General features: G+C 59.6%; 98 protein-coding genes and 2 pseudogenes (1 of these 100 only partly in view). 55 read left to right on the top strand and 45 right to left on the bottom strand.

Translation table 11 applies throughout. From position 1 onward, the window contains the following. Positions 1-438, bottom strand: the 5' portion of a protein-coding gene (locus ACIOTN_RS10830) for a hypothetical protein (protein ID WP_402735341.1). Its footprint begins 990 nt before the window's first position; the window shows 438 of its 1,428 coding nt (coding positions 1-438); the start codon lies at positions 436-438; its stop codon lies off the left edge, out of view. 825 nt (positions 439-1,263) lie between these two features. Between ACIOTN_RS10830 and ACIOTN_RS10825 the strand changes: the two genes are divergently transcribed. The 4 genes from ACIOTN_RS10825 to ACIOTN_RS10810 all read left to right on the top strand — a co-directional run bounded on the left by ACIOTN_RS10825 (position 1,264) and on the right by ACIOTN_RS10810 (position 7,560). After that, the gene (locus tag ACIOTN_RS10825; protein ID WP_402735340.1) at positions 1,264-4,194 is read left to right on the top strand and encodes a CshA/CshB family fibrillar adhesin-related protein; all 2,931 of its coding nucleotides are present in this window, start codon (positions 1,264-1,266) and stop codon (positions 4,192-4,194) included. A gap of 68 nt (positions 4,195-4,262) precedes the next feature. Continuing rightward, a complete protein-coding gene (locus tag ACIOTN_RS10820; protein WP_402735339.1) occupies positions 4,263-5,666 on the top strand; it encodes a SpaH/EbpB family LPXTG-anchored major pilin in 1,404 nt (467 codons plus the stop codon). Positions 5,667-5,772: 106 nt separating this feature from the next. Beyond that, complete coding sequence (locus ACIOTN_RS10815) at positions 5,773-6,681, top strand: class C sortase (protein WP_402735338.1); 909 nt, start codon at positions 5,773-5,775, stop codon at positions 6,679-6,681. A gap of 468 nt (positions 6,682-7,149) precedes the next feature. Then, positions 7,150-7,560: a DUF4259 domain-containing protein gene (locus ACIOTN_RS10810; protein WP_402735337.1), complete on the top strand. Its 411-nt coding sequence runs from the start codon at positions 7,150-7,152 to the stop codon at positions 7,558-7,560. 149 nt (positions 7,561-7,709) lie between these two features. Here the strand turns inward: ACIOTN_RS10810 and ACIOTN_RS10805 are convergent, their stop codons facing one another. Beyond that, complete coding sequence (locus tag ACIOTN_RS10805) at positions 7,710-8,504, bottom strand: DUF4240 domain-containing protein (RefSeq protein WP_402735336.1); 795 nt, start codon at positions 8,502-8,504, stop codon at positions 7,710-7,712. Positions 8,505-8,851: 347 nt separating this feature from the next. Beyond that, positions 8,852-9,528, bottom strand: a pseudogene (locus ACIOTN_RS10800) (transposase); the annotation flags it as partial. A gap of 429 nt (positions 9,529-9,957) precedes the next feature. Between ACIOTN_RS10800 and ACIOTN_RS10795 the strand changes: the two are divergent. Continuing rightward, positions 9,958-13,530, top strand: coding sequence for an NACHT domain-containing protein (locus ACIOTN_RS10795; RefSeq protein ID WP_402735335.1), 3,573 nt, complete (start codon positions 9,958-9,960; stop codon positions 13,528-13,530). A 257-nt stretch (positions 13,531-13,787) separates the two neighbouring features. On the opposite strand, the gene ACIOTN_RS10790 is transcribed toward ACIOTN_RS10795, so the two are convergent. Then, on the bottom strand, positions 13,788-13,919 hold the full coding sequence (locus ACIOTN_RS10790; RefSeq protein ID WP_402735383.1) for a Txe/YoeB family addiction module toxin: 132 nt from the start codon (positions 13,917-13,919) through the stop codon (positions 13,788-13,790). A gap of 174 nt (positions 13,920-14,093) precedes the next feature. Next, positions 14,094-15,062 carry a GGDEF domain-containing protein gene (locus ACIOTN_RS10785; protein ID WP_402735334.1) on the bottom strand — a complete coding sequence of 323 codons (969 nt, stop codon included), beginning with the start codon at positions 15,060-15,062 and terminating at the stop codon, positions 14,094-14,096. Positions 15,063-15,483: 421 nt separating this feature from the next. On the opposite strand from ACIOTN_RS10785, the gene ACIOTN_RS10780 reads away from it, so the two are divergent. The 3 genes from ACIOTN_RS10780 (at position 15,484) to ACIOTN_RS10770 (ending at position 17,972) form a co-directional block, all read left to right on the top strand. Further along, positions 15,484-16,110 (top strand): helicase associated domain-containing protein, encoded by a 627-nt coding sequence (locus ACIOTN_RS10780; RefSeq protein WP_402735333.1) that lies wholly within the window; start codon positions 15,484-15,486, stop codon positions 16,108-16,110. A 492-nt stretch (positions 16,111-16,602) separates the two neighbouring features. Then, positions 16,603-17,232, top strand: a complete 630-nt coding sequence (locus ACIOTN_RS10775) for a hypothetical protein (RefSeq protein ID WP_402735332.1) — start codon at positions 16,603-16,605, stop codon at positions 17,230-17,232. A 5-nt stretch (positions 17,233-17,237) separates the two neighbouring features. Further along, positions 17,238-17,972 (top strand): hypothetical protein, encoded by a 735-nt coding sequence (locus tag ACIOTN_RS10770; protein WP_402735331.1) that lies wholly within the window; start codon positions 17,238-17,240, stop codon positions 17,970-17,972. Here ACIOTN_RS10770 and ACIOTN_RS10765 read toward each other — a convergent pair. Both ACIOTN_RS10765 and ACIOTN_RS10760 read right to left on the bottom strand, forming a co-directional pair. After that, complete coding sequence (locus ACIOTN_RS10765) at positions 17,956-19,158, bottom strand: M23 family metallopeptidase (protein WP_402735330.1); 1,203 nt, start codon at positions 19,156-19,158, stop codon at positions 17,956-17,958. The two genes, ACIOTN_RS10770 and ACIOTN_RS10765, sit on opposite strands and share 17 nt — an antisense overlap. Continuing rightward, complete coding sequence (locus tag ACIOTN_RS10760; RefSeq protein WP_402735329.1) at positions 19,155-19,673, bottom strand: hypothetical protein; 519 nt, start codon at positions 19,671-19,673, stop codon at positions 19,155-19,157. The genes ACIOTN_RS10765 and ACIOTN_RS10760 overlap by 4 nt, the downstream gene beginning before the upstream one ends. 89 nt (positions 19,674-19,762) lie before the next feature. Here ACIOTN_RS10760 and ACIOTN_RS10755 point away from each other — a divergent pair, with 89 nt between their 5' ends. The 8 genes from ACIOTN_RS10755 (at position 19,763) to ACIOTN_RS10720 (ending at position 29,887) form a co-directional block, all read left to right on the top strand. After that, on the top strand, positions 19,763-21,067 hold the full coding sequence (locus tag ACIOTN_RS10755) for a ParA family protein (protein WP_402735328.1): 1,305 nt from the start codon (positions 19,763-19,765) through the stop codon (positions 21,065-21,067). A 3-nt stretch (positions 21,068-21,070) separates the two neighbouring features. Continuing rightward, entirely contained in the window at positions 21,071-21,418 is a 348-nt protein-coding gene (locus ACIOTN_RS10750; RefSeq protein WP_402735327.1) for a hypothetical protein, read from the top strand. Further along, positions 21,418-22,173 carry a hypothetical protein gene (locus tag ACIOTN_RS10745; protein ID WP_402735326.1) on the top strand — a complete coding sequence of 252 codons (756 nt, stop codon included), beginning with the start codon at positions 21,418-21,420 and terminating at the stop codon, positions 22,171-22,173. The genes ACIOTN_RS10750 and ACIOTN_RS10745 overlap by 1 nt, the downstream gene beginning before the upstream one ends. After that, positions 22,170-24,254, top strand: coding sequence for a hypothetical protein (locus tag ACIOTN_RS10740; RefSeq protein WP_402735325.1), 2,085 nt, complete (start codon positions 22,170-22,172; stop codon positions 24,252-24,254). The genes ACIOTN_RS10745 and ACIOTN_RS10740 overlap by 4 nt, the downstream gene beginning before the upstream one ends. Before the next feature lie 9 nt (positions 24,255-24,263). Further along, a complete protein-coding gene (locus ACIOTN_RS10735) occupies positions 24,264-25,886 on the top strand; it encodes a hypothetical protein (RefSeq protein WP_402735324.1) in 1,623 nt (540 codons plus the stop codon). A gap of 233 nt (positions 25,887-26,119) precedes the next feature. After that, positions 26,120-27,517: an ATP/GTP-binding protein gene (locus ACIOTN_RS10730; protein ID WP_402735323.1), complete on the top strand. Its 1,398-nt coding sequence runs from the start codon at positions 26,120-26,122 to the stop codon at positions 27,515-27,517. After that, the gene (locus tag ACIOTN_RS10725) at positions 27,492-29,252 is read left to right on the top strand and encodes a type IV secretory system conjugative DNA transfer family protein (RefSeq protein WP_402735322.1); all 1,761 of its coding nucleotides are present in this window, start codon (positions 27,492-27,494) and stop codon (positions 29,250-29,252) included. The genes ACIOTN_RS10730 and ACIOTN_RS10725 overlap by 26 nt, the downstream gene beginning before the upstream one ends. Beyond that, positions 29,249-29,887, top strand: a complete 639-nt coding sequence (locus ACIOTN_RS10720; RefSeq protein ID WP_402735321.1) for a hypothetical protein — start codon at positions 29,249-29,251, stop codon at positions 29,885-29,887. Before ACIOTN_RS10725 ends, ACIOTN_RS10720 begins: the two co-directional genes overlap by 4 nt. An 80-nt stretch (positions 29,888-29,967) precedes the next feature. Here ACIOTN_RS10720 and ACIOTN_RS10715 read toward each other — a convergent pair whose 3' ends face one another. The 3 genes from ACIOTN_RS10715 to ACIOTN_RS10705 all read right to left on the bottom strand — a co-directional run bounded on the left by ACIOTN_RS10715 (position 29,968) and on the right by ACIOTN_RS10705 (position 31,963). Then, positions 29,968-30,792 carry a hypothetical protein gene (locus tag ACIOTN_RS10715; RefSeq protein ID WP_332731464.1) on the bottom strand — a complete coding sequence of 275 codons (825 nt, stop codon included), beginning with the start codon at positions 30,790-30,792 and terminating at the stop codon, positions 29,968-29,970. 324 nt (positions 30,793-31,116) lie between these two features. Further along, the gene (locus ACIOTN_RS10710; protein ID WP_332731465.1) at positions 31,117-31,326 is read right to left on the bottom strand and encodes a hypothetical protein; all 210 of its coding nucleotides are present in this window, start codon (positions 31,324-31,326) and stop codon (positions 31,117-31,119) included. A gap of 10 nt (positions 31,327-31,336) precedes the next feature. Continuing rightward, complete coding sequence (locus ACIOTN_RS10705; RefSeq protein WP_332731466.1) at positions 31,337-31,963, bottom strand: hypothetical protein; 627 nt, start codon at positions 31,961-31,963, stop codon at positions 31,337-31,339. A gap of 522 nt (positions 31,964-32,485) precedes the next feature. Between ACIOTN_RS10705 and ACIOTN_RS10700 the strand changes: the two genes are divergently transcribed. Then, complete coding sequence (locus tag ACIOTN_RS10700) at positions 32,486-33,874, top strand: IS256 family transposase (RefSeq protein WP_332731467.1); 1,389 nt, start codon at positions 32,486-32,488, stop codon at positions 33,872-33,874. Between the two features lie 571 nt (positions 33,875-34,445). Here ACIOTN_RS10700 and ACIOTN_RS10695 read toward each other — a convergent pair. Then, positions 34,446-34,685 carry a hypothetical protein gene (locus ACIOTN_RS10695; protein WP_332595315.1) on the bottom strand — a complete coding sequence of 80 codons (240 nt, stop codon included), beginning with the start codon at positions 34,683-34,685 and terminating at the stop codon, positions 34,446-34,448. Between the two features lie 368 nt (positions 34,686-35,053). Here ACIOTN_RS10695 and ACIOTN_RS10690 point away from each other — a divergent pair, with 368 nt between their 5' ends. After that, positions 35,054-35,296 (top strand): hypothetical protein, encoded by a 243-nt coding sequence (locus tag ACIOTN_RS10690; RefSeq protein WP_332595316.1) that lies wholly within the window; start codon positions 35,054-35,056, stop codon positions 35,294-35,296. 156 nt (positions 35,297-35,452) lie between these two features. Here the strand turns inward: ACIOTN_RS10690 and ACIOTN_RS10685 are convergent, their stop codons facing one another. After that, on the bottom strand, positions 35,453-35,719 hold the full coding sequence (locus ACIOTN_RS10685; RefSeq protein WP_332595317.1) for a hypothetical protein: 267 nt from the start codon (positions 35,717-35,719) through the stop codon (positions 35,453-35,455). Between the two features lie 187 nt (positions 35,720-35,906). Further along, the gene (gene mobF / locus ACIOTN_RS10680) at positions 35,907-40,247 is read right to left on the bottom strand and encodes a MobF family relaxase (protein ID WP_332595322.1); all 4,341 of its coding nucleotides are present in this window, start codon (positions 40,245-40,247) and stop codon (positions 35,907-35,909) included. A gap of 602 nt (positions 40,248-40,849) precedes the next feature. Here mobF and ACIOTN_RS10675 point away from each other — a divergent pair. Next, complete coding sequence (locus tag ACIOTN_RS10675; RefSeq protein WP_332595318.1) at positions 40,850-41,284, top strand: hypothetical protein; 435 nt, start codon at positions 40,850-40,852, stop codon at positions 41,282-41,284. A 278-nt stretch (positions 41,285-41,562) separates the two neighbouring features. Here the strand turns inward: ACIOTN_RS10675 and ACIOTN_RS10670 are convergent, their stop codons facing one another. Then, positions 41,563-41,985 (bottom strand): hypothetical protein, encoded by a 423-nt coding sequence (locus ACIOTN_RS10670; protein WP_332595319.1) that lies wholly within the window; start codon positions 41,983-41,985, stop codon positions 41,563-41,565. 1,646 nt (positions 41,986-43,631) lie between these two features. Here ACIOTN_RS10670 and ACIOTN_RS10665 point away from each other — a divergent pair. From ACIOTN_RS10665 to ACIOTN_RS10645, 5 genes are all read left to right on the top strand, one after another. Beyond that, positions 43,632-44,543: a GT-D fold domain-containing glycosyltransferase gene (locus ACIOTN_RS10665; RefSeq protein ID WP_402735320.1), complete on the top strand. Its 912-nt coding sequence runs from the start codon at positions 43,632-43,634 to the stop codon at positions 44,541-44,543. 370 nt (positions 44,544-44,913) lie between these two features. Beyond that, on the top strand, positions 44,914-45,723 hold the full coding sequence (locus tag ACIOTN_RS10660) for a hypothetical protein (protein WP_402735319.1): 810 nt from the start codon (positions 44,914-44,916) through the stop codon (positions 45,721-45,723). 835 nt (positions 45,724-46,558) lie between these two features. Beyond that, entirely contained in the window at positions 46,559-53,527 is a 6,969-nt protein-coding gene (locus tag ACIOTN_RS10655) for a DNRLRE domain-containing protein (protein ID WP_402735318.1), read from the top strand. Between the two features lie 2 nt (positions 53,528-53,529). Next, positions 53,530-53,943 carry a hypothetical protein gene (locus ACIOTN_RS10650; protein ID WP_105658543.1) on the top strand — a complete coding sequence of 138 codons (414 nt, stop codon included), beginning with the start codon at positions 53,530-53,532 and terminating at the stop codon, positions 53,941-53,943. A gap of 95 nt (positions 53,944-54,038) precedes the next feature. Further along, a complete protein-coding gene (locus ACIOTN_RS10645; RefSeq protein WP_286134333.1) occupies positions 54,039-54,233 on the top strand; it encodes an ATP-binding protein in 195 nt (64 codons plus the stop codon). A gap of 224 nt (positions 54,234-54,457) precedes the next feature. Here ACIOTN_RS10645 and ACIOTN_RS10640 read toward each other — a convergent pair. After that, positions 54,458-54,583: pseudogene (locus tag ACIOTN_RS10640) on the bottom strand (N-acetyl-gamma-glutamyl-phosphate reductase); the annotation flags it as partial. Between the two features lie 649 nt (positions 54,584-55,232). On the opposite strand from ACIOTN_RS10640, the gene ACIOTN_RS10635 reads away from it, so the two are divergent. The 4 genes from ACIOTN_RS10635 (at position 55,233) to ACIOTN_RS10620 (ending at position 60,487) form a co-directional block, all read left to right on the top strand. After that, positions 55,233-55,556: a hypothetical protein gene (locus ACIOTN_RS10635; protein WP_146112322.1), complete on the top strand. Its 324-nt coding sequence runs from the start codon at positions 55,233-55,235 to the stop codon at positions 55,554-55,556. A 702-nt stretch (positions 55,557-56,258) separates the two neighbouring features. After that, complete coding sequence (locus ACIOTN_RS10630; RefSeq protein ID WP_146112323.1) at positions 56,259-56,471, top strand: hypothetical protein; 213 nt, start codon at positions 56,259-56,261, stop codon at positions 56,469-56,471. Continuing rightward, positions 56,468-56,665 carry an AAA family ATPase gene (locus ACIOTN_RS10625; RefSeq protein ID WP_402735317.1) on the top strand — a complete coding sequence of 66 codons (198 nt, stop codon included), beginning with the start codon at positions 56,468-56,470 and terminating at the stop codon, positions 56,663-56,665. Before ACIOTN_RS10630 ends, ACIOTN_RS10625 begins: the two co-directional genes overlap by 4 nt. 2,565 nt (positions 56,666-59,230) lie before the next feature. After that, on the top strand, positions 59,231-60,487 hold the full coding sequence (locus ACIOTN_RS10620; protein ID WP_402735316.1) for a hypothetical protein: 1,257 nt from the start codon (positions 59,231-59,233) through the stop codon (positions 60,485-60,487). 449 nt (positions 60,488-60,936) lie between these two features. Here the strand turns inward: ACIOTN_RS10620 and ACIOTN_RS10615 are convergent, their stop codons facing one another. Beyond that, a complete protein-coding gene (locus ACIOTN_RS10615; protein ID WP_105658551.1) occupies positions 60,937-61,341 on the bottom strand; it encodes a molybdenum cofactor biosynthesis protein MoaE in 405 nt (134 codons plus the stop codon). Further along, positions 61,338-62,519 (bottom strand): ThiF family adenylyltransferase, encoded by a 1,182-nt coding sequence (locus ACIOTN_RS10610; RefSeq protein WP_105658552.1) that lies wholly within the window; start codon positions 62,517-62,519, stop codon positions 61,338-61,340. Before ACIOTN_RS10610 ends, ACIOTN_RS10615 begins: the two co-directional genes overlap by 4 nt. 37 nt (positions 62,520-62,556) lie before the next feature. On the opposite strand from ACIOTN_RS10610, the gene ACIOTN_RS10605 reads away from it, so the two are divergent. From ACIOTN_RS10605 to ACIOTN_RS10585, 5 genes are read left to right on the top strand one after another with little or no spacing between them, the layout of a single operon-like run. Next, on the top strand, positions 62,557-62,808 hold the full coding sequence (locus ACIOTN_RS10605) for a MoaD/ThiS family protein (RefSeq protein ID WP_105658553.1): 252 nt from the start codon (positions 62,557-62,559) through the stop codon (positions 62,806-62,808). Positions 62,809-62,811: 3 nt separating this feature from the next. Further along, complete coding sequence (locus tag ACIOTN_RS10600) at positions 62,812-64,044, top strand: molybdopterin molybdotransferase MoeA (RefSeq protein WP_105662463.1); 1,233 nt, start codon at positions 62,812-62,814, stop codon at positions 64,042-64,044. Next, positions 64,037-64,513 carry a cyclic pyranopterin monophosphate synthase MoaC gene (gene moaC / locus ACIOTN_RS10595; protein ID WP_105658555.1) on the top strand — a complete coding sequence of 159 codons (477 nt, stop codon included), beginning with the start codon at positions 64,037-64,039 and terminating at the stop codon, positions 64,511-64,513. Before ACIOTN_RS10600 ends, moaC begins: the two co-directional genes overlap by 8 nt. After that, on the top strand, positions 64,503-64,994 hold the full coding sequence (locus ACIOTN_RS10590) for a molybdenum cofactor biosynthesis protein B (RefSeq protein WP_105658556.1): 492 nt from the start codon (positions 64,503-64,505) through the stop codon (positions 64,992-64,994). The genes moaC and ACIOTN_RS10590 overlap by 11 nt, the downstream gene beginning before the upstream one ends. 38 nt (positions 64,995-65,032) lie before the next feature. Continuing rightward, positions 65,033-65,242, top strand: a complete 210-nt coding sequence (locus tag ACIOTN_RS10585; protein WP_013347838.1) for a DUF1653 domain-containing protein — start codon at positions 65,033-65,035, stop codon at positions 65,240-65,242. A 24-nt stretch (positions 65,243-65,266) separates the two neighbouring features. Here ACIOTN_RS10585 and ACIOTN_RS10580 read toward each other — a convergent pair whose 3' ends face one another. Then, on the bottom strand, positions 65,267-65,698 hold the full coding sequence (locus ACIOTN_RS10580) for a MarR family winged helix-turn-helix transcriptional regulator (RefSeq protein ID WP_105662461.1): 432 nt from the start codon (positions 65,696-65,698) through the stop codon (positions 65,267-65,269). A 72-nt stretch (positions 65,699-65,770) separates the two neighbouring features. On the opposite strand from ACIOTN_RS10580, the gene ACIOTN_RS10575 reads away from it, so the two are divergent. Next, positions 65,771-66,877, top strand: a complete 1,107-nt coding sequence (locus ACIOTN_RS10575) for an ABC transporter permease (protein WP_105662460.1) — start codon at positions 65,771-65,773, stop codon at positions 66,875-66,877. Between the two features lie 41 nt (positions 66,878-66,918). Here the strand turns inward: ACIOTN_RS10575 and ACIOTN_RS10570 are convergent, their stop codons facing one another. Beyond that, positions 66,919-67,212, bottom strand: a complete 294-nt coding sequence (locus ACIOTN_RS10570; protein WP_105658559.1) for a DUF6966 domain-containing protein — start codon at positions 67,210-67,212, stop codon at positions 66,919-66,921. A 49-nt stretch (positions 67,213-67,261) separates the two neighbouring features. Next, positions 67,262-67,912: an alpha/beta hydrolase gene (locus ACIOTN_RS10565; protein ID WP_402735315.1), complete on the bottom strand. Its 651-nt coding sequence runs from the start codon at positions 67,910-67,912 to the stop codon at positions 67,262-67,264. 652 nt (positions 67,913-68,564) lie between these two features. Here ACIOTN_RS10565 and ACIOTN_RS10560 point away from each other — a divergent pair. Further along, entirely contained in the window at positions 68,565-68,957 is a 393-nt protein-coding gene (locus ACIOTN_RS10560) for a VOC family protein (RefSeq protein WP_105662458.1), read from the top strand. A gap of 88 nt (positions 68,958-69,045) precedes the next feature. Here ACIOTN_RS10560 and ACIOTN_RS10555 read toward each other — a convergent pair whose 3' ends face one another. From ACIOTN_RS10555 to ACIOTN_RS10535, 5 genes are all read right to left on the bottom strand, one after another. Beyond that, on the bottom strand, positions 69,046-69,828 hold the full coding sequence (locus tag ACIOTN_RS10555) for an IclR family transcriptional regulator C-terminal domain-containing protein (protein ID WP_365943073.1): 783 nt from the start codon (positions 69,826-69,828) through the stop codon (positions 69,046-69,048). Between the two features lie 81 nt (positions 69,829-69,909). Further along, the gene (locus ACIOTN_RS10550) at positions 69,910-70,566 is read right to left on the bottom strand and encodes a 3-oxoacid CoA-transferase subunit B (RefSeq protein ID WP_105658562.1); all 657 of its coding nucleotides are present in this window, start codon (positions 70,564-70,566) and stop codon (positions 69,910-69,912) included. Continuing rightward, complete coding sequence (locus tag ACIOTN_RS10545) at positions 70,566-71,237, bottom strand: 3-oxoacid CoA-transferase subunit A (protein ID WP_105662455.1); 672 nt, start codon at positions 71,235-71,237, stop codon at positions 70,566-70,568. Before ACIOTN_RS10545 ends, ACIOTN_RS10550 begins: the two co-directional genes overlap by 1 nt. A gap of 66 nt (positions 71,238-71,303) precedes the next feature. Then, on the bottom strand, positions 71,304-72,515 hold the full coding sequence (locus ACIOTN_RS10540) for a thiolase family protein (RefSeq protein WP_105662454.1): 1,212 nt from the start codon (positions 72,513-72,515) through the stop codon (positions 71,304-71,306). Positions 72,516-72,691: 176 nt separating this feature from the next. Beyond that, positions 72,692-73,342, bottom strand: coding sequence for a DUF6318 family protein (locus ACIOTN_RS10535; protein WP_105662453.1), 651 nt, complete (start codon positions 73,340-73,342; stop codon positions 72,692-72,694). A 266-nt stretch (positions 73,343-73,608) separates the two neighbouring features. On the opposite strand from ACIOTN_RS10535, the gene ACIOTN_RS10530 reads away from it, so the two are divergent. Beyond that, positions 73,609-74,358, top strand: a complete 750-nt coding sequence (locus ACIOTN_RS10530; protein WP_105662452.1) for an IclR family transcriptional regulator — start codon at positions 73,609-73,611, stop codon at positions 74,356-74,358. Between the two features lie 830 nt (positions 74,359-75,188). Here the strand turns inward: ACIOTN_RS10530 and ACIOTN_RS10525 are convergent. The 3 genes from ACIOTN_RS10525 to ACIOTN_RS10515 form a co-directional block, all read right to left on the bottom strand. Further along, positions 75,189-76,514 (bottom strand): MFS transporter, encoded by a 1,326-nt coding sequence (locus ACIOTN_RS10525; protein WP_286134683.1) that lies wholly within the window; start codon positions 76,512-76,514, stop codon positions 75,189-75,191. A 120-nt stretch (positions 76,515-76,634) separates the two neighbouring features. Further along, complete coding sequence (locus ACIOTN_RS10520; RefSeq protein ID WP_105662450.1) at positions 76,635-77,648, bottom strand: PDR/VanB family oxidoreductase; 1,014 nt, start codon at positions 77,646-77,648, stop codon at positions 76,635-76,637. Between the two features lie 40 nt (positions 77,649-77,688). Next, positions 77,689-78,783: a Rieske 2Fe-2S domain-containing protein gene (locus ACIOTN_RS10515; protein WP_102598619.1), complete on the bottom strand. Its 1,095-nt coding sequence runs from the start codon at positions 78,781-78,783 to the stop codon at positions 77,689-77,691. 169 nt (positions 78,784-78,952) lie between these two features. On the opposite strand from ACIOTN_RS10515, the gene ACIOTN_RS10510 reads away from it, so the two are divergent. Then, positions 78,953-79,534 carry a PadR family transcriptional regulator gene (locus tag ACIOTN_RS10510; protein WP_102598620.1) on the top strand — a complete coding sequence of 194 codons (582 nt, stop codon included), beginning with the start codon at positions 78,953-78,955 and terminating at the stop codon, positions 79,532-79,534. A 56-nt stretch (positions 79,535-79,590) separates the two neighbouring features. On the opposite strand, the gene ACIOTN_RS10505 is transcribed toward ACIOTN_RS10510, so the two are convergent. The 10 genes from ACIOTN_RS10505 to ACIOTN_RS10460 form a co-directional block, all read right to left on the bottom strand. Then, complete coding sequence (locus tag ACIOTN_RS10505; protein ID WP_102598621.1) at positions 79,591-80,460, bottom strand: ABC transporter ATP-binding protein; 870 nt, start codon at positions 80,458-80,460, stop codon at positions 79,591-79,593. Beyond that, entirely contained in the window at positions 80,450-81,172 is a 723-nt protein-coding gene (locus ACIOTN_RS10500) for an ABC transporter permease (RefSeq protein ID WP_402697430.1), read from the bottom strand. Before ACIOTN_RS10500 ends, ACIOTN_RS10505 begins: the two co-directional genes overlap by 11 nt. A gap of 47 nt (positions 81,173-81,219) precedes the next feature. After that, positions 81,220-82,056 (bottom strand): ABC transporter permease, encoded by an 837-nt coding sequence (locus ACIOTN_RS10495; RefSeq protein WP_105662448.1) that lies wholly within the window; start codon positions 82,054-82,056, stop codon positions 81,220-81,222. Continuing rightward, positions 82,053-83,033, bottom strand: coding sequence for an ABC transporter substrate-binding protein (locus ACIOTN_RS10490; RefSeq protein WP_402735314.1), 981 nt, complete (start codon positions 83,031-83,033; stop codon positions 82,053-82,055). The genes ACIOTN_RS10495 and ACIOTN_RS10490 overlap by 4 nt, the downstream gene beginning before the upstream one ends. Positions 83,034-83,116: 83 nt before the next feature. Further along, the gene (locus ACIOTN_RS10485; RefSeq protein WP_105662446.1) at positions 83,117-84,115 is read right to left on the bottom strand and encodes an ABC transporter substrate-binding protein; all 999 of its coding nucleotides are present in this window, start codon (positions 84,113-84,115) and stop codon (positions 83,117-83,119) included. A 200-nt stretch (positions 84,116-84,315) separates the two neighbouring features. Beyond that, on the bottom strand, positions 84,316-85,833 hold the full coding sequence (locus ACIOTN_RS10480) for a long-chain fatty acid--CoA ligase (RefSeq protein WP_402735313.1): 1,518 nt from the start codon (positions 85,831-85,833) through the stop codon (positions 84,316-84,318). A gap of 62 nt (positions 85,834-85,895) precedes the next feature. Next, on the bottom strand, positions 85,896-86,351 hold the full coding sequence (locus ACIOTN_RS10475; protein WP_105662444.1) for a MaoC family dehydratase: 456 nt from the start codon (positions 86,349-86,351) through the stop codon (positions 85,896-85,898). 53 nt (positions 86,352-86,404) lie between these two features. Further along, the gene (locus tag ACIOTN_RS10470; RefSeq protein ID WP_402735312.1) at positions 86,405-87,595 is read right to left on the bottom strand and encodes an acyl-CoA dehydrogenase family protein; all 1,191 of its coding nucleotides are present in this window, start codon (positions 87,593-87,595) and stop codon (positions 86,405-86,407) included. Continuing rightward, positions 87,592-88,482, bottom strand: coding sequence for an amidohydrolase family protein (locus tag ACIOTN_RS10465; protein WP_402735311.1), 891 nt, complete (start codon positions 88,480-88,482; stop codon positions 87,592-87,594). Before ACIOTN_RS10465 ends, ACIOTN_RS10470 begins: the two co-directional genes overlap by 4 nt. A gap of 18 nt (positions 88,483-88,500) precedes the next feature. Further along, positions 88,501-89,430 carry an SDR family NAD(P)-dependent oxidoreductase gene (locus tag ACIOTN_RS10460; protein WP_105662441.1) on the bottom strand — a complete coding sequence of 310 codons (930 nt, stop codon included), beginning with the start codon at positions 89,428-89,430 and terminating at the stop codon, positions 88,501-88,503. A gap of 134 nt (positions 89,431-89,564) precedes the next feature. Here ACIOTN_RS10460 and ACIOTN_RS10455 point away from each other — a divergent pair, with 134 nt between their 5' ends. The 7 genes from ACIOTN_RS10455 (at position 89,565) to pcaC (ending at position 95,627) form a co-directional block, all read left to right on the top strand. Continuing rightward, positions 89,565-90,038 carry a MarR family winged helix-turn-helix transcriptional regulator gene (locus ACIOTN_RS10455; RefSeq protein ID WP_105662440.1) on the top strand — a complete coding sequence of 158 codons (474 nt, stop codon included), beginning with the start codon at positions 89,565-89,567 and terminating at the stop codon, positions 90,036-90,038. 158 nt (positions 90,039-90,196) lie between these two features. Then, positions 90,197-91,393 (top strand): 4-hydroxybenzoate 3-monooxygenase, encoded by a 1,197-nt coding sequence (locus ACIOTN_RS10450; RefSeq protein ID WP_402735310.1) that lies wholly within the window; start codon positions 90,197-90,199, stop codon positions 91,391-91,393. 63 nt (positions 91,394-91,456) lie between these two features. Next, positions 91,457-92,290, top strand: coding sequence for a protocatechuate 3,4-dioxygenase subunit beta (gene pcaH, locus ACIOTN_RS10445; protein ID WP_105662438.1), 834 nt, complete (start codon positions 91,457-91,459; stop codon positions 92,288-92,290). Position 92,291: 1 nt separating this feature from the next. Beyond that, positions 92,292-92,870, top strand: a complete 579-nt coding sequence (gene pcaG / locus ACIOTN_RS10440; RefSeq protein ID WP_105662437.1) for a protocatechuate 3,4-dioxygenase subunit alpha — start codon at positions 92,292-92,294, stop codon at positions 92,868-92,870. 145 nt (positions 92,871-93,015) lie between these two features. Beyond that, positions 93,016-94,422, top strand: coding sequence for a lyase family protein (locus tag ACIOTN_RS10435; RefSeq protein WP_332730997.1), 1,407 nt, complete (start codon positions 93,016-93,018; stop codon positions 94,420-94,422). Continuing rightward, the gene (locus ACIOTN_RS10430; protein WP_166650807.1) at positions 94,404-95,201 is read left to right on the top strand and encodes an alpha/beta fold hydrolase; all 798 of its coding nucleotides are present in this window, start codon (positions 94,404-94,406) and stop codon (positions 95,199-95,201) included. The genes ACIOTN_RS10435 and ACIOTN_RS10430 overlap by 19 nt, the downstream gene beginning before the upstream one ends. Positions 95,202-95,219: 18 nt before the next feature. Continuing rightward, entirely contained in the window at positions 95,220-95,627 is a 408-nt protein-coding gene (pcaC, locus tag ACIOTN_RS10425) for a 4-carboxymuconolactone decarboxylase (RefSeq protein ID WP_105658571.1), read from the top strand. A gap of 16 nt (positions 95,628-95,643) precedes the next feature. Here pcaC and ACIOTN_RS10420 read toward each other — a convergent pair whose 3' ends face one another. After that, positions 95,644-96,435, bottom strand: a complete 792-nt coding sequence (locus tag ACIOTN_RS10420; protein ID WP_105658572.1) for an aspartate dehydrogenase domain-containing protein — start codon at positions 96,433-96,435, stop codon at positions 95,644-95,646. A gap of 101 nt (positions 96,436-96,536) precedes the next feature. Then, positions 96,537-97,832, bottom strand: a complete 1,296-nt coding sequence (locus ACIOTN_RS10415) for a benzoate/H(+) symporter BenE family transporter (protein ID WP_105658573.1) — start codon at positions 97,830-97,832, stop codon at positions 96,537-96,539. A 191-nt stretch (positions 97,833-98,023) separates the two neighbouring features. On the opposite strand from ACIOTN_RS10415, the gene ACIOTN_RS10410 reads away from it, so the two are divergent. Further along, on the top strand, positions 98,024-98,875 hold the full coding sequence (locus ACIOTN_RS10410) for a helix-turn-helix transcriptional regulator (RefSeq protein ID WP_402735309.1): 852 nt from the start codon (positions 98,024-98,026) through the stop codon (positions 98,873-98,875). Here the strand turns inward: ACIOTN_RS10410 and ACIOTN_RS10405 are convergent. Further along, on the bottom strand, positions 98,872-99,303 hold the full coding sequence (locus ACIOTN_RS10405; protein WP_402735308.1) for an acyl-CoA thioesterase: 432 nt from the start codon (positions 99,301-99,303) through the stop codon (positions 98,872-98,874). The two genes, ACIOTN_RS10410 and ACIOTN_RS10405, sit on opposite strands and share 4 nt — an antisense overlap. Positions 99,304-99,352: 49 nt before the next feature. Next, the gene (locus ACIOTN_RS10400; RefSeq protein WP_105658576.1) at positions 99,353-100,480 is read right to left on the bottom strand and encodes a hypothetical protein; all 1,128 of its coding nucleotides are present in this window, start codon (positions 100,478-100,480) and stop codon (positions 99,353-99,355) included. Positions 100,481-100,659: 179 nt separating this feature from the next. On the opposite strand from ACIOTN_RS10400, the gene ACIOTN_RS10395 reads away from it, so the two are divergent. Further along, a complete protein-coding gene (locus ACIOTN_RS10395) occupies positions 100,660-102,507 on the top strand; it encodes a calcineurin-like phosphoesterase family protein (RefSeq protein ID WP_105658577.1) in 1,848 nt (615 codons plus the stop codon). Between the two features lie 96 nt (positions 102,508-102,603). Next, positions 102,604-103,575, top strand: a complete 972-nt coding sequence (locus ACIOTN_RS10390; RefSeq protein ID WP_402735307.1) for a D-2-hydroxyacid dehydrogenase family protein — start codon at positions 102,604-102,606, stop codon at positions 103,573-103,575. Here the strand turns inward: ACIOTN_RS10390 and ACIOTN_RS10385 are convergent. Next, the gene (locus tag ACIOTN_RS10385; RefSeq protein WP_402735306.1) at positions 103,544-104,257 is read right to left on the bottom strand and encodes a phosphatase PAP2 family protein; all 714 of its coding nucleotides are present in this window, start codon (positions 104,255-104,257) and stop codon (positions 103,544-103,546) included. The two genes, ACIOTN_RS10390 and ACIOTN_RS10385, sit on opposite strands and share 32 nt — an antisense overlap. Before the next feature lie 63 nt (positions 104,258-104,320). Here ACIOTN_RS10385 and ACIOTN_RS10380 point away from each other — a divergent pair, with 63 nt between their 5' ends. The 6 genes from ACIOTN_RS10380 to ACIOTN_RS10355 all read left to right on the top strand — a co-directional run bounded on the left by ACIOTN_RS10380 (position 104,321) and on the right by ACIOTN_RS10355 (position 111,612). After that, positions 104,321-104,779 (top strand): 23S rRNA (pseudouridine(1915)-N(3))-methyltransferase RlmH, encoded by a 459-nt coding sequence (locus ACIOTN_RS10380; protein WP_013347812.1) that lies wholly within the window; start codon positions 104,321-104,323, stop codon positions 104,777-104,779. Positions 104,780-104,842: 63 nt separating this feature from the next. Beyond that, the gene (locus ACIOTN_RS10375) at positions 104,843-105,307 is read left to right on the top strand and encodes a hypothetical protein (RefSeq protein ID WP_105658580.1); all 465 of its coding nucleotides are present in this window, start codon (positions 104,843-104,845) and stop codon (positions 105,305-105,307) included. A 4-nt stretch (positions 105,308-105,311) separates the two neighbouring features. Next, complete coding sequence (locus ACIOTN_RS10370) at positions 105,312-105,773, top strand: hypothetical protein (protein ID WP_402735305.1); 462 nt, start codon at positions 105,312-105,314, stop codon at positions 105,771-105,773. Beyond that, a complete protein-coding gene (locus ACIOTN_RS10365; RefSeq protein ID WP_105658582.1) occupies positions 105,757-106,059 on the top strand; it encodes a transcriptional regulator in 303 nt (100 codons plus the stop codon). The genes ACIOTN_RS10370 and ACIOTN_RS10365 overlap by 17 nt, the downstream gene beginning before the upstream one ends. 39 nt (positions 106,060-106,098) lie before the next feature. Beyond that, positions 106,099-110,763 (top strand): ATP-dependent helicase, encoded by a 4,665-nt coding sequence (locus tag ACIOTN_RS10360; protein ID WP_332594856.1) that lies wholly within the window; start codon positions 106,099-106,101, stop codon positions 110,761-110,763. A gap of 24 nt (positions 110,764-110,787) precedes the next feature. After that, positions 110,788-111,612, top strand: a complete 825-nt coding sequence (locus ACIOTN_RS10355; protein ID WP_402735304.1) for a DNA-formamidopyrimidine glycosylase family protein — start codon at positions 110,788-110,790, stop codon at positions 111,610-111,612. Positions 111,613-111,634: 22 nt separating this feature from the next. Here ACIOTN_RS10355 and ACIOTN_RS10350 read toward each other — a convergent pair whose 3' ends face one another. Beyond that, on the bottom strand, positions 111,635-112,471 hold the full coding sequence (locus ACIOTN_RS10350) for a PhzF family phenazine biosynthesis protein (RefSeq protein WP_402735303.1): 837 nt from the start codon (positions 112,469-112,471) through the stop codon (positions 111,635-111,637). 60 nt (positions 112,472-112,531) lie between these two features. Here ACIOTN_RS10350 and ACIOTN_RS10345 point away from each other — a divergent pair, with 60 nt between their 5' ends. Together ACIOTN_RS10345 and ACIOTN_RS10340 are read left to right on the top strand one after the other, a co-directional pair. Continuing rightward, positions 112,532-113,554, top strand: coding sequence for a pseudouridine synthase (locus ACIOTN_RS10345; protein WP_105658586.1), 1,023 nt, complete (start codon positions 112,532-112,534; stop codon positions 113,552-113,554). Between the two features lie 72 nt (positions 113,555-113,626). Beyond that, entirely contained in the window at positions 113,627-114,526 is a 900-nt protein-coding gene (locus ACIOTN_RS10340) for a hypothetical protein (RefSeq protein ID WP_105658587.1), read from the top strand. A gap of 25 nt (positions 114,527-114,551) precedes the next feature. On the opposite strand, the gene ACIOTN_RS10335 is transcribed toward ACIOTN_RS10340, so the two are convergent. Further along, positions 114,552-115,328 carry an SDR family NAD(P)-dependent oxidoreductase gene (locus ACIOTN_RS10335; RefSeq protein ID WP_105658588.1) on the bottom strand — a complete coding sequence of 259 codons (777 nt, stop codon included), beginning with the start codon at positions 115,326-115,328 and terminating at the stop codon, positions 114,552-114,554. Positions 115,329-115,343 lie beyond the last annotated feature (15 nt).

Raw genomic sequence — 115,343 nt, 5'->3', positions numbered from 1 at the left:
CACGGCCATGATGTTGCGTTGGCAGTCGGCGCGGCGGCACAGCAGCTCGTCCAGGGAACGGGCGGCACGCCAGGCTTGGGCGGTGTGATCGACTTTGCGGCTTCCCTGGGGGATCGCCCAGGCAATCGCGCGGGGGGAGGTTTCCTGGGCGCGGGAGACCCGCTTGATATGTACCGGGGCGGGGGTGTGGGCGTGTTTGGCGGCGAGGGCTTCTTTGGCCGCGTTGAACTGTGTTTTTCCCTTGGCGCTGAAGGTTTGGGGGGTTTCTGCCTTGGTGAAAGGGCGGTGTCCTTTGGCGGTGTGGGCGAGGATTGCGGCGATGCGGCCGTCGGAGGGGCGGGTGCACCAGCGTGGTTTTGTGGTGTGGATCGCGGTGTTTTGCGGCGTTTCTTTGGTGCTGGTGCTTGATTGGGCGCGCTGAGGCGCTACTATAGACACATAAGTCCTTTTCTCTTTGGAGGGTAAAGGAAGGGGAGCGTCCGGCTTGGTAACCGGAAGCTTCTGGTCAATCTGGTCTGTCTAGGTCGGCAAACTCATGCAGATCAGATTCGAATTCTTAGGTAAGCCCGCGCACTGCGCGGGCTTTTCCTTTTAAGGCTTATCGATAGGCAGTTTTCCTTCGTCATCCTTTACGGGAGCCCAAGCAGGTAGGCCCCGTTCATCAAGTTCAAGGTTTTCAATCATAAGATCGAACATGGCTGCACCTGACAGCCCGGCTTTGGATGCCAGGTCAGTGAAGAAATCCTTATTCTTCCGCTGGACCTTCCACCCCAAGGCGATGGGGTCGTTTACGGACCCTCGGGGTCGTCGTGGTGAAGTCATAGTCCTACAATACGAGATAGCGACATCATTAAGTCCGATGTGACACGCTGAATGTCGGTGGTTAAAAATTACTTTTTCGGATGCGCCTAAGTAGACCCGGTACGTTTCGACATAGCTTGAACCACTGCTTTGTTGAGTTGATCCCAGCGAGCCAGTTTCCCGACTTTCCCGCAGGGCCGATTTCGTGAGGAACATTACTATCGGCAGGGAGATTATTTTCGTTAGCCGTTCTAGCTTAAATTTTGTGTGATCTGTAAGGTGAAGTACAGCTAACGTTATACGCGTAACGTCACCTCACGTGAGAGCAGATTTACGACTCTGCACCACCCAGTCCGGCACAGCACCGTTGCTCGCCGGTAGGTGTCTCGCTATTGGGGCCAGCTCTTGTCATTTCATATTCAAGCTGACCGCTTACCTCCCAGATCTTGATCGGTGTTTCGTTTGTTTTTCCGTGCCAGTTCATCGCCGCAACGTGTGCTCGCATCCGTTCTCACTTTGTTCCTGCTTCTCGCACTGCTACCTGCGATTGCTGTTTTTTCAGCGTCTCCGGCGCAAGCAACCTATGCAACCGGCGGTTCAGGGCAGTACAAAGGGCTCATTGACTGGGTGCAGTGGGGCACCAACGGGGGTGCCATTGCTGAAGGCACTACGAAGAGTACGACTCGTACCGTGGGCGGTCAGTCGTTGGTTACGAGTTGCACTATCACCAATATCGCCGGCCGCGCATCCGTAGCGAACAACTCGAGGCTGCTCGCGTATCGCCCGGGGTCCTGGCAGAACGACGGACTCGACGACCTCTACAACATTGGCGGAACTGGCGGATCAAACCAGCTGATCAATGGCATTACGCATGCAATTGATAATGACCGAGCCACATTCAATATCAACTGTTCGGCAACCTTGGACGGTGTCACAGTGCCGCTAGGTGGTCTGGTCTTCGCTGATGCTGAAGCAAGCAACTCCAATGCCAGCTCGACCCGAACTGAGTTCGTATCAGCACGACCGCTGCAAGGCACGGTGGACTGGCGCATCATTGAGCGCTTCCGCAATGCCTCATGTAGCACCGCGAATGCAGTCAACGCTCAGCTCGCCAGTGGAACCCTGACGTTGCGACCCACTGCAGGCGAGTGCGCTGGTGGCGGCCCCATGGCGATTGCCTACATGAAGGGCTCCAATTCGGCGGCGGTTACCATTCAAGGCGGTGGAAAGAGCGCTGTAGCCCTCGGTGTGGTTTTCGAAGCCGACTTCGGCGATGCACCTGCCAGCTATGGTGAGGCTGGTGCCCTGTTCCAGCGTGAATGGAGCGGAACAAAACTATCCGAGGGTGACAACCTCGTTTTCGGACCCAACTTCCAGCTGGGGGCGCCGATCCAGCCGTTGACCCGGCTCGGTGCCACCATCGACGCAGATCCGAACCACCAGGCAAGCCCCGGAGCTACCTTGGATGACACCACCAACGTGGATGATGAAGACGCCGTAGGGGATTTAGGCACCATTAATGCGGTGCCGGGTCAGAACTATACTCTGAGCTCCGTGCAATGCACTGGCCCGGGATATGTGGCTGGATGGATCGATTGGAACTTGAACGGCAAATTTGATGCTGGCGAGCGTTCAGCCGCCGCCGAATGCACCGGAAGCTCGGTTGCTCTAACCTGGGCGGTCCCCAACGATGCGAAAAAAACGACAGGGGCGGCACTGAGTTTTCTTCGCCTACGTATTGCCGCCACCACCGCAGAGCTGGCCTCGCCTACTGGCATGACACAAACCGGTGAAGTGGAAGACCATGCGCTGAAAATTAACGCCCCGACCATCACCGTTCAAAAGAACATCGAACGCCGTGTAAGCTCCAATGACCAGTTTGCCTTGTCATTACGGCAAGGGAGCACCACGTTAGGCACCGCGACCACGAGCGGCAATAGCACAGGACTACAAACGCAACAGGTTGCATCCATCCCGGTACTTCCCGGGCAGACCTATGCCTTCGGCGAAACCATGGCTGCAGGTTCTGCTGGGGTGCTCGCTGACTACAACAGCCAGTCTCAGTGCACCATCAACTATTCGGGTAGCAGCAGCGAAGCCCTCCCCGTGCAACAAGGTTCTCAGGGAACTATTGCAGTTCCTGCCTACCAGGCCGCCAAAGGCGTTCCCACGATTAACTGCGTGATCAGCAATGCAGCTAAAGCAGCAGATTTCACCGCCAACAAGGTCTGGATCATCAACGGTCAGCGGGTGAACCAGGGTTCCCAGCCGGAAGGGCTCTCAGCTCAAGCCCGAGTTACCGTGAACGAAGCTCGCGACCTTGCCTGGGGTACCAAGCTTGAGGGCATACGTTCGGGGCAAAGTATTAGTTTTAACGAGTCCACGAGCATTGCGGCTGGAATGCCTGGCTGCAAGATCACCGACCAGAAACTCACCCAGCTCAACGGGGCTAGCGTCAATCGTGCGTTGCCCGCTGATCTGACGATGCAAACCGGATCGAACACAGCGACAATTACAAACACTGTCGACTGTGTTTCGACCGTGACGCTGTCCAAGCAAGTAGTTGGCGGTGCTGCGGACCCTCAATCTTGGACTTTGAGCGCCTTCAATCAGGCCGGTGCAGCCACAATCGAAGGCAAAAGTGGGGTCCGTGCAACGGTACCTGCGGATCAACGACTGGAGCTTGCTGAAGCCGGGGGACCGGCCGAGTATGTCCAGGACGATTCACGCACCACGGCTGAGCGAACTGCGGCTCCTCGATCCACCGGTTCCTGGCAGTGTCTAGCCGTCGACGCACAGGGTAAAACTGTGGCCGGGATACTTCCGGAACGTGCCGGCACCAACGGCACTGTGACGCCTCCGCTGGGAGCTGATCTTCGGTGCACCGCGGTGAACCGAACAGCGCAGATGACGTTGTTGAAGTTCGTGGAGAACGTCAATGGTACCGGTACCGCGCAACCGTCTGACTGGGAACTCACCGCCACACCGAAGGCAGGCATCCCAGGGCTTGCGGATCGCACCGTTGCCGGTTCCTCAACCTTGACATCCAACACTTTCCTGGTGCGTCCCGGGCATGAATACGCCGTGAATGAATCTAGCGATTTAGGTGGCTACACCCAAGTTGCTTTCGAAAAGTTCACGGGAACCGATCCAACCCAAGAATCCCAGCTAATCGACCCGCGTAATTGGGCCAAGGCCGACCGTAAATCCATCAGTGCAGCCGTAGAAACCCATACGGTATATCGTTTCGTCAACCGAGATGTCCCAGCGTTTGCTCTGCCTCTCACCGGTAGCACCGGTTCATGGATCTATGTTGTCGGCGGTGTCTTGATTGCTGTGATTGCTGTTGCTGCAGCGATATACCGTTCACGCCGCTCTCGCAAGGACCTCTAAAGACCACGGGTGGCATCCCCGTCACTTGATGCCGGAATATCGATTCATCACCAGAAGAAAGGGACACCATGTCCTTGACCACCCGCCGCGCACCGCGCGGTCTGCGCCGCCTCGCGGTCGGTATGGGTGCACTGTTGGCGGGGACGTCGTTGGTTTTCACCGCGGCCATCCCAGCCTCAGCAGCACAGAACATCGACCCGGAGGCCACCGGTTCCATCACCGTCCACAAATTCGAAGAGCCGACGACCCCGACCGGTTTGGAGAACAACGGTACCGCGGTCGACACCTCCGGCCTGACCCCGATCTCCGGGGTGACTTTCACCGTCCAGCAGGTCGATGTTGATCTTACGGACGATGCTTCCTGGCAGGGTCTGGAAAACTACACTGTCTCGGAGGCACAGGGCAACCTGAAAGCCGGGACCGAGCAGTCCAAGGCCACCGGTTCGAACGGCGTAGCAGCATTCACCAGCCTGCCTGTAGGTCTGTACTTGGTCACCGAGTCCAGTGTTGGTTCAAACAACATTCCAGTGCAGGGCGAGCCGTTCTTGGTGACCATGCCGTTGGCCGTGGACAACGACTGGCTGTACGACGTAAATGTCTACCCTAAAAACACCGTCACTGGGTTGGAAAAGACCGTTGATGACTCCGCTGCCTATGTTATTGGCGACAACGTGAACTTCAGCTTCACCGCGAAGGTACCCTCAGTGCCAGCGGCCGAGCCGATGACCGCATTCGGGATCTCCGATACCCTTGACAGCCGCTTGAAATACGAGTCGGCAACCGTCGCAGTTCAGGGAGCAACCCTTGGTGCGGGCGACTACATCATTGGTGCCACCGGGCAGCAGTTCGAACTGTCTTTCACCGCGCAGGGCCTGAGCAAGCTGCGCGCTGTTCAGGGCAACACTCTGACCGTCAACATGGTGACCTCAGTCCAGTCCCTAGGCAACGGAGCGATCACGAACCAGGCTCAGATCTACATCAACGACCCCGAATCTGGGTACGACTCGAACACCGTGAAATCCTCCTGGGGAGCCTTGACGTTGGAAAAATACGCAGCCGAGGACACCTCGCTGTTCCTGACCGGGGCTGAGTTCCAGCTCTACGCCGTAAACGGTAACGGTGACCGTGTCGCTGGCCCACTGCAGGATGTCACCGACAACAACGACACCTTCACTACCGGCGCCGACGGAACTTTTACCATCAACGGTTTGAAAGCTGGAACCTATCAGCTCGTGGAGACTAAAGCACCACTTGGATACAAGCTCGATGCGACTCCTATTCCAGTAACCGTTACTGAAGGATCAGTGTCCCAGGCAGCCCAAGTATCGGTCTCCAACGATCAGGTCCCTCCGTTCCAGCTCCCGCTGACTGGTAGCACCGGAACTGCATTGTTCGTCGGTGCAGGCTTGGTATTGGTCATCGGTGGCGTTTTGCTGGCGACCGTGCGCAAGCGCCGCGAGCAGCGTAGCTAGTACTTCACCGTAATAGCAGAGGGGTGCCTCACGTATCAGTCCAACTGGTCGTGAGGCACCTTTTCTGCACAAGTATTTGACGGTCTAACGGATGAAAGGAGAACGCATGGACTCGAAGACTGCATCAAAGCCGGCCGGACGGCATGCAGCCAGAAAACATGTCCAGCTGTTCTCGGTGCTTATTGCGACCATGGTGTTCTTGGGAAGCTGTGTGGCCTTTTATCCATCGGCGGCTTCCTGGTTCTCCGCCCTCGAACAGACCAAACATACAGACCGCTATGTCGATGTCACCGACTCGCTAGCCCCCTATATTAAAGATGAGCAGCTGCGTGAAGCGCAGCAATACAATGCGTCGCTGGCTGATGGAACGAGAATTGTTGACCCGTTCGCTGCGGTGCAGAAGAAAACTCAAAAGACAGATGATCCGTACTGGGATTTGCTGGATCCAAATGACGACGGATTGATGGCGCGCCTACGGATCCCGAGTATCGACGTAAAGATCCCGGTGTATCACGGTACCGCCGAAGATGTCCTACTGGAAGGCGCAGGTCATCTTGAAGGCACAGCCTTGCCTGTAGGTGGACAAGGAACCCACGCGGTGATGACCGGGCACCGCGGTCTACCGCAGGCAGCAATGTTCACCGATCTGGATAAAGTGACCGTAGGCGATGATATTGAAATCGATGTGTATGGCCAGACTCTGGTGTATCGCATCATCGATAGTTCCGTAGTACTTCCTACCGAAACAGAATTGCTTCGTCCGCAAGTAGGGCGCGATCTGATTTCCTTGGTGACTTGTACTCCCATCGGAGTGAACTCACACCGTATTATCGTCACTGCCGAACGTGTATTGCCAACTCCTGCAGATGCTGGGCAAAGTGTCGACTCTATTGGATTCCCATGGTGGGCCCTCGGGTTGGGGCTCAGCGCAACAGGTTGCCTATGGTATGTGTTCTATACCCGTTCTCAGAAGCCGGCCGCTAGAGTTTCGAGATCTGTCCTCGTCTCAGCATGACCCGATTATCTGTGAACTACACGGCTTCAAGAAGTCGATTCGTATGGCCCGGGTCGAAAGCTCGAGACTGGAACCCACCGTTTTTCTAATTTGTCTCACTACTAATGGCGCAAACGCGGCGCTACGCCATGGGTTACAACACATAGCTGTGAGAATCTCGGACCCTTGAGTTTCCGCGGATTTTTCACCGGGGGAGTGGTATCCGTTGAGACGTTTTGCAACTCTTAGGTTGTAAGACGTTTGGGGGCCTAGATCTGACTGCGGTGTTCATGCCCTATGCGGCCGGTTTTCTAGCATGTCTGTTGCTATCCGGATTTGAGAGCCAGGGTTGGCTAGAATCGCTGCTCAAGAGTAACTGGAATCTCTGCAGCCGCGCATGCGGTTCGTGCTTGGTATTCTGAAAGCCACGTGGGAAAACTCAACTAGACCGATCATCGGTCGAGCAAATCGAATTAGGAGCAAGCGAATATGGCTGCTTGGGATGTCTCGGTATTCGGGAACGATGATGCCGCTGACTTTGGGTACGAGTTTGACGACGCCACCACCGTGGCCGAAGTTGCGTCCGTGATCGAGGAAGCACTAGACACAGTCCTTGGCTCGACGACAAAGGTTGATGAATCCGACGGGGCTAGAGGCTTGGCTGCCGCCGCCCTCGTTGTTGCCTGGGACGAACCGGAGATGCTTGAAGGCACTGAAGATTACGCGCCTCAGCCGTGGCCACGGAGCGCGGATCCCCTGCCTGGACATCTTGTGGTAAAGGCCGCAGCCGTACTTGACCGGATGAAGAAGAAGAACGAGCTGGCTGAATTGTGGTCGGAATCGGGCCAATCAGTTGATTTTGCGGCCGAAATCGCGCGCTGGCGATCCCGCCTGAGCTGAGCTAATGCATCCTTGGATGGTTTTAGGCTTCCGCCTAAGAACACGCGGAAACTCCTGCGGGACGGTCGAGCATTTATACTTTGGTGCTGCGTGTGGCGAGCTGATGTGTCACAGAACTTCGCGATAATCTGCACACTGCGTTTACCACATCAGGGAAGGGGTTCGAGATCCGGATAGAGACTCTCGACTTCGTCCTCGTCCCATGCTGTCCCCGTGGGTTCGCCGCCCGCAATGGTCGACGGGCTCTGCGGGTAGTCCTTGTACAGATTCCGGCCGCCGCTGGCCCGATAGTATGCGTCTTCACCAACGTAGGACAACCATTCCCCAGCATCGCTCTCGAAGGCGGAGCTTAGACGTCCATCGTTCAACACCTGCAGATCCCGTTGCACGGCCTTGAAGTAGTCTCGGCCCTGGCCGACCACCCAGCTGCGGAAGTACTCGAAGCAGTCGTCGGAGCACCCGCCGTTGAGCACATAGGCAGCGCCCCATAATTCCCAAGAGTTGAGCTCGAGGTTCTTGGAGACGAACCTTGCGTTAAAGGAAGCGACCTGCGCAGGTGGCAAATTCGCAAGGATGTCTTCAAGCTCGGCAGCTTGGCGCTCAATGCTTCCATCCGAGGCTTCCAGTGAGCGGTCAATGATGTCCCAGAATTGGTTTTCCTGCATGAGCCGCAATTCCGGCTCGACCGATGGCGAGGGCAGGGAAGCCGTCGGTGTTCCAGACGTTTGGGGAGCGGGCTCTGGTGGAGGGGAAGTACGGGTTGTTTCCACCGGGACCGTGCCGGTACCTTCGGCTGCAGTCTGTTCGCCGCACCCGCCCAGCATCATGGTCACCCCTACCAATACTGCGACTGCACCGGACTTGGCTCTTAGAGCGCGGGTGTGGGTGTCTGCCTGGTGAGGTCCATGTCCAGCTTCGCCGCTGGCGTGGTTTGTAGTTTTCATGGTCCCTCAGGGTTCGTAAGTTCAAATGCGGCCAGGTTGCGCTTCGGGAAACTCTACCGGCACGACTCGGGAACCACTAGCAAGCCTCAACCTTCTTTCTCGAGGTCATTCTATTTGAAGTGAGTGACGATACCGGTTTCCCAGGGACTTTCTGTTAACTCATCGATGATGCGATCCGATTCGATATAGGTTCCAGTGCTTATCCGCTAACCGGCCCAAATCAGTGTTCAAAACGTGTCTTTCACAACGCGAAATCGACTATAAAAACAACATTGACGTGGTTACGATGGACGGCTTTACCGGACCTGTTTCGTGACATGTTTCGAGAACTGAAAAGAAATATGGTCGTTGACCCGGTCCGGCAGGTGATAGGTGTCAACACCTGGGATCGTGGTCACCGGGGTGAACCTCCTGGGGCTGATCCCTTCAATGCCTTGGCGCAGCATTGAGGCGGCCACGGTCTTGGGATCCGCTGGGGATCCTTCGCGGGCCAGCTGGGCAGCCACCCGCGGTGCCCCGTAGGTCTGGTGCGAGTCTTCGAAGACCTTGGCGACTTTCTTGTCTCGTTCCCGCTGCGCGAGAGCCCTCGGAGACGGCCCCGTGGTGTGGCGGTGCCGCCAGGCGTAGTAACCGCATGTGGAAACCTGAAGCAATGCCGCCATCCGTGTCAGGGCGAAGTCATCCTTCAACGCGTGCATCAGTTCGAACCGTTCGGCCGATGTTGCTTCGACGCGAAGAAGGACGCTGCTTTTCCCAGGAAGCGGTTGTCTTCCCGCAGCTCGAAGACTTCCTTGCGCAAGCGCTTGAGTTCTTCGCGTTCGGACTCATCCAGCGCTCCAGTCGGCTCACCGTCCAAGCCTCAGCTGGAGCGTTCCTTCTTCACCCAGGTGCCCAGCGTTTGCTCGCCGAGGTTCAGCTCCTTGGCGACCGCGCTGATGCTGCGTCCGGTATCGATGACCAGGCCGGCGGCTTCCCTGCGGTATTCCTCGGTGAAGGACCTGCGTTGCTTTTTCATGTTCCTCATTAGTGGCATCCTCTCAAAAACTGGGATCGGTTGATCCCGCTTATTCGGGTGTCCACTAATTCAGGCTAACCCCAGAACCCGAACCCGAACCCGAACCAGTTTTTCGGACCTCAACGCCTCCCCAAGAGTCTCGAACACTGGCGCGTCTCCGCCCCGTCAGGGGCCGAGCAACCGCACCAACGGCCGCCGGCTCCCCTCGACTAAGGCTTGAATCCTGGTGCTTAGCCCTCTACTGAACCTGCACCAGTTATATACCGACTGCTTCATTGGCAGAAGACATAAGCTCAGTTCCGCACCCAATGTACGACGAAGCCGTTCAAACCGATATCGTATTCGAGGAGCTGGTGATACAAAAGCCCACGTATGGTTGGGATGGCCTGTGGATCACAAAATCGCCTCCAACTGAAATCGCTACCGACAGGAATCCCAATGGCAAACCGAACAGCCACGAAGCAGACAGCCGGTCCCGGCGCCATCGGTGGAGCCACAGGGGATTCGGGCGTCGAGTACCGGCGCGGAGTTGCCGCCTACGCCGTCGCCTGTGGTCTATCTGGGCGTCCTTTGAATGGCTTTGGGGTACCCGCTCTAGACGCTCAAGTGCGTGCGGTTGCATTGGAGACAGAGGACCCGCTGGATGACCTTCGAGTTGAATTTGCCTCGGGTTGGAAGGTGCTCGTCCAGGCCAAGCGCACTCTCTGCAAAGGGGCAGCCTTCGAAAAAGCCGTGGCGCAATGGGTAGAAGCTGCAAAAGGTCAGTTGGACCCTGGCCGGGACCGCCTGATGCTTGTGGGTAGAGAGGTGAAAGGTGCGGTAAAAACCTTGTCAATGCTTCTGAAACAAGCTAAGAACGGTATACCTGCCGTTCAAACCAAAAAAGAAGCTGAGTCTTGGGAGTATCTCAAAGAACTCCTGAGGGACCTCACAGAAGATCAGTCTGTCAGACTCTTCAAATGTGCGGTCATTCTGGAGCTGAAGGTTGAGGAGATTGATGACACGCATTCTCTCCTTGGCATTGAATACCTGACAAATGTTGTCGCAAGCCGAAGCACGGATGAAGCCAAGAGTGCATGGAGCGCTTTGGTTGCTGAATCCGGACGTCTAGCTCGCCAGCGCAGCGGAGACTATATGGACGGTTGGCTGGAAGCGTTGCGCACGGCGGGTATTGCTCTTAGCCACGTGGGCAATACTCCGTCCGCAGAAATTGTGAGGCTCAATCACGCGATAGATCTCTACAAGAAAAGGATCATCGATGCAGGAACCCACATTTCGCTACACGGACTGGCGGCGGATTTGCCGCCAATTCCCTACGATGAAGTTGACGCCAAGGTATTAGTTGCGCATGGGGATGATGGCGCGGACGTCGGCTATGAACTTATCTGGGCATTTCTGCGACGCGGACGGCTCATACTCACTGGTCTGCCGGGCAGCGGCAAGTCGACAGCTTTGAAGCATCTGGCCGCTCAACTCGTTAACCTCCCAGGGGGTCCGCTCCCAATCTGTGTTGCTCTTCGCGACGTGGATGCACTACCGAAATCCGATAGCTTCCGAGAACGTGTTCTGTCGGCAGCAGTGGTCGGTCTTTCGGAGGCCGATAAATCCTTGGTGAAGGCAGATCTCGACCGACGACTTGACGGTGGAAATGTGGCCATCTTATTCGACTCCCTTGATGAGACTTATGACAGAAGACATGAAGTTGTACGCCAACTGGACGAATTCATGGATGATGTTTCCGAAGACGTCGATGCATTGCTGTCGACGCGTGAAATTGCTTATAGCTCTGCGACAGTGCTTGAGTGGCCTTCTCTCCCATTGCGCGCGCCTGACCAAATCGAACAGACCATCGAAACACTTCTCCGTCGCAAGTTTGCCCGTCGCACTCATGAATCGACGAGCGATGAAAACTCAGAATGGATCAGCGAGCGAATGGCATGGGTGATGTCAGCACTGCGAGACGATTCGACTCTGCGCGAGACACCGCTCGTCCCTGTTCTCCTAACGTTGCTGGCCGCAGAAAAGAACATCGATGTGCTTCCAAAAGGACGAGCCCATGTACTCCATGCGGTAGTTCAGAACGTCCTCGATCGGTATGAAATAAAGAAACGCGAAGGGATCCCTGTCGGATCCTTGAACGGAACACAGGTCACTACAGGAGTATTGAGAGCCTTTGCATGTGAATCCTCCGCCATTCTTGACAATAATGGCGAAGCTGGGCGCTTGGAGGTACTGACCCTAATTGCCTCGGATCTAAAAGATTATTGGGGTTGGAGCCAAGGCCTTGCCGACTCCACCGCACGCGACATCGTGCATTTCTTGGACGAAAGCGGAATTTTCGTGATTAGCGGTGAAGACGAGATCATCGCACCACGAGTCACGCTGCTTGCAGAGGTCGGAGATGCCGTTAGTACCAAAATTATGTCTCCGGCCGATGTTGAGAGATGGGTCAATAAAAGGATCGCCAGCAACCAGCTCGAACCCGTTGTACTTGCCGCTGCCCTCCATCCACCGGTAGCAAAGCAGTTCTTTGATCTGGCCGCAAAGAGTGGAGAGCCCCTCTTGCTCAAGGCCGCCGTTCAGGCGAAGCATGAAGGCGCTCCCATGCAAGAGATTGAACTTCGAGACCTCTGCCATGCGCTTATCGAAAATCTTAGGTCTGGGACTCGGGAGGGGTGGGACAGTTTAGTTCAGCTCTTGCGCCTAGCCGTACCAATTGACCTACACGCAGACGTTGAAAACGCTTCAAACATCTATGGGGAATCGAGAGTGAAATTAGCTCGGGCTCAGCTCCAATTGCGTTATTTTCCAGAAAACGAACTTGTGAGAGCCCCCGAAGCCTTGATGGACATAATTGCTATCAAAGATCTTCCTGACCTTATTGGTGCGGATTCCGATAATTCCCGCGATTCCTTACTAAATCTTCTATCGACGAATCCTCTAAAAGACGTCCAGCTACAGGTGGCTCGAATACTGCTTGGAAAAGTCCCAGAGGTCACTCCACTGGTCATGCAACTGGCTGCAGAAGACCGTGGCAGGGGAGCGACAAGGGGTTTTAAAAAAGCCTTGATGGAAGCAGGTCTAGCCGCAGAAGCAGACGAGCTGCCGGAAGAGCCATTGATCCAACCATCACCATTATTTGACGGAATAATCAATTGCGACTATCGATCCTTCTTGCAGCGAATTGCTGATCGTCCATCCACAGAGTTGAATTATCAGCAACGAGCGAGAGTTTCGGAACTGGCTGACCTATTAGAAACGCTCGCCATGAACGAAGGGGGGAGCCACCATCTCGTGGAAGATCCGGAACTCTCCATAAGGACCGTCGGTCTGATTGAATCGCTCTACAATTTCGATCCCCAGGTCATTGCTGCTCAGGCGGCATTAACCATACAGCGTATGGACTCTGCCAATTCTGATGAGCCATACTGGGCGCTTTTCGATCTTGCGAAGGCTCGGACCGTATTCGCTTGGGATGATGTCCAAGACACTAAAGAAGCAGTTTCCATCCTTGGAGAACTTCTGGCTTTCGGCCGTAGTCACAGGCTACTTGCTTGCCGAGTACTCTTGGAGGCTCCCCCGGAGCTCTCCGTGCCCAAACTTCGCGAAGTTCTATTAAAAATCAATTCGCCCGATGCCCAAAGACTGGTTTCACGTATGGTGGCAGGGCTGGGAAACGGGCCTGAACCTGAGTCTTGGTTGAGTGACCCCAATCCAGTATTGCGTGTAGTTGCTGCCGAATACTGCGAATTGGCGGGGGACAATACATTGAGTCCTCAGCACACCCTACTTTTATCTGATTCCGACGGGTTCGTGCGCGCTGCGGCGCTGGAACAAGCTATTAAGCTCAACCCCAAAGATCTGGAAGGCGTGCTTCAAAGCTTCCATGAACAGATGGAAGTTGGGTGGATGTGCTTTTCCTGCCGAACCATCAATCCGCCAAGATCGAGAAGTTGCATTCGCAAAAAGAAATGTTTCGGCACCGCCCCGAAATTCCGGATGAAAGTCTAATACCAGCTAAGTCGAGGCTCCTTCGCTCACTAAGGTGGGATACAGGGCTTCTTTGTCGTTTTTTCGAAGTCTACTGCACTGAGTTTCTCAGGTTGTGGGGTCAGTGTGCCTATCAAAGAGGTACGTTACCCGAAACTTCACTATGTGCGGTGGGAGCAAATAAAGTCTTTACTACTTTACATAACGTACATTATCGGCGAAAGGATTCCCCCCAAAGAAACGGTTGCAGAGGTAGATAAGATCAGCAAAATAGCATGTCAGTAATGATATTTCGCTTGAAGAATGGTCACTGCTCGGTCATCAGCGATATATACCAGCCGGTTGACATCATCGATACGTCGCGACCATGCACCAGCCAATGCGTGTTTCAGCGGTTCCGGTTTCCCGATACCTTAGAAAGGATCGTCGCGCAGCACGTCCTCGATCAGCAGGTTGATGCGCTTGAGCGTCGGCTAAAGAACCGGTAGTGCCTTGGTGAATACAGCTTTCGATCCCGAGATCTTCCTGGCAAGAGCGCATTTAGATGGATATAGTTCTCTAGAGGCCGTTGCAAGGACAGTCTGTTAGCTGTTTTTCCTGGCACGAAGGCGACTCTGATATTTCTGCTGATACATTAAAGCATCAGCCGCGGCAATACACTGATCAATGTTGGTACTACCTGGCTGAGCTGAATAGAATCCCATGGATGCAGGAATCCCTGCCTCTTCCAAGGACTCTTTGAATACTGCGAAATAAGCGCCTGTCTGGGATGGAGCTACTCCGTTGGCCAAAATCATGAACTCATCACCCCCATATCGAGCGACGCGGCAGGACTCAGTGCTTTTACCTCTCAGGATCTCACCAGTGCGCTGCAACAATAAATCTCCAGCTGCATGACCTTGGCTGTCATTGACCTGTTTAAGCCCATTGAGGTCTATCACAGCAACCGAGACGGAATCGCCAAAAGCGTCGAGGCGTTCTTGCGCATCACCGGTGATCTTATCCCAGCCGCGTCGGTTCAACAGACCAGTCAAAGCATCTGTTTGCGCCAAGGCATCGGATAGCTCACTATTTCTCCGTTCTCTATCAGCTACTCTTGCTAACTTCAATTGGGCAGATAGAAGTGAACTGATGAGGGCAACGAGTTCTTCATCTATTTTCTCTCCTTCAGTGAGCGGATCGGTGCGCACCCCGCACAGGACACCAAACATCTCATCCCGGTCATCATTGATGGTGTACCCGGCATAGGCCCCCACCTCGGCTGAAAAACGCATACACGAATAGTCAGGATCTTCCTGCGTATTTTCCACAATATGAGCAGCACCATTGGCCATTCGACTGCATAAAGATTCCTCCCACTCAACACGTTGACCAGTTTTGAGTAACTGATCCGGCTGCACGTGCAAGTGGACCTGCTCTCCATCGATTACGCGAGAAACTGACCAATCCGTCAGAGGAGTATGCATTTTAAGGTAAGAAATAGCCTGTTCAGCCGAATCGGTGAATATCTGAGCACCGTTAAATACCTGTGCATCTTTCGCAATGCGTGTCATCTTAGGCTTTAACCTCCATGCAGCTCAGGCGATAATGCCCTCAGAGCACAATTCGAAATTAATCAAACTTAAATTCTCAACGAGAATAGCGATCCTGTGTGAAACCATTTCCTGCTAAACAGAATAACAACCATCAGGTGCTGAATTGATGTATGTCCTCTCTAAATCCCACCAGAATCGTTTGGGTATTTAACGAATGATCGAGCATTCATTGAGACAAGCACCGGCATAGTTTCAAAACTTTGGTAAGTATCGCTAGCCTGTATTCGCTTTTAGCGGTGGTTACGGCACCTACTAGGACCGGTGCCCCCCTACCGGAGACAAGCACGCCGGGACCGGTATGCAAAAGCCTGGACTGCAATACCCCGCCAAATCCCAAGAATCCGTCCTCAGCGCTCGTCGCGTACGGTATCTTAAGGCCATGACCAGCTGGAACATCTCAAGGCACCCCGAATGGGACCAGCTGCTGCTCGCCGGTATCACCGTGCGGGAAATCGCCGAACTATGCCACCGCGGTCCCGCCACCATCCACTACCACCTGCGACGACGCGAGCATTATGAACCCGGTTTTCGCGCCAAGCACGAAGCTGCAGTGGCCTCACGCGGCAAAGCCCGGCCCTCCAGCATGTGGCGGCGACGGGCAAATGAACTGACAGCATTCCATGCTGAGTACAAAAGGGTTCCCCGCACCACCGGGGACCGCGCCGAGCGTTCCTTGCACGCCTGGCTTGCTGTTCAACGCAAAAACCTCCAGGCCGGCCAGTTGCCCGCCGCTAAAATCGTGCTTTTGCAAGACGTTCTCAACTGGCATATCGACCCGCGGCAATTCGAACTCGATGAGCGATGGCAGGCCCGGTTTGAGGCTCTTGTTCAGTACGTTGCAGAGCACGGTCACTTCCCACATTACCGGACCTACGCATCCGAGAAGGAACGATCCTTGGGTGTCTGGCTGCATAACCAGCACCAGTCTCGATCGGAGAAGAAGCTGGCGGCATGGCGGTGCGACGCTCTGGAAGAAGCTTTTCCGGGCTGGTCCAGCCAAGCTTGACCAACAACAGAAGACGAGGACCTGCCGCACAATTGTGACAGGCCCCTACGAGTGGTCTGAACGGCGACTGCTACCGCCCCCCCAAGACGGCAGGCCAACGATTCCGATAGGCGTCCCCACGCCCGGAATCAACTGCAAAACCTACTCATTATCGTACGTGCCCTACCGACAACCCTCCGCTTTTGTTCGGCTATCGCGAGTACGCCTTCGTTAAGCATCCGCCGGCCGGCACGTTCGCCTGCCATAGCAGAGTCTTGGGCGCCGGTTTTCTGGTTGTTCGGTGTTTTGTGGCCAAATTGTGTCTTGTCCCCGCCTCTAAACTGGGATTACAGACGCGTCAGACAGGATAAATTGAGACACGTTGGCAAAGCACCGAGCCTCAGGGCGCGGTGTGAGCATGTTGATGTGGTGAGAGTGAATGAGCGGTAAGTGAAGCTAGGGCGCGATGAAGTTCAAGCGTGGCTGGATGAGGTTTCTCCAGGCACCGGTTCCGTGCGTCTTGCCGCCGTCGCTGACCTGCCGAGGTTGCGGGTCAAGCAACAGCTCGCTCGAGGCAACGTCGCCCCGGCGACAATCGCTGCCATCTCCCGCGGCCTGGATTTGGATCCTCTCACCCAGCTCACCGGCTTCGAAGCCTTCTCAGATCTTGTTCCTTCGTCGCCTGCTGTCGGTGAGATGCCAGGTTTCATTTCATCGCCAGGGTTGTTTCGCGCCAGTGCTGAACGCCTGGAAAACCAGCCAGTGACCGAAACCCAACTCGGGCCTGAAAGCTACGATCTGGCGGCGTTATATTGGTTCAACCTTGCCAACGACGGGGCGTTGCGCTCCAGGATTGCTGATGAGTTGGGCGTTAATCAGCCGACGCTATGGAAGATGCTGCGCACCAGGTTGCGTGAGGATGTGGCGCTGGCTGTGTGCGAGCATGCTGGGTGGCCGGGCGTGTCGGCTCTAGTGATCTCTGAAGTCCTCACCGGCAAAGAAGCTGGCTGGGCGAAAGAATGCCGTGCGACTTGGGCTAATTCGGCGCCAGTCGGCCATTTGCTCAGTTGCACTGAGCAACGTTTGCAGCAAGTGGCAAAGCAGGAACGCGACCGCGAGAGCTTCGACCGTCATCTAGGATGAATGATGTGGCGGTTTCGAGCTGGGTGTCTGCAATCCTTGCCACCAGTTTCCTCGCAGCCCTCATCGCCCGCCTTCCTCGCCTGATCCAAGGGGTCGGTAATCTCTGGCTGTGGCTCACCCATCTGGGCATGGCCCTCATCTTATCTTTAGCTGTTGATCCGGTCTACGAATTTGTTGATTCCTGGGCGGGATCCCAAAATTTCACGAACCTCGTATCCCATATTGGTATTGCGCTGGTGTTCTTCTGCGGCGGCATACAGATCTCCCATGGCATCAACCGCCCCGAGATCGCCAACAAGATCCTGAAACTCTCTACTGTCGCGTTGCCGGCCTCGGCCGCCCTGATGGGTGTCCTGTTCGTGCTCAGTGGCAGCTCCTACTCTGACGTTGGCTTGAATGCGTTCAGGCATAACCCGTTGGTGGTCTTATATAAGCTCGCGCTTTACATCTACCCGGCGATTGTTTCCTCATTCCTAGTAGCCCCGCTGATGCGGGCAGCTACCGAATCAGTATCAAGGATTCCGTACTACTCCAAGAAGCTCATGGGGTTCGGGTTCGGCCTGGTCATCGCCGCTCCGCTGGGGCATCTTGCCGAGCTGGCGAACCGGCAACTGGGCTGGATCACGGATCTGTTCATCTATCCTGCGATTCTCAGTGTCCTGGCAGGCATGACACTGGGCTTGGTCGATGCGATGCTGTGCCGGAGGCGGCAACGGCGCGACTTTATCCAGGCATCGTGACTCCTTGCTGCTCGATTAGTTCCATCGGGTTGGTGATTAGCCCGTCTTTCCATACTTCGAAGTGCAGATGGAATCCGGTGGAGTTGCCGTTGGTACCCACCTGGGCGATCTGCTCCCCAGCTTCGACTTCGTCGCCGACGTGCGCGATCAGATCATCCGGGAACATGTGAACATACAAGGTCGTGATCTGGGCGCCGTCGTGCATGCCGTGGTCGATTTCGATTTGGCAGGGCGAGCGTCCGACGACGAGGTCATCGCAGCTGGCGCGGATGACTTGCCCGGCGGCCGCCGCGTAAATCGGGGTATCTTCCGGGGCGGCGAAGTCTTCGCCGGCGTGCGGGTAGGGGCCGCGGGATTCGCCGTAGTTGTGCCAGATCTTCGTCAACGTCTCCAAGGGGAAGGCCCAGCCTGATTCATTGTTCGGAGTGTTTTTCGTTTTCGGGTTGCGGCTCTCAGCCACGTCATCACACGAGACATAGGCTTCGTCTTGGTCGGCATCAGTGACTTCGGCGCCTTGCAACGCCGCATAGATCAGCTCTGCATCATCCCTGCGTTGCGCGTAGTTATCAGGCAGGCCGGAGGCTTGGACAGCTTCGGCGGCTTGCTCGTAGGGCAGCTCATCCCACCCGTCGATGTTCTGGAGGCGGTCGAAGAAGGTCGCAGCCGCGGTGGCGGGGTTCATGATCTGTCCGACAGTGCCCCAGCCGGCGCTGGGCCGTTGCTGGAAGGTGCCCATGGCGTCCCAGGCGTGCCCGACGCCTTCATGCAGTTCATCCAAGGAAGCCACGGCCACCTCTTTAGCTTGTTCCCAGTCGGTTTTGGTCATGATGCGGGTGCCTTCCGGGTACTCCCAACTCCCGTCGTTGGCCAGAATGGTCAGGCTGCTTTCCTGGATGGAGGTCATCAGTCCGATGATCGCCGCGCGTTGGGGCAAGCCGGCGTTGCTGGCTTCGTTGATGATGATCGCGGCGTTGGCCAGTTGCTTCTCGGTGTAGTTGCCGACTGGGGTGGTGGGCAGGTTGGTGACGCTAATGTTTTTTCCGATGCTGCTGTTCGGGCTGCAGTCCATAGTCCGGGGATCCGCAGCGTCTCTTGGCCCGAGGATGGTCAGAGAGAGGAAAATGCCGCCAAAGAAGACCAGCAGGATAATGGCGAGGATTTTGATGAGTCTGAAGCGTCGCATCATTTGGTGCTGGTGATCTTTTCGACGACCCATTGCCCGTCGGCACGACTCAGCAGGAAGTCCAGGGAGCCGGTGTTGGTGTTCACGGTGACGGTGGCGATCGCCGAGGACCGTCCTTTGACCGGTTCCTCGGTGCTGGTGACTGTGGTGGCGGTGATGTTCAGGTTCGAGACGTTCTGGAAGGTGTGTTGCGCATCGGCAGAAAGATAGGGCCGCAGTCCGGTGAACCATTGGGACTGGTTCAGTTCGGGGCGGGCGTAGACTGTCGCGGCGTTGGTGGCCACGTCACTGGCTTCTTGGGCGATCCGGGGGCTCCATTCTTCGATGGCTGATTGTTCCGGGGAGGCGTGGATGTCGTGCATGATCCCGTTCTCCTCCCCCGGCGTGCCTTCTGGTTCGGTCGGTGTGCAACCCGCCAGCAGCGCACTGGCTAAGGCCAGAACGAGCCCTGTCGTGGCGGCACGGCGGCGAGAGTGTTCCCTAGTGTGGCGCGTGGTGCGGTGCATTCCCTGGTTCATGGCAACCCCCTTGAGTATTTTTTTATATTGAAGCTTATATTTTCAATACTAATTGATACTATGGGTTTGATGAACGAAAGGGGATGTGCATGAGCGGGGATTGGCCAGGCGAAGAACGCCGCCGCATGAAAACAGACCTTCTGGTGAAACCAACACCCACCGAACAGGGCACCAGCAAAGCAACCACCCAACAACCAGCCAGCGACGGACCAGCCCCTGGCTCGAGCACTGCCAGCCCAAGCGCTGCGGGACAAGATCCTGCTGACGCTCCTGGGAATCCGGATTCCGCACAGGCATCCCCGGCATCCGGGACGACTCAGGGATCAGGAACACTACTGGATTCAGGGACACCGCTCGTCTCAGGAACACCGCTGGTCTCAGGATCGCTCAGCAGTGCGATCACCGGCTCCGACGCCCTGGAAACACCGTTGCCAGCCGAAGAAGGATGGCAGAAGAAGATCCGGACTTGGACTGGCGGGCTGATCGCCCCGAAACCAGGACCCCAAGAACTGACACGCCGGGCCACGCTCGCCTCAATCCGCCGGGTCTACCCGCGGCCGGTCACCGTGACCATCGCCCAACCTGCCGGTGGAGCAGGGAAAACTTCTCTCACCGTCGCACTGGCCTCCACCATCGGCAACACCTCGGATCACAACGTGCTGGCCATGGACAACAACGAAACCATGGGCACCCTCGGGGTCCGCACCCGTTCCAACGGGTCGAACATGACCATCATCGACCTGCTCGATGCCCTCGAGCAGCTCAAAAGCGAACGGACCCGCAGCGGCGATGTCCAGTACTACACCCGCCCACAAGGAGACAACCGCTTCAGCGTACTGGCCTCCGATGAGGATCCAGACCGGATGCAAATGCTCACCCGCCCCACCTTCAACGAACTGCTCGAAGTCGTCCAGCGCTTCTGGAACATCGTCGTACTGGACACCGGCAACAACACCCGCGCCGAAAACTGGCTCGCCGGCATCGACGCCACCGACCAGCTCGTCTTCCCCGTCGAGCTCAACGACAAATCCGTCGTCTCTGTCCTGCGCACCGTCGAACAATTGCAGGCAATGTCCCAAGTCACCGGAAACCAGCACTATGCCAGCCTGTGTGAGCATGCGGTCCTGGTCATCACCCCAGGATCCCACCGTCGGGCCGTGGCCGCGGAGCGCCGCAAAGAACTGCGCCAGATGCTCGAACAAGCCCTCGGCGAGACCGCAACATTCCTAGCCGTCCCCTATGAACCGGCCCTGGACACGAACGGGCTGATCGACTGGCAGCTAGCCACTGACGAGTCAGTGCGCGCCTTCGAGAAAGTCGCCGCTGCCGTCAGCGCCGGACTCTTCCGCTCAGCCTCCAACGACACGACCCCCCGAAACACCAAGGAGAACTAACCCGTGTTCGCACCAGTACACACCGCGCCCAGCATCGTCGCGGAACAAAAAGAATCCACGACCGTGAAAAACCCGTTCGAGGGCGTCTCCCCCGACATCTCGCCTTTGGGCGATGGATTCGACAGCGCACTGGGCATCATCCTCGGCGTCATCTGGGGCGTCGTGCTGATCTATGTGGCCGTGAAGCTGCTGACCAGTCTTGGCAAGTTCGCCGGTGCGAAAAAGCAAGGCCACTACGAAGAGCTCGGTGAGCATACCGATGAGATGAAACGCCGTGGCATTGCCCTGGTCGCGGTTGCCGCGTTCGGTGTCATCATCGGTGCGGTCCTGAAATTGGCGGGGATGCTCTAATGACCAGCCGTCGGAGAATTATTGTCCTCATCGTCGCTGTGGTGGCCATAGCCCTCGTCGTGGTAGCCAGCGTCCTCATGTCCCAAGATCAGGATCAACCCGATTCTTCGGCGGCCACCACCCCCACCACACCAGCCAAAGCCAGCGAGTACGGGTTCCCAATCTCCAGCATCCGCCTCGCTGAAGGCGGAACCAAGACCGCACCCGACGGCAAAACCCCTATCGGATACACGGCTTCGTGTGAAGACGCCGTCCGCGCTGCAGTGAACTATGTGGCGGCCGATTCCTACTCCCCTGAAAACTGGAAGAACCAGAAGGCAACGCTTCAGCAGATCACCACTTCGGGCGAGTACAACACGAAGTACATCAACGCCACAGCCTCACTGGTCTCCGATAATTCAGCTTCAGCAGAAAGCAGCCTGATCTCTCCGGCGATCTACAAGGTCGAGAACTGCGAACCAGGAAAATCAGCAAACATCGCCGTGGCACTCGAGATCGACGATCCAGGGCTCGAGCTGGATGGGAAAACTATCGGCCCCTCGATCGAATACCGCACTCAGAACCAAGCTTTGGTGTGGGAAGGCAATGATTGGAAGCTCGATCTCTCGCCGACGCCCGTCCGTGCAGAATCTCAATTGATCATTGCTGACGGCGAGAAAGCTCCAGAATCGCCGAACGATCTGCTGAACCAAATTTTCGTGGACTCCCAAGGCAATCCGCTAAGCCGTGATGGTTGGATGGAGCTTGCACGATGAGGCGGTTGCTCACCGCCATCTTCGCTGCCTTGCTCACCCTAGGTCTAGCAGTCCCGGCCCAAGCCACCGGAACAGATGAAAATGTCTCAGAAGTTCTGAGCCAAGACCAGGCCAAGAGGTACGAGAACTTATCGGATGACGATAAGAACACCTTGCTGCATGATATCATCACGGAGATCGGCGCCGATGAATGCAGCAATTTCACGTACTACCGCAAGATGGAATCTTTCCTCAACTTCGATGCCCGCAACTGCGAAGAACAGACGCGCGATGCGTTGCACGCCATGTATCCGGACCCTGACGCGCTGATCATCAAGCAGGAACCAGCCATGGATTTGTGCGAGGCCCTGAGTTCCACGGGTGCGGGACAGCAAAGCGTTACTTTCTGCATCAGGAAACAAGCGAATGATTTCCTTATGGGGTGGGCTTCAGGCACTCTGAGAAATTGGATGGGCCAAAGCGAGATCGGCCGATCGGTTCTGAACGCCATGGATGCCATCGGCAACACCATCGACTTCGTTGCCGACCCCAAAAGCGGACTCGAAGAAGTCGCCAACAGCAGCAAAATAGAGTCCATCGCACTCACCTCAAAAGTCCTCGAAGAGCTCACCTCCACCACCGAATTCGACGCCTCCAGCCCAGAGTTCAAAGACCGTTGGGCGCTCTACGCAGGCATCGGCGTCGTCGGGCTCTCCATCATGCTGCTCACCTTATTCAAGCACCACAGCAACGGAGAGATCAGCGACGACGACTTCAGCAACTCCCTGCTCTACTACCTCCCGGTCAGCCTCTTCCTGGTGATCTACGGTCCGTGGGCCATGAACGAAATACAGCAGCGCATCGCCCCACTGACCTCCGGGGCCACTAACTGGTCCGCGGAAATGATCAGTAATTTCATCACCGTGATCTCCCGCTTCGCTTCCTTGGAATCCAGCAGCTGGTTCGGCCCGCTGGCGGCGATCATCTTCTTCGGGATGCTGTTCATCGGCTCGATCGCCCTGATGATTTACTTCCTGCTCATCCCGATCTTCCAGCAGCTCATGGGACTGGCCATCGCCGCCCTGATCGGCATGCTCATCTCGCCGAAAACCCGCCGCTACGTACTGAAGATCGCTTCTACCCTCGCCACCCTGCTGATCCTCAAGCCCGTGGTCTTCCTCGTCATGGGCGCCGTCTTCGGGGTCCTGGCCTCGCAGACCGCGTTCAAGGAAGGCACCGACGATGTGCTGGTCAATGTGGGCAACCTCGGAGCGACCGCATTCATCATGCTGCTGATCGTTCTTTCCCCCGCAGCGATCTTCCGGTGGATGCCCATCATCCAAAGCCGTGAAGCGAACTTCGGCGGGATCTCCCCTGAAATTTCTGCTGGTGTCGGCGCTGCGGCAGGTGGCATGGCCGGCTCACTCGCCGGTGCCGGCGCAGGAGCCGTGCGTCGCGCGATCTCCTCACGCCGCGGCAATGCTTCCAGCACACCTTCGCCTGCCCCCCGGGCCGGTAACGGTACATCGGGCGGCGGTACTGCAGCAGGTGCTGGAGCAGCAAGTACCGGTGCTGCCAGCCAGGGATCTTCAGCTGCGCGTGGCGGTGAGGATGGTTCAGCCCCACCTTCAGGGGCCGGCGCGTCCGGCGGCCCGGATGCTGGCCAGCCGCAGGGTTCTTCTGGTGGCCAGTCGTCGCCTGGCAGCCCTGGGCAGGGTACTCCGACCGAGGTCATGGAACGGCCAACCAGCCCCCGAACAGGCAGCACAGGAAATGCCAGTGGTTCCAGCGGCGCGGGTGCTCCAAGGACAACGGGTTCCTCAGGCCGCAATCCTGAAGGTGGCTCTGCTGGAGAACCGACCTTCGACAGTGCCGGTATTGGCACTTCTGGCCAGGCTGCTGGTGCTTCCGGCCGGCAAACCCAGCCCGCAGGCCCTAACTCTCCAACCAATGCCACCTCTAGCAAGGCGTATCGGCCGTTGCACACCGGCAAGGTCGGGATGCTCGCCAACGCCCGCTACGCCATGTCCAACGCGGCAGCCCAAGCCCGCATCGCCCAACAGGACTCCGACCCCGATACCTGGGATTCGTTTAAGGACTGATCAACCCTCATGACTCGTCACGTTGCCCTCGGCGGTGAGTTCAAGTCCCGCGGACTGCTCTCAGGCCGTTCCCTGCCCGAAAAGCTCCTCCTCTTCATTGGTCTCGCGCTCTCCGCGTTCCTGGTCATGTTGGGATCGTTCAGCTTCTTCTTCCTCGTCGCGGCGCTCTTCGTGGCCGTGGCCAGCATCCTGACTACGATGCCCACCGCCATCAATGAAGGCCGCAGCCTGGCAGCCATTTATGCCGAACGGGCCTACCGGATCTGGCAGAAAACCACCGGCACCGATGTCTTCGATCCCGTCCACGAACAGATCGCCGCAGAGCGCCTGAGAACCTACCAGCACGCCACCCAAAATAAGCAGAGAACACAGAACAAACAGAAAACTTCGAACCAGCCGAAAACTGCCCGCCCCAAAGGGTTCGCAGTGCGCAGGGCCCAACGCCGCAAAGCCACCGACCAGCCGGCCCCGTTGATGATCGGGAAGATGAGCGCCACCGAAGTCCCCTTCAACACCCGCGAACGCCTCACCGTGTTCAGGCATGCGAACACCAGCCCGGTGTTCTATACCGCGATCTTCGAAGTGCGCGGCAGCACCGGCGGTGTCGTGGAAGAAGACATCGAAGACATCCCGTTCATCGGATTCGGCAAAGTCCTCGCCCGGGCAGCGCGGCGCACCAGCGCCATCTCCCACATCCAAAGCTTCACCCGCTCCGTCCCCTTGGACATCACCGACCACATTTCCTGGCTCTCTGACTACGTCCACCCCCAAGCCCATGACCACCTGGTCCGCTCCTACCAAGAGCTATGCCTGGATGTGGAGCAGAAGGCCGAACAGCACCGCTCCTACTGGGTGCTGCGCTTCGACAACCTCGCCGCACTGCAGCGCGCCATCACCGCCCAAACCCCTGGCCCGCGGGCGGTGCATGACGCGATCGTCAGCGAAGCCCACGCCCTGATGTCCCAAGCAGTCACCCATAAAGCGATCCGCAGTTTCCGGCCGGTGAACTCCAACATGGCCGCAGCACTCCTCTCCCACCTACAAGACCCGTACGAGGTCAGCATCGACGACCCAGACCAAAACCTCAGTTCGGTCTGGCAGCGTCTGGACGCCACAAAAACGTCCAAAGCAGTACTGGTGAACAACCATGCCTACACACGAGTGGCTTACATTCCCCGCCATGGGTTCATGGCCGGCTCCGCCCTTCCCGTCCAATCCATGCGGCAGCTGGTCAACGGGATCGTGCCCGCAGTGATCCATTCGGTGTCGTGGGTCAACGAAGTTGTCGATGCCCGCACCGCCCGTGCCCAAGCGGTCTCTGATCGCACCAGTGACAAGGCCAAGCGCAAATCCGATGCAGAGAAAGGCAAAGTCAGCGACGGCACCGAACACGTCATGTCCAGCTCCTCGGACCAGCGCGGCGCCGACCTCATGCCCGGCAGCGGGCATCACGGAGTGAAATGGGGTGCGTACCTGAGCTTCACTGTGCAGTCCGAAGAAGAACTGCTGGCTGTGTCCACACAGATTGAATCGGTGGCCACTGATTGCGGGATCGAGCGGCTGATCTGGCTCGATGACCGCCACCATATGGCGTTGGCTGCCGTGATGCCGCTAGGACGAGGGATCCGTTAATCATGAAATATTTCAAGAAAACCGGCACCACCACCAACCCCGCAGACGCCAGCACATCTGGGAAGACCGCATCCGGTCCCACCTCCCCTGCCAGCACAGTCGCCGGCCAAGGAGACACGAAGAAACATTCGAGGAAGGACCGGAGGGCCGCTAAGCAAGCCAGGAAACTAGCTCGAACACAAACGAGCAAACTAGCAAGCAATCAAAATGGCTACACCCAGGCACCCGCGGACATGTTCCGCCCGGACGTGTCCTGGGACGCTGGCCGCCGTTCCCGCACCGGATCCGCCTACGGCCTCTACGACCCGGCACCTGAAGGCGGAATCAGCACCACCCGGCAAACAGAGATCAGCAACCTCGCCGTCCCCTGGTCTCCCACCTCCTACAAAGGCCTACTCTTCGGCTTGGACCTGGAATCAGGGTGGGGTGTCATGCACGACCCGATCTTCGCCTACCCGAACACCGTGAACAACGCCAACGTCATTCTCATCGGCGACCTCGGCTCCGCCAAAAGCTCCGGCGGCAAAACCTGGGGCTGCCTGCGCCCGCTGATCTTGAACCGCAACGTCATCGTCGTCGACAAGAAACCCTCGGACTCCAACCCGGAAGAAGGCGAATACGCAGCCCTGTCCCGATTCTTCGGGCGCGAGCCGATCACCTTCAAAATCGGTGGAGGCGGCGCCTGCCTGAACATCTTCGACCCGGCCATCTCCCCTGAAGTCGAAGACACCCGAACCAACGGCTCCGAAGCCCCACCAAGCCAAGCTCAGCTATTGCGCGCGGTTGCCACCGAAGTCCTCGGCCGGCCTGTCTCCTCCCGCGAAGGCAAAGCCATGCGCACTGCCCACCACCGCGTGCTGAAAGAAACCCGCGCTGCTGGCCGTACCCCCACCATCGGCTTGGTCATCGCCCGCATGCTCGACCCCTCCCCGATTGACTGCGAGGAACTGCAGATCGAACGGACAGTCTTGCGCGAATGGGGGTACGATCTGGCATTCGAACTGGAACGGTTCGTCGATGAAGACCTCTCCGGCCTAATCGACGGCGAAACCTCAGAAAACGTCGTGTTGGCTGACGGGTTGACCGTCTTCGATGTCTCCCAGTTGCCAGAGACCGGGCCGGCGTTGGCGATCATCATGACCGTGATCAACACGTGGATGACCAACCGGCTCTTCCGGGCCAAGAACCGGCGCCAAACCCACTTCATCGTCGAAGAAGCCTGGCACGTCGTCCAAACCTCCGTCGCCAAAGTCATCCGCCGCAACCAGAAAGTCTCCCGCGCCATCGGCCTGTCGAACTGGTTCATGTTCCACCACGTCTCAGACATCCCGCCCGGCACCGAAGCTGAGGCGATCATCAAGGAATGCGACACCGTTTTGGTGTATCAGCAGAAGAAAGCCCCGGATGCGCGGGCTGCAGTGGAAATGTTCGACCTGCCCGCTTCCAGTTATGGCACGATCCTGAACTTGGCGACTGGCACGTGCCTGATGAAGATCGGCAACGAAGCTCCGTTCGAGGTCAAGCACCTGCGCAGCGACGTGGAGAAAATCCTCACCGACACCGATAAGGCCCTCACCGCCCAGAAAATGAACGAGGTGATCACCGATGAGCTCGAACCCCACGCAGCGTAACCGCGAAATCCCCGCCTGGCTGATCATCGCCGCCCTCGCCGGGCTGGCCTTGGTGGCGTTGAACTGGGGCGAACGACTCACCCCCACCGGCACCGGGATCTCGTGGAACCCCATGGAACTGGTCCAAGCCGCCATCGACAAGAACCTCGCCTGGCCGACCGCGTCCTGGTTCATCCTCGGCGGCTTCGCAGCCCTACTGATCGTGGCATATGTGCTGTTCACCGAAATCTGGGGAAGCTCGCGGGACGAGGCTGAGAAATTCACCCCACAAGGGGCCGCGATTACGTCAATGATGGGCTTCACCTCCGCCTGGCGCAAAGCCCGCCAAATCTATGGGGCGCAGGTCACGAAGAAGACCGCCGAAGCATTCATCGCCCTGGCCGTCTATGCCAATGCGTCGAAGAAAACCCCGCTGTATATCCAACTGGAAGACAGCATGTGGGTCTACGCCCCAGCCCGCGGCGGCAAAACCTCCAGCATCGTCATCCCCATGATCCTCAACGCCCCAGGCCCCGTCCTAGCCACCTCCACGAAACCCGATGTGGTCGCCTGGACCGCCATTGCCCGGGAAAAACAAGGGCACGTATTTGTGTGCGACTGGGAAAACATCACCGGCTGGCCGACCAGGGTGAACTGGACACCCATTTACGGGTGCGAAGACGAAGACGAAGCCCTCGAGCGCGGCAAAGCCTGGGCGAACGCCGCCCCGATGGAAGGCACCAAAAACGGGTCATGGTTCAGCGCCAAAGCCGGCACCGTCCTCGGCCGGCTCCTGCACGCCGCCGCACTGGAAGACTGCACCATGGATGACCTGCTCATGTGGATCTTCGACTCCCACAACCCCGAACCCATCACCATCCTCGAAGACCACCACAAATCCAGGGCCTTCATCCAACCCCTGCGTGAGCGCACCGAATCACGGGCCGGCGAAACCGAAGACTCCATCAAAGCCACCCTCCTCTCCCTAGCCGAACCCTTGGTCACCGAGAAAGTGCTCTCGCAATTCCGATTCCGCAAGGAGGAAGCCTTCGACATCAACACGTTCCTTGAAGGGCCGAACACCCTGCACATCGTGGTTGACGGGGAAAAATCCCCGCTGGGGACTTTGAGCACGATGTTCGCTGACCAGGTCTATCGGGCAGCTCGCCGCAAATCCAGCCAGTTCGCCTCCGGCCGGCTCTGGCCTGTCTTCCGCATGGTCCTGGACGAAGCACCAAACGTTGCCGCATTCAGCAACATGAGCGAACTGATCACTGATACCGGCGGACGGGGCATCCAAGTGATCGGCATCAGCCAATCCTTCATCCAGAACGAAGCACGCTGGGGCAAGGAAGAAGCGAAAACCATCGAATCCAACGCGAGCTTGAAGCTGATATTCCCCGGCATCAACAGCGAAGACCTGAAGACCTACGCCAACGACATGGGCGTCCGAAATAAGGCACGCATCAGCCATTCTTCTAGCAAGAGTGGAGGCTCGAGGACCACTAGTTCCGAGGAGAAAGCGATCGTGCGCGCTGAAGAGCTCAAGCATCTGCGCTTCGGGCAGGCCACCGCGGTGTATCGGAATCTGCCGCCGCATGTGGTGCATACCGAGATGGTGTGGCAGCGCAAAGACCACCAGGAGCTGAATGAGATGAAGGAGCAGACGTTGCGCAGGTGCGGCAAGATCTTCCACGAACCCACCCAAACCCTGGCAGGTAGCGATCCGGCAGAAACCCTTGGCGGTGCGCGATGAGCGATACGCAACCCACCGATGATGTCCTCGAGCTGATCGTTCCGCTGGTTGAGCCGCTGATCGAACGGCAAGAAAAAGTCGAGCAAGGCCTCGCCGCACAAGAAACAGTTCTTGTGGAACTCACGAACCAGCTGGAACGACTCACCAACATAAGACCCGAACAAGAGGTAGCACCTTGGAACCTCTATACGGCCAACCCGAAGCAAATCTCGGAGCTGCTCACTGAGATCAACCAGTGGCTGCCCTGGATGAACGCAACCTACGGAGCCGGGCAAAGCACGAACATGATCCCCACCTGCTGGTTCCTCCACCCGAACGTCGTCGCGCACGTGGTCGGGTTATATACGTCGTGGACGGCGGCGAACTACGGGTCCGAGACTCCGAATAGTGATCTGGTGTATTGGAACCTGCGCTGCCTGCCCGACGTCCTGGATATCGTGAACGCGCCAGCAGATAAGGGAGGGATGGCCGGCTGCCGACGTGAGCACCGCACACCTGAGCGAATGGATCCAGTCCCCGAAGCTCTCCAGGATGACTTCGCACAGTGGCTCGCCGAAGCGTATCCCCTGGAAAAGCCAGATGATTCAAAGGAACCCGACCTAGAACCTGGCCCCGTCGGGGAGCCACAGCAGTAAAACGATCATCCCAGAAGTTAGGGGCGAGACCCTGCTAGGAAGCTGGAACCCTGCGGGATAGCATCCGCAGGGTTTTGCTTTCATGAATTCCCGGTTGGTCGTTTTCTGAGGATCTGCACGACTTCGGCGGTAGCACCGACCCAGCTGCCGACCGCCGGGCTAATTCCGTGTAGCAGCCGGGTGGAGGTTCTGAAGTATGATTTCGCGTCGGTATTCAACAGTGGTTCGTGATGAGCAATGCGGTTTCGCAAGGCGTGCGCCCTCTGAAGGTAGTACTGAACCACGTAGACGTTGCTCAGGCCTGGGAAGGCTTTGGACAGGGCTTCAGACCAAAGTCGTCTAGCGGCCAGCTCTTTCGTCCGTTCCTGCTGGCTGAGCTGGGACAGCGGAGTGTGTCGATGCTTGGGGTTGGGCAATAAATGCAGCCAAAAACCAAAGGTGGTGTGTGCGATGATGTCATCGTGCGTGATGTGGGCTCCATGCCTGGGGTGGGCTGGGTCTCTTTCGTTGCTTCCGTCAATAGCCCGCCGCAAGGCACCCTCGTAGGTTGACAAGATTTTGCCCTTGCGCGTTCTCGTATTGACGAGTTTGAACAACAGCGGCGCCGGGTGCTTGAGCCACTCTTCGGAATTGCCGCCGTTGCGTTGACGAGCATCGTTAGAGTTCGGCTGCCCGAGGGTGAGAGGTTGGGCCGAATTCCAGATACGAAGTTGCAGATCCATCGCATGGCGGAGGACAACTTCAACGTGTCCCAGAACTCGTGAAAGTTCCGCCGCGAGCTTTGAGTTCCACGTGTAGGTAGCTAAAGCTAATTTGCGGTCGTCCTGGCAGCAATCCAAGTAGGTTTGAAACCGAGCGCCGGCCAGGAAGCTACCAAAATCCGCTAGTTGATTCGTTGGGGTCACCAAAGTAGAATATTAGACAGAAGCTGGACCGCCTAACTTGTATAAGTTGGGATTGTGATCCGTGCATATATCATTGGGAAGTCCTCGTACCGCCAAGCGGTATGGGGCTTCTTTTTATCTACAGACGCTTCATGGCCAAGTACGGCCCGCTTTGATCACATTAGACGGGGGTCCCTGAACTTTGCCCGCAGTCCGTAGCCAGGTTTGCTCGCAAGCAACCATATTCACGTACTAGGAGAGAATTCTTAGGTAGCCGAGAAAGGACGCTCGACGACCGCTAGAAAAGTTTTCCTAGCAGTCATCAAGCGTCCTAGATCCTGCGAATTATTTATTCGCAGAGTTCTTCCAATAGATAACAGTGCCGATGACAGCAAACCCTAAAGGTGCAATCCAAGCCTGAACCGAGAACCACGCCTGCATTGAAGAAAGATCATGTGAAATCGTCAGACCAGTAATGATTCGGGCAACTAGCAGAACCCATACAAAGGTCAGGACAGTTTTTAGCGCTCTACTTGAGCGAGCAGAATTTTCCATTTCAACTCCTTTATAGTTTGCCGCGGCAACTCCATGCGCCCCATCCCAGCGCCACGCCAATCCCCACAGGACCGCCCAAAGACTTTACGACAGCAGGGCCTAGGAACTTAGCAACTGCTTTTGCCGCAATTCCCCAGTTCCAAGAGCTGATTCCGAGTTTTATAGCTGAAATGATGCCCGGAGATCCACCTAGAGCGGGGATGCCCAAACCGTTCAAAATTACGCACTTTGCGAATTCTGTCGATCCGTAGGGCTGGAGTGTTTTCCCAGGAGTACGGCGCTCAATCTCGTTAGTTGCTTGCTCAGATTCTTTCTCAGCCATCAGGTTTAACGAGTCGCTCAACATACGTAACTCAGCTGTCCTGTCCTGAACCCCATCCTCAGCAAGATTCTTTGTGTTCACAAAGAACTGACCCGAAGAATCCATCTGGATATAGCGCGTGAACAGAGTCTCCACGTCTTTTTCCAGCTGTTCCATTTCCTTCTGGCTAATTTCACCTGACGAGTCAACAGCTACAGAAGTAGCAATAGTTCCAGTGCTTTGCTGAGAGGCAGCGAACGCACCGGACGGAACTCCTGCAAGCAAGGCACCGACCAGAGTTGCGGAGCACAACATAACCGTACTTTTCTTGAACATCGGGTACTCCTCATTGAGTGTAACAGTGATGATAATCGGCTGAAGCTTCCTACAACCGATGCTTTCTGCGAGAGTTCGAGAAAAGATCAATTGAGCGGACGACTATTTTTCTCTTACTAACCGATAAATTACACGGTAGTGAAGACGAATCTGCTTGTAAATCATACTTTAGTAGGAGGGGAAGCTTCCGTTTTAATTCCGAACGGTTCAGCGCGTGCGACTTTCTTGTGACGTCGCTAGGTACGTTTCTAACACTTGCGTTTGCCTGCTCGTGGTCGCGGAGTTTTCTTTTGAGGACGCTACTCTGGTGGGTCTTGTGCTGCGGGTGTGTGTTGCATAGATGCATTTGCCCTGACAGACAGGGCTCTAGGGCCATTGACAACGAACTCAGATTTTGGTGTGCCTATCGAGCATACGAAGAACCCTAAGGGACCACCATTGCGTCAATCGAGCGTTGAGCCTGTCAGGCTGATTGTGTAAGAACCCTAGTCAATTGATAGAAAGAGACTAGGAAAACACGACATGACCATCCAGAAAGACCAGGCTGAACAACCAGTGGTAAACGCCTCAGACATCGCCGACAAGTTCGCAGCCCTCGGCTCCATGGATGCCGTCAAGGAATCCGGGGCCTTCGACGAGCTCATGGGATTCATCGACCGCGGAGAGATCCAGCTCGACGGCAAAGACGGCTTCATCCAGCAGATCATCCGCGCCGGACTGGAACGCGGCCTGAAATCCGAGCTGAGCAGTCACCTGGGCTACGAACAAGGCGAAAGCCACGGCCGGTTCCTGCCGAACTCCCGCAACGGGTCCTACCCGAAAACCGTGTCAACCATCGCCGGCGATATCGACCTGCAGATCCCACGAGACCGGGCCGGAACCTTCACCCCAACCCTGGTGCCCAAAGGCTCACGGCGCACCGGCGGCCTGGATGAAATGATCATCTCCCTCTACGCCGGCGGCATGACCGTCCGCGATATCGCCTACCATCTGGAAACGACCGTCGGCACCCAGCTGTCCCACGACACGATCAGCAAGATCACCGACGAGGTGCTGGAGGAAGTCTCGGCCTGGCAGGAACGCCCACTCGAGGAGTTCTACCCGATCCTCTACCTGGACGCCATCGTGATCAAGGTCCGCGACGGGCATCAGGTCCGCAACAAGGCCGCCCACATGGCCATCGGCGTCACCGTGGAGGGCATCAAGCACGTGCTGGGCCTCTGGGTTACCGAGAACGAGGGCGCGAAGTTCTGGGCGCAAGTCTGCGCGCAGCTGGCCAACCGGGGCGTAAAGGACGTCCTCATCGCCTGCTGCGACGGCCTGACCGGCTTCCCCGAGGCGATCGAGGCGACTTGGACTCGTGCGACCGTGCAGACCTGCGTCGTGCACCTGATCAGGGCGGCGAACCGGTTCGTGTCCTACGGCGACCGCAAGGCCGTCAGTGCGCAGTTGAAGAGCATTTACACCGCCCCGAGCATCGAATCCGCAGCCAAGGCCCTGGATGATTTCGAAGCGTCCGAGCTGGGGCGGAAGTATCTTTCAGCGGTGGCGACGTGGCGTAACGCGTGGGAGCGGTTCACCCCGTTCCTCGCGTTTCCCCCGGAGCTGCGCAAGGTCATCTACACGACCAATGCGATTGAGTCGATGAACTACCAGCTGCGCAAGGTCACCAAGTCCCGAGGCCATTTTCCTTCCGATGCGGCGGCGGTGAAGATGCTGTGGCTGGCGATCTGCAATATCGAGGACAAGCGGGCGAGGGAGCGTTTCAAGGATGCGCAGAAGAAGGGCCGCACGCCGCGGGCTGGTGCCGGGTCGCATCTGGTGGAAGGGGCCGGGACGAACGGTTGGAAGCAGGCGTTGCAGCAGTTGGCGATGGCGTACCCGGAGCGGATTGAACCGTATTTGACGTGAGTATTACGATCCCTGAATAACGGACGTGACTAGGGGCTTACACAAACAAACTGACAGGCTCCGAGCGTTTCCATGAATCCCATTTCTGGGGTGAGAGGGGGGAAGTCTCCATGCAGGAGTGGTATCGCTCGCCCCTGTCAGGGACTTTTAAACTTTTCTCCTTCAGCATTTCTTATCCGTCTCCATTCAGGGCATCACATGGGTCGGTAGATCGTCAGAAAACAATCAAAACGGGGCCAGACGTCTCTTACGCGAACAGGTGGGCGCTGAAAAGACTGCAAAAGCAATGAAAGCAACTGAGCTGACAATCAGTGCTGATGGGAAGTCCTCGTATCGCCAAGCGGTGTGGGGCTTCTTTTTTATCTACGTACGTTTCCTGCGCTCAACGCTCTGGCTCCGCGTAAAAGGAAACTGCTGTGAAGCATCGGCGGTAAAGCGGTTCATTTCATGTCTGCTGTTATCCGAATCGCATGCATCCTCGTATAAATAGCAAGGGACGAGGGCTCCTGCTTTCTACGTCGAAGAAACCCACGGATTCCGTGGGTTTCTTACGTTCACACCAAAAGGCCGCTCAGCTGAGCTGAGGGCCCTCTGGTGTCGGCTTCGTTGCTCGATTGTGTTCAGCAGGCGGTGGCTGCCGCTCACTGGCTTGTTGTTGCTTGATCCGCTGCAGCTTGCTCATGATGTCTTCGATGGCGGCCGAGGCCGGTTCGCTGGTTTGAGCCGATCCTTTGATCCGTTCGATCAGCGCTTCGGTCCTCTTCCGCGGCCGAGTGCCGTCGGAGACCTGCTCACCGGCATACTGCTGCACCCCGTGGACAATCGTCTTTTCACTGCCGCGCGCGGTACCGGCAACCAGCCGGTCCTCAGATGTGGGCCGATAGGACCTGAGCCGGTCAGCTAGGGCGCTGGCCTTGGTCTCTGGACTGTTTGTGTTGCTACAGTGGGTGCCAACCTAATGCCTTGGGAGCTGCTGCAAAAGTTGGATATAAGTTAGTCAAGCGGTTCGGATCCGTCAAAAAAGGCGTGAATATTATATGGCGTGCGTACCACAGCAAAAAGGGCGCAACCGCAAAGCGAAATGCAGCTGTAGCTGTAGCTGGTGGCCTGTTCGCCGAGCTTATTGGCATTAACGACATCAAGCAAAACTGTTTCTCCTAATCCGGAAAGAAGTTCCCAATGGCTACTGAAGCTAACCCAACGTCGCAAAATAAACGTAAGCCGAAGGCTATTCTTAGCGACTACTTTTATCTCGTCCTCGCTCTCTTGGGCCTTTCGCAGCTTCCTGCTACCTTCCAGACCAACGGACTATGGATAGGTCTTCTTCAGCTCGGCGCAATTTTGTGCTTCACCTATCTCATCGCAGCTGGCAACAAAGGTCGTTTTGTTCCTTGGCTAGATCACGATAAGCACCGTAATTAAGTGCCCGGTGGCTATGAAAGAGAGCGCTTACCGCTATCTTTCATAGCCACCGTCCTTTGGACGTATAGCTTGCACCGGGACATATGGCGTCGCAATTTTCCGAGGTGGCATAGCAGGGCTTCGAGTAGTCGGCAGGGTCGGGAATCTGAAGGCACGTTATTTCGCGAGGCGCACTGCTCTTGCTGCCACGTTCTGAGCCTCTCGTTCCTTTTGCGCACGTTTCACGGCAGCCAACTGTGTTTTTAACCAGACGTTCTCGCGCTCCACCAGCTCCAGCTGTTTCATTTGTTTTCGAAGTCGCGGCGCAGCCTCCAGCCCATAAGCCTTTTCCAAACTGGCGCAGGCTTTTTGAGTTACCCAGAGATCGTTCTTGGCATGCCATAACGGACCTAGGCCATCCTGATAAGACGATGATATAGGCATGGTCTTCCTGTGACGGACCATCACCCACCGCTGATCCGCATGCCCCATCTCCTCTGCAAACAACTGCCATTGTCAGCATGCTGCTTATTGCTCAATGTCCGATTTCCTTCTGTCTTGCGAGGGGCAGGATGTTAGACCACGTCATTAACCCAAGCGTGCATTCAACACGATAAGTAGTTCAAACCCCTTATCTCAGTGTTGGGCCAGATGGTCCTCGGCGCTGCGCTTCATCGTCCTTGAGCTTACGCTGCTGATCAGCTGCTTGTTCCTGTGCCTCTTGGGTTTTGCGCAGGCGGACCAGCAGTTCGTTGGTCTCAGCAGCCCCGGACCCTTCCTGGCCGGCATGGTGTTCGCTCGTGCTCATGGCGTTCTCCTTCTCCTGTGGGGTCGTTTCGTTTCTGGCTTGGGCTCGTTGGCGTAGCGCCGCGATCTTCGCCGCAGCGTCTGACTGCCCCACCGTTGCGGCAGATTCATTCGTCTTCTGCTGTGCTAGTTGTTCCTTCGCATCGGCTGGCATTGGCTCGCGGTTCGTCAGTTCAGAGTGCTTATGCAGTGCCGCGGCGCGGTTGCGCAGATCCTGCGCCACCGGACTGTTCTTCACATGCTGTGCAGGCAGGAGGGCTGGTTCAGCATCGGGGATGTTGTAGGTGCGGCGGTAGGCTGCGATTTCCGCGGCCAGCCGGCGCCATTCTTCAGCCCGGTCAGCCCGGCCCGGTACTGGGCCCAGGTCTTCCAGCCATGCTGGTGGGTTTTGGGCGAGTTCTGCTCCGAGCCGCTGATGCTCGGCATCAACCACGGGACGGTATGCTTCGATCTGTTCCTTCCACGCCGCGGGCAGGCGCGGGTCAGCCAACGGCTCGCGCGGTGCGAACCACTCGCCCAACCTGTTCGGTTCACGGTGCTTATCGAACGGGGCCTGTTCCAGTTCGCGCAGTTTCAGCTCGGTGCTGATGCGGCGCAGGACGGTGCCGCTGGTGGCGGCCAGGTTCTTGTGGTCGCGGTCGCGGATCTCTGCTTGGGCCAGTGGTTCTGGCATGTCCTGGCGCAGCTGCTGTTCTGCGCGCAGTCGGCCCAGTGACCAGGATAGGTACTCTTCGTTGTTGTCCATGTCGGAGGGGATCTGGCGGATCAGTTCGTTATCGGTGCACTTGATCCGGGCTGCTAGTTCCTCCTCGGACAGGTGGCCATACAGCCGGCGGGGCAGCGGTGAGATCTTTTCAGCTTCGGCAAGCTCGACCGCGCTCTTGCGGTACGAGGTGCCGGCGTCTTCAGCCCGGTCCATAGCGCGTTCCTTCAATGCGACAAGGTGGTCCTGGTCGACCTCGCGCAGTGGGCGTTCGGCGGTGGCGAGGGTGGCTTCGCGGTTGTCGAGCAGGGTGCCCATACGCCAGGCCAGGATCGCGGCGATGCTGTCTGCTTCGGCGAAGTCGTGCTGGGAGTAGGCGTCCTCGATGAGGGTTTCGAGCTTTACCCCGGACTCTTCGGCCCGCTCCAGATGCCGGGCCACAGCTCCCCAGGCCGGGTCTTCAAGGATTGGCTGGGCGATCGGGTTGCTGAGGGTGGTGCGCAGGATCTGCTCGTATTTGGCAGTCTGGGCTTGGACTACCAGGTCCCGATAGATCATTCCGAGGCTGTTGATGTCTCGGGCCTGCTCGAATTCGCGAGTCACGGTTTCGTGGGCGGTGAGGTTCAGGTCCGTCCGCTCGGCAATACCGTTCAGGACCGTGTCGGCTCGGTCCCCGTCGGCCAGGCCCACATAGATGCGGTTGTCATATTTGCCGCGACTGGTCGCCACATACGCGCCGGCACGATCAGTGCTGCTGGTCAGCAGTGCGTGGGCTGTGTCCACGGTGGCGCCCTGGGCACTATGCACGGTATCTGCATAACCGAGGATCACGCTTTCAGCGACGTAGTCGGCGGGGATGGCGGCCAGTCCGTGGTGTTGCTGGTGCCGGGCGAGCAGGTGCCCGGATTCGATGCCTTCGACCACCCAGGAATCGTTGTTCTTCACGAAGTCCTTGCCCTGGTGGACGCTGAGGCGGCGGTCGTTATTCTTGGTCAGGATGACATCGCCAACATAAATCTGGGTGTCGTTGCGGCCGGTGATCACCTGGGTTTCATCCAGTTCGCCGCGCCCGAGCCGGTAGACCTGGGCCTTTTGGTTCAGGGTGGCGACTTGTTCATTGGTGCCGGCCAGCATGAGCGAGGTGCGCTCCTCGTTGGTGTCTTTCTGCCAGGCAGCGAACACTTGATCAGCCATGTCACCGGTGATGCCAGCTTTGATCTTCCCTTCAGCACGGTAGTACGCCCACGGGTCATCCTTCCCGAGTGCGGGAGCTTCACGCAGGGCCAGGGATGCGGCGGCTTCGCTGAGATTCGGGCTGCCATCGGCGTTCCTGAACCGGTGGATTTCCTCCAGGTGAACCAGTTGCTCTTCCTGGTTGAGCAGGCGCAGGATGCCGCCAGAGCCCACAGCAGCCAGCTGCTTGTCATCACCAATCGCCCGCACCAGAGCGCCGTGCTCCTGGGCTTGTTCGATCAGGGCCAGAAATTGGGTGGTGCCGATCATGCCGGCTTCGTCGATGATCACCACGTCCCCCGGCGACAGCTTCTCCTCGCTGGCCAGGAGCCGGTCCACAGTCATCGCTTCCACCCCGACCTCATGGCCCAACAGGGTCGCTGCTTTGGCCGAGGGAGCCACAGCAATCACGTGGTGATCGGCTTGCTTCATGGCGTTTACGGCCAGTTTCATCGAGGTTGTTTTACCGGTACCAGCTGGTCCGATACCTGCGACGAGGAGTTTGGGGCTGCAGGAGAATTCGCGGGCCAACGCCACCTGCGCCTCGTTCAAGCGGCCCTCAAAACTATCAAGGACGCTCTGGAAATGATCAGTCGTGACCGTGGGAATAACGTCGGTGCGCGCGGCCTGCAAAACCTTGTGTTCGGCTTCTAACACCGTCTCTGAGGTATAGAGGGCGGCGTGGGGTTTCTGGTACTTGTGCACCGCCACCATAGCCCCCGCCACCGATGCAGGCACAGGAAAATCAGGGGTGACTTTCAAGCTCAGAGAGTCGATCGCGGTGGATCGGACTTGGGCGATAACCGCATCAGCGACGGGTTGGGCTTGATATTGGCTGGAAAGCTGGCGGCGCACTTCAGCTTCCACATGCGCCTGATTCCACGTCGCCCGCGACTGCTCCAGGCGGGTGATGGTGGACTGCGCCAACTCACGGATCTGTTCCTCTGGCAGCTGGCCGATCGGCGTGTAAACCGGTTCCTGGCCGACGGAATACTTGCGCGCCGCAGCGAATAATTCATCGCCCACCAAGGCTCCGGGGACGGTGGAGAATTTGTCTTGCCAGTGCTCGGTGAGCTCTGAAAGGGAGAGACCTTTCTTCTTCTCAGCACGGGTTTCCAAAGTGGCTTGCTGGGAGAGCTTGATCAGCTGCTTCGGACTCGGAGCCCGCCCATACTTGTCCTCGAACTCATCAACGAGGGTCTTCAGCTGGGCTTTGATATTGCTCCGGCGTGAGGACGCAGCCTCAATACTGGCCAGGGGGATGCCGCCAATTTCGGTGATCTGGCGTTTGCCTTCCACCGTTCGTTGGGTGGTGGCGAGTCCCAGGTCGCGGCAGATGTTCTGCATGACCCTTGCGTTGTAATGCTCCGAAGCAGATACCGCATACTTGTGCAGGACGGTCCCGTCGATGGCACTCCACTTGCCATCCATCCCCAGCACTTTGTTGGAAACGACAATGTGGTCATGCAGCTGCGGATCCCCATCACGGGAGTCATAATGCCGGAAGGTGGTGTAGATCAGGCCACCGTCCACGTCTTCCGAGCGGACCCCGTTCTTGCCGCGGCGGGTGAAGACCGCATTGTTCTCCAAGTACTTCATGGCGTCTTCGATGGCCTCGTGATGGGCTTTCTCGATGACTTCCTGGACCTTGCGGTCGCTGACTCCCCAGAGGTAGGAGATGCTCTTGGACGGGGAGAACACCATGTCATACCCGGCCACCGCGTTCGAGCCCCTATGGGTCTGCCGGGAAATGAACTGGGAGAGTTCTTCCTTGGTCTTCGGCTTGCGGCCGTGCAGTTTGTAGAAGTGTTCGCCACCGGCCTTGGTGCGGAGGACGCGTCGTTCATCAGCGGTCGGTTCGCGGTGCTTGAGCCTGGTGAAATCACCCAGGGCGGTGTTAATCTTCTTGGCCAGTTCGCCGTCGAACTGGTCGAAACGCTTGTAGCGTTGACCCAGCTGCGCGTGGATCTTCTCCCCCGACACCGGATCCATCTGGCCGGCTAATGGGTGTTGTCCTAGCCCGTAGAGCAGCTCCATTTGCTCTTCGGTGACTTCCCCGTTCACGCCGAGGTTCTTAGCACCCCGTCCTCCCCAAATGCCGGGCGGGTGGCCGGTGACGGTGTAGTAATCCCCGAGCTTCCGATCCGGTGAGCGCAGCTCATCAGCGGAGGCAACTTCGCGGGTGTAGTAGAGATAGCCGTCCCCTGCACTGAGCTTATGCAGGGTCATCACACGTTCGACTCTAGCAATTCCGGCCAAAGTTATCGAGGATGCAAGAGGTGTGACAGATCTGGTCTTGATGGATCGGGAGAAAATAGGGCCGGAGGACTTCGACGATGCGTGAGAGATCTTGGGACGTCCGAATGAGGTACGAGTGGAAACTGGCGGGCCAAGGCTCTTGCGTGTCGGGGATGGAACTGGCCGGAGGGCTGCTACCGATTCATCATGTTGGTCGGCTCTGCATCCTTTGAGGAACGAAGAAGAAATAGTGCAGAGGCGGGCAAAGAGATCTGGCCATCAAAAGAAGGATGTTTTTGGTGCGGTTTTGCATATGCGATCTTCGCTGTGTGCAGGTGCGTCCAAGGTGGGTTTGATAGGGTCGCTGCTGTGCCCAGGGCAAGTCTCTTGTGTGAAACCGTGGCCCGATGTTTTCCACGTGTGGGCGGGTGGAGACGGCGCTTAATCTCAAAGCCGTCCACAGGTGGCAAACATCGGGCAGGACAGAGCCTGAGCGTCAGCGAAGCCCGTTAACGCGTTTTTGGGCCGGGGTGCGCGAGGGGTGTCCCCTCGCAAAATTTTGTTTTCGAGTTGGCGAAGGATGAAGTGTTTTGATGAGTAAGCCACGCAAGTCTGCTGCAGCGTTGGCCGCCCGGGAGAAGGCGCGTGCGAAGGCTGAGGAGATCACGCGCCGCAATGAGCAGTTGATCGAGTTGGCGGCGAAGTTCTTCATCCATGAGGACGAGATCGAACTGATCGATGAGGATGCCGCGAAGAAGATCGCCGAGCTGCATGCGACTGCCGAAGTGAAGAAGGATAAGGCGCGAGTTGCTGCGGCGTCGGTGGTGGAGCAGATGCTCGGTACGGGAGAGTCGAAGAAGTCGATCGGTGAGCGTCTGGGGCTCAGCTCCGCGGAGTTGAAGAGCTTCCTACCCCAGGCGGCTCCAGCGAAGGAACCCAAAGTGGTCGAAGAACAAAACGAAGAGACTGCCCAGGCCCCAGCGTCGACTGCCGAGGGACAAACTTCCGGAGTTGCGGCCAACGCCTAAGGCCGAATGCTGAGCGCGGTGCCGCTTCTGCCGATGCGTCGGGTTTGAGCTTATGTGTTCGGCCCACGTTTGGCCGTTGACTGCGGATCTTGAGGCGCGAACGTCTTCCCCTCAGACCGGCTCCTGCGCAATCCATGCAACACGGCAGCGCCGGTGCTTTTGTGCTAGAAAAACATCCTCAATCGAGCGGCGGAACATACAGCCCATTGCCACTGGCAGAATGCCCGTGACAGAGCTTTGGCTCTGAACGCGTGAGCACTCAGAGCCAAAGTGCTGGGTTAGTTCCCGAAGTCCGGAATGTATGGTTCACATAGCCCGTCGATCTGCTTGAACTCTTGCGGGTTCATCCCTTCCAGCGCTTCCGGTCCATCCGATTGCCCGCTCGCCCAGTACCAGAACGCCTCCTTGCTGATGGCAAGGTTGCGGGCTTCGCAGCTGCGGTACCAGCGCGCGGTCACATCGCCCTCCACGTACGTGGTGTATCCGAAGAGCATCCCGGTTTCATCGGTCGTCTTAGCTGCGGCGAAGATGATGTAGGGCCAGGATCCCAAGTCCCATCCATCGCGTCCCCACCCTGGAACTTCGTGCCATCCAGTGCCGGCCAGCGATTCCATCCAGTCATACCCTTCGCCATACATATCGCGTTCGACCGTCGCTGGGACGGTGACGGTTTCGCGGGTGTCCTTGGTTGTGGTCTGCATAGGTTTTTGTCCTTCGCTTTACGGAAGAGGGGCAGGTTGCCAGCCTCCCGCCGAAGCCCTCCCCCGGTTGTTTTTTGCCTGCTGGCGAAATGAAATGAAGCGGGGCCAGCCGGAAAACCCATCAACCCGTCAGGGGTGCGCAATCCAGGAAAATCTTGGGCCGAAAGAAGCGACGAAGGAGCGCGGCCCGAGAATTTCTGGGTGGAGCACGCCCGAAGCGCAGCGAGTGGCTTGTGGGTTTGTAGGTGGCCCGTACACTCCGAAGGACAGCAGCAAAAAACAGGAAAAAACCGGACGGAGTCCGGGCCAACAGCCGGCCGCGCCTGCGGACGCCCGATACACACTGGAGACGAGTTTGCGAGGGGCCAGGGTGCTCAGCGGGACGGGCACCTCACGGCATACCTAGACTGCGTCTAACGTCCACGACTAGCCTGAACGGGGAATGCTCGCATGTTCAGGACCACCAGCGGGAGTTGTCACAAAAGTTCGGGACATCGGGTTCACGCAGCCCTTGAAACACAGGAAACAATCAACTCTCTGCAAGTCGCCCATGATGCCCCACAGATCAACTACGAGCAGCACACGAAAGCGCAAAGTACTCGTTCATCGCGGTATGCTATCTGACTCAATTTGGAAGCGACAAGGGCGTAGGACCATGCGCGGTGAGTATCTTCCGGCCTACCGGCTCAGCGCGTGAGAACTGGTCCACCGGTAACTGGCTTAATGAAAAACCAGAAATCTTCAGGGCGTGGTGTGCCAGTAAGCATACAGCTGGTGGTTTAGCCTAGTTTCATGCGTGGTTCAGTCTCATGGCGACACCACGCACTGTTCGGATTGAGCGTTTCACCTCTCTCATCCGTGCGGGAACCCTGCATAATGGCTAGGTGCCCTATTGGGCACCTAGCCATTTTCATCTGCAAGCACTGAACAGGCTTAGATTGACGTTCTGTGGACCAGGGCAGCCACACTTCAACGGTCTTAAACCAGCGATGAACAACCACGAGCAAGCGATATTTACTTCTTATTCAGCGTCATCGCCACTGTGGCATATCCAGGCTTCGCGACAGTTAACCAGACCGTCGATTTCTTAGCAGCGTCCTTCTTGGTCACGGTCTAATTCGGCTGGGTGATCTTGCCGATAATCTTTCCCGAGCGCAGCCACTGATACAAATCTTTCACGCCCTTCGCGTTTCAGGTACCAGCGCTTACTTTGAGCTCCCTGCCAGTGGCTTTCATGCCAATAGTCGCACGCTCCTTTACTACCTTCAGCTTCGTTGGAACATCCGTTGCAGTAGACGCACTCGTGAACACGGGATTGGTCGGGTAGTCCACCCGCGATCACAGCATTCGATCCTTCCCAGATAGACGGTAAGACGCGCCCGTCGCCCCTGGAATCGCTTTAACATTGCGCGTCCACTGCAGACTCGTAAAAGGATAATTGCCCACATTTGAACCGCAGATACTTCGCTTATCCATCCATCTAATTGTTTGAGCGACACGACCACAGCCCTGAGCTGGCATCGAAGCGCATCGTAAGATGAATCCAAACGCATAGAATCACTGCAATACATTGCACCCTCTGCGCATCACCCTGCGGCCCTGCAGTGCGGGATAACGCGGCTCCTCCGCGAGAACGGATACTAGTTTTGCTGTCAAAGATCAAAGAAATCGCGAATCGCACCTTCCACGTGGAGATCCGGAATAAGAAACCCATTCCTGTCAAGATGAGCGGACACGAGGAACTGCCGGCACTGCTCAAGCAAGTGATCGCCGAACTGAAGAAAAATCGCAACGAGCTGACCGCGATTCGCACTGCCACCACTGGCCGGTACATGGACGAAGTGGCAGAAGTCTACGCGCACCAAGTCCTGCCCTTTAAGGAGTCTCTGGAGCTACTGGCCGCGTCTAACGCCTCCATCGCACGATTCGGAGATGGCGAATTCCGGCTCATGCTCCGCCCAGAGTTCAACCTAGGCTTCCAAAGCAACTCCAAGGAGCTCCAGTATCAGCTCCGGGAAGTCTTTGAAACTCAATCCGAAGACCTGCTCATCGGTTTCCCCTTCTTATTCCGAGATGCCCACTGGTCCAACGTGTATGCCGAGCTGTGGCCCAGCTTGAAGCCACTGGTTAACCCTCAGCAAAAATACATCAATGCCCATATCACCAGGCCCCGAGTGTTTGAAGTCCTGGGCCAGGAAGCAGTAGAGCTATGGCGCAAAGTCTGGGACCGGAAAGATGCCGTCATCATCACCGGCGAGGGCTCACGGTTTGATTTGGTCCCGGCACTTTTCGATAACCTGAAAACCGCAGACTTTATCCATTCAACTCCCAAGGACGCATTTACCGATCTGGAGCGAGTTGTCTCCGAGACCCTGGAAAAGAATCCGGACCTTGCCATTATTTCCCTGGGCCCGGCCGGAACCGTCTTGGCCAAAAAACTCTCCGAACGCGGGATCCGAGCTCTTGATATTGGCCATTTGAGCAGCAGTTACCTCAACGTGGTGCAAGGACACGCACGTCCGGAACATACTCCCGCAACGCGGCAACTACGCAAATAGCCCGCACCGTTGCCCCAATGCCGCCTCCGTGAAGCAGCGCGTTCCCCATTTGCACTTGCTGGAACGCCATCCAATTTCGTGCATAAATCGAGCTGACTTGAGGACAACGGATCGCACTTGCACTCTCTTACGTGATCTCATGCTTTTACGAGTACTACACCAATTACAAGGGCTCGGGATACTGGGAACGTAAAACTGTTCCAAGAAGACAAAGCTGAATCCTGGTGGTGGGTTTCGTGGAGGGACCATGTTGATGTAGATGCTGATGGCCGAATCGGTACCACTGAGATCAAGCGCATGCAGGCCGATGTGAACTGCCGTGTTCTCTAACTAAACCGTTAGATCCTATTCACACACTTAGGGTTCAAGTTTGTTCTCGTCAAATTATTCAGAGCCGATGTTCATTGGCATTTGGGAAGCCAAATCGAGCGTGCCGGCCGATAGGTCTTTATCCGACCCAGTTGGTTTCCTCAACGACTACTCCGAGTTACTGTGGGGCGTTGAAGATGAGTCAGTGGAACGTGCATGGCTGGTCAACGATGCGGGTAGCCGGGATGACTTTCACAGCTCGGTGAACGCGCCGGATTATTGGTTCCAGGTAGGTGTCCGAGCTGCTGCGGCTAACGCAACTCTTCCATGCTACGCATTGACTGTTTTAGCCGATACTTTTCGATCTGCAAGTTCTAGTCCTCTAGCACATGTTGATTTTGCCGTTCCGCTCCAACAGCTAAAGAATCTCAATTCCGGTGTGCTCCCATCAGAGGGCCTAAGTGGAGTTGTTGGACTTGAGACGAATGAGAATAGACGGGATATTTCGGTCGAGGTACTGTCTGGGCATAAGAATGCTTTCTCTGACGATGTTCTCAACTCTCTCGCCTCGCGGATCTCTACTGCCCTGGCGATCGAAGTTGATTCCCGTTGTACCTTCTCGAAGGAATCTCCACCGATTTCTGATGGTATTTGGAATGGACCAGGGGTTGCTTCTGCTCTGCTCTCCTTCTCTTCTGGTCTTCATTCATTACCTTCTATTGGGTGGATGACAGGTTTAATAGCCGAAATCCTTGCTTCCAACGGCATCGATCATCCGGTATACATATCGTGGAAATTTTCCGAAAAGACCAGTGGCTGGCCAATGCTGTTTCATAAGATGCAGACACGGTTTCTTGGGTTCTTGCGGTGATTGCAGCGCTTAATGGATGAGTGGTGACATGGCGATGTACTTGGTCCTTTTCCGTCCGGATCTGCTGCAGGTCTCTCGGCGGGGATGCAGGCTGGTGATTTCATCACCGATGCCGTGGTTCCGATCACTACCAGCAGGCGTACGGGTCGCACTATATTAGCCGCTGCCGGTGGCGTCCGACCTCGCCACGGCAGGAACTTTGAAAGGACGGTCCCTGACGATTCGCCCAACGCGGGGAGATCGCTATCCTCCACGCAACACGAAACCCGGTACCCGTTATCGGGCAACCTCCGCTCGTATGCTTGCCTACGCGCGGGCCAGCCGGCCAAAATCGTCCCCCGGTTATTTTTCTGCCGGCCAAATGCAATGAAGCGGGGCCAGCCGGAAAATCCATCAACCCGCCAGGGCTGCGCAACCCACGAAAATCTTGGGCCGGAAGAAGCGACGAAAGAGCGCGGCCCGAGAATTTCTGGGTGGAGCACGCCCGAAGCGCAGCGAGTGGCTTGTGGGTTTGGAGGTGGCCCGTACACTCCGAAGGACAGCAGCAAAAAACAGGAAAAGACCGGACGAAGTCCGGGCCAACAGCCGGCCGCGCCAGCGGACGCCCGATCCCTTCGTGAATGCAGACGGTCCCTTAGCTGTTAGTTAGCCAAGCAAGATTTAGTCACAGTTTGGCTACAATTTCATTTCTCCATCAAAAATTGCATTATGTGACGTGCCCCTATAGCAGAATCTATGTGTTGGCTATGTGCCAGCTTAATTTCTTATCGAAAACGGGGTCATGGTGCACCACTTACTTGGGGATACCTCTGCACGCTTGTGGACAGATTTCACAGTGCGCAAGAGGAGAATCCTGTCTGCCATCGCGATAGGCAGCACTTCAGCATTGCTGGCATCGAGCCTTTTCGTTCCCTCTGCTTTCGCAGACGAGGAACCGCAGGGTACCGAGCAAACCGTCGAGGACGTCACTGAACGCCCCGATGGGGTTTCAGCCCAAATTACGGCCAAGGCCACCGGTCAGCGCGTCGAAGACTTGTCCCTCCGCACGGCCACCGAACAGGTGTTCGCCAACCCGGATGGAACCTGGACGTCCGAAACGACCTCAGCGGCCCGCTTCAAAGAAGGAAAAGACAGCTTCGTTCCCCTAGGCGCCGACGGGGAACTGACCGACACCGCATCCCCGGTCGTAGGTGATGGTACCGAGCTCACCATCGCGGACGGAACCGACGACATCGGCGATGGCCCCACCCAGGATTCGGTAATCCTCGCTCAGCTGGAGTCCACCGGTGAGCACGAAGGCTCCACCTTGAAGCTGGGCTGGGAAGGTGAACTACCTGCCCCGCAGATCAGTGAGAACCAAGCCACCTACACCGAACAAGTGCAGGTGCCCATCATCGAAGATCCATCCGGCGACGTCATGCCACAAACCTCCACAGTGGACCCAGTCCCTTCGGACGCTCCTTCAGAGTCTCCCACCGAAACGGAAACTCCCGAGGTCAATGAAGAGCAGCCCGAAGAGGATGAGGATGCAAAATCCTCAGATTCAACTCCGGAGCCTTCTGAACCCGCAAGCACTTCTTCAGAGCCGGCCACCGAATCAGCGGAACCGTCACTCGAGATGCCTGCCGGACCCCAGTCGGTGGACGCCAGCGTGGTTGTCGAGCCGCTGCGGTCGGGCTTCTCACACCGCACCGTCCTGGAACAAGCCCCCGAAGGGGACGTGTCGCTACGGTTCCCCATCAAGCTCTCTAAAGGTTTGAAGCTCACAAGGGACAAGGACACCGGGGACCTTCGCGCCATCAACGGTAAGGGCGAGACTGTGTTCTTCGCCCCGGCGCCAACGATGTGGGATGCCAAAATCGATGAAGCATCCGGACTGCATCCTGCCGAACGCACCGTGGACACCACGCTCACCGAAGAAGATGGTGTCCCGGTGCTCACCTTGAACGCTGATGCCGCCTGGTTGCAAGATCCACAGCGTCAGTACCCGGTCACCATTGATCCGACTTGGTCGTCGGGTGTCTCTGATACGTGGGTTCAGGCCGATGTCCCGGGCTCCAAGGCCGGCGACCCGGAACTGCGTGTAGGCACGTTCAACGCCGGCGCATTGAAGTCACGTTCGTTCCTGCAGTTCGCTTCCTCGGCCTTGGATGGGAAGAAGATCACCAAAGCCGAACTGAAGATGCATAACTACCATTCCTACTCGTGCACCTCCGCCCCAGTGAAAGTCCAAAGACTGACCAGCGACTGGATTTCCTCCGATGTCCGCTGGACCAAGCAGCCCACCGCCACGACCAGTGGTGAAGGGACGAACAACGTCTCCAAGGGCTACTCTTCGAGCTGCGCTGCAGGATACGTCTACTACCCGATCACCCCGATCGCCCAGTACTGGGCAGATAACCCCACCAAGAACTACGGGGTCCGGTTGATCGCAGCCGATGAGACAAACAACTACACCTGGAAGCGGTACCGCTCAGCAAACTACATTGCTGGTGCCAATGATCCAATCGAACCGCAGTTCATCGTCACCTACAACTCCTACCCCAGCACACCTTCAGCAGTGTCCTTCGGCGCAGGCGAGTCCGTCAAAGACTCCACCGGAAAGCTCTGGGTGAACAAGAAATCCCAAACACTCCGTTCCACGGTCACTGACCCGGACGGAGGAAAAGTCAATGCCGAGTTCGACATGACCGGCACCAGCACCCTGAGCAAGCAAGCTGGCTCATCAGTCGCTTCCAAACAGGTCTCCATATACAAGGCCGCACTGAAAGACGGCACCTACACCGTCAAGGCCTGGGCCAATGACGGCACGCTGAGGTCCAAGGCTGCCGGACCTGCCACGACGTTCACCGTTGACACTGTCGCACCATCCGCCCCAACGATCACCTCCACCGGCGGAATCGCTAACAACGGGTGGCTGCCTGCGAAGCCCGCTTCGAACACCTTCACGTTCAAGTCCAACGCAGATGCCGCCACGATCTCCTACCAACTGAACGACGCCCCCTGGAAGGCGCTCAAGCCCACGGCCAACGAAGCCAAGGTGGCACTGAACCCGGTGGGGGCGAACGTGCTGCGGGTGAAAGCCACAGATTTGGCCAACAACACCTCAGGAACCACCACGTGGACCTTCGGCAACGGCGTCGCTTCCCTCAGCTCTCCCGCTGCCGGTTCCACGACCTCGGATTCATTCAAGGTCACCGGTCAAGGGCCCACCTCCTCCACCGGTGCGGTCACGCCAAAGGTATATTGGCGCGAAGCCAACAGCGCAACGGCAGATACCTCAACATACGGCGCAACTGCAGGCTGGTACGAAGCGGCAACACTGGCAGAGATCGCAGCGGGCCAGCCCGTCAAAATCGACACCATGATCGATGTCGCAGCAGCTCCGGCAGGCAAACTCAAGGAGCTGGGCAAAGACCGGATTGCAGCACTCGTAGAAGTACAGGTCTGCTTCGACTACGCCGGAGCACCATCAACTTCTAAGCTGCAGTGCACCACGAACAAGTCCAAAAAACCAGTCCAGGTCACCAAGCTGCCGCACGCCTTCGGAGACAACTACCCCGTCGCCGAGGCCGGCGACGGCCAGGTCGCACTGACCACCGGCGAACTGAACCTTTCCGAAACCGACGTCGAGGTCAACGCCGGCAATACCGGCCTGTCGGTGAGCCGCTCCTACTCCTCCTATTCCGGGATCGGAGCCAATTCCCGCATCTTCGGCAAAGGATGGCGCGCCAACATCGAAGGCCCCGACGAAGGGCTGGCAGGATTATTGGTCGCCGAATCCACCGCAGTGGACGGCTCCATCACCCTGGTCAGTGACGATGAAACCGCAGCCGTCTTCCGCCAGCCAGGCAACGGCCGTGTGTCGTTGAAGACCGGAACCTACACGCCGGCCAACGAAGACGCCACCGCTTCGGGCTGGAAGCTCGCCCTGTCCGGCTCCGGAACCAACGCGCGGATCAAGGTCACCGAAGAAGACGGAACGGTGACTACGTTCAAGCGCGGTGCCAACTTGGAGGGTAACCCCAAGATTTGGGAATGGATCACCGAGACCGTCACCGGCGGCAACGGCACCGGGACCAGCAAATTCGTCTCGAACACGGCCGGCCAAACCACCATGGTCATCGCCGGCACCGAAACCAACCTCATCTGCGACACGGCGACCCTCGTACACACTGAGGCAACTCCGGTGAAGGGATGCCGACGCATCAACCTGTCCTACGACACGTCAGGCAAAATCACCAAGGTCACCTACACCGCCTGGGACCCAGCCAAGAAGGCGATGGACACCGTAGGTATTGCCGAATACGGGTATGACGGAACCAGCCTGGACGCACGACTGATCAGTGTGAAAGATAATCGCACCAGAGACACCACCACCTACACCTACAGCACTGACTCCAAAGCCGGGGTACCATTGCTGGCTTCCACGGAAGAGAAAACAAGCTCAGGCTCCCGCGTGGATGCTCCCACCTACTACACCTACGGCAAGGCCAACGACTCAGACCGCTCCGACTGGCTTGAGCTCGTCGAACGCGGCAACGCGACCGACGGCAATACAAAAGTCCAGACTGCGCGCTTCGTCTACGGTCTTGACGTCGTAGGCGATGGGAAGAACACCCCCAACCTTTCCGAAGGCCAAGTCAAGCTGTGGGAGCAAGAAGGCACTAAACGACCGGTCACGGGTTACGCAGTATTCGGGCCAGGAAAAGACGTTAAAACCTCCAAAGCATCCTCTGTCACCGCGGCTGATTTCAAGTATGCAGACCTGCACTATACGGATCCGCAGAACCGCGTCGTCAACACCGCATCCTATGCGGCAGGCGCCTGGCAGATCACAGCCAACGTGTTTAACGCGGACGGCAATATCGTTCGTGATTACGATGCCCGCGGCATTCGATTCATTTTGGCTGCGGCAAAAGACTCATCCAATATCAAGGACGGGGTACTCAAAAGCCATGAAGACTATGCGTCCATAAGCGTCTACTTCGCTGACTTAGCGAAGTTCGTCGATAATGAAGGCAACGGCCTCTCAACCAAAACCGATGCCACGGAAAAAGCTGCAGAAATCGCCAAGAATGAGGCGACCGCCGAGTTCCTCCGCGGCTACGTCACCGACACCTATTCACCGGTAACCACCGATGAAAACGATGAGCCCTCCCGTGTCCATACCAAAACCAGCTACACGCCGATCACGGATGTGGACGCCGGGGGCATGCCGCGCATGCTGCCAACCACGGTAGTGACTTCAAAGGCCAGCTCCGGGAAAACAGAACCAGATGCCACCGGGGAACCTATCATCACCCACGTGGAGAACGGCTATAACGCCTACACGACCGACAAGAACGGGAAAGCCGCAACAGACAAGAACAACCTACGCTCAGGTTGGGTGGTTGGTTCACCGACCAAGGTCACCCAGGTCATGGCTAAAACTGCGGATAATATCGTCACTGAAACCCGGTTCGACGACCAGGGCCGCGTGATCGAGTCCCGGCAGCCGAAATCCGCGGGAGCCGATGCTGGCACGACGAAGAGCACCTACTACACCGCCGCAGCGAATGCTGACGATGCTACCTGCGGCAATGCTCCGGAGTACGCAGGGTACTTGTGCAAGAACACCCCGCAGGGCGCCGGGTCGGTAGCCAAGCACCAGACCGGATTCAACATCTATGGCCAGCCGGCCACGTTCACCGAAGCCTCGACCGGGACCGATGGCGCCAAACGCACCACCACCCAAACCTACCGAGCCGACGGCCAAGAGCTGAAGACCACTGTCACCACCAGCGGCATCACCACTACTGCGGTGCAACCGGCAGAGAAGCTCTACGACGCCACCGGCGTACAGAACGGGGTGCGCGCGGTAGCTTCCGGCTCACTGCCGCAATCCGAGATCAAGTGGACCCAGGACTTGTGGGGACGCACCACCTCCTACACGAACTCACTAGGAGAAACGACCACCACCGAGTACGACGGATTCGGCAACGTCTCCAAGACGGTCTCCCCTGTCTCGACCACCACGTACAAGTACGGGGCACTGTCCAACGATGGGACCACCGAGTATCAGGGTGCGGTCACCAGCATGACCGTGTCCAAGCACGGCGGCACCAGCACCGCCACTTACAAGGCCAGCTATGACGGGGACGGCAACGTCCTCACCCAGGTCATCCCCGGGGGCTTCACCCAGAAAATGGACTACGACGAATCCGGCAAACAAGTCCGTCTAGCCTACGACGGACCGTTGAAAGCCGAAGACGGAACCACCTCGAACGGGACCTGGATCGCGTGGGAACTGAACCGCGACGTCACCGGACGCATCATGGGTGAAACCACCCCCGAAGGCGACGTGCTCGCAGGCACCTCAACCGCAGGAGACCGCGGCGCAGCCTACGATCGCGCGTTCACCTACGACCGAGCTGGACGACTCACCGAAGTCAAGGACATCACGGCCCAACCTGGTGAAACACTGAATACAGACTCCGAGGAAGGTGCCGTCACCCCCACGACGGTGCGGAAGTATGCGTTTGATAAGAACGGCAATCGGACCACGCTGACCACCACGGTCAACGGCACCCAGACCGCCAAGCGGACCTGGGCCTACGACGCAGCAGACCGCGTCGGCGTGGGCGCTGGGTATGTGTATGACGGGTTGGGACGGCAGACCACGGTTCCTGCAGCGGATGCGTCAGCAGCTGCCAACGGAGTGAAGGCCGGGGCTGGGGCGATCACGGTGAAGTACTTCGCCGATGACGCGGCCGCAGCGATCACCCGCAACGGCACCACGTCAACCATCGCCCGGGACCCGTCAGGTCGCCGCCTGACGGTGACCTCTACGGGAACCGCGGCTGCAGGAACCGAAACCAAGCACTACGCCGATGATTCGGATAACCCTGCCTGGAGCACCCGTAAGCAAGGTACCCAAACCATCACCACCAGGTACGAATCCACCATCGGTGGAGACCTGGCGTTGACCATTACCGGGAACACCGTCGAACTGGCCGTGAACAACCCCCACGGGGACGTAGTCGCGACCGTACCGTTGACCGGTACCGGTGCAGGGCAAGGTATCACCGGATGGGCTCAGTACGATGAGTACGGCAACCAGCTCACCGAACCAGTGAACACCGGCGCCACCACTTACGGATGGCACGGAGCCGATGAACGCGCAGTCGACATGAGCGGGCTGATCCTGATGGGAGCTCGACTCTATAACTCGGTCACTGGCCTGTTTACCAGCCGCGACCCAGTTGAAGGCGGTAACTCGACATCGTATGTGTACCCGCAGAATCCAGTAAACGCTAACGACGTATCTGGGGAATGGGGATGGTGGGACACAGCTGATGTTGTGCTTACTGCAGCTTCATTCATTCCTGGAGTAAACGCTGTAGCAATTCCGTTGCGAGGAATTTCCGCTGGAGTACGGGCTGCGCGTGCTGCGTATCATGGGTATAAATTGTACAAATCAACGCGAATCTCTAGATCTACCTTCAAAGCGGCGAGATTAGTCCGTACTTCGAGATATGGAGGTAGTGCAACCTACGGAAAATCCGTAAGTAGAAAAGTTTGGAAAAAAGCAACGAGAATACATGCCGGAAGAAGAGGCCATTATGTAAATAATTATGGCAGCAAGGGTGGAAGTATTATGAGTTCGCGTGGTCTACGCGGATATCGAAATCCCGCAGCAAAGCAAGGCAAGCGGGGAAAATACGGAAACCTCGAAAGGTATTCCAAGCGCCCTTCTTCCAAAAAAACTTCAGGATACCCAAATAAGTATGGAAATTATCACGTAAAAGTCAGAAGGTGGTAAAATTGGCGAATTCTTCTTTTCTCCACAGGATATCCATTGATTTTATGGAGGAACCCTTTCATGGCAATTTCGCAGGCGATGAGCCGGAAGAGAACCTAAGGTATCCCCCGAATCAATTTTTCGGGCTTGCTGGAATGCCTTGGGCAACTATGTATGAGCTTCGATTAAGTTACCGGAAGCTAGGACTGGAGATTTTCTCTGAAGAAATTGGGAATGTTTTTTCCATCAGGGTTCGGTCGCCGCAGTTTGCAGAAAATGACAAAAGATTTATTGACAAGCGTGCCATCGAATTGGATTCCTTTGATGATCGGCAAGCTAGATTGGCGATCTCTAATGTAATCAAAGCTTCAGGAGGGATCACGATTCAGTCCGCAATTCGCAAGTTGGAAAATCATTTCTTTGTCGATGAGCTTTAAAGCATTATTGATTAGTATGAAGTGCGAATACAAATACTCCCGCATTTCACAACAATTAATATCTGTAATTATTCTGGCATATTGCCAGTGAGCTGTTGAATATTCTGTCGGCTCGGGAGCATCGGGGGTCGACGATCGTCACTTTGGAGTTTGATTCGGAGGACTGGTATCGGTCGTTGTATGATGCGGTGGTTGCTGAGTCGATTCTGAATCGGTTGGTTTCCAAGAGTGAAATGATTCAGCTCGATGGGCCGAACATGCGCCGGTATGAGTACATCACAAGTCATTAGAACACCATAGAGCAGTAAACGGGTGGTGGTGCGTGGATTTCTCTGATTTCGGAGTGCTATCCGGTCCACGTACTACTGCTACCGTTTCGATACACAGGTGCTACCAAATACTCCTGCTAAACACTGGCTCCAACCATCGTGTATTAGCAGACGTATTTGGAGGCACCTGTGCGCGTATCGAATAGCTCTAATGTACGACTGGATAGCGCTCACTACGCATTGACGCCGGCGGTGCCCTTGGTGAGGTTATCCAGGGCCAGCGAGACTATCACGCGACCGGCATGGGCGTCGAAGGCCAGCTGCAGCTGGGCGTGATTTGAACCCTGCACAGCGCCGGCGGTTGGCCGCTGGCTACGCGTTGACGGGAACATGGCCCTAATGGATTTCAGTGTAATAAAAATGGATAATTTGCTATATGTAATGCATGCCACAGTTTCTGCCTTGGTTCTTAGTGTGATAATTTTTCAAGATTTTCGCTGGAAAAATGAATACAAAATGAAGACGATTGCTACTTACACTGCGGCCCAAGTGTTTATTGAATTGGCGATAACATACACCATCTGCCTCAATATATCCTGGCTTCTGGCTTCACCATTTGACCCACTGGGTCCCTTTATGGATAGTCCAAGAAAGGAATTTGACCCTTGAGCTTCTGATTACTATTGGAAACTCAAATCGCGCCGAAGACCTACTATCATATTTTGGCCAGCGCTGGTATTACACTTCAGGATTAATGCATTGTTTGTTCCATCAATGTTCGGTATCGATTCCTTTGGCTATTACATTGAACTGTAAATGATTGAATATTTCACGTAACCAGCCAAACCTAAGTATGGTGTGGAAGAATCTGCAACATGTGTATTTTCTTATCTTAATTAATCTATGAGATTCATTCAATACTCAGGTCAAAAATAGGCGAACTCACGTGAAAAACCACGGGCATCGAGGGCAGTACTAGTGGTAAAAGAAGAACTGCAGACGCGGATGAGGCGGTTACAGATGATTGAAAACGAGTCCTCCCAATCGCACAGTTGGAACCCCGGTATTGAAAATTTTAGGTTAGGCGTCGACGTCTTCGTTGGGTGTATGACCAGTGGCGTATGGAAAAACTACGAAGTGATAGTTTGTATCCTCGGTCACGAGCCGGAAATTTTCTGGGATGTGAGTTTCTTACCGGGTAGAGAACCTCTTGGGGAGGGAGGAGACAATCACGATCCGCTATTTGAGTCTGAAATTGAGTTGTCCGAGGCACTTATGGGAAGCGAAGTGCAATGGTCAAGTCCAGTCCAATCATTTCTCAGAGCGGAAGAATACTATGGCTGAGCAGCCAAAAATAGTTCACGGATGGTGAACCGAGCAGCGGGGTTCCTACCATAGCGGAGATCTTCAAGCAACAAGCTAGTTCACCGGGATTACGGCAATCAGCTTATCGAACCGCTGAATACCGATGCGATGACATATGGTTTGCATGCCGCCGCTGAACATGTTGCCAACATTGGCGACTTGATACTGATGGGTGCCCGACACATTAGCCATAAACGGCGACGTGGCGACTCATTGAAATTGTCCAGACACCGTCTGGACAATTTCAATGATCCGTATCATAGATTGCAACAACGCCTAGTACAATATTTCCAAGATAAATTGTGCGGTCTCAATATCGGTCGTTAATGACACACCGATCTGTGGGGATCAACCAAAACTCCTGACATTCGAAAACACAACAGATTTTCAAGCATGTTTCGTCGCAAAACCCAGTACCACAAACTATGTGTTGCTATAGTGGCCACTCCACGAGTATTGGTACATTTGATCCCATGGGACACCGCCTCTGATACGCCAGAGTCTCCACCGGCGACCAAGACGCGCAACTCCAACACAATGCACTAGTTCCTTTATGGCGCGCCCGGGACACTGAGTACTGCTATTAGAGATGTGCACCCTCAACTGCGAAGAGCCACGTAATGAATCGCGCGGAAAATGGAAATGCCCGCGGTTGACGACTCCAGCTTTCAGAATGAACACATGATCAATTCTGAGAAAACTACGCCTGATGAGGCACCCGGGGACGAGACCGTTCATTCCGTTGTAGATCGAATCATGATCGATTTTGGACTCTCTTTGGAAGAAAAAGACGGCTTCGTAGGCCTAGGCTCAGAATTAGCTACCCTTTTCAGTCGCGTCAAGGTGCCGAATGAAGCTGAAATACGCGCAGCGCTTGAAGGAAGCGACAAATGATCAAGGTTGAGAAACTGCGTGTGAATAACTTTCGGGGCATCCGCTCGTTTGAGTTCAAAATGAATCAAAAATCCTTCGTAGTTGCGGGACGAAATGGGACAGGAAAGAGCGGAGTGATCGATGCACTGGAGTTTGCGCTCACCGGATCTATCACACGCTTAACAGGCAGCGGGACGGCGGGGGTTTCAGTATAGTCCCATGCGCCCCATGTCGACATCGCCGAGACTCCTAAAGATGCCTGGGTCGAGATGACATTCACCGTTGTAGGAACCGGTTCATCCCACATTCTTAGGAGGTCCGTTGCAACTTCCCGAAAACCAACCATCTCCCCAAAAACACCCGAAGCGGAAGAGGCACTCGAATGGATGCTCAAGCATCCCGAGTTTGCACTAACACGAAGGGAGATTGTCTGCTTTGTGCTGGCTGAGGGTAGAAGCCGAGCTGACGGTGTCGCGGATTTGCTCGGTCTTCAACGCATTGGGCAAGTGAGGGCGCTACTAGTTCGAGTGCGAAATGCAGATAAACGAGATTATGCAGGTGCCGCAACCGTTCTCGCCAGTCGAGTGAGGGCATTGGTTCATGCCTCGGGAATCGAAACTTTTAACCCTGAAACGCTATCAAGAGCCATCAACGCAAACAGAACAAAGCTAGGGCTTGCGCCAATAGAGGATCTAACGCCCGAAGCGATCATCGAAGGGGTCGATTCATCCCCGAGCAGTTACACTCCATCAGCAAATCGAAACGAATGGCTGCAAAGGCTCTCAGCTCTTCATTCCACCGTGGAAATTGCTCTTTCGACTAACCTCGATGGTCTATTAGACCAATTAGTTGAGGATGCCGCTGATAGATCAAATTCAGCGGAGTTCATGACGGCATTAGAATCAGATGCTCTTCTAGATTCAGCGTTGGAACTGTTCAACGGCACGGACTGTCCTGTTTGCGCCACCACATGGCCACTCGGCGAGTTTGAGGAGGTAATCGCACGCAAAAAAGCTCAATCTGCCGCCGCAAGAGAAGAAATAGCTGCGTTGAAACTGAGAGCAAGCCGATTACTCCCTCATTTCACGGATTTACAACAAACCATCGAAATTGCGCTTCCTGTGGCTGAAGGGGTTGGCCAGGAAGCAATCAACACAAAAAAACAGCTTGAAGTAATTCGTGCAATAACCAAGACACTTCGTTGCATCAGTAACCCTTCGGAGCTGACAGAACTTGCGGCGCTGACGAAGTCGAAAATTGCTCCAATCAAGTCGTGGACCTGCGAACTCGAAAAGAAAGTTCGTGAGCTCCCCCTGCCAAACGAAGCCGACGAGCAAAAAGGTCGCTTACGATCTTTGTCGCATAGTTTTCATGAATATGCGGAACAGAAACGCCTGACTTCTAGCCTTTCCGAGAAGTCGTTAAGATCAACTACAGCTTGCGAAGTCTTCGAGTATTCAACTGCTGCGAGCCTCATAGAAATTTATTCTGCCGTTCAGTCGAAGTTTGCGCTCTTCTACTCCGCTATCAACGCCGACGACGAGAGCCAGTTTTCGGCCACTCTAACTCAGTCGGGTGCTGGCTTGGATATGAATGTTGACTTCTACGGCCGCGGAGAGTTTCCCCCTGGGGCATACCACAGCGAGGGCCATCAGGATGCGATGGGGCTATGCCTCTATCTCGCGTTGGCTCAATTTACATTGGGTACCGGATTTACCTTGTGCGCTTTGGATGACGTACTGATGTCGGTTGATTCTGGCCATCGCCGCTTCGTCGTAACGTTGTTGATTCAACAGTTTTCTGACACACAGTTTGTTGTGACCACGCATGATGAGCAATGGATGCGTCAGATGAAGTCACTGGGCTTCGTTCAGGGGCGGAACGTGCTTCAATTTCGAACCTGGAATGTCGATAGTGGACCCGTCGATTGGGCACACTATGAACCATGGGGTGAAATCGAAACCTTCCTAGAGGCAGGTCATGTGAAAGCTGCCGCTGGGTCCTTACGTTCCTATCTGGAGCACGTAGGACGCGAATGTGCCAGTAATCTCGCCGCACCCATCCCATACAAGCTTGATGGCCAAAACACTCTCGGGGAACTCTTCAACAGCAGCATCAGTACACTTCGATCCACTATTAAGAAGGGGAAAAATTCTGCTAACTCCTGGGGTCGACCGGAGCTTGTTGCTCAGTTAGACGCTTGGGATACTCGGGTTCAAACGGCCGCTCTGGAAGCAAAACAGGCAGAATGGGCTATCAATACAATCGTTCACTTCAACGAATGGGAGAACCAGACTCCCTCGGAATTTGCTCTCGTTGCTGCGTCCTGGAGACGCCTGATGAGGGAGTTCGCGTGTAACAAATGCGAGGGCCTAGCTAAGGTCACAAGCGATAAAGATTCTCTTCGTTGTGCCTGTCAAACCATATCTGTAAATCTGCTTGGCAAGAATTAGTTGGTATTCCGGTATTATCTCGCGACGGTTTCAAAGAAAGCTTTGGTTATTCTTTGGCATGTCTTGCATCCCATGTCCTACGGGACCTCTGAACCATCCGACTTGCTCCCCTCAAAGACGACAGTCGTAGATCTTTTGCCGCCTATTATCAGACCAGAAGCCGCAGACCATTTGGAATGAGTACGCTGGAAGAAACTCTTCCTCATTCCAGTGCGAGAATGATTTTATGAACGCCGTGGTTGCAAAATGAATATAACTTACTTCTTGATCAGACCTAATCCCGAGGGATGGGACGCGCTTCCACTGTGCCCTCGTCCGTGGCGACAAATGCTTGTCGCTTGTGCGATCATCCTGATAACAACAGTTGCCTCATTCATCGAGGCTCGGGGCTGGGAAGATCCTCCGCCAGAATACTGGCAACACCCGTACCAAATTGCGGACATGTTCGGTTTCTCTGCCACCCTCGTTGCCTTATTCTTTTCTCTTACCGGCTGGTTTTTTGGGCGTCTGGCTGTTGCCATGGCACCCATCATTTTGCTCTATGCGGCAATACCATATTCACTCGACACCACCGAAGATTCCGCTATCTGGTGGGCTGGGACCATCGCCGCGGCACTTTGGTGGCTTGTCCAGACAAAAATCTCCCACCAACAAATTCACGCCGTCCGGAATCTCGCCACAGAGTCCAACACCGGCGCCACCCTCGAGCTAGGCCCGGATGCACAGATGTCACTGAAACGCATCAAAAACCGCAGCCTCTCCTGGGCGGCGACTTTAAGCTCGATCGCAATCCTCTTCTGGTTAGCTACTGCAATGGCACTACCTACTGCGGTAGGACGCACCCTTCAAGAACTCGAAGATCTGGCATTATCCGATTATCTGGGAACAGCTGCTGCAACCGTGAGCATTTTGGCACTAGCCCAGTGGCATCGCTACGGCTGGCGGTCCCTAGCTCGCAGGGGCGTAGGCAACATGGTGTGGCATGTCCCGATCGTGGGTGGCCCGGTTGAGGGACTATGGTCATCGCTTTCCGAAGACGCTGGCATGGTGTCTTTTGATCATGCTCGTTCATTACCTTCGTGTATCTGTATCAACGATTTTAAACGCGGTAACCCTGACGAAGTGGACCTATACGGTGACATCAGCATTACGGCATCCGTTTACTGCCCGGTTCACGGGATCGATCACATCAATTCCCTAACTCACGAACATTTTCGTTCCAAAGCGACCAATACCTGGTTCTGGGACGAAGATTCCCTGTTACCAATATCCACGCAGGCCGAAGAAGACAGAACTCTACTCATCGGATACGCGGGCACTTCCTTTATCGGGTTGCCGGCACACTTCTCTAATGACACAGCAGAAATCCAACCCGACACAGATAACTTCGTTGAGGAGCGCAATCCGCAGATAAACGAATCACAGTGGAAGCGGCCCTTACCGCCACTAAGTGGAGCCGTGGACCGGATCGATCTAAGACCGGCAGGTCTAGGAGGGCATGCCATCCGCTACCAGCACGGGCGGGCATGGTTTGAAACAACCAGAGATGCGGATGCCAGAAAACGACCGACTACTGAAGAATGATGAACTGCTCCTCTTTTTCATTGGATGAGTCCGTAATCCAGCTAAAAATCCGTATTCTATAAAGAACGATGAATCGGGCACCGTCTTATAACCAATGGGTTGTAAGACGTCTTGCCGTCCACCCCTTCTTCAGCTTAAAATCCTTGAAAACTCGACGCCCGAATTTTCTTGCAACCATGTGTTATCAGCAACCTCTTCGGATTATGACCCCATTATCAGTTGCAAGACACCTTTGACTAGCTCACCAATGATCATCCAGCCCCGTACCGTCAATAGTTGCGTCAATAGTTCTTCAGGTCTCTCATCATGCCCCGCCAACTTCAGTCGAAAACCCGGTCTTCATGAAATCAAGAGCTCCAGGCAGACCCACCATTCACGAGCCAAGAGGCCTGTCGTGCAATCCAACAAATCGAGATCCACCCAACTGTCCTTGACCGGGTTCAAGACGATTACAGCCCCACCCATTCGGAGCTGCCGGACGTGAAGTGCTGCTTCTTCCAGATCGGGACCTCGGCCTTGATGCGCTCCACCAGGTTCTCAATTGCGTCGAAGGCTTCCTTGCGGTGCGCAGCCGCCGAGGCAGCCACCAGCGCGGCATCGCCAATCTTTAGCGGACCCACGCGGTGCACAGCCGAGAGCTTCAGGCCGGTGCGTTCTTCTTCGGCAATAATCTTCTCCAAGAATTCTTGAGCCTGCGGGTGATGCGAGTAGTCCAGGGAATTCACCGACTGGCCACCATCGTGATTGCGGATGATCCCGTGGAACATCACCAGCGCACCGGCGGTATCAGACTGCACGGCATCGCGGACGGCAGCCTCGTCGATAGGTTCTTCGGTAATCAGCGCGTAGCTCATGATCGGGTTCCTTCGGTATGTGCGGGTTCGGTCAGTAGCTGCGGGGCCACGGCGGCCAGAGCGGGAAGCCCGCCTTCAAGATAGTTTGTTTTGATGCCTCGTCCTGCGAGCAAGGATGCTGCGCGTTGCGAGCGCGGGCCACGGACGCAGTAAACCGTCACCTGTGCCGGGATCTGTTCCAGTTCGGCCCCGGATTCGATGGCTGCTTCCAGCTGGGGCAGCGGAAGGTGCAGGGACCCGGTGATGTGCTGTTGCGCGCGTTCGTCATCATTGCGCACGTCCAATAAAACCGGAGCTGCATCACCAGTTAGTGCTTCGGCGAGCGCCTCGGCGCCGATGCCTTCAGCTTCAGGCAGCGTTCCCGAGCAAAAAAGCACATAATCGATCAGGTCGGTGACTTCGCCTGCTTGGGGATCACGGGAGAATTCGAGGGTACGGGTGCTAGCCGCCAACGCATCGTAGATCAGCACCTTGCCCACCAGCGGGGCACCGATTCCGGCGATCAGCTTCAAGGCTTCGGTAGCCAGCAGCGAACCGACGGTTCCGCACAATCCAGGCAATACTCCCCCGGCCGCGCAATCCGGCACGGTGCCCGGGGCAGGCGGGACCGGGAACAGGTCGCGGTAACCCGGACCATGCTCATGCCAGGCCACGGAAACTTGTCCATGATGCTGCAGGATCGATCCCCAGATCAGCGGGATGCCGGTGAGCTGCGCGGCGTCATTGGACAGGTACCGGGTCGGGAAGTTGTCGCTGCCATCGATGACGAGGTCATAATTCGCAAAGATCTGAAGCGCATTCGATGAATCCAGGCGCAGGTTGTGCTCGATGATCTTCACATTGGGGTCCAGCGCCGTGGCGGCCTGCGCCAGGGAAGCGGTCTTGGCCAAGCCGATATTAGCGGTGGTGTGCGTGACCTGGCGGTGCAGGTTGGATAGCTCCACCACGTCATCATCCACGATGCCGATGGAGCCTACTCCCGCTCCGACCAGATACGGGACGCTGGCGCTGCCCAGCCCTCCGGCGCCGATAACCAGTACCCGGGCGGCAGCCAGCCTGCGCTGCGCAGTGTCATCAAATCCGGGCAACGAGAGTTGGCGTGCAGCGCGAGCAGCCTGTTCGCCGCTCAGTGGCGGCCCGGGGGCCACAAGCGCGGGAAAGTCGCGTTCGCTTTTCATCGTGCTCCTTATCGCCTAGGCGCGATAGCATGAAGTCATGTCGAAGATTACGATACGCTACTTCGCTGCCGCGGCGGCAGCAGCGGGCTGCGAGCAGGAGAGCTGGGAACGCCCCGATACACTCGCCAGGCTGCGTAGCGAACTGATCGATTCCTACGGACCTGAAATGGCCCAGGTTTTGCGCGCCGGAAGTTTCCTGATCAACGGCGTGGTGCGCCGCGATGCCGGCGAGCTGGGCACTGCCGACGATCTGACCGTGGATGTCCTGCCGCCGTTCGCAGGCGGATAGTCCATGTCCTGCACTCTGGAAAGCCATCGCGCGGAACTTGAAGAGCTGCTGTCCCCGGTCTTCGCCTGCCTGGACAATGAAGTGCTGCCCATCGATAGCCCTGAGGCCAGCGATCGAATCCTCAGCGAGGACCAGTACGCCCTTTTGCCCATCCCTGCGTTCACCAATTCGCAGATGGATGGCTACGCTGCGCGCAGCGCGGATCTGGCAGCAGCCTCGCTCCGCTCCCCCATCTCTTTGCCATTGGGTTTCACGGCTGCTGCCGGCGATCGGCAAATATCCCTGGCTGAAGGCACGGTCAGTCCGGTGATGACCGGTGCGATGATCCCGCTGGGTGCTGACACCGTCATCCCCATCGAGGAAAGCGGCTCTGGCGCTTTCCCGGAATTGGTTCGTGCCGGCTTTGGCACCCCCAGCGGCCACGCGGAATTCTCGGCCCCCAGCGCCGCGGGCCGCTTCATCCGCCCCGCCGGCGGTGATCTCGAAACCGGCGCCTTGGTGGCCAAGGCCGGAACCCGGCTGACCCCGACCATGATTGCTGCACTGGTTTCCAGCGGGCTGCGTGAAGTACCGGTGCGCCGGGCCTTGAAGGTGGCCGTGTGCACTACCGGCGATGAGCTCAGCGATGGACAGCGTTCCCAGGGCCAGATCCCGGACTCGAATTCCCCTATGCTCGCAGCCTGGCTGCGCCGCTATCAGGTGCAGGTGCGCACCTTGCAGCTGCCCGATGATCCGCAGCGCTTCGCCCTGGCCATCGATGTCTTGCAGGAACAGGTTGACCTGATCGTAACCGTGGGCGGTATCAGCGCCGGAGCTTACGAGGTGGTCCGCCAAGCGCTGTCGCCGCTAGGCGGGGTTTTCCATCATGTGGCCATCCAGCCCGGCGGTCCGCAAGGCTTCGCCCGACTGGCCAAGGCAGCGGTGCTGTGCTTCCCGGGCAACCCGGTCAGTGCCCTGCTGTCGGCAGAACTGTTCCTGGCCCCGCTGCTGCGACAGCTCAATGCCCTGCCAGAGCCCTTGCCCAGGCACTACCCGCTGGCAGCCGATGCCAGTTCCCCCGAGCACAAGCACCAGGTGCGCCGCGCGCTGATCCGCGATGGCCAGGTCGCCATCCTGGATCCGGGATCCCACCTGGTCCACGATCTGGCCCGCGCCGATGCGCTGGTGCATATCCCGGTAGGCGTCAGCCAGTTGGCTGCCGGCCAAAGCATCGAAATTTGGAGCATGAATGTCTGAGAGACTCACCCACCTGCGCGAAGACGGCAGCGCCCATATGGTCGATGTCAGCGACAAGGCCGTCACCAAGCGCGTGGCCACCGCAGAAGCCATCTTCGCCACCCGCCCGGATGTTGTCCCGATGCTGATGACCGGGCAGTTGCCCAAGGGCGAGGCGTTGGGCACCGCAAGGGTCGCTGGCATCATGGCGGCCAAGCGCACCTGGGAACTGATTCCGCTGTGCCACCCGCTGCCGATTTCCAAGGTGTCCATTGATTTCACCGCCGAGGAATCCGCGGTGCGCGTCACCGCCCAGGTGACCACCAAGGGCGTCACCGGGGTGGAGATGGAAGCGTTGACCGCGGCCAGCGTTGCGGCCCTGACCCTCTACGACATGGTCAAGGCCGTGGACAAGCACGCCGAGGTCCGCTCGGTGAAGGTTTTGGCGAAGTCCGGCGGCAAGAGCGGTGACTGGGTTCGTGGAGACTAGCCGCATGGCGGCCGTGGTGGTTGCTTCGACCAGTGCCGCAGCAGGCACCGCCGAAGACAAGACCGGTCCGCTGATCACCCGGTGGCTGTCCGAGCGCGGCTTCGAGACCGGCGAGCCGACGGTGGTGGCCGACGGGCAGCCGGTGCGTTTTGCCGTGGATGACCTGCTGGCCAACGACGCGCAGGTCGTGATCGTGACCGGCGGGACCGGGGTCTCACCCGATGACCAGTCCCCCGAAATGGTTGCCCCGCTGCTGGACGTCCAGCTGCCCGGAATCATCGAGGCCATCCGCCGGCGCGGAGAAGCGACCACCGCGCTGTCCATCATTACCCGCGGGGTCGCAGGATTCTCCGGCAACAGCTTCGTCATCACGTTGCCCGGGTCCACCGGCGGAGTGAAAGACGGGCTGGCCGTCCTGGATCCGATCCTGGAGCACCTGCTGGTCCAGCGCAGCGGCGGCACCGGGCACGGACCGCGGTAAGTTTTCCAGCACCATCATTGATCAGAAAGGCCACCAGGTTGAGCATCGAACCCGGAATTTACCAGCACTTCAAGGGTCAGCGCTACGAGGTGCTGGCCGTGGGGAAGCACAGCGAAACCGAAGAGCCACTGGTCTTCTACCGCAAGCTCTACGATGACTACAGCTTCTGGGCTCGGCCACTGGAGATGTTTGCGGAGCACGTTGAACGCGATGGCTACAACGGCCCGCGTTTCGCCAGGATCGCCTAGGGCAAGTTGCAGATTTCCCTGCACCTACTGCGAGTCGGCAACGTTATAGCGTTCCAAGGCTTTGGCAAAGGCCGAGATCTGCTCTTCGCTCCAGCCCTCCAGACGATCGGTTACCGCAGCGCGGTGCACGGCGGCGGAAGCCTGAAGCCGCTCGCGGCCCACGCCAGTCAGTTCCACTACGCGGCCGCGCCCGGATTCCGCATCATCATAGGCGATATATCCCAAGTCCAGCAGCGTGCCTACCTGCCGGGAGACTGTCGAGCGGTTCAGCGAGAACGCCTCGGCAATGTCGGTGGCCCGGGTTCCGGGCGTATCGGCAATGAAGCGCAGCAGGGAATGCTCCACGAGTGTCAGCGGCTCGGCCAACTGGCGTGAGCGCGTATTGGCACGTCGGGTAATCATTTGCATGTGGTGGAAGATCGATTGGATATCGGCTTCCCGCTGTTCCTTGCCCATGTTCCGAGTCTAGTACGCAGGGCTTTGCCGGGCACTCAATGTTGCATCATGCAACATTAAGCGTATTCTTTAATGCTGATGACTCTCACCGACAACGCCCCGCGCCAATCCCCCGCTTCCAAGCATGCCGATAATCCGGCCAAGAAGAAGTCCCTCGCAGCCAAGCCGGCACCACTGGGCTGGGGAAAGCTCGTGTTGACCATGCTGATCCCGTTCTTCCTGTGCGCCATCATGGGCTTGTTCTATCTGGGGGCCTTCCACGCGCCCAGTCCGCACAACGTGCAGGTGGCGGTGGTGGGCGATTCCGCGCAATCCAAGGTTTTCGCCCAGACCCTGCAGGATGGGTCCGACGGTGCATTGAATGTGCACACCGTCGCCGATGCGGACCAGGCCCGGAAACTGGTAGAGCAGCGCGAGCTCGTGGCCGCCTACGAAACCAGCGGCGGCACGGCAACGCTCTACAGCTCTAGCGCCGCGTCGGAAACCTCGGCGAATATCGCCCAGAAAGTCTTCTTGGAGGTGGCCTACGAACAAGGCCAGCCATTGCGCATCGAAGATGTCGTGCCCACCGGCGAGCAGGACACCACCGGGCAGGGGCTGTTCTTCCTGCTGGTCGCCTTGAGCATTGGCGGCTACGCCAGCGCCGTGCCGCTGGCCGGGTTCATGGGCAAGGTCAAGCTGCCCGTGCGCTTCGCCATGGCGGCGGTTGCCGCAGCGGTGGTTGCCACAATCACGGTGCTGATCGCGGGCCCGGTCTACCGGATCATCGAGGATCATTACGCGGGCATCTGGCTGATTTCCTGGGTTTACGCCGCCGGCATCACCCTGCTGGGCCTGGGCCTGCATCCACTGCTGCGCCACTGGACCACCCCGACGCTGACCTTGTGCTTCGTCGCACTGAATTTCACCAGTTCCGGCGGGATCTTCCAGCCGCAAATGCAGCCGGGATTCTACGGTGCACTCAATACCTTCTGGAATGGCGCCGGGTGGCTGCACGCAGTGCAGACCCTCGCCTACTTCCCCGGGCAGTCCATCGGCATGGATCTCCTGCGGCTAATCCTCTGGCTGATCCCCGGCATCCTGCTGGTCATCCTGACCCACGCGTGGAGCGTGCGCAAAACCCGCGTGGCCGATGAAAATGCCAGGATCCGGGACGTCGAGGAAACCGTCGCCGCGTAGCGGCACGCGCCGCGGGGATTGCTCCCTGCCAGATGCCGCTCCTAGCTGCGCAAGAGCCAGGAGCGCGCGGAGCCCAAGGCTCGGCGCAGTCCGCTCACCGCGTCATCCATGACCGCGGTTCCCACATCCTGGAAGGACCCCATGCCGCCGCGGTAGAGTTCCAAGGCCTTCCGGGAAGCCTCTCGCAGTTGCTCTCGGCTTTCGATATCCTCGAAGAGGCCATCAAGCCAGCGAGCCGCATGGGCGCGTTGCGCGTCATGGTCCTGGGCCGCTGCGAGGTGCAGCTTCTCGATAGCCGCGCGGATTCTGCCCAGTGCTTGCTCAACATTGTCCATGGCACAAGGTTATCCCGGCCGGCGGGCCCTGCTGCCCGCCAGCCGCGCTTCAGGACTTGCCCAGCGGTATCAGGTCAAGTTGCGCGGTGATATGGCTGCGGACGTCGTTCAGTTCATCCATGTTGATCCCGTGGGCCAACCCCGAGTAGGTGCGGGCGGTCAGGGTCGAATGCTCGGGCAGGAACTTGGTGGTGCGTTCAATGGCGACCGGGGCAATGACCCGGTCTTCGGTGCCACGGCCCCAGAACACTGCTGGACGCTGCGCGGCGATGATTTCATCGGCTGACTGGGTGCCGCCTAAGACGAATCCGCCCAGGATCGTGGTGGCCAGCACCCGCTCGGGCCGGGTGCGCAGCAGCTGGCTGGCCATCAGCCCGCCCTGGGAGAAACCGACTGGAATGATCTTGGTGGCGGTGTCTACATTTGCATCGATCCAGGCCCAGATCGCCGCGGTGGCCGCTTGCACCGGCGCCGCGTCGGGGACGCCCGGAGTGGTGATCTGGAACCAGGCGGCCCCGCCGTGGCCCAATTCCAGCGGAGCGCGCAGCGAAGCCCAAGGCAGATCCAATCCCAGCGGTTCGGCGAGCGAGCCCAGGTCGTGTTCATTGGAGCCGAAGCCATGCAGGAAGACCAACACGGCACCGGATTCCGGGGTGCTGCTCCAATTGGCGGAACGCTCATCGCTCAACAGGTTGCTCATAGCAGGCCAACTCCTCATAAGTTGTTTGCGGGCGGTTCCCGATGGTGGAATCACAGCCTTCCGGCGGCGTTCCCAACAAGGTTCAATAAGCCAAGCATACCGTAATTAATTGAAGATACAAGTAAATTCCATTACCGCGATCCGTCACAGTACCCCGGGCGCCACCCGCTCAGAAAATCTGAAGCGAAGAGCACCCAAGTCCCGCTCGCCCTTCTGCCGGCCACCACATGCGAGCCTCAAAAACCAGCTAGTCACCTCGGATAACTCCGGCCTAAAGCAGGCTTCAAGCTAGTGCGAAGGCTTGCGGGCATTCCATGAAAAATTCGCGCAATCTGGAGGGAACGCATCCTACTTCACGCAAAACCTTGTCGCCAGAAAACCCTAGACAGAAACCAAAATTACTGTGATCATTTCGTGTTACTACCGGCCAGTAGCAAGTGTCTCCCATCTTTTACTCGAAGGACCACCATGATCCTGTAGTCCACCGCTGGGTGCTCAACGCCCTGAACACGGATGGTCCGGCCGATCCAGGCTACCGCCCTTCCTGCTACCTGTAAGCGGGAATCGGCGCATCCTGGCGTGCGTGCCGATGCCGGGATGCGCCTTGGCTCGCACCTAGGCAGAGCGCCTGCCAGCTATTAGATTGGTGGCCATGGACGTTCTTTCCAGCAGGGTGCTGCTGCGGCCAATTGACCTGGCCGCAACCCAGCAGTTCTATCGAGATGTGCTGCAACTAGCCGTGGCCCGGGAATTCGGTCCGGCACAGCAGCCGGGCTTGGTGTTCTTCCTGGGCAATGGCCTGCTGGAAGTCTCCGGGCACCGGCCGCCAGGGATGCCGTCCACGCTGGTGCTGTGGGTGCAGGTGCGCGACGTGCAGGCAGAGCTGGAACAGTTGGCGGCCTGCGGTGCGACGGTGCAGCGCGAGGCGCGCAAGGAGGACTGGGGCCTGATCGAAGCATGGATCCAGGATCCCGACGGCACCAGAATCGTGCTGGTGCAAGTACCCGAAGGGCACCCGATCCGCCGGGACGTGCGCGAGCCCTAGCAACTGGTGCTGGCCTGCGCGGCTCGCCGCGATCACCACGTGTGCTGGCATCGAATGGGATCCGACCACCGCCTGACCCCCGCGGGTACTAGCGGCTGGCGGCGAGGGCTTCGCGTACCTGCGCGGCAGCTTCGAGCAGCTGCGGCAAGACCACCTCGGCTGCCTGTTCGGCGCTCTGCGTAGTATCGGGACGCACGCTCATCGACACGTTCATCGCGGCGACCACGGTGCCATCGGCGCTGAATACCGGCACCGCCACCGAGCGCAGGCCGATCTCCAATTCCTGGTCTACCACCGCATAGCCCTGGGTACGGATCCGCTGAAGTTCAACGCGTAGCGGATCCGGGCGATCGATCCCCAGCCCTGTCACCGAGTGCACGCCGGCGGCGATCACCGCCTCGCTGATTTCTTCGGGCTGGTAGGCCAGCAACACCCGGCCCATGGAGGTGTTGGCCGCCGGGAAGCGGGTGCCCACCGAAATGCCCACGCGCATGATCGAACGGGTATGCACCCGGGCGATGTAGACGATCTGCGATCCGTCCAGGATGGAAGCGGAGGCCGATTCATGCACAGCAGCCGAGAGTTCCTCAAGCACCGGTTCGATCAGCTGCGGCAAGGTGGCGCTGGACAGGTACGAGTACCCCAGCTGCAGGACCTTGCTGGTCAGCTCGAAATGCTTGCCGTCGGTGCGCACATAGCCCAGCTCCACCAGGGTCAGCAGGAACCGCCGGGCGGTGGCCCGGGACAGGGCAGTGCGTGCGGCGACCTCGGAGAGGGTCATTGACGCGTGATCTGCATCGAAGCTGCTGATGACCGCCAAGCCGCGGGCCAGGGACTGGACCGATGTGGTTGTTGCTGCCTGCTCGCTCACCGTGCTCCTTGCGCGCTGGAAATGATTGCGGGGTGCACTTCCGGGACTCGGATGCGCACCCCCACTAATCTACTGGGTCTTCTAGGCCTGGGTCAGTTCCACCGGGACCTTGGCGGCCAGCTCCTCGAAGCTGATGCCATGGGTGGAGCGCACGAAGACCTTGGCATCGCGCAGCTCGAAGACGGCCACTTCGGTGTAGATCCGCGAGACGCAGCCCAGCCCGGTGACCGGATAGCTCAGCGTTTCAACCAGCTTGGATTCCCCGGCCTTGGTGAACAAGCTCATCATCACCCAGGTCGCCTTGGCGCCGATAGCCAGGTCCATGGCGCCGCCCACGGCAGGGATGGCGCCTTCGGCACCGGTGTGCCAGTTGGCCAAATCGCCATCCTTGGAGATCTGGAAGGCGCCGAGTACGCACACATCCAGGTGTCCGCCGCGCATCATCGCGAAGGAATCCGCGTGGTGGAAGAAGGAGGCACCGGGCAGCTGCGTGACCGGGATCTTGCCCGCATTGATCAGATCCGGGTCGATGTCCTCGCCGGTGGCCACCGGGCCCATGCCCAGCATGCCGTTCTCGGTGTGCAGGGTGACACCCTGTTCCTTGGTGAGGTAGTTCGAGACGTTGGTCGGCTGGCCGATTCCCAGGTTCACGAATGCTCCGGCCGGGATGTCCGCGGCAACGAGCTGCGCCATTTCATCGCGGGTGAGCTTTGCTTCGGTGGTGGTCATTGCGCTCATTACTTCTGTCCTCCCAGTTCCACCACGGTATCCACGAAGATGCCCGGGGTGATGACGTTTTCCGGATCGATGGAACCGGCCTGGACGACCTCGTCCACCTGCACGATGGCCGACTTGGCCGCGGTGGCCATGATCGGGCCGAAGTTCCGCGCGGTCTTGCGGTACACCAGGTTGCCCAGCGTGTCGGCCTTCAGTGCCTTGATCAGCGCGAAATCGGCGTGGATCGGGGTTTCCAGCACATAGCCCTTGCCATCGATCACGCGGGTTTCCTTGCCCTCGGCCAGCAGCGTGCCGTAGCCGGTGGGGGTGAAGAACCCGCCGATGCCGGCGCCGGCGGCGCGGATGCGCTCGGCCAGGTTGCCCTGCGGAACCAGCTCCAGCTCGATTTCCCCGGCCCGGTAGGCCTCATCGAAGTGCCAGGAGTCGGACTGGCGCGGGAAGGAGCAGATGATCTTCTTGACCCGGCGTTCCTTGATCAGCAGGGCCAGGCCGGCGTCGGCCTGCCCGGCGTTGTTGTTCACGACCGTCAGGTCCTTCGCGCCGCAGTCCAGGAGCGCGTCGATCAGTTCCATCGGCTGGCCGGCGTTGCCGAAGCCGCCGATCAGGACGGTGGCGCCGTCGGTGATCTCGGCGACGGCGTCCGCGGCCGAGGTGGCAATGCGTGGTGCCATGATGCTGCCTTTCTAGATTCAAGATGTCGTGGGACCGGAGGTTCAAATCCCCCCGTCGTCCAGCTGCTACTTGGTTGCGTTCACGTTCTCGACGACGACGGCCAGGCCCTGGCCGACGCCGATGCAGATCGCGGCAAGCCCGTAGCGCTCGCCGGATTCTGCCAGGCGGCGGGCGACGGTACCCAGGATGCGCAGGCCCGAGGCTCCCAGCGGGTGGCCGATGGAGATGGCCCCGCCCCAGGCATTGACGATGGCCGGGTCGATGTCCCAGGCCCGGATGCAGGCCAGCGACTGGGCCGCGAATGCCTCGTTCAGCTCGACCGCGGCGATATCCGACCACTTCAGGCCGGCCTTGGTCAGAGCCTTGTTGGCGGCTTCCACCGGGGCGAAGCCGAAGAACTGCGGATCCAGCGCGGCAGCGCCGTTGGAGACGATGCGGGCGATCGGATCGGCGCCCAGCAATTCGCCGCCGCGCTCGGAACCGATGAAGGCCGCCGAGGCGCCGTCGCTCATCGGCGAGGCGTTGCCAGCGGTCACCGTGGCATTCTCCCCGGTGCGGAACACGGTGCGCAGCTTGGCGAGGGTTTCTGCGGTGGAATCAGCACGGATGGTCTCATCGCGGGTGACTTGGGTGCCGCGCTTGTTCGCCGGCGGAACCGGTACTACCAAGTTGTCGTACTTTCCGGCCTCCCAGGCGGCCGCGGCCTGCTGGTGCGATGCCGCGGAGAATTCATCCTGGTCTTCGCGGGAGATGCCGTGCTTCTCGCGCAGCTGCTCGGTGGCCTCGCCCAGCGATACCGTCCATTCCCCCGGCATGGCCGGGTTGACCAGGCGCCAGCCCAGGGTGGTGTTGGCCAGTTCCAGATTGCTCATCGGGAAAGGACGCTCGGTCTTGGGAAGCACCCATGGAGCACGGCTCATCGATTCGACGCCGCCAACCAGGACCAGGTCCGCGTCGCCGGTGGCGATCTGGCGGGAAGCCGCGATCGAGGCATCCAGCGAGGAGCCGCACAGGCGGTTCATCGTGGTGCCCGGCAGCGAGGTCGGCAACCCGGCGAGCAGGGTGGCCATGCGGGCCACATTGCGGTTTTCCTCGCCGGCGCCGTTGGCGTTGCCGAAGATCGACTCGTCGATATCCGCGACATCCAGCTGCGGCGCCCGGGCGACCAGCTCGCGCACCACGTGGGCGGCCAGGTCATCGGGGCGGTGGCTGGACAGCGCGCCGCCAATCTTGCCGAAGGGGGTGCGGATTGCGTCGTATAGGTAGGCCTGCTGCATCGTCTCACTGCTCCATCGCTGCGGTATGTTCACATCGTGAACTTGTGTTCGTAGAATGAACTTTAGCAGTTGATGCCCGTAGCTTCAATAGATTTCCCTCGCGGTCCACCCGATTCCCCGCACACAAAAGGCCCCGGCTGCCGAAGCAGCCAGGGCACTTTCCAAGTCACATATTGCTATTGCGCGTTAATCGCGACATTTAGCGGCTGCCATCCTGAAGACTCGTCGAACGCCGGATCCTGCACAGCTAGCGAGCAAATGGATCCAATGAAGTTTCCATCCTCGTCATAAGCGATCTCATCCCAATTTTCTTCAAAATCCATGCAGGAAACCGGCTCAATTTCGCTGGTCGCCTTTCCATCTGCACCGAGGACTTGGCCAGCGGCTCGCTCTATTCCAAAGCTGGCAAACACAACCTTGGGCTCGCCCGGCGATGCTTGATACTTGTCCAGGGTGCTCATGGTTTCAATAACCCTGAATTCGCCTTCGTCAATGCTTCCGCCATTGGCATAGGCCTGGTCGGTCTGGGCGATTAGCTCCTGGCACAAGGTGCAGTCCGCTGCCGAGAAGCCCTTGAGTGCGGCGGTGTCACCGCTCGCCACCGCATAATTCAGCAGCTGTACCCAGTACTCCATGGCACCTTGCAGCCCTTCCTCGGTTTTCTCGCTGAGGACCGCCGGGCGCTGCGGAACTTCGGCATTTTGCTCCGGGGAGCTCGGCGTGGGCGACACGGTGCCAGCAGAAGGATCACCGGCTCCTCCCTGGGATGCACTGACGCAACCGCTGGCTGCCAGCGTCAATGCAGCCATCAAAGCTGCAAGCTTCACTTGATGATTCCGAACCATTGCCGCCGCCTTCTTGGAGTTTTTTCCGCGTTCGAAAACGACATTACATCAAGCATTTCGATAATACGACCACTATTCAAATAATGTTTTGGCTACGCTTTTCAATGTGAATCGCTGGAAAAATTCCATGTTAACTCTGGATGAACAAGGGAAATTCGACGCGATAGCGAACCCTGCTTGCACTAAAGCGCAGAGCCGCTCACCTGGATGCAGGAGAAGCGAAGCAGCCACTGCCCTAAAATAGTTCCATGGCCAATTCGCCCAGTGGGGACACTATGCTGGACCGCTTGGTTCGGATCCTGAATTCTTTTGATCTCAACAATCAGTCGCTCAGCGTCAGCAGCCTGGCCCGGCGTGCCGACATCCCCAAAGCAACCATGTACAGGTTACTCGATGAATTGGTATCCCATGACTTGCTGGCGCGAGACGGGTCTGGCCAGGTGCGGCTGGGTTTGCGCCTTTGGGAATTAGCCAATCGAAGCGCTGCCACCCAGGACCTTCGCACCGCGGCATTGCCGTTCATGGAGGACATCAACCAGCTGCTGGGGCAAAATACCCAGCTCTCGGTACTGCACCAGGACGAGGTGCTGATCATCGAGCGTCTCTCGCGGCCGGGCTCCGTTGTCAATCAGGCGAATGTCGCCGGACGCATGCCTGTGCACCGAACCTCGATGGGCATGGCACTTTTGGCCTTTTCACGGCCGGAAACCATTCACGGGTTCCTGGAACGCCACCACGAACTGATGACCGCCACCCATCCTGAACTCCGCGCAGAAATGGCGGAAATCCGACGCAACGGATTCGCCTCGTTCGACGGATTCATCGACCCGGAAACCACCGGTGCCGCCGCCCCGATCCTCGACGAGGCGGGCTATCAGGTTGCGGTTATCTCGGTGGTTGTTCCCCGCGACTCTGGAACACTGCAGTCCGCAGCTCTGGCGCTACGCACCGCAGCCCGGGGCATTTCCCGTGCAATGCATTTGGGCGACAACCGCTAGGCGCAATCAGGATCCCGCTGTTCGATACACGCGCTACATCCACTGGCAATGCAAGCAGTCAATAGCTTCCGAGACCATCGCACTTCTCTGAACTCCTTGTGGAGTTGATGCCACCAATGAATTGGTCTGCGTTTCTTCCGACAACGGGCGGAAAACAAGTGGTTGGTTGCTCTCCGATCTCGGTTTCGAGCGAGATAACGAGGTAGCTCCAGATCAAGTAACGTGTTGAGATCTTCCGGGATGAAAATGTCGTAGCCAGGGCCATTCTGGTTTCCACCATCCAACGGCACGGACTACTTCAGTTCCCGACTCATCCGCGGGTGCACTATCCGAAAAGCACTCAGCCCAGGCGCATTTCGTGCATCATCACCGCCAGGCAGACCTGGCCGGCCGCTCTTGCCGCCAAGCAACCGGACACTGCCTTGCCCAAACAGGCAGGTTTCATCCCCGAGCTCTTCCTGAGGCGCGGCTCGTCCCCAGAGTCCAAGAGCGGATCTGTTCATGATGAAGCGCCAAGCCGGCTTCGTCTCGATGGCAAGCCCGCCAGTGTTGTCCACGTGCGACCGAGAATTTCGCTTGAACCCGGACGCCGCACACCATCCACGTGCCGGCCATGATTGGATGGGATCCATCGTGGTCCTTCTAATTCGTTTGCCTTCTGGAACCAGGACCTCCCAAGTCACTGCCTGCAGCGCCATTCCTTGGCCAGTACCCGCCCAGATCCGAGGTGGCCACTGCGAATCAAAGACTGACCGCTCCCCGACTAAACGCGCCATTAAAACGCTGAAGGGGCGAAGCCCGTTGGCGCCGCCCCTCCGCTGAGAAATGTCCTAGCTGGCGGAATTCGTGCTTGCCGAATCCGAAGTTTCCTTCTCCGGGGAGTGAGGCGACGCGCCGCCGCGCAGCATCATTAACGCAACTGCCGCGCACAGCACCACAATGCCTACGCCCAGGTACAACTGGGCGGCGGTCCACGAGGCGTCAAGCAGGCTGCCGGCAGCCAGTGGAGCCAGGATCGCGCCGAAACGGCCGATGCCAATAGCCCAGCCAACGCCGGTTCCACGTGACTGCGGTGCATAGGAGGACGGCGTCAACGTGTAGAGGCCGGCTACGCAACCGTTAATGAGCATGCCAACCAGAACACCCAGGACGAAGGCCAGTGCAAGGATGCCTGCCGCCGAGATGAACACCACCATGAGCACTGAGGAAAGTACAGTGAACGCAATGAGCACCTTGCGAACGGCCCACTTGGTGGTCAAAGCGCCGAAGAGCAGGGAACCGAAGGTGCCACCGAGGGTCAGCATCAGGCCGCCGACCACACCTTGGCTTTCGGTCATGCCCGCGGTTACCAGCAGCTTCGGGGTCCAGCTGTTCACGAAGTAGAAGCCGAACATCACCGCGAAGAAGGCCACCCAGATCACCGCGGTCACCCGGCGTGTATCCGGCGAGAAGAGCGCAAGGACTGCGTTGCGGCTTCGGCCAGATGTGGAGCTGCCCTGTTCTGGCAGGGCCACGTTCTCGGCACCCAGGTGCATTTTGCGTGCCAGCTTGCTCAGCTTCTCGGCGGTTCGCGCAGTACGCCGGGTCAGCAGGAAGTCAACGGATTCGGGGACGACGGCCAGCAAAGCCAGGAAGGCGACCATCGTCAGCACTCCTCCGAAAATGAAGACCGAGCGCCAACCGTAATGGGCCTGCAGCGAGACCGCCGCCATGCCGCCCAAGGTGGCGCCGACTCCGTAGCCGGCGGTGTAGATGCTGACCGCCATGCCTCGCCAGCGTCCATTGGAGTATTCGCTGGTGATCACGTTGGTGCACGCCAGAATGCCGCCGACTCCCAGGCCGGTGACGATACGCCAGATGGCAAGGCTCGCCATGGAATCCGCGGTGGCTGAGAGGAACATGCCCAGCGATGCCAGCGCGGTGGTTCCCAAGAGCATCGGACGGCGTCCGAACAGGTCGGCGAATGGAGCCAGGAACAATGAGCCGGCAGCCATGCCAAAGAGGCCTGAGCTGAGCAGTACGCCCAGCTGGGCGCCGTTCAACGAGAATTCTTCGGAAACCTGATTTGAGGTAAAGGCCATGGCCAACACATCAAAACCGTCGAGGGCGTTCAAGAAGGTGCAGACTGCGACGACGAGCCATTGAAAGGCCGACATCGGTGAATTTTCAATTCTCTGTTTGATGTCCATGGGGAACTATCTCCAGTTTTAGGGTGCACCAAGCCGCCCGCGAAACCGTTTCGGTCCGCCGGCGAGGGTGCCAAGATGGGAAATTTGCTAGTTCGGTTCGATGGTGACCACGGCGGGTCCGCCGGTGCGGGCGGCATCGGCCTTGGCACCGGTCTGCGAGGTAATGGCTCGCGAAACGCAGCAGTTCATCTTGCTCGACTGGCGTTTCTGCCGTTCGGAGTAGAACACGTCGCGGTGGTCAATCCGTCCGGTGATTTCGGTAATGCGCACCTCGCACAAACCGCATTCGCCCTTGCGGCAGTCGGACATCATGTCCGCACCGGCGTCCTCCAAGGCTTCGAGCATGGAGCGCCCCTGGGGAACGGTCACTTCCAGGTTCAGCTTGGGAACCCGGACAGTGAATTCCTCCGGGTCGTACCAGCCCGAGTTGCCAAAGGTTTCATAGCGCAGCGCCGATGGATCCAGCTCGAGTTCTGCCCAGCCACGTCGAACTGCATCCATCAGCCGGATCGGCCCGCACATGTACAGTTCGGTTTCCTCGCCGGCACGTTCCAGCAGCTCGTTGACCGACAGGGACGTGCCTTCATCGTCCACGTGCACTTCCAGCCGAGAACCGTGTTCCGCCTCCAGCTGTGCCAAGTAGGCCATGGCCGAACGCTTGCGGCCGGCAAACACCAGTGTGTAGTCGGCATTCAAACGCTTGAGCACTGAAGCCATATTCGCCATGGCGGTAATGCCGACACCGCCAGCCAAGAGGATGTAGTGCTTGGCACCCACGCGCAGCGGGAAGTTCTGCAATGGCTGGGTGATCTGCAAACGGTCTCCCACTGCCAGCTCGTGCATATAGGTCGATCCTCCACGGGAGAGCGGAGCCTTGAGCACGCTGATCACCAGCGTTGTTCCGTCAGCGCTCGACTCGACCACAGAGTAGGAGCGCTTGGCATCCTCTGCGTTGATTTGCACCTTCAAATCTATGTGCGAGCCAGGCTCGGCTCGCTTTGGCAGCTGCGGGGCAAGCTCGATGCGCTTGATCCCATCGGCCACGTCTGCGATGCCGGTGACTTCTGCTTCCTGCCAGACTTCAATATTTGTCGCTGCCATTGCGTTGGCACCAACCTTTCAGTTTGAGCGCGGGAGCCGGCTAGGCGCGGACGGACTGGTTGGCTTCGGCGGCGAGCATGCCGTCAAGAATGCGGCGAACCCACATGCCGCCGGCATCGATGTTCAGGTTGTAGAACTCGTAGTCTGGGTTGGCATCAATGGCTTTCTGCTGGGCCTTGAGCATCGCCTCGTCTTCGCCGAAGACCCCATGCACCCCATCACGCAGCTGGGTGGTGATCAGCTGGCTGTCCAGGCAGTAGTTGCGCATGAACGCCCAGAAGTAATGCGAGGAACGATCAGTTTCCGGGGTGATCGTGTTCATGACGAATCCATTGACTCCTTGGCTGCGGTCGCCTTCAGGCGCGCCGGTTCCAGCCTTGGCTACGCCGACGTCAATGGTAATCGTTGCCGGCGCTTCGAAGTGGATGATCTGCCAGCGGTCCACCTTGCCTTCGAAACCCGGGAACTTGTCGCGCATGTTCTTCAGCCAGAATGGCGGTGCGTCGATATTGTGCATCCAGCGTGTGACGGTGACCTTGTTGCCTTCATGAGTGGTGATGAATTCCGAGTCGCTCAGCTCATCTTGGCCGATCGAGGAGGAATGCACGAATTCCTCATGGGTCAGGTCCATCAGGTTGTCCAGGATCAGCTGGTAGTTGCAATCGGCGGCAATGGTCATGCCGTCGCCTGCCCATTGTTCGGAAGACATCTGGTGCATGTCCGGGACCAGCTCCGGGTCGGCCAAGGTGGGGTCGCCCATCCAGATCCAGACATAGCGGTAGCGCTCAACAATAGGGAAGGAAGGAACAGTAGCCGAAGGATTGATGGTTTCCTGGGCCGGCATCGAGACGCACCGGCCAGCGGAGTTGTAGACGATGCCGTGGTATGGGCACTGCAACCCGTCCTTTCCCACGGTTTTGCCCATGGATAGCGGAGCCAAGCGGTGCCAGCAGGAGTCAGCCAGTGCAACGGCCTTGCCATCTTCGGTGCGATACAGGGCAACCGGGCGCTTGGCAATGGTGCGCGACATCGGCTTGCGGGTGACCTCGTGATCCCAGGCGGCTACGTACCAGGCATTCAGCGGATGGTCCATGATCTTGGCGGTGGTGGTGCTCTTGGCGGCAACCTCGGTCATGACGGTCCTCTCGATTGCGGACCCGGCAGTGCTCGGCGATGGCGGATCCAATATGTGGTTTGCCCAAAGGCGGAATATGAGAAACTATCTATGCACATAGATAGTTCGCATGCCATTAGACTAGCTATATAGATAGTGATACGCAACACATTTCTGGAAAGGGGCGGTTTTGAGTCTTCGCAACGCGCTGCTTTCACTGCTGACAGTTGAACCAATGACCGGCTATGACCTGTACAAAGTCTTCGAATCGTCGGTCGGGCACGTCTGGCACGCCCCGGATTCGCAGATCTACCCCGAGCTGAAACGCATGGAATCCGAAGGTCTCATTGCAGGGCAGGATGTGCCTTGGGGTCCACGCGGAAAGAAACGGCAATACACCATCACCCGGGATGGCGTCACCCAATTCAAGGATTGGATGAACACGCCCCTGGAGTACGCACGCACCCGCGATCCCGCGCATCTCAAGGCTGCCTACCTGGAATGGGCGGAACCCGAGGCCGCGCGCGAGCAGATGCGCGGGCATATCGCTCATCACCGGTCATTGCTCAACCAATGGCAAGAACGCATCGCGGAATTGGAGCAAGGCAGCAACTCCATGCTCACCAAGCGCTTGAAGAACACGCCGCGCGAGGAGTGGGAAGCCACTGTTGCCTACAAACGATTCACCTATGAAGGCCTGATCGCCCGGGCAGAAGCTGAAATCCAGTGGGCTACGCGCGGGCTGGAACTCATCGACCTGCTGAACCCCTAGGCTGCCGGCCGGCGCAATAAAGCCGCCGACCCGGCACGGATCGGCGGCTCAGAGCGCTACTTGGGATTCGTCAAGAACTTCGTCTTGGCCTCTTCGGGGCGATGCCCTTGCTTGGCCTTCTGGATTTCCGCGTAGACATGGTGGCGAAGCTCGGTGAATCGCGGCAGCGACCGGGTTTCCAGCTGGTCGCGCTCCGCCGGCAGATCGATCAGGATATCCTCCTGCACCACGGTTGGCGAAGAAGACAAGATGATCACGCGCTGGCCCAGGTAGATCGACTCGTCGATGTCGTGGGTTACGAACAGCACGGTGACCCCCAGCTTCTTCCAGACATTGCGGATCAGGTCCTCGAGGTCTGCGCGGGTCTGCGCATCAACGGCCGCGAATGGCTCATCCATCAGCAATACCTCTGGCTGGTAGGCCACCGCGCGGGCGATCGCCACGCGCTGCTGCATGCCGCCGGAGAGCTGCCACGGGTAGGACTTGGGCACATGGCTCAGCCCCACGGCTTCCAGCGCGTCGTCCACCAATTTCTTGCGTTCGGCCTTCGGGACGCCGGCGTTCTTCAGCGGCAGTTCGACATTGTCCGCCACGCGCAGCCACGGGAACAGCGACCGGCCGTATTCTTGGAAGACCACGGCCATTTTCTTCGGCGGTCCGGTGACTTTCTGCCCGTCCAGCAGCACCTCGCCGCTGGTGGCGCCCAGCAAGCCGGCAATGCACTTGAGCAATGTGGTCTTGCCCGAACCGGAAGGACCGACCAGGCACACCAGCTCGCCATGCCCCAGGTCAAAGGTGAGGTCCCGGACCGCTTCGATATCGCCGCCGTCGGTGTGGTAGACCTTCTTCAGCCCCCGGACCGAGAGCAGCGCTTCGCCTTCTGGCAGGGTGCGCCCGCCGGCGGTTCCATTCTGGCTAGACAGCATTTTCAACCTCTTTCAGACCGTTGTACCAGCGCAGGACGCGGCGTTCGATCCACTGGAATATAAATGACATGATGACCCCGATCAGGCCCAGCACCACGATGCCGGACCACATTTCCGGTACGGCGAAGGAACGCTGGAACTGGACGATCGCGAAGCCCAGCCCGGAGGAGGATGCGAACATCTCGGAGATGACCATAAGGATCAGCCCGATCGACAAGCACTGGCGGATGCCAGCCATGATGGTCGGGGTGGCGCTTGGCAGCACCTGGTAGCGAATCCGGGCTAAACCGCTGATGCCATAGGAGCGGCTGGTTTCGTTCTGCACCGGATCGATGGCGCGAACGCCCTCAATGGTGTTCAGCAGCACCGGCCAAATCGCGCCGGAGATGATCACCGCGATCTTCATGCCGTCGTTAATGCCAACCAAGAGCATCAGCACCGGAATCAGCACCGGCGGCGGCAAAGCACGGAAGAACTCGAACACCGGTTCGGTAATCGCCCGGGCGGTGCGGTTCATGCCGACGAGCAACCCGAGCAGCACACCGAGCACAATGGCCCCGAGCACGCCGAGAACCAGGCGCTGGACGCTTGGCAGGACGTCGGTGAACATGCGTTCGCCAACCCAGGTCTCGATGAAGGTCTTGCCCAAGTCTGCCGGGGTAGGAACGAAGAAGCTCGCTCCACCAAGGGTTGCCGCGACCCACCAGAGGATGAGCAGAACCGGCAATGCCAGAATGAAGGAAATCGACTTCAGGAGTTTCATGCGGCGTTCTCTCCCCGGACTGAGGCGTGCCAGGAAAGCACGCGCTTTTCGATGATGCGCATGCACAGGTTGATTGCCACGCCCAGCAGGCCGGTGGCAACAATCAGCGCGTACATTCCGGCGATTGCGCCGCCTGACTGCGCCAGCTGGATTTCCTTGCCCAGACCCGGTGCGCCGATGATCAGTTCCGCAGTAATCGCCAGGATCAGTGCCACGGCAGCGCCCAGCCGGATGCCAGTCATCAGGTAAGGGAGCATGGTCGGGAAGATGACGTCGCGGATGCGCTGGATCTGGGAGAATCCATAGGATCTCGCGGTCTGCATCGCCACATTATCCACGTCTGCAACTCCATAGAGCACCTGGATCAACACCTGCCAGAAGCAGGCATAGATGATCAGCATCAGCGAGGATTCGATTTTCGTGCCGAACAAAAGCACCGCGAGCGGGATCAATGCCACCGACGGAATTGGACGCAGGAACTCGATGGTGGAGTTGGTCGCACGACGCAGGAAGCTCGACATGCCGATTACCAAGCCCAGTACCAGCGCCAGCAGCACCGCTGCGGCCAGGCCGATGAACCATGCCAGCATGGTTTCCCCCACCGCGACCCAGAAGGCGGTCAAGGCAAGATCAGCGAACAGCGTCATCAGCACTTCGGAGGCGGGCGGCAGGTAAGCCGCCTCGACAATTCCAAGAGCCGGGACCAGTTCCCAGATCCCCAGGAAGGTCACGATGCCAATCAATCCCCAAAAGCCATTGGGGAATTTCGAGCCCGATTTCCTGCGCTTGGCTTGGCGCGCCTCAGCCGGCGCTGTGCTAGTGATGGCACTCATGGCAGGAGCTTCTCCAGGTCGACTGGCTTGGACAGGGTGCCATAGCTCAGTGCCGCATCGCCGAGTTCTTGCACGGCCTCGCGGTTGAAGTCAGGGCGGAAGCGCGGCAGCACCATATCGGCGCGGACCTCCTCGCTGATCTTGGTGTAGGTTCCGACAACTTCGCGGACCTCGTCAGGGTTCTCCTGCGCATACTGAAGCGACTTGTCCATCGCCTTGGTGAACTTCTCGGTCACCTCGGGATTTTCCTGGGCGTACTGCGCAGAAGTGAAGTAGCCGGCAACATCCAGCTCCGGATCGAATTCGGCGAAGTTCGCAGAGAGCATTTTCGCTCCGGCGTCCAAGGCCGAACTCTGGAACGGCTCCAGGATCCAGGCGGCATCGACGATGCCGTTTTCCAGTGCAGCAGGAGCATCGGGGAAAGGAACCTCGACGAACTCGATGCTTGCCGGGTCTCCCCCGTCTTCTTCGACAATTGACTTGATGGTGGTATCGCCGATGTTCGACAGGTTATTGACCGAGACCTTCTTGCCGGCCAAGTCCTTGGGCGAAGAAATCTTGGAATCATTTTTGACCAGCACGGACCCGACGTCGGATTTCACATCACCTGTGGTGGAGATGCCATTGGCGACGAACTTCATGTCCAGTCCCTTGTCGTTGGCGACCATTACCGAGATCAGATTGGAGAAGGCGAAGTCATAGCTCCCGGATTGGATGCCCGGGACGATAGCCGAACCGCCAGTTGCGGTTTCGATTTCCAAGTCCAGGCCTTCTTCGGCGAAGAAGCCCTTGGATTCTCCCAGCCAGATTGGTGCGGTATCGACGATGGGGATTACCCCGACGGTGATTTTTTCCAGCGAGCCATCTGATCCTGCAGCATCTTCCCCGGTCGAGCCGCCGCTAGGCGAACCGGAGCTGCAGGCAGCAAGCGCGAGGACTGATAGCGAAGCGAGTGCGAGCTTGAGCGAGTGTTTCATGGCAACTACCCCCAATTGAGTGTCATTGCTGCTGCGGCGTCCGGAATCTGGAACCGCAGCAGCAATAGCGTGAAGTTGTGGAATTACTTGGCGATGAGGTTGTTCATGTCTGGGGCCTTCTCCAGGAATTCGAACTTGGCGGCCAGATCTCCGAGCTTTGCCAGTTCCTCAATTGGGGTTTCCGCTTCCCAGGTTTCCATGAGCAAGCCTTCGGCTACCTTGGCATCCATATTGATGAAGTCTGGCAACATGGCCCTGGCGGCATCCGGATCACTATCGGAGGCCGGCAGTACTTCCGCCATAGCTGCCTTCCACTTGGAAATGACTTCCGGATTCTCTTCAGCGAACTGGCCGCTGGTGAACGTCACCATGGTTGGCAGCCCCGGAATTGCTTCTTGGTTTGGATAGCCAAGCAGTTCGTTGTCCTTATCGCCCAAAGCACGCGAGAGGAACGGCTCTGGAAGCCAGACGGCGTCAACGTTGCCGCGATCCAGCTGCGCCTCCATGTCCGGGAAAGGCATTTCGCTGAACTTCAGGTCTTTCGGATTGGCTCCAGCCATTTCTGCGGATTCCATAATCGTCAGGTCGCCCTGGGTACGCAACGCGTTGACCGATGTGGTTTTTCCAGCCAGATCTTCCCAGCCGCCGATGCCCGAGTCCTTGCGCACAACTACTCCATTGACATCCTCCCCATCAGCCTTGGAAGCGGAATAGCCGGTGACGATCTTCATGTCCAGGCCTTTGTCCGCAGCGGTCATCACCGATAGCGGATTGCCCACGGCAATGGCCAATTCTCCGGTGGATACCGCTGGGAGCATCGCGGCACCGGCGTTGGAAGTGCTCAGTTCTACATCCAGGCCATGCTTTTCAAAGGTCCCGGCGTCGATACCCTGCTGCACTGCAACCGACGGTGCGATTGGCAGAATGCCTACGGTGATTTTGGTGAGCGAGCCATCCTCGGCGGCGGCGGATGTGCTTCCCTCTGATTCTGTCGAGCCGGACAGCGAACCTCCGCCACAGCCCACCAGGCCGAGTGACAGGACCGCTGCGCCTGCAAGCAGTGTAGACCAGCGCTTTTTCATATTTCCCCCTAGAAAGCCATTGCCGCAACCCCGAGTGGCGGGTCGAAGAAAGTGTGTGATTTGAACCACAATTCAAGACTAAGCCAACTATTGAGAATGTCAATGGTTGATTTTATGATGATTTATTCTCTGCGTATGGGCGGTATCTTGCACTTATGCAAACGTGAGGCCACGGAATCCGCCACGAAGCCGTGGAGCGCTCAGCTGAACTGCTTGCGCAAGTCGGCTTTGCGTATCTTGCCGCTTGCGGTGCGCGGCAACTCATCCAGGAAGACCGAGGTGCGCGGTATCTTGTAGCGCGCCAAGCGTCCGTCGAGATACGTCACAACATCCTCTTCGCCCAGAGAGCTACCGGACTTCAGCACAATGACTGCACGCGGGACTTCGCCCCACTTCTCGTCAGGGACGCCAATCACTGCCACTGATTCAATTTCAGGTAGTCCCATAATGGCTTGCTCGACTTCGGCAGGATAGATGTTCTCCCCGCCGGAAATGATCATGTCCTTAAGCCTGTCCGAGATGAACAGGAAGCCTTCTTCATCCACGTGGCCGATATCCCCGGAACGGAACCAGCCAGATTCATGGAACGCCCCTGAGGTAGCCTCGGGACGGCCCCAATACTCCTTGATCACGTTGGGGCCGCTGATCAGGATCTCGCCAACCTCGCCGGCTGGCACCTCATTGCCCAGCGAGTCCGCGATGCGAATGTCGGTGAAGAAATGGGGCAGGCCGGCCGAACCCATTTTCAGTCGGGAGTACATTGCCTGGAGCATGGTGGCGCCGGGCGCAGTTTCGGTCAGGCCATAGCCGCCACTGAATCCGAGCCCACGCGCTTCATAGGCTTCAAGGACACGTAGCGGCACAGCGGAGCCTCCGCAGGTGAGCATCTCCAATGAAGACAAATCCGTTTCCTCCCATTTTTCATGCTCGGCTAGCAATTGGAAGGTCGTTGGGACGCCCGAGAGCTGGGTGACCTGGTAGCGCTCCACCGCATCCAGCACGGCAGCGGGATCAAAACGCTCCTGGAGGACCACTGTTCCTCCCTTGAGCAGCATCGGCAAGGCGCCCATGCCCAGCGCCGCTACATGGAAGAGCGGTGCAATGAGCAAAACAACAGATCTGCTGGTGACATCGTAGTCAACGATGACATTGTAGGAATTCCACGTCATGTTGGCATGCGTGAGCACCGCGCCCTTCGGCGTTCCGGTAGTGCCCGACGTATAGAGGATGATGGCTGGATCCTCTAACTCGACGGCGATATCGTCGTGACCGCTGCGCCCTGCCTGAAGGGCCCGTTCATAGGATGAGTCCGCGCACGGAACCGAAGCGACTTCCCAGGCGGTACTGACCGGGCTGCCTTCGATGGATACATGCGCTTCGCTGGCGAAGTTCTCGACATAGATCAGCACCTCGCTGCCTGAATCGCGCAGCGCAAAGTTCAGTTCCCGCGGCGCCAGACGCACATTGAGCGGAACGAACAACGCCCCAAGCTGGGTAACGGCGAACATGGTTTCCAGGTACGCAGCATGGTTGGCGCCAAGAAACGCTACACGGCTACCGCGGGCGACTCCGCTGGCCGCCAAGGCACTGCTGAGCTTGTCGATGCGTTCTGCCAGCTGCGCGTAGCTCAAGCCGACTCCCGCATGAATCACCGCAACCTGCTGCGCGGATTTCATCCGACGCCGGTGAATCCAGTTGCCAAACCCCTTATTCAACATCTGCCACTCTTTTCATTAGGTCGTACGTTGCCGTTGCGGCTCTAGCTCAGCTGGCTCTTTACCTAGGCGTAGAAGCGGTAGAGGCCCCGGGAGACCACGGCCGGCTTCGTGCCGCCTTCGACTTCGATGACCTGGTCCACTGCAATCTGGTATCCGCCCTTGACCTCTTCCACCTCGGCGATAACCGCCTTCATGCGGATCTTGGAACCCACCGGTACGGGCGAAGGGAATCGAACTTTTTCCAGGCCGTAGTTCACCTTGGTCTTCACGCCGGTGACATCGAAAAGCTCGGTCCAGAACGCAATCTGCAGGCTCAAGGTAAGGTAGCCGTGGGCAATCGGGCCACCGAAAGGGCCCTCCTTGGCCTTCTGCGGATCGGTGTGGATCCACTGGTGATCATCAGTGGCGTCAGCGAAGGTGTTGATTTGTTCCTGTGTGACCACGCGGTATTCGCTGTAGCCCAGGTCCTTGCCCTGGGCGCTGGCGAGGTCTGCGTAATCCAAAACGGTTGGTGCCATGATATTTCTCCTCTAGATGGGTTCTTTGGTTGCTCGAGTTCGCGAATGCCGCTTTAGCGGAATGCGCTGACACCGGTAATCGCGCGTCCGATAATCAGTGAATTGATCTCGTGTGTGCCTTCATACGAGTAGATCGCTTCGGCGTCGGCATGGTGGCGCGCTACGTTGTTCTCCAGCAAGATGCCGTTGCCGCCGCAGACCTCTCGGGCGAGGGCTGCCGTTTCGCGTAGCATGCGTGCGGTGAACATCTTGGCCATGGCCGAGTTTTCATCGCGGTAGATGCCCGCATCCTGCTGCTGGGTCAGCCGCACCACCAAAGCCAGGCTCGCGGTGGCGTTGGAGAGCATATGCGCCAGCTTTTCCTGGATCAGCTGGAATGAACCCAGCGGCTTGCCGAATTGGCTACGGCTGGCAACGTAGTCGCGAGCCGATTCGTACGCGCCGAAGCAAACGCCTGTGGCAATCCAGGCGACGTCTGAGCGCATGTTGCGCAGGCAGGCCGCTACGTCGGCAAAGGAGTTGATCTTGGCCAGTCGCCCGCTGGCTGGCACCCAGACATTCCCCAGCTCGATGTCGGCGTTCTGCATAATGCGCAGGCTGGTCTTTCCCGGAATTTTCCTGATTTCCATGCCCGGCGCGTCCGTTGGAACCAAGAAGCATTTGATCTGCGAATCGGCTGCGTCGCGGGCAAATACTGCCAGCACGTCCGCTTGGCTCGCGCCCCCGATCCAGCGCTTCTGCCCATTGATCACCCAGCCAGCCACACCATCGCGTTGCTCCTGCTTGGCCGAGGTGGCTAGCCCTCCGGCAATATCCGAACCGTGTTCTGGCTCGGTCAGGGCGAACACTCCCTTGCAGGCAAAAGATGTGATCCGCGGCTCAAGCACGGCTACCTGCTCCGCACTTCCACCCAGGTTGACGGTGGTCCGGAATAGGCCGGACTGCGCGTTGTAGTAAGTCGCTACGGAGGCATCCATGCGTCCCAGCTCGAAATTGCGGAAGCCCGAGTAAAGCGCGGAAGGCTTCTGGCCCGTGGCAAGCACTTCGGCCGGGTTCATCAGATCAGCATCGATCAGCGGTGCCACGATCTGTTCCGGGAATTCTCCGCGTTCCCAATAGTCATCGACTATCGGACCCACATGTTCTGCCAAAAGGGAACGCAAACGGTCCAGGGCCGCACGCTCAGCGTCGGTGAGCAGGTCCTTGAATCCATAGAAATCACTAGTTGCTGCCGGTTGGATCATTCTTCTATCCCCAACACGCGCAGTGCATTGCCCTTCAGGATTCCCGGTCTCACCGAGTCCTTCAACTCCAATTCTGCAAAGGCCCCCAGCCACTTCTCCGGGGTAATCAAGGGAAAGTCCGTGCCGAACAACAGCTTGCGCGACAGCACGTTATTGCCCATCTTCACCAAGGAGCTGGGGAAATACTTGGGGCTCCAACCGGATAAATCGATGTAGACATTGGCCTTGTGCGTGGCAATGGAGTTCGCTTCATCCTGCCATGGAACCGAGGGGTGAGCCATGATGATGACCAGGTTCGGGAAGTCCGCGGCCACATCGTCGAGCAGCAGCGGATTGGAGTAACGCAGCTTAATGCCCCGACCGCCAGGCAGCCCTGCTCCCATGCCGTTCTGCCCTGTATGGAAAATGCATGGGAGGCCTAGCTCCTGGAGCTTTTCCCATAGCGGGTAGAACGCTTCATCGCTGGGATCGAATCCCTGGAGCGAGGGGTGGAATTTGAAGCCGCGCACTCCGAGCTGTTCAGCCTGGTACTGCGCATCGCCGATGGCTTCCGCTCCTCGGCGGGGATCGACCGAGCCAAAGGGAATAAGCACGTCATTATTTCGGGCGCAGCCCTGGACCAAGTCCTCAATGGAGTTCGGATCATGCCCGAGCGCGGTGCGTGCATCAACGGTGAACACCACGGCAGCCATGTTCGACTCGCGATAAAGCTGCGCAATGCGATCAATGGAGGGTGTACGCTCCGATGATTTGAAATACGCTGCCGACGCTTCGAAAAGATCCTCCGGCATTGCCTTGTGGCCGCATTCGTCGACTTCAAGGTGCACATGCATGTCGATGGCTTCAAGCGAAGCGAAATCGATGCCCAGTTCATAACGCAAAGTCATAATGATTCCCCCAGTTCCCTACTTGACTGGTTCCGGGCGCAGTTCTTCCGGAAGTTCCGGGAACTTCTCCCCAACGGACTGCTGGTGGGATCCGAAGCGCGCAGGGAATTCATTGGCCAGCGTTTCATAGTCCCATCCGCCGTCGTGCAGCTCGGTGACCACAGCTTCAGGGTGGCTCCAGACCTGCAGGCGGTCCCCGCCGACTCCAATGGCCTGGCCGTTGATCTCTGCAGCCGCGTCCGAGGCCAGGTAGGCGATCAGGCCGGCCACATCATCTGCGGTGCCAAAGCCCAGATCCTTGCGGAAGAAGTCCGGCATCGCTTCGCCGCGCTCGTCGGCTTCCACGGCAGCTGCAAAGAATGGAACGGTTTTGGTCATTTCGGTGGCTGCCACCGGGATCACTGCGTTGGCAGTAACCCCGGCTCGTTTCATTTCCAGGGCCCAGGTGCGCACCATGCCGACAATGCCGGCCTTTGCCGCCGCGTAATTGCTCTGGCCGAAGTTGCCGCGCTGGCCGGTCGGCGAACCAATTGCGATGATGCGTCCGGAGACATTGTTTTCCTTGAAATACCCGTAGGCCTCACGCACGCAGGTGAAAGTGCCGCGCAAGTGGACGTTGATCACCAGATCAAAATCTTCGTCGGTCATCTTCAGCAGGGACTTGTCACGCAGCACACCCGCATTGGTGACCAGAATATCCAGGCGACCGAAGTTCTCGACAGCGCCGGCAACCAGCACCTTCGCGGCCTCGGTCGTACCTACCGCCGCCGCAACTCCCGCCGCCGTGCCACCGGCTTCGGTAATGGAAGCAACCGCAGCATCCACGGCCGCAGGATCGACATCATTGACAATCACCGAGGCTCCCTGACGCGCCAGTTCTTGCGCATAGCTCAGGCCCAGTCCGCGTCCGCTTCCGGTCACGATGGCAACTTTTCCTGCTAGGGACATGAGAACTCCAATTCGGTGAGGTGTTTCAATTGCTCCACTTGGAAGAAAAGTGGGAACCTTGACTACATACATAAGAACTTTAATCCTTGAGAAAGTCAATGGTTTATTTTTTCATGAAAAGTGGGGACAATGAGATGACTAGCAAAATCACCGCCAAATCAGCGAAGGAAGAACTGTTCATGAAATGCGACCTCGTTCAGGAGCTGAACTTCCTAGTGGCGCGCATGCGCTCCCTGGGTTCGACCCGGGCCAACCATGCGCTGAAGCCACTCGGCCTCAAGGTGCGTTCCTACTCGGTACTTTCCTTGGCGTGCAGCGACATCACCCCCACCCAACGCGATCTCGCTGAATTTCTCGCGCTCGATCCAAGCCAGATCGTGCCACTAGTGGACGGGCTGGAAACCAGTGGACTAGTCTCCCGAATTCCAGATCCCAGCGACCGCCGCTCCAAGGTGATAGTAGCCACCGCGGCCGGCCGGAAGCTCTACGCGCAGGCGCGCAAGATCACCAGGCAAAACGAGGACGAGACCTTGGAAGCGCTAACCCCGCAGGAGCGGCTGCAGCTGCGCGATCTGCTATCCCGGGTAGCGCTGGCTGACGCGGAGTAGCACCCCATTTTTCTCATTCATTGAGAACCCGGCTGTCTGCCCGATCACATGCGCCGCATCATGAGGGAAGTTCTTATTACTTCCTTAGACCAGATGCATCGGTCCGGCAACGCAGCCGGCAGCGCGGCTCTGGTCCAGACGCTAGCGAGGCAGGTCCCATGGCTCAGAATCCGCGCATTCTCAAGACCAAGGTCGGCATCATCGGCGGCGGTCCAGCAGGGCTCATGCTCTCCCACCTGCTGGCCGCATCCGGCATCGAGAACATCGTCGTGGAAATGCGCGATCACGAGGCCATCCGCAACACCCACCGCGCGGGCATCCTCGAAGCCCAGGCTGTCAAGATGCTCACCGAGTCCGGCGTGGATGGACGGGTCCTGACCCACGGCGACGAGCACGCCGGCATCGACCTGCGCTTCAACGGCGAATCCCACCCGCTGGACTTCCGCGATCTGGTCGACGCCACCGTCACCCTGTACGCGCAGAACGAGGTCTTCGTTGACCTGGCCGCGGCGCGCCAGCGCGACCAGGGCGACGTGCGGTACTCCTGCGAAGTCACCGAGATCCTGGACATGGAGACCTCCATCCCGAAGTTCCGCTTCACCGATGAGCAGGGCAACCTCTTCGAGGTGCACGCCGATGTGATCGTCGGCGCCGACGGCTCGCGCTCCTTCGCCCGCCGCCAGATGCCCGAAACGCTGCGCAAGGATTTCAAGGTCGCCTACCCCTTCGCCTGGTTCGGCATCCTCACCGAGGCGCCGAAGTCAGCGCCTGAACTGGTCTACGCGAACTCCCCGCACGGCTTCGCGCTGATCTCCCAACGCAGCGAAACGGTGCAACGCATGTACTTCCAATGCGACCCGAACGAAGACGTGAATGCCTGGAGCGACGACCGCATCTGGGCCGAGCTGCAAAAGCGCGTGGACGGGCCGGATAATTTCCAGCTGAAAACCGGCGAGATCTTCGACAAGACCGTGCTGGGCTTCCGCTCCTTCGTGCGCGAACCCCTCTCCCACGGGCGGATGTTCCTGATCGGCGATGCCGGGCACACCGTCCCGCCCACCGGAGCCAAGGGCCTGAACCTGGCCTTCGCCGATGTGAAGGTGCTCTTCGAGGCCCTGGATTCCTTCTTCTCCACCGGCAGCGAACGGCTGCTGGACGGCTATTCGGACCTGGCGTTGAAGCGGGTCTGGAAGGCGCAGAACTTCTCCTACTGGATGACCTCCATGCTGCACACCCCGGTAGGCGGGGACCCTTTCATGGCCAAGCGCGCCCTGGGCGAACTGGAAACGGTCACCTCCTCGCGCTTCGGCCAGCAGTACCTGGCCGAGTCCTACACCGGCTGGCCCCACGCTTAGCCTTCGCCCTTCCCAAGCATTTCCTCCACCACGCCCGTACGCCCCCTTCGAAAGGAGCACGCAGTGAGCACCGAAACCACAGCTAACGAGTCGTTCAGCGATTCCCCCGTGCTGGACCCCGCAGCCACGACGCTCTCGCAAGAATCCATCAGCCAGGAAATCGCCGATATCCATGCGGCCTACCGCCAGTCGGTGGTCGAGGGCAAGAAAGCCGAGACCCAGCCGCGCATCGACTTCGCGCCCTACCGTTCCTCGCTGCTGCGCCACCCGACCAAGAACCTGCGCCACGTGGACCCGGAAACCATTGAGCTGCACTCCCCGGCCTTCGGCCAGCGCGACGTGCACGCGCTGGAATCGGATCTGACGATCCAGCACAACGGCGAGCCGATCGGCGAGCGCATCGTGGTCGCCGGCCGCGTGCTCGATGGCGACGGCCGCCCGGTGGCCGGGCAGCTGGTGGAAATCTGGCAGGCCAATGCCGCCGGACGCTACATCCACAAGCGCGACCAGCATCCGGCCCCGATCGATCCGAACTTCACCGGCGTGGGACGCGCCATCACCGGCCCGAACGGCGAATACTCCTTCACCACCATCAAGCCGGCACCCTACCCGTGGAAGAACCACCACAACGCCTGGCGCCCGGCGCACATCCATTTCTCGCTGTTCGGCACCGACTTCACCCAGCGCATGATCACCCAGATGTACTTCCCGGGCGACCCGCTGTTCAGCCTCGACCCGATCTACCAGGCGATCACCGACAAGGAAGCGCGCGACCGCCTGGTCGCCAGCTACGACCATTCGCTGACGACCCATGAATGGGCTACCGGCTACAACTGGGACATCGTACTCACCGGCGCCAACCGCACCTGGATGGAAGATGAAGAGGGAGACCACTAGCATGGCTCAGGCACCAGAACTGAAGCTGGCCCCCACACCGGGGCAGACCATCGGCCCGTTCTACGGCTACGCGTTGCCCTATGAGAAGGGCAATGAGCTGGCCAGCCAGGCCCATCCCCGCTCGGTGCGCCTGCACGGGATGGTCTATGACGGCAACGGCGAGGCCATTCCGGACGCCCTGCTGGAAATCTGGCAGGCCGACGAGAACGGCAATGTCGTTTCCCGCGATGGCTCGCTGGTTCGCGACGGCTACACCTTCACCGGATGGGGGCGCGTGGCGGTGGATAACGTCGGGCACTACACCTTCACCACCGTGAACCCGGGCGCTACCGAAGAGGGCAAGGCCCCGTTCATCATGCTCGCGGTTTTCGCCCGCGGCCTGCTCAATCGCCTGTTCACCCGCATCTACCTGCCGGAGGACACCGAAGCGCTGGCTAGAGACCCGTTGCTGTCATCGCTGGGCGAAGCAGAACGCGCAACGCTGATTGCTGCTCGCGAAGACGACGGCTCGCTGCGCTTCGATATCCGCCTGCAAGGCGAGAACGAAACGGTGTTCCTCTCCTACCCGCGCGAGAGCTAGTTGCCACCGCGACACCCCGCTGGATTGCCCCAGCGCCCGCACTGTTACGGGCGTTGGAGCGCCCGGCGGGGTGTTGCCCGTTGCCGGGCACTACAGTTCTAGATAGACGGCTTATACGCTCAACAGCTAAGAATCGAGGCACCGAATGGATGGCGCAGACTACGGCGTGCTGGCCCCCGCCTGGGCAGGAACTGCGGCCGCGGCCTTGGCCAGCGATGCGTCTTTCGTCCAAGCCATGCTGGATGCCGAAGCCGGATGGGTGCAGGTCCAGGCGGATGCCGGCCTGTGCAGCGTCCAGGATGCGCAGGCCGTGCGCGAGGTGGCCAGCGTGGACCGCTACGACCTGGCCTTGCTGGCCTCCCGGACACCGGATGGGGCCAATGCGCTCATCCCGCTGCTGGGCATGATGCGCGACCTGCTCAAGCACGACGGGGCCGCGGCAACTGCGGGCACCGCGTTGCACCGCGGTGCCACCAGCCAGGACATCATCGACACAGCGCTGATGCTGGTCCTGTCCAAGACGCTCACGCTCACGCTGGCAGATCTGCGCAGCACCGCTGGCGGGTTGGCTGCCCTGGCGCAGGCCCACCGCGGGACCGTGTGCATTGCCCGCTCGCTGACCCAGCATGCGCTGCCCACCACCTTGGGCTGGAAAGCGGCCAGCTGGCTCTCGGCCGTGCTGGATGCCGAGCAGCAGCTGGATGCCGCGGCGCGGCAGCTGCGCTTGCAATGGGGCGGTGCGGTGGGCACGCTCGCCTCCCTGGAGCAGCTGCTCTCCGGCCAGCCGGAGACAACGGCCACAAGCCAGTCGCTGTCCTCGGATCTGGCGGCCCTGCTGGGCCTGGAGGATCCGGGAACGCCCTGGCACACCAACCGCATGCCGATTCTCCAGCTTGGCTCCGCACTGGGTGCGGCCATTGCCGCGCTGGGGACCCTGGGCGCTGATGTGCTCACCGCCTCCCGTCCGGAAATCGGCGAGCTGTCCGAACCTCGCGAGGCCGGCAAGGGCGGCTCCTCGGCCATGCCGCAGAAGCAGAACCCGGTGCGCTCGGTACTGCTGCGCAATGCGGCATTCAGCGCCCCCGGATTGCTGTCCACCCTGTTCACTGCTGCCGGCACCGCGGTGGATGAACGCCCCGATGGCGGCTGGCACGCCGAATGGAGTGCCCTGCGCGAACTGGCCCGGCTGGCATCAGGGGCGGCATTCCACGCTTCGTTCCTGGCCAACGGCCTGGGAGTGGATCGCGCTGCCATCGAGCGGAACCTCGCCCTGGGCGGAGATGCCGTGCTCTCCGAACGACTCGCTGCCGCCCTGGCTGATCTGGTGGTCGGCGGAAAACCGGCCATCCAGGCATTGGTGCGCCGCAGCCTCGACGAGGGCATTTCCCTGCGCGATCTGCTGCGCCTGGAAATCTCCGTGCATGACTTGAACGACCAGGACCTCTACGAATTATTTGATCCAGCTGGCTACCTCGGTGCCGCGGATCGCTTCACCGAAACCGTACTCGCCGATTACTCGGCACGGAAGGAATCATGGCAGTCCCGCAACTAACCCCCTCCTTGCTGCACACCGACAAGGCACTTCCCACCCTCATCGTCGGCCCCTCGCTGGGCACTGCGGCCCTGCCGCTGTGGGCTCCGGCCTTGCCTTACCTCAAGGACAAGTTCCAGGTCATCGCCTGGGACCTGCCGGGGCACGGCGAAAGCAAGCCGTCCACCGAAGCCTTCTCGCTGGCCGAACTGGCTACCGGCGTCACCAAGGCCGTCGAGGCGCTGCGTGCCGACGGCGTCATCTCCGAGGGCAGCAAGCTGTACTACGCCGGAGTGTCGGTCGGCGGGGCCACCGCCCTGCAGCTGGCCGTGGACCACGCCGGCTTCTTCGACGCGTTGTCCTCCATCTGCTCTGCGGCGAAGATCGGCACCCCCGACGGGTGGACCGACCGTGCCGAGCTGGTCGCCAAGGCCGGCACCCCGACCATGGTCGCCGGTTCTGCCGAGCGCTGGTTCGCACCGGGATTCATCGAGAAGGAGCCGGTGATCAGCACCGAGCTGCTGCACAGCCTGCAGAACGCTGACCGCTTCGCCTACGCCCACGCCTGCGGCGCCTTGGCAGGATTCGACGTGCGCGGGCAGCTGGCTTCAACCAGCGACCCGATCATTGCCATCAACGGCGCACAGGACCAGGTGTGCCCTCCGGCAGACGCGGAGTTCATCGCCGAAAATGCACCCCGCGGAACCATGGCGGTCATCGATTCGGCCGCCCACCTGGCCCCGGCCGAAGCACCCGAAGAGACCGCGGCCTTGCTGGCCGAGTTCTTGCTGGCCAACTAGAAGCGAGGACTTGCAGAAATGGCTGATTCACCGCGCCTTCCCGGCGATACCTATGATGCTGGCATGGAGGTACGCCGCCAGGTGCTGGGCAACGAGCACGTTGAGCGTTCCACCAGGAACTCGAATGAGTTCACCGACGAATTCCAGGAAATGATCACCCGCTACGCATGGGGCACCATCTGGACCCGCGACGGCCTGCCGCGCACTACCCGCAGCGCCATCACGCTGACCGCAATGATCGCCGGCGGCTACTGGGAAGAACTGGAAATGCATGTGCACGCGGCCCTGCGCAATGGCATGGCTCCCGAAGAAATCAAGGAAGTCTTCTTGCAGTGCGCCATCTACTGTTCCGTTCCGGCGGCGAACGTGGCGTTCAAGGTCGGCAAGAAGGTGCTGGAGGAGTACGCGGCAGCCGAAGGCCACTAGCGGTGGCACCGCGCCGCTAGCGGCGCGCCGCCGCGGCTTGCCGGATCGAGTGCAGCAGAGCCCACGGGACGATGCCGCTGGTGCGCGGGTTGCGTGGCGAGGGGTGGTTCTTGATCGAGAAGCTGTACTCGCCGGCTGGGCCGCGCGCCTCGACTCGGTGCTCGGTCAGGCCTGCCTCCGGGTCGGCGATCAATCTGGCTGTCACCGCATCCCAATCCCCCACAGCCAACGCCACCGCCGCGGCCACATTCAATGACTTCGGGAAGTCCTGGGCCGCTGCCGCGGCTGGACCGCGAAATACCTCTACCGGTCCGGCGGCCTGCTCCAATTCACCGCGCCGCTGCGCATCCATCCACGGCTGCACCAAGGTGGCCGGCAGCTTGCGCGTCGTCACCAGCACCTGGTCGATGCCGCCCATCCGGGCAGCCGCGCCCAGCAGGTCCAATCCGCCGATGGCCCCGGCAGTGCTGGAAAAGCGTCCAGGTCCGGCGGCCTGCACTTGCGCGGCGAACTCCGGGTCAGCCAGCGCTCCCATGGAACTGGCCAGCAGGTCAACCCCACAGGCCAGGATGCGCACCGCATTCTCGCGCAGGGCTTGCTGGCCCGCGCATTCGACCACCAGGTCGCAGCGCTCCAGGGCCGACTCCCAGCTCAGCTGCTCATGCTCCAGCCCGGTTTGCGGACGGCGCAGGATCACCCCTTCGAGCTGGGCACCGTGCACCGTCCCGGCTGCCAGTTGCTCCGCCACCACGGAGCCGATCGCCCCGTGGCCCAGTATTCCCACCCGATACATGCTGCCCGTGGCCATGCCCGTCCTGTCCGAAAAGATCGATGTAAGCTACCGCCAGCTTAGGCCAGCTCGCAGGCTCGGCACGAACTGCCAGCTGGCCAGGGTGCGGGCCGTTGCCGCTAGTGCCGGGAAGCGGTCGAATGGTCCGTGCGTTCCATGAGCCGGGAGGCGCCATATCCGATGAGGATGCCCCAGAAGGCGGCATGGATGTTGAACAGGTCCAGGCCGGAAATGGTTACCACGAACGTCACGAGGGCGCCCAGGGTGAATTTGGTGGCGAAGGCCGTCACAAAGGCCTGCTGCAGGGCCTTGAGCATGGCGATGCCTCCCAAGGCCAGCACGAAAGCCTCTGGGGTGGCCAGCATGAAGCGCGTCAGCGTTGGAGCGAACAGGGCGAAGAGCAGGGACAGGAGGCCATAGACCACCGCTGCGGTGTACTGGCGGTGCTTTTCGCCAGATGATGTGAGCAACGCGTTGGTTGGCCCGGTGACGCAGGCGGACACCGCACCGAAGCATGCGTTCAGGATCGAGAACCCGCCCGAGGCCAGCGCAAAGGCATTGACCGGGGGACGGTGCCCGGCAGAGCGCAGCACCGCGACACCCTGGCCGTTCTGCACAATCAGCACGGTGATGGCCAACGGCACTACCAGTTCCAGCTGCGCAGCCCAGCTGAATTCCGGAGCGGTGAACACCGGGGTGGCCAGCACGGGCCCGCCAGCTGCGTCCAACGCGAACTGGCCGCTGGCGGCCACCGCGATGACCCCGGCGATCAGCGTGCCCAGCACCGGGGGAATTCTTCTGCCCAGCGCCGGCACCGCAGCGAGCAGGACGAAGACCAGCACCATGGGGCCGGCCACCACCGGGTTGGCTTGGGTGGACGAGACGATGTCGGTGCCGAAGCGCAAGAAAACCGCGGCCACCATGGCCATCACAATCGGCATGGGTATGGCCGCCATGATCCGGCGCACCACCCCGGTAGCGCCCAAGGCCAGGACCAGTACCCCGGAGACGAAGAACGCCCCGACCACTTCGGGGAAGGACAGGTGCTGCAGCGAAGGGCCCAGCAGCACCGTGCCGGGGATGGACCAGGCGAATCCCAGCGGCTGGCGGTAGAGCAGGGACATCACGATGGTCGCCAACCCGGCGGAGAGGAAGATCCCGCAGACCCAGGAAGCCATCTCGGCCTGGGACAGCCCGCCAGCGGCACCCACCGCAAGGGTGACCGCGATGGGGCCCGAGGCGGAGAACACCAGCCCGATCACGCCATTGCTGGCATATACCCCGCCCACGTCGCGCAGCAGGTCGCGGATTCCGGCAGGCCGTTGCGCGGCCCGCTCCAGCAGCGGTTCGCGTGGTGCTCGCGCAGCTGCTGGAGCCGATTCGCGGGTGGGCAGGTTATCGGCGGGTTTGGGCATGTGCGCTCCTGGGCGATGGTGGCAGTGGCATTAATAGTCCACCACCATTGCACGGCTCCAGGGGCCGTGGGACGTGGCGCATTGATCCGGGGTATGGCAGTCCTAGGATAGTTCGGGCTGCTAGCTGCCACTGCACGCAGGGCTAGGATAAGACCGGGGCGATGCGGCCCGCGGATGAAAGGAATGCAGGGATGAATTCCAATACCGAGCTCGGCGAATTCCTCAAGGCACGGCGGGCCCTGATCAGCCCGGCAGGCGATGGCGGTCCCCGGCGACGCGTGCCTGGCCTGCGCCGCGAAGAGGTTGCGGTCCTGGCCGGCGTGAGCACCGACTACTACACCCGGCTGGAACAGGGCCGGCACAAGCGCCCTTCCGAATCCGTGCTCGGCGCGTTGGCCAAGGCCCTGGAACTAGATGAGACGGCGGCCGGGCATTTGTTCAATCTGGCCCGCTCGGTCTCCGGTTCCGGGCGCAACATCCCGTCGAGCAGCATCCAGCGGGTACGCCCCTCATTGCATCAGCTGCTGGATTCCTTCACCGGGCATCCGGCCTTCATCCGCGGACGGCGTACCGAGGTGCTGTGCATGAATGCGCTGGCCGCCAGCCTGGTCACCGACTTCCTCGCCAAGCCGGTGCGCCACCGCAGCCTGATCCGCTGGGCCTTTCTGGATCCCGAAGCCAGGCAGCGCTACGCCGACTGGGAGCAGATCGCCGCCTCGATGGTCGGCACCTTGCGCCTGGATGCCGGGCGCCATCCGCATGATCCGCTGCTCGCGCAGCTGGTCGGAGAGCTGTCCATGAACAGCGAAGAATTCCGCACCTGGTGGGCCGATCACCGGGTGGTCGAGCGGCGGGACGGGATCAAGCGGTTCAACCATCCCCAGGTGGGCTATCTGGAGGTCAACTACGAGGCCTTGGACGTGACCGGGGCACCAGACCAGACCCTGTTCATCTACACCACCGACCCGGGCTCGGACTCCGAAGCGAAGCTGCGCGATCTGGCCGCGCTGCTCAACGGCCAGGGACCGGCACCCGAAGCCTAGCTGCGTGCTGGGATCAGCGATTTGCCGAGCCAGCTGCGCTCCAGCTCGTTGAGCGGGCGTGACGAGACGCCATCGGCTGCCAGCGGCACCATGACCGTGGTCGAGTCGAATACCGGCTGCCCGTCCTGGTAGCCGATGCCCCGCACGGTGAAGGACTTGTTGCCCAGCCGGCTGATGCCCATGCGGATGAGCATCTCGGGCTGGTAGTACAGCGGGCGCAGGTAGTCGATCTGGATGGATGCCACCACGGTGCCGAATTCGAAACGGCCTGTTGTCCCGGCCTCGCGCGTCCAGCGGATGCGGGCTTCTTCCATCAGGGTCACGATGCGCGCATTGTTCACATGGCCCAGGGCGTCCTGGTCCGACCAGCGCAGCTGCAAGATGACTTCGGTAGCCGCGGCCAGTTCATCGTTTGTCGTTTCGCTCATGGAACCCATTGCACCAGAAACCCGGGCTGGCTACTGCGCCCGTGACGGCTCATGAACTTGGGCCATCGCCGGAAGGCACCCAGCGTGCATCCTCGTTGTTGGCGTCCAGGCAGATCCATTCCTGTGCAGGCCCGTAGCACCGCAGCTCATCGGTGAACCAGAACGTCTGGTCCGGGTCCCACCCGGCGATCACGCTGGCGTATTTATCATCGATGTCGAGGCATTGCCCGGCGAGCGCCAGATAGGCGCCGATGCCCAGATGCACCCCGTCGTAATCGCGCGCCACGGCCAGCCAGTCGGGGGTCTTCCATGCGCCGTCGCGCCCGGTGGCCAGGTACCAGTCGTGGCGCTTGTGCGCGGTGACCTCGATGCCGTGCTCGCGGCAGAGCCGGATCCAGTCCTCGGCCGTGGCGATCTCCAGCACCTTGGCTGCGGGAGGCACGCTCGTGAACCTGACGCTGGCTTGCTCCCATCCGAAACCGTCTTCCACGCAACTCAGGCCCACTGGCTCCCGGTCTGGGAACACACCGGTAGTGGAGGGCAGGCGGCTGCTGGGCTTGGACCACCATTCCCCGCCGAAGCTGCCCAGCGGGGTGCTGCTCATTTCGGCGGCATCGCGGGCTTCGGTCGCCAGGATGCCAGCCCTCCACTCCTGCAGTATGCCCGGGGCATTGCTGCCGGGAGCCTGCGTCCTGCCCTGCGGGTCATGCTGGTCGAATTCGACCTGGAATTGGTTGCGCAGATCCACGGTATCCAGCCACCAGGCCGCGAGCCCGCTGTCCGCCAGGTGCCGGGCCACGCGCTCAAGCGGCGCGGCCAGTTCCGGCAACGCCAGCAGGGTGTCTTCCCCATCCGGTTCCTGCCAATAGCGGGCACTGTCGACCGAGCGGACCAGCGCTTGCTGCAGCAGCGCTGCGGTGGCCGGAACCAAAGTGGTGCCGTCCAGGCGCCGGGCGATCTGCTGGACACTGGTTTCGGGCATGCTGGATTCATCCGCGCCAAACAGGCCAACGCTTTCGCCGCGTTCTACCGCTACGTGATACGCGGCGTAGAACATCGCCGCATGCAGCGGATGCTCCCCGAACGCCGGTAGCAGCTCCTCTTCGCTGGCAGTGGCGAACTCCCACAGCATCCTGCGCCCGCGCGCGCCTGCCATGAGCGCCTGCACTAGTTCCATCTGCGCCACTTCATTTCACTGGTTCGAAAACAGTAAATCCCGCCAAGACAGTCGATAACTATTTACGGGATCGATTATTAGACATTACCTGAGCAGGGGTTGCAATTCACCTGCCATTGGCACCGTGGAAGACGGCCGGCCAAGGGGCCGGCAGATTGTCCCCACCCGGAGGAACGTTCGTGAAAATCTTCGCTCGACCCGGCAAAACCAATCATCTCACCCCACTGCATCTCACCGCCGGAAGCCTAGTTGCCATTGCAGCTTCCACCGCATTCATCGGCGCCACCCCGGAACTCGAGGCAGTGCCTGCCGCCAAGTCCGCCGCGGACTGGAGCTCCTCGGCCTACCGCGGGTCAGTCGAGGTGATCCCGGCAGGAACTGGCCGCAGCGGCACCGCGCAAGAGACGCTCGACGGAGTGGTCTTCGAGGATCGCAACAAGAACTCCACGCAGGATGCCAACGAGCCTGGCCTACCGAACGTCACGGTTTCCAACGGCCGCGACGTCGTGGCCACCGATGGGCAGGGACGCTACGAACTTCCGGCCTACAACAACATGACCGCGTTCGTCACCCAGCCCCGGGGCTTCCAGGTTCCGGTCGACGACGACAACGTCGCCCAATTCTTCTACACCCACCTGCCTGAAGGCTCCCCGGACCTGAAGTACGACGGCATCGCCCCGACCGGGCCGCTGCCCGAGGCAGTCAACTTCCCGCTGGTGGCCAGCAGCGCCACGCAATCGCCCGAGCAGAGCTGCGTCATCGGTGCGGATGTGCAGACCTATACCCAGCAGGAAGTCGAGTACGCCAGGGAAGGCGCTTTCGCCGATCTGGCGGCCCGCACCGACTACACCGGCTGCGGCGCCTTGTTCATCGGCGACCTCGTGGGCGATGACCTGACCTTCTTCCACCAGACCCGAGAACTGTCCTCCATGCTCAACGGTCCGGCCCGGTTCCTGCCGGGCAACCACGACATCGACTACGACTCGCTGGACGGGCAGCACGAGTACGATTCCTTCCGCGCCCAGTTCGGTCCGGAGTACTACTCCTACGACACGGGCAAGACTCACGTCATCGCCCTGAGCACCATCGATTACCCGACTGCGGTTCCGGCCAAGAAGAGCGACTACACCTACGATCTGGGCAAGCGCCAGCTGCAGTGGCTGCGCGCGGACCTGGCCGAGGTACCCGAGAACAAGGCCATCGTCCTGGCCGGGCACAGCCCCCTGCTGGAGTTCTTCTACAGCGACGAGCATTCCACCAAGCTGGTCCGGGAGATCTACGAATTGCTGGAAGGACGCGAGGTCGTTTCCCTGGGCGGGCACACCCACATGTCAGAGAACCTGCGCGCCGGGGACCTGATGGATGGCTGGCGCGACGAGGTCGGCGAGGCAGGCCTGCCGTTCACGCACTTGACTGTCCCGGCCATTTCCGGGCAGTGGTATGACGGACGGGTTATCGAGAACGGCTACCCGACTTCCATCCAGCGCGACGGGACCCCTCCGGGAGTGCTCACCTTGGACATCAAGAACACCAAGATCACCGAGCGCTTCACCGTGACCGGCGGGGATGCCAGCAAGCAGATGTCCCTGGGCTTGAACACCCCGGCGTACCGGCAGTGGTACGAGGAGAATCTGGAAAAGGAGCGCGGCACGGTTCCGGCCCTGGATGACCCGTTGGCGGTGAGCCGGCAGGGACTGGCCGAGGACACCTGGCTGACCACGAACTTCTGGATGGGCAGCACCGGCTCCGCTGTCGAGGTCTCCATCGACGGCCAGGACCCGGTTGCGGCCGAGCGGACGCAGAAAATGGCCGGCGAACGCCCGCTGTCAGGCGCCGAGTACTCGGATCCGGCGGCCATCGCCGAGCAATTCGTCCATGGCGGCGGCTTCGCCGAGAAGACCAGCCACTTGTGGCGCTTAGAACTGCCAGATGATCTCTCCGTCGGGGCGCACACGGCCACGGTGACTGCCACCGACGTGCATGGGCGTTCTTTCACCGAGGAATTGGATTTCACGGTCATCGGGTAGCGCCATCCTTCGAGCTGGTGCCTGCATGAGCAGGCACCAGCTTTTTGTTACGCCCGCAGTGGGACAGCATCGGCTGCAGGTGCCTAGGATGAATCCATGCGCATTGCAATCCTGGATGATTACCACAACGTGGCCCGCTCGCTGGCCGATTTCGACGGCCTCGCCGCCGTCCTGGACGCCGAAGTCACGGTCTTCACCGAGCACCTGGGCCACGAGGACAGTACCGTCGTCCAGGCGCTGCAGCCCTTCGACGCCATCGTCGCCATGCGCGAACGCACGCCTTTCCCGGCCGCCCGGCTGGCTGCGCTGCCCAACCTGAAGCTGCTGGTCACCACCGGCCGCCGCAACGGATCCATCGACCTGCAGGCTGCCAAGAACCAGGGCATCGTGGTCAGCCACACCGGCTACGTGGCTACCGATGCCGCCGAGCACACCTGGGCGCTGATCCTCAGCGCCGCGCGCCGACTGGACGTGGAGCTGTTTTCCGCGGACCGCCCGCTGGCGGCTGGCTCGGGCTGGCAGACCACTTTCGGACTGGGCCTGTCCGGCAAGACCCTGGGCGTCTACGGTCTGGGAAATCTGGGAGCGAAGGTTGCGAAGGTCGGCTTGGCCTTCGGCATGCGGGTCATCGCCTACAGCCAGAATCTCACCAAGGCCCGCGCCACCCAAGTGGGCGTGGAGCTGGTCTCCGAAGCCGAGCTGTTCTCCACCAGCGACATCGTGACCGTGCACCTGAAGCTCTCGGAGCGCAGCACCGGGGTCATCGGACCCAAGCAGCTGGCGTGGATGCGTCCCGATTCCATCCTGGTCAACACCTCGCGCAGCAGGATCGTGCAGACCGACGCGCTCATCGACGCACTGGACAGCCGGCAGCTGCACCTGGCCGCCGTGGATGTCTTCGACGTGGAACCGTTGCCGGCCAAGGACCGGCTGGCCGCTACCCGGGGCGTGATTGCCACCCCGCATATCGGCTATGTGACTATCGAGCAGTTCGAGATGTTCTACCGCGACGCGGTGGAAGACATCCGCGCGTGGGCTAGCGGCGCACCGATCCGGGTGCTGGCCTAGGGACCTGCGGCCGCGGCACGAAGTAGTAGTGCAGGATCGCCACGACGGCAGCCCATGCGGCCCCGATCAGCATCCCCACCAGCACGTCAGAGACCCAGTGGTGCCCGATGTAGATTCGCGAAGCTCCCATCGCCAGGACGAATAGCGCCGCGACGATGGAGATCAGGTACGCGTAGCGGCGCAGCCCGTAGATGATCGCCAGGTAGCTGGCGATGCCGATCAGCGCGGCCGAGTTCAGCGTGTGCCCGCTGGGGAACGAAAAGGTTTGCGGCGGCGCCGGGCCTCCGGGAACGCCTTGGGGACGCGGCACCTGGAGGTTTGTCTTGAGAATAACGGTCAGCAGGACCGAGACCAGTGCAGTGAACGCGATGGCCGCCAACGGCCACGCGCTGCGGGTTTTCCAGCACAGCAATGAGGTGATCACCAGCATGATCATGGTCATTCCCGGTGTGGATCCCCAGAAGTACAAGAAGTCGGAGACCGCAAACAGGAACGGCGACTGGTGCTCCAGTGCCCATTGGTAGGCTGGGGCATCCAGATCCCTGGCCCATCCGCCCGCGTGCAGGGAGACCAGCACCCTGCGGGTGAAGTAGAACATGGCGACAACCAGCCCGAAAATGATCCACAGCACCTGTGCGCCGCGGGAACGTTGGCCTTGCCGGAAATACCATGAGGATCGCATGGCTTCCATCGTATCGGGGCGGGAGCGAAGCGCTGAACTCGATCGATGCGGAACAATGGAAGCATGACGATCAAGGTGCTGGCAGTTGGCAAGAAACACGAATCCTGGGTGGACGAGGGAATTTCCCGCTACGAGAAGCGGCTGAAGAAGCCCTTCAATCTCACCTGGCAGCTGCTGAACCATTCCTCGCGCGAGAACGACGCGGCCCGCACCGAGGAGTCGGCCCGCATCCTGGCGAAAATCGATGACCGCGACTTCGTGGTTCTGCTCGATGAGCGCGGAAAGAACGTGGACTCCCCTGCGTTGGCCAATACTTTGCGCACCCCGATTGATGCTTCGCGCAATGTCGTGATCATCATCGGCGGCGCGTACGGCGTGGACGCATCCGTGCATGCGCGGGCCAATTTCATCTGGTCGCTTTCGAAGCTGGTCTTCCCGCACCAGCTGGTGCGCTTGATCCTCACCGAGCAGCTCTACCGCGCGCAGGACATCCTGGCAGGCGGGAAGTACCATCACGTTTAAGCCATTCCCTTGACTTTCCAACTTGGAAAGACAAGACTTTCCATAACGGAAAGTAGGGAAATCATGGCTGAGGGGCAAGAACGAATCGACAAGCTGACCGCCGCGGAGCGCCTGGCCTCCGCGGACCAGGCCTCGAACAAGATGGTCGCTGCCGGCACTTCTTCCCGGGCCACCCTCTTCGTGTACGTGGTGCTCGGGAGCACCGCGATGAGTCTTGAACATGTCCTTTCGCCAAAGATGGCTCTGGCGTTATTCGCGGTGGCTGTCGTTGCAGCCCTCGTGCACTACGTGATTATGCGCAGCCGCGCCAAGATGCGCCCTTTGCTCAGCAGCTCGGCAACCTACGGCTGGTACGCGTTCCTGGCTTCAATGATCGTGATGTGCCTGCGCTTTTGGGTCGCCGAGGACCCTTGGAGCATCGGTGCGAAATTAGTCGTCTCCTGCACCGCCTTATCGCATTTGCTTTCCGCCGCGCAAACGGCATGGGACAAGGACCGTGTGCAAGATGCCCAGGAAATGGCGGTCTAGCCAGGTGAACAATTCGCAGATTCCCTCGGAGCGCGAAGCCGCTTCCCAACTCGCCGCGGCCGAAGAAGCTGCGAGCGGCACCGTCAGCGCCACCGAAGCCCCCGGGGCATTCATGATTGTCCTGGGCCTCGCCACGTCGGCAATCTTTTCGCTCTACGGAGTCATCGACATCGCCCTTTGGTACTGGTCGCCGGTGCTCTTTGTGCCATTGATCGCCTGGTACGCCTACTGGTCGCGCCAGCGGCCCAAGTCCCGTCCTGCATTGAGGCACTCGGGCAAATACATCGCTGTCATGCTGTTCATGATGCTCACCCTGCAATTGTGCACCTTCTGGATTCCCCAGACTTGGCTGTTCGCGATACCCAAATTCCTCGCATTGGCCGCTGTCTTCACCGGTTCCCTGTGGATCATGCGCCGCGAAACCATCAAATCCCGCATCAAGGATGGAAATGAACAAGCCATCTAGCAATGCGCAATTCGACGAGCTGATCCATGCACCCATCCGGCTGCGCATTTGCGCCAGCCTCGCCCCGGTGCAGTGGGCAGAATTCGCGCACCTTCGCGGCATCCTCGATGTCGCCGACTCCGTCTTGAGCAAGCACCTCAAGCAGCTCGCCGATGCCGGGTATATCGGCATCGAGCGGTTCACCAAGCTGGGGCGCAGCCATATGCGCGTTTCGCTGACCAAATCCGGACGCCGGGCCTATGTCAGCCATGTGGCGGCCCTGCGGGAGATCACGGCGGGCGGATAATGGCCGATCTTGTCGTTCGCAGACCGTAGTATCGATTCCATGAGCGATGTCCTGTCCCGGTTCGGCGCAGCCACCCGCAAGTGGTTCACCGACGTCTTCTCCGCGCCCACGGTTGCCCAGAGCGGCGCCTGGGAATCCATCTCGGACGGGAAGCACACCCTGGTCATCGCGCCTACTGGCTCGGGCAAGACCCTGGCCGCGTTCCTCTGGGCGCTGGACCGGCTGCACCACGCGGAACTTGACGCTCCAGCATTGCCGGGGATGGACTCCGATGCCGATCATCCAGCAGGCAATGGCACCAAGGTGCTCTACATTTCTCCGCTGAAGGCCCTCGGGGTCGACGTGGAGCGCAACCTGCGTTCTCCGCTCGCTGGCATCCGCGCCACCGCGCACGAAATGGGCTTGTCCCAGCCGTCGGTGTCGGTGGGAGTGCGCTCGGGAGACACCCCGGCCAACGACCGGCGCAAGCTGCTCAAGGACCCGCCCGAAATCCTGATCACCACGCCCGAGTCGCTGTACCTGATGCTCACCAGCCAAGCACGCAAGTCCCTTGCCGAGGTGCACACCGTCATCATCGATGAGGTCCACGCGATTGCCAATACCAAGCGCGGAACCCATTTGGCCCTGTCACTGGAACGGCTCGACGCGCTGCTGCCCGCCCCGGCCCAGCGCATCGGGCTCTCTGCCACCGTCGAGCCGCCCGAAGAAGTGGCCCGCTTCCTGGCCGGCTCCGCCCCGGTGAACATCGTGCGCCCGCCGTCCACCAAGAAATGGGAGTTGGCGGTGCGCGTCCCGGTGGAAGACATGACCGACCTGCCTTCCGCGGCCGGAGCGCATGATCTGGGTCCGGGTTCCTCCCCCGCGGCGTCGGCGAGCATCTGGCCGCATGTGGAGAACCAGCTGGTGGATCTGGTGCTGGACAACCATTCGACCATCATCTTCGCCAACTCCCGCCGGCTGGCCGAGCGGCTGACCGGACGGCTGAACGAAATCTACGCCGAACGCGAGGGATTCAGCGCCGAGGATGCTTCCACCTCCACCCCTGCCGCGATGATGGCCCAGGCCGGTTCCACCGCTGCCGCGCACCCGGAAGCTCCGTTACTGGCCCGTGCCCACCACGGCTCGGTGTCCAAGGATTCGCGCGCCCAGATCGAGGAAGACCTGAAGCTGGGCAAGCTGCGCGCCGTGGTGGCCACCAGCTCCCTGGAACTCGGCATCGACATGGGGCTGGTGGATCTGGTGATCCAGGTCGAATCCCCGAACTCGGTCTCCTCGGGGCTGCAGCGCGTGGGCCGTGCCGGGCACCAGGTCGGCTCGGTCTCCCGGGGCGCTTTCTTCCCCAAGCACCGGGCGGACCTGCTCTCCACCGCCCTGGTGGTCACCCGCATGCGCCAAGGAGCCATCGAGAAGATGGTGATCCCCGCCAACCCGCTGGATGTGCTGGCGCAACAGACCCTGGCCGCGGTGGCCATGGACGACTTGGACGTAGAGCAATGGTTCGACACCGTGCGCCGCGCCGCCCCCTACCAGCAGCTGCCGCGCAGCGCCTATCTGGCCACCTTGGACATGCTCTCGGGCAAGTACCCTTCGGATGAATTCGCCACGCTCAAGCCGCGGCTGATCTGGGACCGGGATGCCGGCACCCTCACCGCCCGGCCCGGGGCGCAGCGCCTGGCCGTGATTTCCGGCGGCACCATCCCGGACCGCGGGCTGTTCGGGGTTTTCCTGGCCGGATCCGAGGATGACAAGGCGCCCAAGCGCGTGGGCGAGCTGGACGAGGAAATGGTCTACGAATCGCGCGTCGGAGACATTTTCGCCCTCGGGGCGACCAGCTGGCGCATCGAGGACATCACCCACGACCGGGTGCTGGTCACCCCGGCCTTCGGCCAACCCGGAAAGCTGCCCTTCTGGCACGGCGACGGGCTGGGACGCCCGGTCGAACTCGGGGCGGCGCTGGGCGAATTCACCACGAAGCTGCTGGCCAGCGAACGCACCGAAGCGGCCGAAGTGCTGCACGGCAGCGGGCTGGATCCGTTCGCCGCGAACAATCTGCTCAACTACCTGGACGAGCAGCGCCGGGCCACCGGCCAGGTGCCCAACCACCAGAATTTCGTGGTCGAGCGCTTCCACGACGAACTGGGCGACTGGCGGGTCATCCTGCACTCCCCGTTCGGCTTGGCCGTGCACGCCCCGTGGGCGCTGGCAGTCGGCGCGCGGGTCCGCGAACGCTGGGGGCTGGACGCCTCGGCGATGGCCGCCGACGACGGGATCGTGCTGCGCATCCCCGCCATGGACGATGAGCCGCCCGGGGCGGACCTCTTCGCCTTCGAAGCCGACGAGATCATCGAGGTGGTCACCTCGCAGGTGGCCAATTCCGCGTTGTTTGCCTCCCGCTTCCGCGAATGCGCCGCCCGCGCGCTGCTGCTGCCGCGGATCAACCCGACCAAGCGCACCCCGCTGTGGCAGCAGCGCCAGCGTGCCAGCCAGCTGCTGGATGTGGCCCGCAACTACCCGGACTTCCCGATCATTCTGGAAACCGTGCGCGAATGCCTGAATGATGTCTACGATCTGCCGGCGCTGTCCAGGATCCTCTCCAGCATCTCCTCGCGGGCCATCCGCCTGGTGGAAGTGACCACCGAGCTGCCTTCGCCCTTCGCCCAATCCCTGCTTTTCGGCTACGTGGCGCAGTTCCTCTACGAATCCGACGCGCCGCTGGCCGAACGCCGCGCCGCCGCCCTGAGCCTGGATCCGGTGCTGCTGGGCGAATTGCTCGGGCGCAACGACGTGCGCGAGGTACTGGACCCGCAGGTCATCTCGGCCTTGCAGGAGCAGCTGCAGCATCTGGCAGCCAACCGCCGGTTGGCGGGCATGGAAGGCGCCGCGGACCTGCTGCGGCTGCTGGGTCCGCTGGATGCCGGGCAGCTGGCCGCCAGGCTGCGCGATCCGGCAGATGACGAAGCGGCGCTGGATCCTGCCAGCGCCCGGGCCCACGCCGAGGCCTTGGTCTCCACGCGCCGGGCTTTCACCTTGCGCCGCTCCGGCCAGCTGGTGTACGCGGCCATCGAGGATGCCGGCAAGCTGCGCGATGCGCTGGGCACCCCGCTGCCCACCGGCATCCCGGCGGCCTTCCTGGAGCCTGCCACCGCTCCGATCCAGGACCTGGTCTCGCGCTTCGCCCGCACCCACGCCCCGTTCACCCTCGGGGAGCTGGCCGCGCAGCTGGGACTGGGCGTCGCGGTGCTGCGCCCCGTCCTCGACCAGCTGGTGGCCGCCGGCCGCTTGTCGCTGGGGGCCTTCCGCCCGCTGGAGCTCGTCCCCGAAGGCGTGGCCGGCGACGAATACTGCGACGTGTCGGTGCTGCGCACCATCCGCACCCGATCCCTGGCGGCACTGCGTGCCGAGGTGGAGCCGGTGGACCAGGACACCTACGGGCGCTTCCTGCCGGCCTGGCAGCAGATCGGTTCTTCGCTGCAGGGAGCCGACGGCGCCTATGAAATCGTTGCCCAGCTCGCCGGTGCCGAGGTCCCCGCCTCCGCCCTGGAATCCTTCGTGCTCCCGGCCCGGCTGAGGGGCTACCAGAATTCCTGGCTGGATGAGCTGTGCAGCTCCGGGGATATCCTGATCTGCGGAGCCGGAGCCGCCGGCGGCAAGGACGGCTGGCTGTCGCTGCACACCGCCGAGCATGCAGCGCTGAGCCTTCCCCAGCCCGATGCCAGCGCGCTGCAAGCCCTGGACCTGCGCGTGCTCCAGGCCTTCGAGTCCACCGGCGCCTACTTCGCCGAGGAGCTGGCCGGGCGCATCCACCGCAGCGATGAGCCGGCGGCCAGCAGCCACGAGGTCGCCGAATCCTGCTGGAGGCTGTTCTGGGCCGGGTACATTTCACCGGATACCATGGCGCCGATCCGCGGCTACCTGGCCGGCGGAAGCACCGCGCACAAAATCGCCAAGCCCGCCCCGCGGGCCCGCGCCGCACGATTGAACCGGCTCTCCGGGCTGAACCGGCTGGCCCGGGAGCAAGCCGGCGGGCCGGCGCGCGGCTCGCGCGGCGCGGCCCGCTGGTCGCTGCTGCCCGCACCGGTAGCGGACCCCACGATCAGCGCCCACGCCACCGCGGAAATCATGCTGGAACGCTACGGGGTGCTCACCCGCGGCTCGGTGGCCGCCGAGTCGGTGCCCGGCGGCTTCGGCCAGCTCTACCGGGTGCTCTCGAAGTTGGAAGAAGCTGGCCATGCCCGGCGCGGCTACTTCGTCGAGAAGCTCGGCGCCGCCCAGTTCTCCACCTCCACCACCATTGACCGGCTGCGCGGATTCCAGCTGGCCGATGACCCGCGCCGCCAGCCGGTGGCCACGGTGCTGGCTTCCACCGATCCGGCGAACCCCTATGGCGCGGCGCTGGCTTGGCCTGCGACCGAAACCGGGCACCGCCCCGGGCGCAAGGCCGGCGCAATCGTCGGGCTGCTCGACGGGGCCCTGAGCCTCTATCTGGAGCGCGGCGGGCGCACGGTGCTGACCTTCGGGCAGCTGCCCGAGCCGTCCTGGCGCATCCTCGCCACGGCGATGGTCGCCGCGCTGCGCACCGCCCAGGTCGACAAGATCGCCATCGCCACGGTCGACGGGCAGCCGGTGCAGGACCATCCGGTCGGCGCCGCCCTGCTGGGCGCCGGTTTCTATGCGACGCCCCAAGGCATCCGCTTCCGCCGCTGACCCGCTATCGAAGGAGCGCTGCCCATGCCCGAAGGCGATACCGTCTACCGCGCCACCGCCCGCTTGCACCAGGCGCTGGCCGGCGAAATCCTGCTGGCCTCCGATTTCCGCGTCCCGGCCCTGGCCACCGTGGACGTCTCCGGGTACACGGTGCGCGAGGTCATCCCCCGGGGCAAGCACCTGCTGATGCGCCTGCAGCCGCCGGCTACTGCGAACCCGGCCTTCGCCCAGCCTGCGCTGACCTTGCATTCGCATCTGCTCATGGAAGGGCGCTGGGATCTCTATGCGCCAGGCGAACGCTGGAGGCGCCCGGCGCATACCGCCCGGGTGGTGCTGGAAACAGCAAACGCCAAGGCCGTGGGCTTCGAGATCGCCCAGGTGAAACTGCTGCCAACCGAACAGGAATCCGAGGTGGTCGGCCATCTGGGACCCGACCTGCTCGGGCCGGACTGGGATGCGCAACGGGCGCTGGACAACCTGCGCGCCGATCCGCAGCTAGGCATCGGCCAAGCGCTGCTGGACCAGCGGATCATGGCCGGGGTGGGAAATGTCTACCGCAGCGAGATCCTGTTCCTGCGGCGCGTGCATCCGCTCACCGCGGTGGGCGAGGTGGCCGGCCTGCCGGCATTAATCGAACTGGCCCACCGCTTGCTGGTGGTGAACAAGGACCGGTCGCGGCGGGTGACTACCGGGCAGCCGCGCACCCGCGACCCGCTGTGGGTCTACGGCCGGGCGTCGAAGCCCTGCCTGCGCTGCGGAACCCGCATCGGGCTGCTGCGCATTCCCTCGGCTTCCACCGGTGCCGAGCGGGACTGCTACCTGTGCCCTTCCTGCCAGCCAGCGGCCTAGGCGGCGGGGCGCGGCTGCAAGCCTAGAGGTCGACTTCGCCCTGCACGCAGCTGTTCACGTCGCCTCCCACCCAGACCACGCCGTCCTCCACGCGCAGATGCACCCGGCCCTGGTACCCGATCGCGGTGCCTTGGGCGGCGATGTAGCGTTCGGGAGCCAACCCGGAATCGGCCAGCCACCGGGCCAGGCCCGCATTGAGGCTGCCGGTGGCCGGGTCTTCCCACACTGGGTCCCCGCCGACGAAAGCACGCACTTCGAACTGCGTGCCGGCCCCTGGCTCCTGCGGACCTGCAACCCCGATGGCCAGCGTCCCCAGGGCGTTGGGATCCGGGTCCAAGGCCAGTACCTGCTGCGCACTGGAGAGCCTCACCCCGATCCATTCCGGGCCGTTGACCAGCCATGAGGCATCCTGGATCCGCTCCCGGGGAATCGCCAGTACCTCGGCGATGCGCTGCACCAGCAATTCGGCAACCGGTTCGTAGCGGGTCAGCGGCGGTGCAGCGAACCATAGCCGTTGCGGCTCAACGCGCACCTCCACCAGCCCGGCGGCGCATTCCTGGATGACCCGTCCCTTCTTCTTGGGAACCCCGCCGGCCTTCAGCCAGGCAAAGGCCGAGCCCAGCGTCGGGTGGCCGGCGAAGGGGAATTCCTGGGTGGCAGAGAAGATCCGCACCCGGTAGTCGGCGGCCGGATCCTCCGGTTGCATCAGGAACGTGGTCTCGGCCAGATTGGTCCACTTGGCAAATCCTTGCATCTGCCCGCTGGCCAGGCCTTCTGCATCGTGGACCACAGCCAAGGGGTTGCCCAGATATGCAGTGGGAGAAAAGACGTCGACTTCGCTGTATTTACGCATGGCCATCGAACCAACCTAGCAGACCGCGGCCTGCGCGGTCCTGGCAAAGATGGGAGAATAGCCCCTATGGCTATGGAATCCCCGCTTCCCGTGCGCAACGGCGTCAATGCAACTCGTCTTCGCCTCCCGCGGACCGGTTCGTGGGCAACTGTCGCAGATTATTTGCTTGAGCGCTTCGGCCATGTGGATCCAGAGGGCATCCTGCGCCGCTTCGATGATCAGCAGATCGTTGGCTTGGGCGGCACTCCGCTCACTCGCCAGACGCCCCTGGGCGAGCACGAATTCATTTGGTACTACCGTTCCCTGCCGGTAGAAACTCCCATTCCCTTTGAAGCCAGGATCCTGCACCAAGACGAGCATCTGCTGGTCGTGGACAAGCCGCATTTCCTCCCCACCACACCCGGCGGACGCTTCATCCAGGAATCCGCGCTGGTGCGCCTGCGCAACCAGACCGGCATCGATGATTTGGTGCCGATGCACCGGCTGGACCGGGCCACCGCCGGGGTCATTCTTTTCGCGGTGAATCCGGCGACCCGCGGCGATTACCAGATGCTCTTCGAACGCCGCGAGATCGCCAAGCGCTACAAGGCGGTGGTCGCCCTGCAGCCGGGCGAAGGCCTGGAAACTGGACGGGTGCTGCATCCAAATGGGGAGCATTCGCAGGTCAAACCGGAATCCGAGCTGCGTGGCCTGCTGCAGCGGATGCCGCTGCTCTTCGAGAACCGGATGGCCAAGGTCAAGGGCCAGCTGCGTTCCATTGTGGAAGAAGGCGAGCCGAACGCCCAGACCCTGGTCAAGCTCGAGGCGATCGGAACGAGCACCGGTTTCCATGCCGGGCTGGAGGTCGCCTTGATGGATCTGGAACCGCGATCGGGCAAGACCCATCAGCTGCGAGTGCACCTGGCTTCCTTGGGCCTGGGCATCATCAATGACGCGTTCTATCCGCGGCTGTGGGATCTGGCCCCGGATGACTACCGGCGCCCGCTGCAATTGCTGGCGCACACCATTTCCTTCACCGATCCGCTGACCGGCCACGCGCGCAGCTTCAGCTCGCAACAGCGGCTACTGGAAGCGCCGTCGGTCCCATAACCTCTTCTCACGGGGGAAGAATTGCCCTAGGCTGGTGCCTATTATCCCGTGCCCCGTAAGGATGAAGGCAAGATGGCCGAACACCAGCGGACCCCGCAACTCGATTCCCTGGTGGAGTCGGCCCAGTCTGCCATTGCTTCGGCGGCAGAACGGTCCTCCTTCGTGTTGCCCTACTCGGCGCCAGATCATCGCCCCAACCCTGCAGTGGAACCTTTCGACACGGTCCGCGGATACCTCTTGGGCGCGTCGGGCTTATTGCTGCTGCTGACCTCGTTGGCGTTGCCTTCCGGCTTGCATGGACGCGCGCCGTCCAGCCTGCTGGATACCAGCCTGGTGCATTCGGTGTTGTGGCCGGCAACTGCCATCGCGCTGGTCCTGAGCGCCGCGTTTTCGCTGCGCCGCGATCAGCTTTCGGCGCGACGCCAACGAATCATTTCCGTTTATTCGATCCCGGCCACAGCGATGATGGCCTGCGCCATCACCCTGGCTTCCGGGTTCTTGGCCATCAGCGCTGCCATCCTGGCAACCATCGCTTCGCTGCTGTCCCTGTACGGCGTGCTCCAGCTGAACAGGAATACTGCGCGAAACCGCTTGGAGCGCTGGGCAACGGATGCCCCGGTAAGCTTCTTTGCCGGTTCCAGCCTGGTCTATGCCCTGCAACTCTGGTTTGCCGCCGCCGGATGGAATGACGGCGGGCAGGGACTTCCTGCTGTGGTGGTGGCGGCCGGAATTTCAGTGGTTGCCGCCGCCTTCGCCCACTCGGAGCGCGGCCGCCACGCCTTTGCCAGCGGCTTCGGAATCTGCATGATCGCCGCTGCCATCCAGGGCTGGCTCAATGAGTCCGCACCGCTGTGGGTCTGCGCGGTCTGGATCTTCATGGCCTTGCTGGTCTTCCTGATGGCCGAGAACCGCCGGTTCCAGATCAGCCATGCCGAGCACCGTGCGCAGCGCGGCAAGCCCATAGAGTTCTAGGACTGGCCGCGCCCGCCACGGGTGCCTAGCGTGGCGCCATGCGGATGGCTCCATCAAGGCGAATGGTTTCGCCGTTGAGCATCGGGTTGGCCACGATGTGCTCCACCAATGCCGCGTATTCTTCCGGACGTCCAAGACGCGAAGGATGCGGCACCTGGGCTCCGAGCGAGTCCTGGGCAGCCTGCGGCAGGCCGGCCATCATCGGCGTGTGGAAAATGCCCGGTGCGATGGTCATGACGCGGATCTGGTGGTTCGCCAGCTCGCGAGCCAGCGGCAGGGTCATGGCCGCTACTGCTCCCTTGGAGGCCGCATAGGCCGGCTGCCCGATCTGGCCGTCAAAGGCCGCCACCGACGCGGTGTTGATGATGACCCCGCGTTCGGTGGTTCCCTGCTCATCGCTCAGCGCTTCGCTATGCGCCATGGCTTCTGCGGCCAGGCGGATCACGTTGAAGGTGCCGTTGACATTGATGTCCAGCACCTTGGCGAAGCGCTCCAGCGGCAGCACTCCGTCGCGGCCCAGCACCTTGCCTGGTGTTGCCACACCGGCGCAATTGACCAGCACCCGCAGGGTGCCAAGTTCCTTGGCACGTTCGATGCCGGCAGCCACCTGCTGCGCGTCAGTGACATCAGCTGGCACGAAGCGGACATTCGCGCCGATCTCGGCGGCGATTTCATCGCCATCCTCACGCGGCAGGTCGAGTACCACCACATGCCTGGCGGCGGTGGCCAGCTTCTGCGCCGTGGCGCGTCCCAATCCCGATAGGCCGCCGGTGACCAGAGCGACTGAATCCTGCAACTGCATATTTACCCCTTTGTA

It is taken from the genome of Glutamicibacter sp. NPDC087661 (assembly GCF_044743275.1).
Classification (GTDB): Bacteria; Actinomycetota; Actinomycetes; order Actinomycetales; family Micrococcaceae; genus Glutamicibacter.
This window is presented reverse-complemented; position numbering and strand designations above follow the sequence as displayed.

Bases quoted from the DNA above. Each gene is read 5' to 3' on its own strand.
- ACIOTN_RS10810 (WP_402735337.1), top strand. From the start codon at position 7,150: ATGGCTGCTTGGGATGTCTCGGTATTCGGGAACGATGATGCCGCTGAC.
- ACIOTN_RS10710 (WP_332731465.1), bottom strand. From the start codon at position 31,326: ATGGAAAATTCTGCTCGCTCAAGTAGAGCGCTAAAAACTGTCCTGACC.
- ACIOTN_RS10345 (WP_105658586.1), top strand. From the start codon at position 112,532: ATGGCTATGGAATCCCCGCTTCCCGTGCGCAACGGCGTCAATGCAACT.
- ACIOTN_RS10350 (WP_402735303.1), bottom strand. From the start codon at position 112,471: ATGGCCATGCGTAAATACAGCGAAGTCGACGTCTTTTCTCCCACTGCA.
- ACIOTN_RS10575 (WP_105662460.1), top strand. From the start codon at position 65,771: ATGCTGATGACTCTCACCGACAACGCCCCGCGCCAATCCCCCGCTTCC.
- ACIOTN_RS10465 (WP_402735311.1), bottom strand. From the start codon at position 88,482: ATGACTTTGCGTTATGAACTGGGCATCGATTTCGCTTCGCTTGAAGCC.
- ACIOTN_RS10480 (WP_402735313.1), bottom strand. From the start codon at position 85,833: ATGTTGAATAAGGGGTTTGGCAACTGGATTCACCGGCGTCGGATGAAA.
- ACIOTN_RS10470 (WP_402735312.1), bottom strand. From the start codon at position 87,595: ATGATCCAACCGGCAGCAACTAGTGATTTCTATGGATTCAAGGACCTG.
- ACIOTN_RS10620 (WP_402735316.1), top strand. From the start codon at position 59,231: ATGCTTGTCGCTTGTGCGATCATCCTGATAACAACAGTTGCCTCATTC.
- ACIOTN_RS10785 (WP_402735334.1), bottom strand. From the start codon at position 15,062: ATGACACGCATTGCGAAAGATGCACAGGTATTTAACGGTGCTCAGATA.
- ACIOTN_RS10375 (WP_105658580.1), top strand. From the start codon at position 104,843: ATGGCTGAGGGGCAAGAACGAATCGACAAGCTGACCGCCGCGGAGCGC.
- pcaC (WP_105658571.1), top strand. From the start codon at position 95,220: ATGGCTGATTCACCGCGCCTTCCCGGCGATACCTATGATGCTGGCATG.
- ACIOTN_RS10455 (WP_105662440.1), top strand. From the start codon at position 89,565: ATGACTAGCAAAATCACCGCCAAATCAGCGAAGGAAGAACTGTTCATG.
- ACIOTN_RS10530 (WP_105662452.1), top strand. From the start codon at position 73,609: ATGGCCAATTCGCCCAGTGGGGACACTATGCTGGACCGCTTGGTTCGG.
- ACIOTN_RS10380 (WP_013347812.1), top strand. From the start codon at position 104,321: ATGACGATCAAGGTGCTGGCAGTTGGCAAGAAACACGAATCCTGGGTG.
- ACIOTN_RS10820 (WP_402735339.1), top strand. From the start codon at position 4,263: ATGTCCTTGACCACCCGCCGCGCACCGCGCGGTCTGCGCCGCCTCGCG.
- ACIOTN_RS10360 (WP_332594856.1), top strand. From the start codon at position 106,099: ATGAGCGATGTCCTGTCCCGGTTCGGCGCAGCCACCCGCAAGTGGTTC.
- ACIOTN_RS10700 (WP_332731467.1), top strand. From the start codon at position 32,486: ATGACCATCCAGAAAGACCAGGCTGAACAACCAGTGGTAAACGCCTCA.
- ACIOTN_RS10410 (WP_402735309.1), top strand. From the start codon at position 98,024: ATGAATTCCAATACCGAGCTCGGCGAATTCCTCAAGGCACGGCGGGCC.
- ACIOTN_RS10390 (WP_402735307.1), top strand. From the start codon at position 102,604: ATGCGCATTGCAATCCTGGATGATTACCACAACGTGGCCCGCTCGCTG.
- ACIOTN_RS10570 (WP_105658559.1), bottom strand. From the start codon at position 67,212: ATGGACAATGTTGAGCAAGCACTGGGCAGAATCCGCGCGGCTATCGAG.
- ACIOTN_RS10505 (WP_102598621.1), bottom strand. From the start codon at position 80,460: ATGCTGTCTAGCCAGAATGGAACCGCCGGCGGGCGCACCCTGCCAGAA.
- ACIOTN_RS10355 (WP_402735304.1), top strand. From the start codon at position 110,788: ATGCCCGAAGGCGATACCGTCTACCGCGCCACCGCCCGCTTGCACCAG.
- moaC (WP_105658555.1), top strand. From the start codon at position 64,037: ATGTCTGAGAGACTCACCCACCTGCGCGAAGACGGCAGCGCCCATATG.
- ACIOTN_RS10730 (WP_402735323.1), top strand. From the start codon at position 26,120: ATGTTCCGCCCGGACGTGTCCTGGGACGCTGGCCGCCGTTCCCGCACC.
- ACIOTN_RS10725 (WP_402735322.1), top strand. From the start codon at position 27,492: ATGAGCTCGAACCCCACGCAGCGTAACCGCGAAATCCCCGCCTGGCTG.
- ACIOTN_RS10385 (WP_402735306.1), bottom strand. From the start codon at position 104,257: ATGCGATCCTCATGGTATTTCCGGCAAGGCCAACGTTCCCGCGGCGCA.
- ACIOTN_RS10740 (WP_402735325.1), top strand. From the start codon at position 22,170: ATGAGGCGGTTGCTCACCGCCATCTTCGCTGCCTTGCTCACCCTAGGT.
- ACIOTN_RS10365 (WP_105658582.1), top strand. From the start codon at position 105,757: ATGAACAAGCCATCTAGCAATGCGCAATTCGACGAGCTGATCCATGCA.
- ACIOTN_RS10795 (WP_402735335.1), top strand. From the start codon at position 9,958: ATGGCAAACCGAACAGCCACGAAGCAGACAGCCGGTCCCGGCGCCATC.
- ACIOTN_RS10615 (WP_105658551.1), bottom strand. From the start codon at position 61,341: ATGAGCTACGCGCTGATTACCGAAGAACCTATCGACGAGGCTGCCGTC.
- ACIOTN_RS10805 (WP_402735336.1), bottom strand. From the start codon at position 8,504: ATGAAAACTACAAACCACGCCAGCGGCGAAGCTGGACATGGACCTCAC.
- ACIOTN_RS10450 (WP_402735310.1), top strand. From the start codon at position 90,197: ATGGCTCAGAATCCGCGCATTCTCAAGACCAAGGTCGGCATCATCGGC.
- ACIOTN_RS10625 (WP_402735317.1), top strand. From the start codon at position 56,468: ATGATCAAGGTTGAGAAACTGCGTGTGAATAACTTTCGGGGCATCCGC.
- ACIOTN_RS10475 (WP_105662444.1), bottom strand. From the start codon at position 86,351: ATGGCACCAACCGTTTTGGATTACGCAGACCTCGCCAGCGCCCAGGGC.
- ACIOTN_RS10705 (WP_332731466.1), bottom strand. From the start codon at position 31,963: ATGTTCAAGAAAAGTACGGTTATGTTGTGCTCCGCAACTCTGGTCGGT.
- ACIOTN_RS10495 (WP_105662448.1), bottom strand. From the start codon at position 82,056: ATGAGTGCCATCACTAGCACAGCGCCGGCTGAGGCGCGCCAAGCCAAG.
- ACIOTN_RS10765 (WP_402735330.1), bottom strand. From the start codon at position 19,158: ATGATGCGACGCTTCAGACTCATCAAAATCCTCGCCATTATCCTGCTG.
- ACIOTN_RS10630 (WP_146112323.1), top strand. From the start codon at position 56,259: ATGATCAATTCTGAGAAAACTACGCCTGATGAGGCACCCGGGGACGAG.
- ACIOTN_RS10780 (WP_402735333.1), top strand. From the start codon at position 15,484: ATGACCAGCTGGAACATCTCAAGGCACCCCGAATGGGACCAGCTGCTG.
- ACIOTN_RS10515 (WP_102598619.1), bottom strand. From the start codon at position 78,783: ATGACCGAGGTTGCCGCCAAGAGCACCACCACCGCCAAGATCATGGAC.
- mobF (WP_332595322.1), bottom strand. From the start codon at position 40,247: ATGACCCTGCATAAGCTCAGTGCAGGGGACGGCTATCTCTACTACACC.
- ACIOTN_RS10435 (WP_332730997.1), top strand. From the start codon at position 93,016: ATGGATGGCGCAGACTACGGCGTGCTGGCCCCCGCCTGGGCAGGAACT.
- ACIOTN_RS10525 (WP_286134683.1), bottom strand. From the start codon at position 76,514: ATGTCGGCCTTTCAATGGCTCGTCGTCGCAGTCTGCACCTTCTTGAAC.
- ACIOTN_RS10415 (WP_105658573.1), bottom strand. From the start codon at position 97,832: ATGCCCAAACCCGCCGATAACCTGCCCACCCGCGAATCGGCTCCAGCA.
- ACIOTN_RS10685 (WP_332595317.1), bottom strand. From the start codon at position 35,719: ATGCCTATATCATCGTCTTATCAGGATGGCCTAGGTCCGTTATGGCAT.
- ACIOTN_RS10545 (WP_105662455.1), bottom strand. From the start codon at position 71,237: ATGGCACCACGCATTGCCACCTCGGCCGCGGACGCCGTCGCCGAGATC.
- ACIOTN_RS10565 (WP_402735315.1), bottom strand. From the start codon at position 67,912: ATGAGCAACCTGTTGAGCGATGAGCGTTCCGCCAATTGGAGCAGCACC.
- ACIOTN_RS10400 (WP_105658576.1), bottom strand. From the start codon at position 100,480: ATGGAACTAGTGCAGGCGCTCATGGCAGGCGCGCGCGGGCGCAGGATG.
- ACIOTN_RS10540 (WP_105662454.1), bottom strand. From the start codon at position 72,515: ATGCAGCAGGCCTACCTATACGACGCAATCCGCACCCCCTTCGGCAAG.
- ACIOTN_RS10755 (WP_402735328.1), top strand. From the start codon at position 19,763: ATGAGCGGGGATTGGCCAGGCGAAGAACGCCGCCGCATGAAAACAGAC.
- ACIOTN_RS10430 (WP_166650807.1), top strand. From the start codon at position 94,404: ATGGCAGTCCCGCAACTAACCCCCTCCTTGCTGCACACCGACAAGGCA.
- ACIOTN_RS10490 (WP_402735314.1), bottom strand. From the start codon at position 83,033: ATGAAACACTCGCTCAAGCTCGCACTCGCTTCGCTATCAGTCCTCGCG.
- ACIOTN_RS10340 (WP_105658587.1), top strand. From the start codon at position 113,627: ATGGCCGAACACCAGCGGACCCCGCAACTCGATTCCCTGGTGGAGTCG.
- ACIOTN_RS10420 (WP_105658572.1), bottom strand. From the start codon at position 96,435: ATGGCCACGGGCAGCATGTATCGGGTGGGAATACTGGGCCACGGGGCG.
- ACIOTN_RS10405 (WP_402735308.1), bottom strand. From the start codon at position 99,303: ATGAGCGAAACGACAAACGATGAACTGGCCGCGGCTACCGAAGTCATC.
- ACIOTN_RS10610 (WP_105658552.1), bottom strand. From the start codon at position 62,519: ATGAAAAGCGAACGCGACTTTCCCGCGCTTGTGGCCCCCGGGCCGCCA.
- ACIOTN_RS10635 (WP_146112322.1), top strand. From the start codon at position 55,233: ATGATTGAAAACGAGTCCTCCCAATCGCACAGTTGGAACCCCGGTATT.
- ACIOTN_RS10550 (WP_105658562.1), bottom strand. From the start codon at position 70,566: ATGAGCGCAATGACCACCACCGAAGCAAAGCTCACCCGCGATGAAATG.
- ACIOTN_RS10690 (WP_332595316.1), top strand. From the start codon at position 35,054: ATGGCTACTGAAGCTAACCCAACGTCGCAAAATAAACGTAAGCCGAAG.
- ACIOTN_RS10675 (WP_332595318.1), top strand. From the start codon at position 40,850: ATGAGTAAGCCACGCAAGTCTGCTGCAGCGTTGGCCGCCCGGGAGAAG.
- ACIOTN_RS10520 (WP_105662450.1), bottom strand. From the start codon at position 77,648: ATGGCAGCGACAAATATTGAAGTCTGGCAGGAAGCAGAAGTCACCGGC.
- ACIOTN_RS10735 (WP_402735324.1), top strand. From the start codon at position 24,264: ATGACTCGTCACGTTGCCCTCGGCGGTGAGTTCAAGTCCCGCGGACTG.
- ACIOTN_RS10605 (WP_105658553.1), top strand. From the start codon at position 62,557: ATGTCGAAGATTACGATACGCTACTTCGCTGCCGCGGCGGCAGCAGCG.
- ACIOTN_RS10600 (WP_105662463.1), top strand. From the start codon at position 62,812: ATGTCCTGCACTCTGGAAAGCCATCGCGCGGAACTTGAAGAGCTGCTG.
- ACIOTN_RS10760 (WP_402735329.1), bottom strand. From the start codon at position 19,673: ATGAACCAGGGAATGCACCGCACCACGCGCCACACTAGGGAACACTCT.
- pcaG (WP_105662437.1), top strand. From the start codon at position 92,292: ATGGCTCAGGCACCAGAACTGAAGCTGGCCCCCACACCGGGGCAGACC.
- ACIOTN_RS10720 (WP_402735321.1), top strand. From the start codon at position 29,249: ATGAGCGATACGCAACCCACCGATGATGTCCTCGAGCTGATCGTTCCG.
- ACIOTN_RS10560 (WP_105662458.1), top strand. From the start codon at position 68,565: ATGGACGTTCTTTCCAGCAGGGTGCTGCTGCGGCCAATTGACCTGGCC.
- ACIOTN_RS10815 (WP_402735338.1), top strand. From the start codon at position 5,773: ATGGACTCGAAGACTGCATCAAAGCCGGCCGGACGGCATGCAGCCAGA.
- ACIOTN_RS10335 (WP_105658588.1), bottom strand. From the start codon at position 115,328: ATGCAGTTGCAGGATTCAGTCGCTCTGGTCACCGGCGGCCTATCGGGA.
- ACIOTN_RS10670 (WP_332595319.1), bottom strand. From the start codon at position 41,985: ATGCAGACCACAACCAAGGACACCCGCGAAACCGTCACCGTCCCAGCG.
- ACIOTN_RS10460 (WP_105662441.1), bottom strand. From the start codon at position 89,430: ATGTCCCTAGCAGGAAAAGTTGCCATCGTGACCGGAAGCGGACGCGGA.
- ACIOTN_RS10580 (WP_105662461.1), bottom strand. From the start codon at position 65,698: ATGGGCAAGGAACAGCGGGAAGCCGATATCCAATCGATCTTCCACCAC.
- ACIOTN_RS10745 (WP_402735326.1), top strand. From the start codon at position 21,418: ATGACCAGCCGTCGGAGAATTATTGTCCTCATCGTCGCTGTGGTGGCC.
- ACIOTN_RS10485 (WP_105662446.1), bottom strand. From the start codon at position 84,115: ATGAAAAAGCGCTGGTCTACACTGCTTGCAGGCGCAGCGGTCCTGTCA.